The 114,329-nt window shown below is 64.1% G+C and carries 102 protein-coding genes (2 of these 102 cut by a window edge); 59 read left to right on the plus strand and 43 right to left on the minus strand.

Annotated features, from left to right (window positions below):
• A protein-coding gene (locus HZZ13_RS22260; protein ID WP_197961668.1) for a thiamine pyrophosphate-binding protein crosses the window boundary here: on the plus strand, window positions 1–573 show its end. 1,089 nt of this gene lie to the left of the window's left edge; the window shows 573 of its 1,662 coding nt (coding positions 1,090–1,662); its start codon lies off the left edge, out of view; its stop codon occupies window positions 571–573.
• A gap of 115 nt (window positions 574–688) precedes the next feature.
• Here the strand turns inward: HZZ13_RS22260 and HZZ13_RS22265 are convergent, their stop codons facing one another.
• A complete protein-coding gene (locus HZZ13_RS22265; protein WP_197961669.1) occupies window positions 689–2,068 on the minus strand; it encodes an LLM class flavin-dependent oxidoreductase in 1,380 nt (459 codons plus the stop codon).
• A 262-nt stretch (window positions 2,069–2,330) separates the two neighbouring features.
• Between HZZ13_RS22265 and HZZ13_RS22270 the strand changes: the two genes are divergently transcribed.
• The 6 genes from HZZ13_RS22270 (at window position 2,331) to HZZ13_RS22295 (ending at window position 8,065) form a co-directional block, all read left to right on the plus strand.
• Window positions 2,331–3,728, plus strand: coding sequence for a M20 family metallopeptidase (locus HZZ13_RS22270; RefSeq protein ID WP_197961670.1), 1,398 nt, complete (start codon window positions 2,331–2,333; stop codon window positions 3,726–3,728).
• 86 nt (window positions 3,729–3,814) lie between these two features.
• On the plus strand, window positions 3,815–4,726 hold the full coding sequence (locus HZZ13_RS22275) for an amino acid ABC transporter substrate-binding protein (RefSeq protein WP_197961671.1): 912 nt from the start codon (window positions 3,815–3,817) through the stop codon (window positions 4,724–4,726).
• A 117-nt stretch (window positions 4,727–4,843) separates the two neighbouring features.
• On the plus strand, window positions 4,844–5,575 hold the full coding sequence (locus HZZ13_RS22280) for an amino acid ABC transporter permease (RefSeq protein ID WP_035997279.1): 732 nt from the start codon (window positions 4,844–4,846) through the stop codon (window positions 5,573–5,575).
• Between the two features lie 3 nt (window positions 5,576–5,578).
• Window positions 5,579–6,271 (plus strand): amino acid ABC transporter permease, encoded by a 693-nt coding sequence (locus HZZ13_RS22285; protein WP_197961672.1) that lies wholly within the window; start codon window positions 5,579–5,581, stop codon window positions 6,269–6,271.
• Window positions 6,272–6,283: 12 nt separating this feature from the next.
• Window positions 6,284–7,015 (plus strand): amino acid ABC transporter ATP-binding protein, encoded by a 732-nt coding sequence (locus HZZ13_RS22290; RefSeq protein ID WP_197961673.1) that lies wholly within the window; start codon window positions 6,284–6,286, stop codon window positions 7,013–7,015.
• A 189-nt stretch (window positions 7,016–7,204) separates the two neighbouring features.
• Window positions 7,205–8,065 carry a D-amino-acid transaminase gene (locus HZZ13_RS22295; RefSeq protein ID WP_197961674.1) on the plus strand — a complete coding sequence of 287 codons (861 nt, stop codon included), beginning with the start codon at window positions 7,205–7,207 and terminating at the stop codon, window positions 8,063–8,065.
• Between the two features lie 246 nt (window positions 8,066–8,311).
• Here the strand turns inward: HZZ13_RS22295 and HZZ13_RS22300 are convergent, their stop codons facing one another.
• The 3 genes from HZZ13_RS22300 to HZZ13_RS22310 are packed head-to-tail and all read right to left on the minus strand — an operon-like array spanning window position 8,312 to window position 11,595.
• Window positions 8,312–8,773, minus strand: a complete 462-nt coding sequence (locus tag HZZ13_RS22300) for a carboxymuconolactone decarboxylase family protein (protein ID WP_197950523.1) — start codon at window positions 8,771–8,773, stop codon at window positions 8,312–8,314.
• 25 nt (window positions 8,774–8,798) lie between these two features.
• Complete coding sequence (locus HZZ13_RS22305) at window positions 8,799–10,409, minus strand: MDR family MFS transporter (RefSeq protein ID WP_197961675.1); 1,611 nt, start codon at window positions 10,407–10,409, stop codon at window positions 8,799–8,801.
• A gap of 4 nt (window positions 10,410–10,413) precedes the next feature.
• Window positions 10,414–11,595, minus strand: a complete 1,182-nt coding sequence (locus tag HZZ13_RS22310) for an HlyD family secretion protein (RefSeq protein ID WP_197961676.1) — start codon at window positions 11,593–11,595, stop codon at window positions 10,414–10,416.
• Window positions 11,596–11,809: 214 nt separating this feature from the next.
• Between HZZ13_RS22310 and HZZ13_RS22315 the strand changes: the two genes are divergently transcribed.
• Entirely contained in the window at window positions 11,810–12,721 is a 912-nt protein-coding gene (locus HZZ13_RS22315; protein ID WP_197961677.1) for a LysR family transcriptional regulator, read from the plus strand.
• A 12-nt stretch (window positions 12,722–12,733) separates the two neighbouring features.
• Here HZZ13_RS22315 and HZZ13_RS22320 read toward each other — a convergent pair whose 3' ends face one another.
• Window positions 12,734–16,165, minus strand: a complete 3,432-nt coding sequence (locus HZZ13_RS22320; RefSeq protein WP_197961678.1) for an indolepyruvate ferredoxin oxidoreductase family protein — start codon at window positions 16,163–16,165, stop codon at window positions 12,734–12,736.
• A 154-nt stretch (window positions 16,166–16,319) separates the two neighbouring features.
• Here HZZ13_RS22320 and HZZ13_RS22325 point away from each other — a divergent pair, with 154 nt between their 5' ends.
• Window positions 16,320–16,775, plus strand: a complete 456-nt coding sequence (locus HZZ13_RS22325; protein WP_197961679.1) for an Lrp/AsnC family transcriptional regulator — start codon at window positions 16,320–16,322, stop codon at window positions 16,773–16,775.
• A gap of 246 nt (window positions 16,776–17,021) precedes the next feature.
• Complete coding sequence (locus tag HZZ13_RS22330; protein WP_197961680.1) at window positions 17,022–21,128, plus strand: bifunctional diguanylate cyclase/phosphodiesterase; 4,107 nt, start codon at window positions 17,022–17,024, stop codon at window positions 21,126–21,128.
• Here HZZ13_RS22330 and HZZ13_RS22335 read toward each other — a convergent pair.
• Entirely contained in the window at window positions 21,102–21,443 is a 342-nt protein-coding gene (locus HZZ13_RS22335) for a hypothetical protein (RefSeq protein ID WP_197961681.1), read from the minus strand. The two genes, HZZ13_RS22330 and HZZ13_RS22335, sit on opposite strands and share 27 nt — an antisense overlap.
• Before the next feature lie 101 nt (window positions 21,444–21,544).
• On the opposite strand from HZZ13_RS22335, the gene HZZ13_RS37230 reads away from it, so the two are divergent.
• Window positions 21,545–21,673, plus strand: coding sequence for a hypothetical protein (locus HZZ13_RS37230; RefSeq protein WP_283817186.1), 129 nt, complete (start codon window positions 21,545–21,547; stop codon window positions 21,671–21,673).
• On the opposite strand, the gene galE is transcribed toward HZZ13_RS37230, so the two are convergent.
• The 4 genes from galE to HZZ13_RS22355 all read right to left on the minus strand — a co-directional run bounded on the left by galE (window position 21,670) and on the right by HZZ13_RS22355 (window position 26,945).
• The gene (gene galE / locus HZZ13_RS22340; protein WP_197961682.1) at window positions 21,670–22,662 is read right to left on the minus strand and encodes a UDP-glucose 4-epimerase GalE; all 993 of its coding nucleotides are present in this window, start codon (window positions 22,660–22,662) and stop codon (window positions 21,670–21,672) included. The genes HZZ13_RS37230 and galE overlap by 4 nt on opposite strands.
• 19 nt (window positions 22,663–22,681) lie before the next feature.
• On the minus strand, window positions 22,682–23,485 hold the full coding sequence (locus HZZ13_RS22345; protein WP_197961683.1) for a WecB/TagA/CpsF family glycosyltransferase: 804 nt from the start codon (window positions 23,483–23,485) through the stop codon (window positions 22,682–22,684).
• Entirely contained in the window at window positions 23,478–25,853 is a 2,376-nt protein-coding gene (locus tag HZZ13_RS22350) for an exopolysaccharide transport family protein (protein WP_197961684.1), read from the minus strand. Before HZZ13_RS22350 ends, HZZ13_RS22345 begins: the two co-directional genes overlap by 8 nt.
• A gap of 291 nt (window positions 25,854–26,144) precedes the next feature.
• The gene (locus tag HZZ13_RS22355; protein ID WP_197961685.1) at window positions 26,145–26,945 is read right to left on the minus strand and encodes a class I SAM-dependent methyltransferase; all 801 of its coding nucleotides are present in this window, start codon (window positions 26,943–26,945) and stop codon (window positions 26,145–26,147) included.
• Window positions 26,946–27,267: 322 nt separating this feature from the next.
• Between HZZ13_RS22355 and HZZ13_RS22360 the strand changes: the two genes are divergently transcribed.
• Window positions 27,268–28,296, plus strand: coding sequence for a glycosyltransferase family 2 protein (locus HZZ13_RS22360; RefSeq protein ID WP_197961686.1), 1,029 nt, complete (start codon window positions 27,268–27,270; stop codon window positions 28,294–28,296).
• 110 nt (window positions 28,297–28,406) lie between these two features.
• Here the strand turns inward: HZZ13_RS22360 and HZZ13_RS22365 are convergent, their stop codons facing one another.
• The gene (locus HZZ13_RS22365; protein WP_197961687.1) at window positions 28,407–29,393 is read right to left on the minus strand and encodes a glycosyltransferase; all 987 of its coding nucleotides are present in this window, start codon (window positions 29,391–29,393) and stop codon (window positions 28,407–28,409) included.
• A 229-nt stretch (window positions 29,394–29,622) separates the two neighbouring features.
• Here HZZ13_RS22365 and HZZ13_RS22370 point away from each other — a divergent pair, with 229 nt between their 5' ends.
• The 4 genes from HZZ13_RS22370 to HZZ13_RS22385 all read left to right on the plus strand — a co-directional run bounded on the left by HZZ13_RS22370 (window position 29,623) and on the right by HZZ13_RS22385 (window position 34,181).
• Complete coding sequence (locus tag HZZ13_RS22370; RefSeq protein ID WP_197961688.1) at window positions 29,623–30,726, plus strand: glycosyltransferase; 1,104 nt, start codon at window positions 29,623–29,625, stop codon at window positions 30,724–30,726.
• Window positions 30,727–30,729: 3 nt separating this feature from the next.
• A complete protein-coding gene (locus HZZ13_RS22375) occupies window positions 30,730–32,082 on the plus strand; it encodes an O-antigen ligase family protein (RefSeq protein ID WP_197961689.1) in 1,353 nt (450 codons plus the stop codon).
• Window positions 32,079–33,224 carry a GNAT family N-acetyltransferase gene (locus HZZ13_RS22380; protein WP_197961690.1) on the plus strand — a complete coding sequence of 382 codons (1,146 nt, stop codon included), beginning with the start codon at window positions 32,079–32,081 and terminating at the stop codon, window positions 33,222–33,224. The genes HZZ13_RS22375 and HZZ13_RS22380 overlap by 4 nt, the downstream gene beginning before the upstream one ends.
• A gap of 72 nt (window positions 33,225–33,296) precedes the next feature.
• Window positions 33,297–34,181 (plus strand): protein-L-isoaspartate O-methyltransferase family protein, encoded by an 885-nt coding sequence (locus tag HZZ13_RS22385; protein ID WP_197961691.1) that lies wholly within the window; start codon window positions 33,297–33,299, stop codon window positions 34,179–34,181.
• Window positions 34,182–34,247: 66 nt separating this feature from the next.
• Here HZZ13_RS22385 and wrbA read toward each other — a convergent pair whose 3' ends face one another.
• Together wrbA and HZZ13_RS22395 are read right to left on the minus strand one after the other, a co-directional pair.
• Window positions 34,248–34,847, minus strand: a complete 600-nt coding sequence (gene wrbA, locus HZZ13_RS22390) for an NAD(P)H:quinone oxidoreductase (RefSeq protein ID WP_197961692.1) — start codon at window positions 34,845–34,847, stop codon at window positions 34,248–34,250.
• Between the two features lie 149 nt (window positions 34,848–34,996).
• Entirely contained in the window at window positions 34,997–35,695 is a 699-nt protein-coding gene (locus HZZ13_RS22395; protein WP_197961693.1) for a pirin family protein, read from the minus strand.
• 115 nt (window positions 35,696–35,810) lie between these two features.
• Between HZZ13_RS22395 and HZZ13_RS22400 the strand changes: the two genes are divergently transcribed.
• Window positions 35,811–36,746 carry a LysR family transcriptional regulator gene (locus HZZ13_RS22400; RefSeq protein WP_197961694.1) on the plus strand — a complete coding sequence of 312 codons (936 nt, stop codon included), beginning with the start codon at window positions 35,811–35,813 and terminating at the stop codon, window positions 36,744–36,746.
• 29 nt (window positions 36,747–36,775) lie between these two features.
• Here HZZ13_RS22400 and HZZ13_RS22405 read toward each other — a convergent pair whose 3' ends face one another.
• Both HZZ13_RS22405 and HZZ13_RS22410 read right to left on the minus strand, forming a co-directional pair.
• Complete coding sequence (locus HZZ13_RS22405; protein WP_197961695.1) at window positions 36,776–37,033, minus strand: hypothetical protein; 258 nt, start codon at window positions 37,031–37,033, stop codon at window positions 36,776–36,778.
• A 249-nt stretch (window positions 37,034–37,282) separates the two neighbouring features.
• Window positions 37,283–39,889 (minus strand): autotransporter outer membrane beta-barrel domain-containing protein, encoded by a 2,607-nt coding sequence (locus HZZ13_RS22410; RefSeq protein ID WP_197961696.1) that lies wholly within the window; start codon window positions 39,887–39,889, stop codon window positions 37,283–37,285.
• A 288-nt stretch (window positions 39,890–40,177) separates the two neighbouring features.
• On the opposite strand from HZZ13_RS22410, the gene HZZ13_RS22415 reads away from it, so the two are divergent.
• Both HZZ13_RS22415 and HZZ13_RS22420 read left to right on the plus strand, forming a co-directional pair.
• Window positions 40,178–41,161 (plus strand): helix-turn-helix transcriptional regulator, encoded by a 984-nt coding sequence (locus tag HZZ13_RS22415; protein WP_197961697.1) that lies wholly within the window; start codon window positions 40,178–40,180, stop codon window positions 41,159–41,161.
• 143 nt (window positions 41,162–41,304) lie between these two features.
• Window positions 41,305–41,640: a hypothetical protein gene (locus HZZ13_RS22420; protein ID WP_197961841.1), complete on the plus strand. Its 336-nt coding sequence runs from the start codon at window positions 41,305–41,307 to the stop codon at window positions 41,638–41,640.
• On the opposite strand, the gene HZZ13_RS22425 is transcribed toward HZZ13_RS22420, so the two are convergent.
• Window positions 41,622–42,113, minus strand: coding sequence for a YbaK/EbsC family protein (locus tag HZZ13_RS22425; protein WP_197961698.1), 492 nt, complete (start codon window positions 42,111–42,113; stop codon window positions 41,622–41,624). The two genes, HZZ13_RS22420 and HZZ13_RS22425, sit on opposite strands and share 19 nt — an antisense overlap.
• Before the next feature lie 47 nt (window positions 42,114–42,160).
• The gene (locus HZZ13_RS22430; RefSeq protein ID WP_197961699.1) at window positions 42,161–42,892 is read right to left on the minus strand and encodes a haloacid dehalogenase type II; all 732 of its coding nucleotides are present in this window, start codon (window positions 42,890–42,892) and stop codon (window positions 42,161–42,163) included.
• Between the two features lie 243 nt (window positions 42,893–43,135).
• Between HZZ13_RS22430 and HZZ13_RS22435 the strand changes: the two genes are divergently transcribed.
• The 4 genes from HZZ13_RS22435 to HZZ13_RS22450 all read left to right on the plus strand — a co-directional run bounded on the left by HZZ13_RS22435 (window position 43,136) and on the right by HZZ13_RS22450 (window position 48,821).
• Complete coding sequence (locus HZZ13_RS22435) at window positions 43,136–43,591, plus strand: cupin domain-containing protein (RefSeq protein ID WP_197961700.1); 456 nt, start codon at window positions 43,136–43,138, stop codon at window positions 43,589–43,591.
• A gap of 290 nt (window positions 43,592–43,881) precedes the next feature.
• Entirely contained in the window at window positions 43,882–45,903 is a 2,022-nt protein-coding gene (locus tag HZZ13_RS22440) for a GAF domain-containing protein (protein ID WP_197961701.1), read from the plus strand.
• Window positions 45,904–46,195: 292 nt separating this feature from the next.
• The gene (locus tag HZZ13_RS22445) at window positions 46,196–47,179 is read left to right on the plus strand and encodes an ABC transporter substrate-binding protein (RefSeq protein ID WP_197961702.1); all 984 of its coding nucleotides are present in this window, start codon (window positions 46,196–46,198) and stop codon (window positions 47,177–47,179) included.
• Window positions 47,180–47,381: 202 nt separating this feature from the next.
• Window positions 47,382–48,821 carry an IS1182 family transposase gene (locus HZZ13_RS22450; protein WP_197961703.1) on the plus strand — a complete coding sequence of 480 codons (1,440 nt, stop codon included), beginning with the start codon at window positions 47,382–47,384 and terminating at the stop codon, window positions 48,819–48,821.
• 165 nt (window positions 48,822–48,986) lie between these two features.
• Here the strand turns inward: HZZ13_RS22450 and HZZ13_RS22455 are convergent, their stop codons facing one another.
• Window positions 48,987–49,961, minus strand: coding sequence for a hypothetical protein (locus HZZ13_RS22455; RefSeq protein WP_197961704.1), 975 nt, complete (start codon window positions 49,959–49,961; stop codon window positions 48,987–48,989).
• A 594-nt stretch (window positions 49,962–50,555) separates the two neighbouring features.
• Here HZZ13_RS22455 and HZZ13_RS37235 point away from each other — a divergent pair.
• Window positions 50,556–50,681, plus strand: a complete 126-nt coding sequence (locus HZZ13_RS37235; protein WP_283817187.1) for a hypothetical protein — start codon at window positions 50,556–50,558, stop codon at window positions 50,679–50,681.
• Between the two features lie 457 nt (window positions 50,682–51,138).
• Here the strand turns inward: HZZ13_RS37235 and HZZ13_RS22460 are convergent, their stop codons facing one another.
• Complete coding sequence (locus HZZ13_RS22460) at window positions 51,139–51,924, minus strand: Crp/Fnr family transcriptional regulator (protein WP_210349430.1); 786 nt, start codon at window positions 51,922–51,924, stop codon at window positions 51,139–51,141.
• 1,180 nt (window positions 51,925–53,104) lie between these two features.
• A complete protein-coding gene (locus HZZ13_RS22465) occupies window positions 53,105–53,476 on the minus strand; it encodes a winged helix-turn-helix transcriptional regulator (protein WP_197961843.1) in 372 nt (123 codons plus the stop codon).
• 161 nt (window positions 53,477–53,637) lie between these two features.
• Here HZZ13_RS22465 and HZZ13_RS22470 point away from each other — a divergent pair, with 161 nt between their 5' ends.
• Window positions 53,638–54,372 (plus strand): SDR family NAD(P)-dependent oxidoreductase, encoded by a 735-nt coding sequence (locus tag HZZ13_RS22470; RefSeq protein WP_197961705.1) that lies wholly within the window; start codon window positions 53,638–53,640, stop codon window positions 54,370–54,372.
• A gap of 208 nt (window positions 54,373–54,580) precedes the next feature.
• Here the strand turns inward: HZZ13_RS22470 and HZZ13_RS22475 are convergent, their stop codons facing one another.
• Complete coding sequence (locus HZZ13_RS22475; protein WP_197961706.1) at window positions 54,581–55,465, minus strand: amidohydrolase family protein; 885 nt, start codon at window positions 55,463–55,465, stop codon at window positions 54,581–54,583.
• Between the two features lie 342 nt (window positions 55,466–55,807).
• Here HZZ13_RS22475 and ykgO point away from each other — a divergent pair, with 342 nt between their 5' ends.
• The 3 genes from ykgO to HZZ13_RS22490 all read left to right on the plus strand — a co-directional run bounded on the left by ykgO (window position 55,808) and on the right by HZZ13_RS22490 (window position 57,071).
• Entirely contained in the window at window positions 55,808–55,933 is a 126-nt protein-coding gene (gene ykgO / locus HZZ13_RS22480) for a type B 50S ribosomal protein L36 (RefSeq protein WP_006611362.1), read from the plus strand.
• 117 nt (window positions 55,934–56,050) lie between these two features.
• Window positions 56,051–56,686: a tetratricopeptide repeat protein gene (locus HZZ13_RS22485; RefSeq protein ID WP_197961707.1), complete on the plus strand. Its 636-nt coding sequence runs from the start codon at window positions 56,051–56,053 to the stop codon at window positions 56,684–56,686.
• 124 nt (window positions 56,687–56,810) lie between these two features.
• Window positions 56,811–57,071: a hypothetical protein gene (locus HZZ13_RS22490; protein WP_197961708.1), complete on the plus strand. Its 261-nt coding sequence runs from the start codon at window positions 56,811–56,813 to the stop codon at window positions 57,069–57,071.
• A 7-nt stretch (window positions 57,072–57,078) separates the two neighbouring features.
• On the opposite strand, the gene HZZ13_RS22495 is transcribed toward HZZ13_RS22490, so the two are convergent.
• Window positions 57,079–57,261: a hypothetical protein gene (locus tag HZZ13_RS22495; RefSeq protein ID WP_028180446.1), complete on the minus strand. Its 183-nt coding sequence runs from the start codon at window positions 57,259–57,261 to the stop codon at window positions 57,079–57,081.
• Between the two features lie 328 nt (window positions 57,262–57,589).
• Here HZZ13_RS22495 and HZZ13_RS22500 point away from each other — a divergent pair, with 328 nt between their 5' ends.
• Entirely contained in the window at window positions 57,590–58,546 is a 957-nt protein-coding gene (locus tag HZZ13_RS22500; protein WP_197961709.1) for an alpha/beta fold hydrolase, read from the plus strand.
• A 118-nt stretch (window positions 58,547–58,664) separates the two neighbouring features.
• Here the strand turns inward: HZZ13_RS22500 and cycA are convergent, their stop codons facing one another.
• Window positions 58,665–59,060, minus strand: a complete 396-nt coding sequence (gene cycA, locus HZZ13_RS22505) for a cytochrome c-550 CycA (RefSeq protein ID WP_197961710.1) — start codon at window positions 59,058–59,060, stop codon at window positions 58,665–58,667.
• A 229-nt stretch (window positions 59,061–59,289) separates the two neighbouring features.
• Here cycA and HZZ13_RS22510 point away from each other — a divergent pair, with 229 nt between their 5' ends.
• Window positions 59,290–60,783 (plus strand): FAD-linked oxidase C-terminal domain-containing protein, encoded by a 1,494-nt coding sequence (locus HZZ13_RS22510; RefSeq protein ID WP_197961711.1) that lies wholly within the window; start codon window positions 59,290–59,292, stop codon window positions 60,781–60,783.
• A gap of 160 nt (window positions 60,784–60,943) precedes the next feature.
• Here the strand turns inward: HZZ13_RS22510 and HZZ13_RS22515 are convergent, their stop codons facing one another.
• Both HZZ13_RS22515 and HZZ13_RS22520 read right to left on the minus strand, forming a co-directional pair.
• Complete coding sequence (locus HZZ13_RS22515; RefSeq protein ID WP_197961712.1) at window positions 60,944–61,714, minus strand: hypothetical protein; 771 nt, start codon at window positions 61,712–61,714, stop codon at window positions 60,944–60,946.
• A gap of 65 nt (window positions 61,715–61,779) precedes the next feature.
• On the minus strand, window positions 61,780–63,357 hold the full coding sequence (locus HZZ13_RS22520; RefSeq protein ID WP_197961713.1) for a cation:proton antiporter: 1,578 nt from the start codon (window positions 63,355–63,357) through the stop codon (window positions 61,780–61,782).
• Window positions 63,358–63,445: 88 nt separating this feature from the next.
• On the opposite strand from HZZ13_RS22520, the gene HZZ13_RS22525 reads away from it, so the two are divergent.
• The 5 genes from HZZ13_RS22525 (at window position 63,446) to HZZ13_RS22545 (ending at window position 69,289) form a co-directional block, all read left to right on the plus strand.
• Entirely contained in the window at window positions 63,446–64,204 is a 759-nt protein-coding gene (locus HZZ13_RS22525; RefSeq protein ID WP_197961714.1) for a tetratricopeptide repeat protein, read from the plus strand.
• A 120-nt stretch (window positions 64,205–64,324) separates the two neighbouring features.
• Window positions 64,325–65,716 (plus strand): tetratricopeptide repeat protein, encoded by a 1,392-nt coding sequence (locus HZZ13_RS22530; RefSeq protein WP_197961715.1) that lies wholly within the window; start codon window positions 64,325–64,327, stop codon window positions 65,714–65,716.
• A gap of 336 nt (window positions 65,717–66,052) precedes the next feature.
• On the plus strand, window positions 66,053–67,963 hold the full coding sequence (locus HZZ13_RS22535; RefSeq protein ID WP_197961716.1) for a propionyl-CoA synthetase: 1,911 nt from the start codon (window positions 66,053–66,055) through the stop codon (window positions 67,961–67,963).
• Window positions 67,964–68,083: 120 nt separating this feature from the next.
• Window positions 68,084–68,350 carry a hypothetical protein gene (locus HZZ13_RS22540; protein WP_197961717.1) on the plus strand — a complete coding sequence of 89 codons (267 nt, stop codon included), beginning with the start codon at window positions 68,084–68,086 and terminating at the stop codon, window positions 68,348–68,350.
• 192 nt (window positions 68,351–68,542) lie between these two features.
• Window positions 68,543–69,289: an OmpW/AlkL family protein gene (locus HZZ13_RS22545; protein ID WP_197961718.1), complete on the plus strand. Its 747-nt coding sequence runs from the start codon at window positions 68,543–68,545 to the stop codon at window positions 69,287–69,289.
• Window positions 69,290–69,391: 102 nt separating this feature from the next.
• Here the strand turns inward: HZZ13_RS22545 and HZZ13_RS22550 are convergent, their stop codons facing one another.
• A complete protein-coding gene (locus HZZ13_RS22550) occupies window positions 69,392–70,087 on the minus strand; it encodes a DUF1013 domain-containing protein (RefSeq protein WP_197961719.1) in 696 nt (231 codons plus the stop codon).
• 265 nt (window positions 70,088–70,352) lie between these two features.
• Here HZZ13_RS22550 and ispH point away from each other — a divergent pair, with 265 nt between their 5' ends.
• The 3 genes from ispH to rnhA are packed head-to-tail and all read left to right on the plus strand — an operon-like array spanning window position 70,353 to window position 72,772.
• Window positions 70,353–71,321 carry a 4-hydroxy-3-methylbut-2-enyl diphosphate reductase gene (ispH, locus tag HZZ13_RS22555; RefSeq protein WP_197961720.1) on the plus strand — a complete coding sequence of 323 codons (969 nt, stop codon included), beginning with the start codon at window positions 70,353–70,355 and terminating at the stop codon, window positions 71,319–71,321.
• A 6-nt stretch (window positions 71,322–71,327) separates the two neighbouring features.
• A complete protein-coding gene (locus tag HZZ13_RS22560) occupies window positions 71,328–72,311 on the plus strand; it encodes a homoserine kinase (protein ID WP_197961721.1) in 984 nt (327 codons plus the stop codon).
• Window positions 72,308–72,772: a ribonuclease HI gene (gene rnhA / locus HZZ13_RS22565; RefSeq protein ID WP_197961722.1), complete on the plus strand. Its 465-nt coding sequence runs from the start codon at window positions 72,308–72,310 to the stop codon at window positions 72,770–72,772. Before HZZ13_RS22560 ends, rnhA begins: the two co-directional genes overlap by 4 nt.
• Before the next feature lie 159 nt (window positions 72,773–72,931).
• Here rnhA and HZZ13_RS22570 read toward each other — a convergent pair whose 3' ends face one another.
• The 6 genes from HZZ13_RS22570 to HZZ13_RS22595 all read right to left on the minus strand — a co-directional run bounded on the left by HZZ13_RS22570 (window position 72,932) and on the right by HZZ13_RS22595 (window position 80,579).
• On the minus strand, window positions 72,932–73,417 hold the full coding sequence (locus HZZ13_RS22570; protein ID WP_197961723.1) for a peroxiredoxin: 486 nt from the start codon (window positions 73,415–73,417) through the stop codon (window positions 72,932–72,934).
• A gap of 108 nt (window positions 73,418–73,525) precedes the next feature.
• Complete coding sequence (locus HZZ13_RS22575; RefSeq protein ID WP_197961724.1) at window positions 73,526–74,080, minus strand: DUF924 family protein; 555 nt, start codon at window positions 74,078–74,080, stop codon at window positions 73,526–73,528.
• Window positions 74,081–74,094: 14 nt separating this feature from the next.
• Window positions 74,095–75,780 (minus strand): long-chain fatty acid--CoA ligase, encoded by a 1,686-nt coding sequence (locus HZZ13_RS22580; protein WP_197961725.1) that lies wholly within the window; start codon window positions 75,778–75,780, stop codon window positions 74,095–74,097.
• 188 nt (window positions 75,781–75,968) lie between these two features.
• Window positions 75,969–77,462: a D-alanyl-D-alanine carboxypeptidase family protein gene (locus tag HZZ13_RS22585; RefSeq protein WP_197961726.1), complete on the minus strand. Its 1,494-nt coding sequence runs from the start codon at window positions 77,460–77,462 to the stop codon at window positions 75,969–75,971.
• Between the two features lie 188 nt (window positions 77,463–77,650).
• A complete protein-coding gene (locus tag HZZ13_RS22590) occupies window positions 77,651–79,447 on the minus strand; it encodes a glucan ABC transporter ATP-binding protein/ permease (protein WP_197961727.1) in 1,797 nt (598 codons plus the stop codon).
• A gap of 82 nt (window positions 79,448–79,529) precedes the next feature.
• Window positions 79,530–80,579 (minus strand): ABC transporter substrate-binding protein, encoded by a 1,050-nt coding sequence (locus HZZ13_RS22595; protein WP_197961728.1) that lies wholly within the window; start codon window positions 80,577–80,579, stop codon window positions 79,530–79,532.
• A 225-nt stretch (window positions 80,580–80,804) separates the two neighbouring features.
• On the opposite strand from HZZ13_RS22595, the gene HZZ13_RS22600 reads away from it, so the two are divergent.
• The 7 genes from HZZ13_RS22600 (at window position 80,805) to HZZ13_RS22630 (ending at window position 86,375) form a co-directional block, all read left to right on the plus strand.
• Window positions 80,805–81,164 carry a hypothetical protein gene (locus tag HZZ13_RS22600; protein ID WP_197961729.1) on the plus strand — a complete coding sequence of 120 codons (360 nt, stop codon included), beginning with the start codon at window positions 80,805–80,807 and terminating at the stop codon, window positions 81,162–81,164.
• Between the two features lie 117 nt (window positions 81,165–81,281).
• Window positions 81,282–81,686 (plus strand): phosphoribosyl-ATP diphosphatase, encoded by a 405-nt coding sequence (gene hisE / locus HZZ13_RS22605; RefSeq protein ID WP_197961730.1) that lies wholly within the window; start codon window positions 81,282–81,284, stop codon window positions 81,684–81,686.
• Window positions 81,687–81,732: 46 nt separating this feature from the next.
• A complete protein-coding gene (locus tag HZZ13_RS22610; RefSeq protein ID WP_197961731.1) occupies window positions 81,733–82,335 on the plus strand; it encodes a YqaA family protein in 603 nt (200 codons plus the stop codon).
• Between the two features lie 46 nt (window positions 82,336–82,381).
• A complete protein-coding gene (locus tag HZZ13_RS22615; protein WP_197961732.1) occupies window positions 82,382–82,921 on the plus strand; it encodes a hypothetical protein in 540 nt (179 codons plus the stop codon).
• 30 nt (window positions 82,922–82,951) lie between these two features.
• A complete protein-coding gene (locus HZZ13_RS22620; protein WP_197961733.1) occupies window positions 82,952–84,352 on the plus strand; it encodes an aspartate ammonia-lyase in 1,401 nt (466 codons plus the stop codon).
• 258 nt (window positions 84,353–84,610) lie between these two features.
• Window positions 84,611–85,579: an NAD(P)H-dependent flavin oxidoreductase gene (locus tag HZZ13_RS22625; RefSeq protein WP_197961734.1), complete on the plus strand. Its 969-nt coding sequence runs from the start codon at window positions 84,611–84,613 to the stop codon at window positions 85,577–85,579.
• A 22-nt stretch (window positions 85,580–85,601) separates the two neighbouring features.
• Window positions 85,602–86,375: a thioesterase family protein gene (locus HZZ13_RS22630; RefSeq protein ID WP_197961735.1), complete on the plus strand. Its 774-nt coding sequence runs from the start codon at window positions 85,602–85,604 to the stop codon at window positions 86,373–86,375.
• A gap of 362 nt (window positions 86,376–86,737) precedes the next feature.
• Here the strand turns inward: HZZ13_RS22630 and HZZ13_RS22635 are convergent, their stop codons facing one another.
• On the minus strand, window positions 86,738–88,297 hold the full coding sequence (locus HZZ13_RS22635; protein ID WP_197961736.1) for an AMP-binding protein: 1,560 nt from the start codon (window positions 88,295–88,297) through the stop codon (window positions 86,738–86,740).
• 106 nt (window positions 88,298–88,403) lie between these two features.
• On the opposite strand from HZZ13_RS22635, the gene HZZ13_RS22640 reads away from it, so the two are divergent.
• From HZZ13_RS22640 to HZZ13_RS22655, 4 genes are all read left to right on the plus strand, one after another.
• Window positions 88,404–89,369: an NAD(P)H-dependent flavin oxidoreductase gene (locus HZZ13_RS22640; protein WP_197961737.1), complete on the plus strand. Its 966-nt coding sequence runs from the start codon at window positions 88,404–88,406 to the stop codon at window positions 89,367–89,369.
• A 165-nt stretch (window positions 89,370–89,534) separates the two neighbouring features.
• A complete protein-coding gene (locus HZZ13_RS22645) occupies window positions 89,535–89,783 on the plus strand; it encodes a hypothetical protein (protein ID WP_197961738.1) in 249 nt (82 codons plus the stop codon).
• A 132-nt stretch (window positions 89,784–89,915) separates the two neighbouring features.
• Window positions 89,916–90,629, plus strand: a complete 714-nt coding sequence (locus HZZ13_RS22650) for a hypothetical protein (RefSeq protein WP_197961739.1) — start codon at window positions 89,916–89,918, stop codon at window positions 90,627–90,629.
• Window positions 90,630–90,719: 90 nt separating this feature from the next.
• Window positions 90,720–91,397: a hypothetical protein gene (locus HZZ13_RS22655; protein ID WP_197961740.1), complete on the plus strand. Its 678-nt coding sequence runs from the start codon at window positions 90,720–90,722 to the stop codon at window positions 91,395–91,397.
• Window positions 91,398–91,439: 42 nt separating this feature from the next.
• On the opposite strand, the gene HZZ13_RS22660 is transcribed toward HZZ13_RS22655, so the two are convergent.
• The gene (locus tag HZZ13_RS22660; RefSeq protein WP_197961741.1) at window positions 91,440–92,996 is read right to left on the minus strand and encodes a winged helix-turn-helix domain-containing tetratricopeptide repeat protein; all 1,557 of its coding nucleotides are present in this window, start codon (window positions 92,994–92,996) and stop codon (window positions 91,440–91,442) included.
• Window positions 92,997–93,274: 278 nt separating this feature from the next.
• On the opposite strand from HZZ13_RS22660, the gene pcaB reads away from it, so the two are divergent.
• Together pcaB and HZZ13_RS22670 are read left to right on the plus strand one after the other, a co-directional pair.
• Window positions 93,275–94,636 (plus strand): 3-carboxy-cis,cis-muconate cycloisomerase, encoded by a 1,362-nt coding sequence (gene pcaB, locus HZZ13_RS22665; RefSeq protein ID WP_197961742.1) that lies wholly within the window; start codon window positions 93,275–93,277, stop codon window positions 94,634–94,636.
• Window positions 94,637–94,748: 112 nt separating this feature from the next.
• Window positions 94,749–96,005, plus strand: a complete 1,257-nt coding sequence (locus HZZ13_RS22670) for an aminopeptidase (protein ID WP_197961743.1) — start codon at window positions 94,749–94,751, stop codon at window positions 96,003–96,005.
• Between the two features lie 91 nt (window positions 96,006–96,096).
• On the opposite strand, the gene HZZ13_RS22675 is transcribed toward HZZ13_RS22670, so the two are convergent.
• Window positions 96,097–96,651 carry a hypothetical protein gene (locus HZZ13_RS22675; protein ID WP_197961744.1) on the minus strand — a complete coding sequence of 185 codons (555 nt, stop codon included), beginning with the start codon at window positions 96,649–96,651 and terminating at the stop codon, window positions 96,097–96,099.
• Window positions 96,652–96,887: 236 nt separating this feature from the next.
• Between HZZ13_RS22675 and HZZ13_RS22680 the strand changes: the two genes are divergently transcribed.
• Window positions 96,888–97,343, plus strand: a complete 456-nt coding sequence (locus HZZ13_RS22680; protein WP_197961745.1) for a cupin domain-containing protein — start codon at window positions 96,888–96,890, stop codon at window positions 97,341–97,343.
• 95 nt (window positions 97,344–97,438) lie between these two features.
• Here the strand turns inward: HZZ13_RS22680 and HZZ13_RS22685 are convergent, their stop codons facing one another.
• The 6 genes from HZZ13_RS22685 to HZZ13_RS22710 all read right to left on the minus strand — a co-directional run bounded on the left by HZZ13_RS22685 (window position 97,439) and on the right by HZZ13_RS22710 (window position 101,908).
• On the minus strand, window positions 97,439–97,960 hold the full coding sequence (locus HZZ13_RS22685; RefSeq protein ID WP_197961746.1) for a hypothetical protein: 522 nt from the start codon (window positions 97,958–97,960) through the stop codon (window positions 97,439–97,441).
• Between the two features lie 65 nt (window positions 97,961–98,025).
• Entirely contained in the window at window positions 98,026–98,841 is an 816-nt protein-coding gene (locus HZZ13_RS22690; RefSeq protein WP_197961747.1) for an MBL fold metallo-hydrolase, read from the minus strand.
• Between the two features lie 58 nt (window positions 98,842–98,899).
• Window positions 98,900–99,304, minus strand: coding sequence for a type II toxin-antitoxin system VapC family toxin (locus HZZ13_RS22695; RefSeq protein WP_197961748.1), 405 nt, complete (start codon window positions 99,302–99,304; stop codon window positions 98,900–98,902).
• Entirely contained in the window at window positions 99,301–99,555 is a 255-nt protein-coding gene (locus HZZ13_RS22700) for an AbrB/MazE/SpoVT family DNA-binding domain-containing protein (protein ID WP_197961749.1), read from the minus strand. Before HZZ13_RS22700 ends, HZZ13_RS22695 begins: the two co-directional genes overlap by 4 nt.
• Window positions 99,556–99,635: 80 nt before the next feature.
• A complete protein-coding gene (locus HZZ13_RS22705) occupies window positions 99,636–101,162 on the minus strand; it encodes a permease (RefSeq protein ID WP_197961750.1) in 1,527 nt (508 codons plus the stop codon).
• The gene (locus HZZ13_RS22710; protein WP_197961751.1) at window positions 101,159–101,908 is read right to left on the minus strand and encodes an ABC transporter ATP-binding protein; all 750 of its coding nucleotides are present in this window, start codon (window positions 101,906–101,908) and stop codon (window positions 101,159–101,161) included. Before HZZ13_RS22710 ends, HZZ13_RS22705 begins: the two co-directional genes overlap by 4 nt.
• 273 nt (window positions 101,909–102,181) lie before the next feature.
• On the opposite strand from HZZ13_RS22710, the gene HZZ13_RS22715 reads away from it, so the two are divergent.
• The 6 genes from HZZ13_RS22715 (at window position 102,182) to HZZ13_RS22740 (ending at window position 108,976) form a co-directional block, all read left to right on the plus strand.
• On the plus strand, window positions 102,182–103,057 hold the full coding sequence (locus HZZ13_RS22715; RefSeq protein WP_197961752.1) for a branched-chain amino acid ABC transporter permease: 876 nt from the start codon (window positions 102,182–102,184) through the stop codon (window positions 103,055–103,057).
• Window positions 103,058–103,062: 5 nt separating this feature from the next.
• Window positions 103,063–104,214: a branched-chain amino acid ABC transporter permease gene (locus HZZ13_RS22720; protein ID WP_197961753.1), complete on the plus strand. Its 1,152-nt coding sequence runs from the start codon at window positions 103,063–103,065 to the stop codon at window positions 104,212–104,214.
• Window positions 104,211–104,969: an ABC transporter ATP-binding protein gene (locus HZZ13_RS22725; RefSeq protein ID WP_197961754.1), complete on the plus strand. Its 759-nt coding sequence runs from the start codon at window positions 104,211–104,213 to the stop codon at window positions 104,967–104,969. Before HZZ13_RS22720 ends, HZZ13_RS22725 begins: the two co-directional genes overlap by 4 nt.
• A 4-nt stretch (window positions 104,970–104,973) precedes the next feature.
• Window positions 104,974–105,762 carry an ABC transporter ATP-binding protein gene (locus tag HZZ13_RS22730; RefSeq protein WP_197961755.1) on the plus strand — a complete coding sequence of 263 codons (789 nt, stop codon included), beginning with the start codon at window positions 104,974–104,976 and terminating at the stop codon, window positions 105,760–105,762.
• Window positions 105,763–105,856: 94 nt separating this feature from the next.
• Window positions 105,857–107,695: an AMP-dependent synthetase/ligase gene (locus tag HZZ13_RS22735; protein WP_197961756.1), complete on the plus strand. Its 1,839-nt coding sequence runs from the start codon at window positions 105,857–105,859 to the stop codon at window positions 107,693–107,695.
• Between the two features lie 81 nt (window positions 107,696–107,776).
• Window positions 107,777–108,976 (plus strand): ABC transporter substrate-binding protein, encoded by a 1,200-nt coding sequence (locus tag HZZ13_RS22740; protein WP_197961757.1) that lies wholly within the window; start codon window positions 107,777–107,779, stop codon window positions 108,974–108,976.
• A 177-nt stretch (window positions 108,977–109,153) separates the two neighbouring features.
• Here HZZ13_RS22740 and HZZ13_RS22745 read toward each other — a convergent pair whose 3' ends face one another.
• Complete coding sequence (locus HZZ13_RS22745) at window positions 109,154–110,269, minus strand: lysozyme inhibitor LprI family protein (RefSeq protein ID WP_197961758.1); 1,116 nt, start codon at window positions 110,267–110,269, stop codon at window positions 109,154–109,156.
• A 100-nt stretch (window positions 110,270–110,369) separates the two neighbouring features.
• Window positions 110,370–111,056, minus strand: a complete 687-nt coding sequence (locus tag HZZ13_RS22750; protein WP_197961759.1) for a transglutaminase-like cysteine peptidase — start codon at window positions 111,054–111,056, stop codon at window positions 110,370–110,372.
• Window positions 111,057–111,519: 463 nt separating this feature from the next.
• Between HZZ13_RS22750 and HZZ13_RS22755 the strand changes: the two genes are divergently transcribed.
• Window positions 111,520–114,329, plus strand: the start of a protein-coding gene (locus HZZ13_RS22755; protein ID WP_197961760.1) for a VCBS domain-containing protein. The gene runs 7,357 nt beyond the window's last position; only the first 2,810 of its 10,167 coding nucleotides appear in the window; its start codon is at window positions 111,520–111,522; its stop codon lies off the right edge, out of view.

Raw genomic sequence — 114,329 nt, forward strand, 5'->3', positions numbered from 1 at the left:
GTCGAACAGATCGGCAAGAGCGCGGGCCGTAGCCCCATCGATCCCGACTATCTGGTGCTGCAAATGGTCGAGGCGATGCCTGATAATGCCATTCTCGTCGATGAAGGCCTCACCTCCAGCCGGCAGGTCACGGCGCTGTGGCCGCATCGCGATCGCTACGGCTATCACGGGCTCGCCTCCGGCGGCATCGGCTGGGGCCTGCCGGCCTCGGTCGGGGCGAGCATTGCCAATCCGGATCGCCCCGTGGTGTGCTTCTCCGGCGATGGCAGCGCGATGTATTCGATCCAGTCGCTGTGGACGGCGGCGCATCACAAGCTGCCGCTCAACGTCGTCATCGCCAACAATGGCGGCTATCGCATCATCAAGCAGCGGCTGCTCGCCTTCCACGGCGATGACAATTACGTCGGCATGGATTTCGCCGATCCGCCCGTGGATTTCGCCGGCCTCGCCAAGGCGCTCGGCTGTGAGGCGATCAAGGTCAGCGATCCCCGCGAACTGAAGGCGACGCTGGCGTCGGCGTTCAACCGGCCGGGGACGAAGTTGATCGAGGTGATGGTGGACGGGAAGGTTTGAGGCAGGACGCCTCAACCCTCATTGCGAGGAGCGCAGCGACGAAGCAATCCAGGCTGTGTCCGCGGAGGGATTCTGGATTGCTTCGCTTCGCTCGCAATGACGAGGAGGCGGCAACCTACCCCTTTCTTCCCACCCGATACCCCGCTGCCGGATGGGGCGCGTCGAGCCTCGCACGCCCGCCGCCGAACAGCTTCTCCCGCAGCGTCCCCTTCGCATACTCTTTCTTGTACCGTCCCCGTCGCGTCAGCTCCGGCACCAGCATGTCGGCGATGTCCTCGAAGTCGCCGGGCGAGATCGCGAACGCGACGTTGAGGCCGTCGACATCCGTCGTCTCGAACCATTGCTCGATCTTGTCAGCGACCATCTCGGGCGTGCCGACCACGACCGGGCCGGCGCCGCCGATGCCGACATGCTCGATGACGTCACGCACGGTCCAGACACGGTCAGGATCGGCGCGGGTGACGTTGTCCATCGCGCTGCGGCCGGCATCGTTCTGGACGTGGCGCACCTGCTGGTCGAGGTCGTAGCCGGAGAAGTCGACGCCGGTCCATCCCGACATCAGCGCCAGCGCGCCTTCGGGGCTGATGTGGCGGCGGTAGTCGGCATATTTGTCTTTCGCCTCGGATTCTGTCCGTCCGAGGATGATCGTCATCATCGAGAACATCAGGATCTCGGCCGGGTTGCGGCCCAGTGCAGCCGCCTGCTGCCGGATCGCGGAGACGCGCGGCGCGATCACCTTGGCCGACGGCCCCGACATGAACACGCACTCGGCATGCTTGGCCGCGAATTGCCGGCCCCTCGGCGAGGTGCCGGCCTGGTACAGCACCGGCGTGCGCTGAGGCGATGGCTCGCTGAGATGAATAGTGTTGTTGATGCGAAAATTTGCGCCCTCATGATTGACGCGATGAACTTTTGCCGGGTCGGTGAAGATGCCGCGCTTGCGGTCGCGCAGCACGGCATCGTCCTCCCAGCTGCCTTCCCAGAGCTTGTAGACGACCTCCATATATTCGTCGGCGATGTCGTAGCGGTCGTCATGCCCGGTCTGCTTGTCCTTGCCGGCACCGCGCGCGGCGCTGTCGAGATAGCCGGTGACGACATTCCAGCCGATCCGCCCTTCGGTGAGATGGTCCAGCGTCGACATTCGTCGTGCGAACGGGTAGGGCGGCTCGAACGACAGATTGCTGGTGACGCCGAAGCCGAGATTTTGCGTCACCGCCGCCATCGCCGATAGCAGCAGTAGCGGCTCGTTCGACGGCGTTTGCGCCGCATTGCGCAATGCTGCGTCAGGGCTGTTGCCATAGACGTCATACACGCCGAGCACGTCGGCCAGGAACAGCCCGTCGAAGCGGCCGCGCTCCAGCGTCTTGGCAAGATCGATCCAGTAGGGCAGGCGGTTATATTCGGCGGTGCGGTCGCGCGGATGAGTCCACAGGCCCGGTGACTGGTGTGCGACGCAATTCATCGCAAAGGCGTTGAGCCTGATCTCTTTGGCCATGCTGGTCCCTCGGCGCCCTGTACTGAGCGCTCTTCGAATGATAGATGTGCGCCCCAACTTGGCGAACTTCTTGCATATCGCTTGCGCTTGGCAAGGCCAAAGTCAGCGTCACAGCTGCGCTTGGCAGGCCGATCTCAACGAAGCAAGAGCGAAATCCAAGAGAACTACAAGAGAAGTACAAGAACTATCCAAGTCCCCGCCACTTTCGAAGGCCAACCCGCCTCGGGTAAGGTCCTTCGTCTCACAATCTCGAAAAGCAAGTATGACCAGAGCCGACGCCATCGCCCGCGCCCGTGAGGATTTCAACTCCGGCGCGTTCCTCGCTGAACTCGACCGCCGCGTCGCGTACAAGACCGAGAGCCAGAATCCGAAGCGCGGCCCCGAGTTGCGTGCCTATCTGGAACAGGAGATGCAGCCGGCTTTCGCCGCGCTCGATTTTTCCAGCCGCATCGTCGAATCCCCGAGCGGCAAGGCGCCGTTCCTGTTCGCCGAGCATTACGAGAGCGCGTCCGCGCCGACCGTGCTGGTCTACGGCCATGGTGACGTCGTCGACGGCATGGAAGGCGAGTGGCGGGACGGCCGCGATCCCTGGCGCACCACCGTAGCAGGGGCGCGCCTCTACGGCCGCGGCACCGCCGACAACAAGGGCCAGCACAGCATCAACATGGCGGCACTCCGCGCCGTGCGCGAGGCCCGCGGCGGCAAGCTCGGCTTCAATGCCAAGTTCATCATCGAGATGGGCGAGGAGATCGGCTCGCCCGATCTCGGCAAGGTCTGCGACCTCCATCGCGACGCGCTGAAGGCCGACCTGTTCATGGCTTCCGACGGGCCGCGCCTCTCGGCCGATCGGCCGACGCTCTTTCTCGGCTGCCGGGGTGGCATCCGCATCCATCTCGACGTGAACTTGCGCGACGGCGGTCACCATTCCGGCAATTGGGGCGGCGTGCTCGCCAACCCCGCGACCATCCTGGTCAACGCGATCTCCACCCTGGTTGACGCCCATGGGCGTCTGCAGCTGGAGGCCTTGAAGCCGCCGCGGCTGACCAACCAGATCCGCTCCTATCTCGCCGACGTCGAGGTGGTGCCGACCGCGGACGAGCCGGCGCTTGCCGAAAACTGGGGCGAGGAGGGCCTTTCGGCCGCTGAACGTCTCTACGCCTGGAACACACTGGAAGTGCTGGCGATGTCCTCGGGCAATATCGAGAAGCCGGCCAACGCGATTCCGGGCCACGCCAATGCGGTGCTGCAACTGCGTTTCGTGGTCGGGACGAAGGTTGAGGGGCTGATCGACGCTGTCCGCGCGCATCTGGTCGGACGCGGTTTTCCGATGGTCGAGGTGCGCGCCGCGCAGAGTTTTGCTGCATCGCGCACCGATTTCGACAGCCCCTGGATTAAATGGGCGGCGGATTCGGTGAAGGAGACCACCGGCAAGGCGCCGGCCGTGCTGCCGAATTTCGGCGGCTCGCTGCCCAATGACGTGTTCTCCGAGATCCTCGGTCTGCCGACGATCTGGGTGCCGCACTCCTATCCCGGCTGCTCCCAGCATGCGCCCAATGAGCACATCCTGCTGCCATTGACCGAAGAGGCCTTGACGGTGATGGCCGGGCTGTTCTGGGATCTCGGCGAGTTGCCAAAACCACTGACAGGCCCGTTAACCTGAGCCCTTGATCCAGCCGAAAGTTACATTCTAATCCGGCTCGATTTGTGCTTGCATCCGGGCCGCATCATCCGAAAGGGGAAGAAAAAGTGAAACATTTCCGTCACATCGGGCTCGCGCTCGCCGCGACCTTCGTCGTCAGCCAGGCCGGGGCCCAGGAGCTGACCGGCACGCTGAAGAACATCAAGGACACCGGCGCGATCACGCTCGGCTTCCGCGACTCCTCGATCCCGTTCTCCTACCTCGACGACAACCAGAAGCCCGTCGGGTTCGCGATGGACATCTGCTACAAGATCGTCGACGCCGTGAAGAAGGAGCTCAAGCTCGACAAGCTCGAGGTCAAGCTCAACCCGGTGACCTCGGCGACCCGTATCCCGCTGATGGCCAACGGCACCATCGACCTCGAATGCGGCTCGACCACCAACAATGCCGAGCGCCAGAAGCAGGTCGCCTTCACCAACACCCACTTCCTGACCGCGAGCCGCTACGTCTTCAAGAAATCGAGCGGCCTGAAGTCCATCGAGGACCTCAAGGGCAAGACCGTGGTCTCGACCGCCGGCACCACCAACATCAAGCAGCTCACCGAAGCCAACGTCGCCAAGGGCCTCGGCGCCAACATCATCCCGGCCAAGGATCACGCCGAAGCCTTCCTGATGGTCGAGACCGACCGCGCGGTCGCCTTCGTGATGGACGACATCCTGCTGGCGAGCCTCGTCGCCGGCTCGAAGAACCCGGACGACTACGCCATCTCCAAGGACGCGTTCTCCAAGCCCGAGCCCTACGGCATCATGCTGCGCAAGGATGACCCTGCCTTCAAGAAGGTGGTCGATGCTGCGACCGCCGCGCTCTATACTTCGGGCGAGGCCGAGAAGATCTACAACAAGTGGTTCACCCAGAAGATCCCGCCGAAGGGCCTGAACCTCAACACGCCGATCTCGGCCGAGCTGAAGAACGAGTTCGCCAAGCCGACGGACTCGCCGAACCCGGACGACTACAAGTAAGGTAAAACCCCGATCTTTCGATCGGGACCATGTCCGGCCACTCTTGACACAGGGGTGGCCGGACATTTGCATAGGCGCTCAGGACATCCATGACTGGCGCGTTCGCGCGGGGGACACGTGAACTACAACTGGAACTGGGGAATCTTCTTCCAGCCGAACCCGATGGGGACCGGCACCTATCTCGACATGCTGCTGTCGGGGCTGGCGCTGACCCTCAAGACCGCGGCGCTGGCCTGGGTGATCGCGCTGATCACAGGCTCGATCGTCGGGGTGATGCGCACGCTGCCGTCGAAGGGCGCCAATTGGTTCGGCTTCGCTTACGTCGAATTCTTCCGCAACATGCCGCTGCTGGTGCAGCTGTTCCTGTGGTTCTTCGTGCTACCGGAGATCCTGCCGAGAGCTGCGGGCCTGTGGCTGAAGCAATTGCCGAACGCGCCGTTCTGGACGGCTGCGATCGGCGTCGGCTTCTTCATGTCGGCGCGTGTGGCCGTGCAGCTGCAGGCCGGCATCTCCTCACTGCCGCGCGGGCAGAAGATGGCGGCGACGGCGCTCGGCCTGACCACCGTGCAGGGCTATCGCTACGTGCTGCTGCCGATGGCCTTCCGTATCATCCTGCCGCCGTTGACGTCTGAATTCCTCAACACCATCAAGAACACCGCGGTTGCCATCACCATCGGCCTGCTCGAGCTGACCGGACAGGCGCGCTCGATGCAGGAATTCTCATTCCAGGTGTTCGAGGCCTTCACCGCCGCGACCATCCTCTATCTCCTCGTCAACGCCGTCGTCGTGACCGCGATGCGCTTCCTCGAGCGCTGGGTCGCGATCCCCGGCTACATCACGGGGAAATAAGCGATGTTCGGCAATCTCGATTTCGACGTCATCCGCCGCGCACTGCCTTATCTGTTCTACGAGGGCATGACGTTCACCCTGACGCTGACGGGCCTTGCAGCCCTCGGCGGGCTCATCTTCGGCACGGCGCTCGCCCTGATGCGCCTCTCCGGCCTCAAGCTGCTCGGCCGGATCGCCGGGGTCTATGTCGACTTCATGCGCTCGCTGCCGCTGGTGCTGGTCATCTTCTGGTTCTACTTCCTGGTGCCTTATATCGGGCAGTGGGTGACCGGCGCCGCGCGCCCGATCAGCGTCGGCGCCTTCGCATCCTCGCTGATTACTTTCATCATGTTCGAGGCGGCGTATTTCTCCGAGATCATGCGCGCCGGCATCCAGTCGATCTCGCGCGGCCAGCCGGCCGCGGCCAGCGCGCTGGGGCTGACCTACGCGCAGACCATGCGCTACGTCGTGCTGCCGCAGGCCTTCCGCAACATGCTGCCGGTGCTGATCACGCAGACCATCGTGCTGTTCCAGGACACCTCGCTGGTCTACGTCCTCTCGATCACCGACTTCCTGGGCGCGGCGAGCAAGGTAGCGCAGCGCGACGGCCGCCTGGTCGAAATGTATCTGTTCGCTGCGATCGTCTACTTCACCATTTCCTGTATCGCGTCCTACGGCGTCCGCCGCCTGCAGGCGCGCATCGCCATCATTCGCTAGAGCGTGTCGATCATGATCGAAATCAGCCATGTCAACAAATGGTACAGCCCCACCTTCCAGGTGCTGACCGACTGCACCACCAACGTCACCAAGGGCGAGGTGGTCGTGGTCTGCGGCCCCTCGGGCTCGGGCAAGTCGACGCTGATCAAATGCGTCAATGCGCTGGAGCCGTTCCAGAGCGGCGACATCCTGGTCGACGGCACCAAGGTCAACGATCCCAAGACCGATCTGCCCAAGCTGCGCTCGCGCGTCGGCATGGTGTTCCAGCATTTCGAGCTGTTTCCGCACCTCAAGATCATCGACAATCTCTGCCTCGCGCAGGAGAAGGTGCTGGGCAGGGGGCATGACAAGGCGCAGACCAAGGGCATGCAGCTGCTCGAGCGCGTCGGCTTGAAGGAGCAGGCGCAGAAATTCCCGGCGCAGCTCTCCGGCGGCCAGCAGCAGCGCGTCGCCATTGCGCGCGCGCTCGCGATGGATCCGATCGTGATGCTGTTCGACGAGCCGACCTCCGCGCTCGATCCGGAAATGGTCAGCGAGGTGCTCGACGTCATGGTCGATCTCGCCCGCGAGGGGATGACCATGATGGTCGTGACCCACGAGATGGGTTTTGCCCGCAAGGTCGCCAACCGCGTGATCTTCATGGACCGCGGCGAGATCGTCGAGGACGCGGCGAAGGACGATTTCTTCGGCAAGCCCCGCAGCGACCGCGCGCAGAAGTTCTTGTCGAAGATTCTGTCGCACTAAACGGTCGTCATCCCGGGGCGCGCGCAGCGCGAACCCGGGATCCATCGGGCGACAGAACATGAGGCGTCATGGATTCCGGGCTCATTCGCTTCGCGAATGCCCCGGAATGACGGATCGAGGGTTTATCGCCCTCGCCAAATCTCCTATACCGGGAACCGAATTCACTTTCCGTCCCTCAGGAGACCTGCCTTGGACTCGATCGCCTACGTCAACGGCTCATTCGTCCCGCTCTCGGAAGCGAAGATCTCGGTGCTCGATCGCGGCTTCCTGTTCGCCGACGGCATCTACGAGGTCTCGGCCGTGCTCGACGGCAAGCTGGTCGACAATGCTTCGCATCTGGCGCGGCTGGAGCGGTCCGTCGGTGAGATCAGCTTGAGGCTGCCGGAGACCATCGAGCGTATCACCGAGCTGCAGAAGGAGCTGATCGCGCGCAACAAGCTCGTCAACGGCCTCGTCTATCTCCAGGTGACGCGCGGCGCCGACAAGGGGCGCGACTTCCCGTTCCCCAAGGCCGACGTCAAGTCGAGCCTGGTGATGTTCACGTCCGAGAAGGACATCATTAACGCCGCCGTGGCCAAGACCGGCATCAATGTCATCACGGTGCCCGACATCCGCTGGGAACGCCGCGACATCAAGAGCGTGGCGCTGCTGGCGCAGGTGCTGGCGAAGCAGGCCGCGGCTGAAGCCGGCGCGGGCGAAGCCTGGATGCTGCAGGATGGATACGTCACCGAGGGCGGCTCGTCCTCGGCGTTCATCCTGACCAAGGACGACGTCATCGTCACCCGCAAGAACTCCAACGCGATCCTGCCCGGCTGCACCCGCAAGGCCGTGATCGCGCTTGCCGAGGAGCGCCAGCTTCGCGTCGAGGAGCGTTCCTTCACCGTCGCCGAAGCGCTCGCTGCCAAGGAAGCCTTCATCACCAGCGCATCCTCCTTCGTGCAGCCGGTGGTCGCCATCGACGGCAAGACGATCGGCGACGGCAAGCCCGGCCCGATGGCGACGCGCCTTCGCGAGATCTATGTGGAGTTCGCCAAGGCGACGGCGGTCTGAGAAGCTTTGCGAGTCGGACGTACTTTTCGCTTCTCCACGTATTGCCCTGCCCCTCACCCGGATCGCTACGCGATCCGACCTCTCCCCGCAGAAGAGCGGGGAGAGGTAAAGTGCGTCCCGATGGACTCTTCGCTTGGATTATTGCGGTGAGGAACGCGTCGCTCTCTCACTCCCTCGCCCCGTTCTTACGGGGAGAGGGTGGGGTGAGGGGCTGACGCCGCGGGGAAGCTGGTCGTTTTGGTCAGCTCACGCCACCGACGCCTTCACCTTCACCGGATGCACGGCGCGGAACGCGATCGCGATCCTGTTCCAGGCATTGATCGCCCCGATCAGCATGGTCAGGTTCACCGTCTCCTCCTCGGAGAACTGCGCACGGACCTGCTCGTAAGTCTCGTCCGGCGCATGCGTCTCGGCGATCAGCGTCACCGCTTCGGTCCAGGCCAGCGCGGCGCGCTCGCGGTCGGAATAGAGCGGGGATTCGCGCCAGGCGTTGAGCAGGTAGATGCGCTGCTCGGTCTCGCCGCGCTTTCGCGCGTCCTCGGTGTGCATGTTGATGCAGAAGGCGCAGCCGTTGATCTGCGAGGCCCGGATCTTGACCAGCTCGATCAGCGATTTCTCCAGGCCCGTCGACTGGATCTGCTCCTCCAGCGCCAGCAGCGCTTTGATTGTATCGGGCGCGGCCTGGTAGTAGTTCATGCGGGGTTTCATGGGGCTCTCCTTTTCTTGGGTTAAATTAATGTGCTCCGCCGGCCGAAACGTGGCCGGGCTTCTTCAGAAAGAATACGGCCACGAGGGCAACGATCAGCGCCACGCCGAGCAGGTAGAACGTGTCGCTGAAGGCGAAGATATAGGCCTGCTTCTGCACGATATGGCCGATCGCCACATAAGCGCGATGCGCGGCGTCCGCACGGTCGAGAACGCCGTGATTGACGAAATATTGTGTGAGCTGCTCGAGCCGCGTGCGGGTGGCCTCCTCGAACACGGAGACCGACTGCATCAGCACGTTGGAATGATATTGCTCGCGTTTGGTCAGCACGGTTTGCAGCAGCGCGATGCCGACCGCGCCGCCGAGATTGCGCATCATGTTGAACAGGCCGGAAGCCGAGCCTGCATTCTCCGCTTCGATGCCAGCCGTCGCCACCGCCGACAGCGGCGCCATCACCAGCGCCTGGCCGATGGCGCGCACGACATTGGGCCACAGCAGCTGGTCGGCGGCATAGTCGTTGGTCATATAGATGTTCATGAAGTTTGATGCTGCGAACAGCACGAAGCCGATGCCGATGATGATCCGGGCATCGAACTTTTGCATCAGGCGCGGCACCAGTGGGATCAGCACGAGTTGCGGCAATCCGGTCCAGGCCAGCACCATGCCGATCTGCTCGGCATTGTAGCCCTGGATGCGCGACAGATATTGCGGCAGGATGAACACAGAGCCGTAGAGCGCGATGCCGAGCAGGAAGTTCGCGAGCATGCCGAAGCCGAAATTGCGGCGCACGAGCAGCCGCAGATTGAGCAGCGCCTTCTTCACCGTGAGCTCGATGATCAGGAAGGCGATCAGCGCAATAGCGGCGATGACCGAGAGCTTAACGATGAAGGGCGAACCGAACCAGTCGTCCTTGTTGCCTTCCTCCAGCACGGTCTGCAGCGCTGACAGCCCGATCGCCATGGTGATGATGCCGGCCCAGTCGCCCTCGCGAAGCAGCGACAGCTTCATGGGCTTCGCCTCGAGTGCATACCAGAGCATGCCGACCATGATCGCGCCGGGCACCAGGTTGACGTAGAAGATGTATTGCCAGCCGAAATTCTCGGTGAGATAGCCGCCGATAGTCGGGCCGATCGCCGGCGCAAACGTCGCCGACAGCGCGAACATCGCAAGGCCGACCGGCTGCTTGGCGCGCGGCAGCAGCATGATGATCAGCGTGAAGGCCATCGGGATCAGCACGCCGCCGGTGAAGCCCTGGATGGCGCGAAGCACGATCATCTGCGACAGATCCTGCGCCAATGCGCAGGCCGCGGACAGAACCAGGAACAGGATCGCGTTGGTGAGCAGGTAGATGCGGATCGAGAACACCTGCGCCAGCCAGCCGGACAGCGGAATCACGACGATCTCGGCGATCAGGTAAGAGGTCGAGATCCAGCCGCCGTCATCAATGCCGGCGCCGATCGCGCCCTGGATGTCGGCGAGCGAGGCGTTGACGATCTGGATGTTCAGCACCGCCATGAACGCGCCGAGCGTGGCGCCGATCACCGCGATCCAGGTCTTTGTGGACACCGCCGGAGCCGTGGGCGCAGCGGAAGCGGGGAGGCTGGCGGCAGCGTTGACCGTCGGTTGGAGCGTGCTCATGGCTTCAACCTCCATTCGCGCGGGAGGTATTGTGGGCGAGGCGCCTCGCCGTCTCGCGCTCGGCCAGCACCGTCTGTTTGGTGTCGATGGTCGGCACCGCCGACATGCCGGGGCGCAGCAGGCCGGTGAGGTTGTAATCGTCGAGCACGATCTTCACCGGAACGCGCTGCACGATCTTGGTGAAGTTGCCAGTGGCGTTGTCGGGTGGCAGCAGTGCGAATTCGAGCCCGCTCGCCGGCGACAGGCTGTCGACATGGCCGCGCAGGGTGGTGTTGCGGAAGCTGTCGACGTGCAGCTCGACCGGCTGGCCCGGCCGCACATGCGTGAGCTGGGTCTCCTTGAAATTGGCGATGACATAGACCGCGTCGAGCGGCACCACCGCCATCAATTGCGTGCCGGCTTGCACGTACTGGCCGACGCGCAAGCTGCGGGCGCCGACCGTGCCGTCCACGGGAGCTGTGATCTCCGTATAGGACAGGTTCAGCGCCGCCTGCTGCGCGACCGCGCGGGCGCGTTCGAGCTGGGCGGCGGCCTGGGCGCGCTGGGTGGTGAGCACGTCGACCTTGCGCTGCGCGGCGAGGAGGCCGGACTTGGCATGCTGCAATTGCGCGCTGCTGGCGCGCAGCGCCGCATCGGTCTGCTGCGCGCGCTGGATCGTGCCGGAGCCCGACTTCATGAGGTCGTCGTAGCGGGCGCGCTCCTCCTGCGCGAATTTCAGATTGGCCTCCGCAGCAGCGACATCGGCGGTGCTCTGCGCGATGATCGGCTGCTGCAGTTCGAGCTGGGCGTCGATGTTGCGGACCGAGGCTTCGCCGGCAGCGACGTCGGCTTTCGCCTGGTCGAGCGCCGCCTTGAAATCGCGGTCGTCGATCTCAGCCAGCAGCTGGCCCGCCCGAACCTTCTCATTGTCGCCGACCAGCACCTTGGCGATGTAGCCGGAGACCTTCGGCGCGACGATCGTGGAGTCCGCCTTCACATAGGCGTCGTCGGTGGATTCGAGGTAGCGGCCGTTGGTCCAGTAATCGTGTCCGTAGTAGGCCATGGTTGCCGTGCCTGCGAGGAGGGCGAGCACCAAGGCCGCGCGCCGGACCCTGTTCGGAGCCGGGACAGTGGGCGGCGCCTTGGCGTAATCGCGCGTGATTTCAGTTGCTTGCTGGAAGGTCTCGGTGCGGGGCATTTCGGACATTGCGGTCTCCTGTCGGCTCGCTGAGACAATCGGTCTTGCTGGCCCGGATGATAATCGGCTAAATCCTGGAAGGATTATCCATTGGGAATGGATAATCTGAGCGGTCACCCTGGTTCGTGATGTCTACCGGTCAGGGCGCGCGACTGCGCCAGCGCGATTGCCGTTTCTGTCGCGCGATTGCTGCCGAGGCGCACATCCCAGTGCAAGGAAAGCCATGGATCGATTGACCAGCCTCGAAGTGTTCAGCCGAGTGGTCGAGACCGGCGGCTTCTCCGCAGCAGCCCGCAAGCTCAACATGTCGACCACCATGGTGAGCAATCACGTGCAGGCGTTGGAAGACCGGCTCGGGGTGCGGCTGCTTCACCGCACCACGCGCAAGGTCAATCTGACCGAGATCGGCAAGGCCTACTACGACCGCTGCGTCCAGATTCTCGCCGACATCGAACAGGCCGACGACATCGCGAGCGAATTGCAGTCGGTGCCGCGCGGCACGCTGCGCATTCACGTCGCCACGCACATGGTGCCGTTCGTCGCGCCGATTGCGGCGAAACTGCTGTCGACCTATCCGGAGCTCAAGATCGATCTGCGCATGGGCGAGGCCGAGGTCGACCTCATCGAGGAAGGCTACGACGTGGCCCTGCGCATGACACAGCCGCGGGATTCCAGCCTGATCGTGCGCAGCCTTGCCACCTGGCGTCACGTGCTGTGCTGCTCCCACGGTTACATCGAGAAGCACGGCCGGGTGCAGAAGCTCGACGAGCTCACCGGGCACAATTGTGGTCGGCACTTGAACTATCCCTTTGGCGACGAATGGCAGTTCCTCGATCGCAAGGGCACGCCGGCCTCGGTGCGCGTCTCCGGCAGCTTCGTCACCAATAGCGGGGAAGCGCTGCGCAAGGTCGCGCTGGAGGGCGCCGCCATCTGCCTGATGGCGGGGTTCCTCATTCAGGATGATCTCGAAGCCGGCCGCCTCGTGCGCCTGTTGCCGGAATATCGGACCGTCGAGCTCTCCATGAACGCGGTCTATCCGCATCGGCATCATCTGTCGGCGAAGGTGAGGACCTTCATCGACCTGCTCGTGCACCACAGCGCCGAGCAGCAGAAGCTGATCAACCCGTATTCATGAATGGCACCGCACTCAGGCCGCTCGCGCCATTGCCGGCCGGCCGAGCCGCGATTCGACCTCGGCCTTGACCTGCGCGATCGCAGCCTCCTTCACCGGCCCATAGCCGCGGATGTTCATGGGGGCCTTGGCTACGGCAATGAGATCTGGAAGGCGCGCCGCGTCGAGCTCGCCCAGTATCCGCTCGATCAGGCCATCATACCAGGCGATCAGTTCACGCTCGGCGCGCCGTTCCGCGGTGTAGCCGAACGGATCAAACGGCGTTCCGCGCAACCCCTTCAGGCGCGCGAGCATGGCCAGAGGCACCTGGATCCACTGGCCGAGGGCCCGTTTGCGCGGACGCCCCCGTGCATCGCGCCGCGACTTCAGGAACGGCGGGGCGAGATGGTATCGGATGGTGAAGCCGTCCTCGAATTCGCGCTTCAACTCGTCGAGGAAGCCGCTTCGCATGTGCAGCCGCGCCACCTCGTACTCGTCCTTGTAGGCCATCAGCTTGAACAGCGCGCGCGCGACCGCCTCGGTCAGCGCCTCGCTGTTCAGGTTCGCTTCGGCATTGCGGACTCTTGTGATCATTGCGCGGTAGCGCGCCGCGTAGGCTTCGTTTTGATAGTCGGTGAGGAACTCGATGCGCCGGGCAATGATCTCATCGAGCGTCTCGACCTTTGGCGCATCGTTCGCCTTCGGCAGAAAATCCGGATCGGCCGCGGCGATCCGGCCCCAGGCAAAGGCCTGCTTGTTGCGCTCGACCGCGACGCCGTTGAGCTCGATCGCGCGCAGCAGCGCGGCAAGCGAAACCGGGACGAGACCGTGCTGCCAGGCAAAGCCCAGCATGATGATGTTGGCGTAGACGGCATCGCCGAGCAGGCGCTCGGCCAGCGCATTGGCGTTGAGCGTGCCGAGATTGCTCTCGCCGACCACGCGACCGATGGCGCGCAGGCGGGCTGGCGCAGCGAGATCGGCGTCGCGGAAGCGGACCACGTCGCCCGTCGGCATTTCCGCGGTGTTGACCGCGGCACGGGTGCTGCGGCGATAGGTGCCCGAGGCCTTTGGCGAGGAGCTGACGACGAGATCGCAGCCGATCAACGCATCGGCCGCGCCCTGGTCGATGCGGACCTGGTGCAGCGCCTCGGGGCTCGCGGCCAGGCGAATGTAGCTCAGCACAGGCCCGAATTTCTGCGCAAAGCCGGTGAAGTCGAGCACCGAAACGCCGCGGCGTTCCAGATGCGCGGCCATGCCGATCAGCGCGCCGACAGTGATTACGCCGGTGCCGCCGACGCCGGTGACAAGCAGGTCGTAGGGCCGGTCGAGCGTTGCGGCCTTGGGCAGGGGGAGCGTCGCGGCGTGGCCGGCCGCATCGATCCGGCTCGCGTTCTTCTTCCGCCGCGTTGCGCCTTCGACCGTGACAAAGCTCGGGCAAAAGCCGTTCAGACAGGAAAAATCCTTGTTGCAGGCCGACAGATTGATCTGCCGCTTGCGGCCGAACGGCGTCTCCTTCGGCTCGACGCTCAGGCAGTTGGATTCCACCGAGCAGTCGCCGCAGCCTTCGCAGACGAGATCGTTGATGTAGGCGAAGCGCTTGGGATCGGCCATCTGCCCGCGTTTGCGTCGGCGCCGCTTCTCGGTGGCGCAGGTCTGCTGATAGATCAGGACCGAGACGCCGGAAACCTCGCGCAGCTCGCGCTGCACGGCGTCCATCTCCTCACGGGGATGGATGGTGACGCCGGCTGGCAGGTCGGACGGCGAGAACTGCGCGGGATCGTCCGACACCAGCGCGATGCGCGTCACCCCTTCGGCGCGGACGCTGTGCGCGATCGCATGGACGCTGATGGGACCGTCGACCGGCTGGCCGCCGGTCATCGCCACGGCATCGTTGAACAGGATCTTGTAAGTGATGTTGGCCTTGGCTGCGATCGCCTGCCGGATCGCCATCGAGCCGGAATGGTAGTAGGTGCCTTCGCCGAGATTCTGGAACACGTGCTTGTGCCCGGTGAAGCGTGACGAGGCTGCCCAGTTCACGCCCTCGCCGCCCATCTGGATCAGCGAGGAGGTCTCGCGGTCCATCCAGCTCGCCATGAAGTGACAGCCGATGCCGGCGAGCGCCTTCGATCCCTCCGGCACTTTGGTCGAGGTGTTGTGCGGACATCCCGAGCAGAAATAGGGCGTGCGCGTCGCGCCGCTGACATTGATCGTGCGCGCGGCTTCCGGCATCAGGGCGGCCGCGCGCGCGGCGAGATCGAGACCCGGAAACATCGGATCGAGCCTGCGCGCGAGCACGCTCGCGAGCGCGCGGGGCGACAATTCGCCGATCCAGGAGATCAGCCGTGCACCGGTTTCGTCGTGCTTGCCGACCATGCGCTCGGGTTTGCTGCCGGGATAGTCGTAAAAGTATTCCTTGAACTGGCTCTCGATGATGCCGCGCTTCTCCTCGACCACCAGGATCTCGCGCTTGCCCTTCACGAACTCCATCGCATCATGCAGCGCCAGCGGCCAGACCATGCCGACCTTGTAGACGTCGATGCCGATGCGGCGGCAGGCCGATTCGTCGAGGCCCATCAGCCGCAGCGCTTCCATCAGGTCGAGATGCGCCTTGCCGGTCGTGACGATGCCGTAGGTGGCGCCAGGAATATCGTAGATGTGCCGATCGATCGGATTGGCCTTGGCGAAGGCGTAGACCGCGTGCTTCTTGGCTTCCAGCCGTTCCTCGATCTGCGGGCCCGGCAAATCGGGCCAGCGATAGTGCAGGCCGCCCGGCGGCGGCGTGAAGTCGGGCGTGCGGAAGAGGCGCGGCGGGCGCAGCGCGACGGAGGCGCCTGATTCCACGATCTCCGAGATCGCCTTGAAGCCGACCCACATGCCGGAGAAGCGGCTCAGCGCGTAGCCATATTCGCCGAACACCAGATATTCGCCGACGTCGGCCGGATGCAGCGTCGGCATGAACCAGCTCATGAAGGCGACGTCCGACTGGTGCGGCATCGAGGAGGAGACGCAGCCATGGTCGTCGCCGGCGACCACCAGCACGCCGCCGTGCGGCGAGGAACCATAGGCGTTGCCGTGCTTGAGCGCATCGCCGGAACGATCGACGCCTGGGCCCTTGCCGTACCAGAGCCCGAATACGCCATCGACTTCACGGTCAGCTTGTGTCTCGACCTGCTGCGAGCCGAGCACGGCTGTCGCCGCGAGGTCCTCGTTCACGGCGGGGAGGAATTCGATGCCGTGCTGCTTGAGCCGCTCCTGGATGCGCCAGAGCTCGAGGTCGATGCCGCCGAGCGGCGAGCCGCGATAGCCGGAGATGAAGCCGGCGGTGTTGAGCCCGGCCGCACGGTCGCGTCGCGCCTGGTCGAGCGCGATGCGGACGATGGCCTGCGTGCCAGTGAGGAAGACGCGGCCCTCCTCCCGCTCGTAGCGATCGGAGAGTTCGTATGTGTCGAGTGACGGAATGGCGTCCATGGCGGACCTCGCGCGGCATCCTGCCCAGTGATGGAAGGTTATGCCCGGCTCGCTGGTAGGTCTTACCTATTTATCCCTTCTGTGGCCAAGATCCGGTAGACTTTTGCATATCGACGCCAAAATTGGTAAATCTGCTCGAACCGGAGGGCTCGCCATGATCGAAGAGCAGGACACCCGCATTCTCGCCCATCTCCAGAAAGATGGCCGCGCCACCAACCAGCAACTCGCCGACGAGGTCGGCATGTCCACCTCGGCCTGCTGGCGGCGGGTGCGGGCGCTTGAGGAGAGCGGCGTCATCCAAGGCTATGCGGCGCTGGTCGCGCGCGAGCGGGCGGGCTTTGCGATGTCCGCCATCCTCCACGTCTCGCTGGAGCGGCACGATGCGAAGTTCGTCGACGAATTTGTGGCGAGGGTCACCAAGCGCCGTGAGGTGCTGGAGTGTTTTGCGACCACGGGCGACGCCGACTATCATTTGCGCGTCGTCGTCCAGGATATGGCAGCCTACAACCGCTTCCTCGACGAGTTCATGTTCCGCATCCCCGGCATCCGCTACGTCCGCAGCAACGTGGTGCTGAAGGAGATCAAGACCAGCGTGGCGCTGCCGTTCTGAAGGAGGTGCTGGGCACCGCGACATCAATCTCCCGTAAACCAACACGGGGCTGCAGATTGGTAAACGGAACATGCCTTGCGTCGACGGCTCGGCCTCGCAGCGGTATTCCCGTCAGTTTTGTCGCGCCCGTTCGCAGCTCGTTCACTTTGATCGACGGTTTGCGCCGCGTAATAACGACCACTTAGGCGATCGCCGCTCATAAAAGGCACCGGGATAAATAGGCAGAAATGCCTGGGAGCTGAGATCGTGCCGACGACACTCGCGCGCACCTTTGCGGCGCTGAGCGCCATCAATGAAGCGATTCTTTACGCGAGATCGCCGGAGGAGCTGTACCAGAAGGTCTGCGACGCCGGGTTTTCGAGCGGGGATTTTCTGGCCGTTGCCGTGTTCCTGGTCGAACCGGACGGCCGGCGTTTGCGCTTTGCGGCCGGCTGTGGCGACGACATTCCGCGGCTGCGTTCGATCGTGATCACGACGGAAGCCGGCACGCCGGAGGGGTCCGGCGTCGGCGGCGAAGCGTTTCGCGATCAGAAGCTGTGCGTCAGCAACGATTATCTGAACGATCCGCGCTCGCTGGCCTGGCGCGAGGGCGCCGCCAAGGCCCACATCGGTGCGGCCGCGGCGCTGCCGCTGCTCTGCAACGCCAAGAGCGTCGGCGTCCTGTTTGTGACGCGGAGCGAGGCCAACTCGCTGAACGAGCAGATGGTGTCGCTGTTCGAGCGCATGTCGGCGAACATTTCCTACGCGCTGGACAATTTCGCCCGCGAAACCGCGCGGCAGACCAGCGAGCGGGCGACCCGGCGGCTCAACCGCATGTTCGGCGCCATCAGCGCCACCAACGAGGCCATCCTGCGCGCCAAAACCGAGCAGGAGCTGTACCAATTGGTGTGCGACGCCTCGGTCCACGACGGCAAGTCGCTCGCGACCTTCGTCTTGCTGCGCGAGCCGAATTCGCACTGGCTGACGCCGGTCGCGGCGACCGGCCAAAATCTTCATCTGATTAGGCAGGCGCGCTACTCGATCGATTCCGACAATCCTCACGGACAGGGCATCTCTGGCCAGGTCTTCCGGACGCAGAAGGCGATGGTCGAAGACGACCTCGTCGGTCGTACCAAGGGAACGATCTGGGAGCAGGCCAACGTCAATGCCGGATCGGTCGCCTGTGTCGTGGCGCCGCTGATCAAGCGCGGAACCAGCGTCGGCGTGATGTTCTTCTTCGTCAGCAAGTCCTGGGCGAAGGACGAGGGCATCGTCGCGCTGCTGCTGCGCATCACCGAGAACGTGTGCTTTGCACTCGAGAATTTTGACCGCGACCAGGAGAAGGCGGAGATCGCGCGCGAGGAGGAGCGGCTCGCGCGCATGTACGCCGCGCTGAGCGCCACCAATGAGGCGATCATCCGGGCGACCTCGCGTGCCGAGCTGTTCGATCTCGTCTGCGAAGCGTCCGTGCAAGGCGGCAAGTTCGGATCGGCGACGATCGCACTCGCCGATCCTGCGTCCGAGCGGCTGCGGGTTGTCGCCTCCGCAGGGCCAAACTCGGACGAAGTGCGCAGGCTCAAATTCGCCACCACAGATAACGTACCCGAGGGACGCGGCCTGACCGGCACGTGCTACCGCACCGGGCGGCCCTGCCTCGCCAACGATCTGATGGCCGATGACCGCCTAAAGCCGTGGCACGAGAGTGCCCGACGCACCGGTGTGAAGTCCTCCGCTGCGTTGCCGTTGCTGAGCGGCGACCGGGTCGAGGGCGTGTTCCTGTTCAATTCCCTTGAGGTCGGCACGTTCACGCCGGAACTGATGGAACTGCTCGAGCGTCTCGCCCGCAATGTCTCGTTTGCGATCGCAAATCTCGATCGTGCCGAGGACAAGGCCAAAGCCGACAAGCAGCGCGAGCGCCTGAGCGGCATGTTCGCGGCCTTGAGCGCGACGAACGAAGCGATCATGCGCGCCGAGACCCGCGAGGAGCTGTTTGAAGTTGCCTGCCAGGCGGCCGTGCTCGGCGGCATGTTCGCATCGGCGACGATCGGCATCATCGACGAGACACGCGAGCTCGTTCGGGTCGTCGCCGTGAAGGGACGTCTCCAGGAGCGCATGATCGGGCGTACCTGCATCATTTCCGCAGACCACCCCGAGGGCCAGGGCATCATTGGCACCTCGCTGCGGACGCGCCGGCCCAATGTGATGAACGATTATCTCAACGAGCCGCGGTCCGCATACTGGCGCACCAAGGCCATCGAGGATGGAACGCGGGCTGCCGCGAGCTTCCCGCTCCTGAGAGCCGGCCAGGAATCGGTCGGCATCCTGCTCTTCCTCGCGCCGGAAGAGAATACGTTCACGCCCGATCTGGTCGAGCTGCTCGGGCGCCTCGCGGAGAACGTCTCCTTCGCACTCGACAATTTCGAGCGCGCCGAGGAGAAGGACCACACCGAAGCGCAGAAGGAGCGCCTGACGCGCATGTTCGCGGCCCTGAGCGCGACCAACGAGGCGATCATGCGCGCGAAGTCGCGTGCCGAGCTGTTCGACCTGGTCTGCCTTGCGGCATCGAACGGCGCCAAGTTCACCTCGACTACGATTGCCCTGGCCAGACCCGGCACGGACCAGCTCGAGATCGTCGCCGCCGCAGGTCCCTCCGCCGGCACCACGCGCAATGTGCGTCTCTCCATCGATCCCGAACGGCCCGAAGGGCGCGGCATGAGCGGCACGGCATTCCGCACGCGCCAGCCCTGCATCAGCAACGACTATCTCAACGACGACCGCGTCCGTGTCTTCCATCCCATCGTGCGCGGGGACGGCGCGCGGTCGGGCGCCGCGTTTCCGCTCATCGTGAACGACCAGGCGGTCGGCGTCATGATCTACATGTCGACCGAACCGGCGACCTTCACGCCCGAATTCGTCGCGCTGTTGCAGCGCCTCGCCGACAACGTTTCCTTTGCGATGGAGAATTTCGATCGCGCCGACGAGAAGAACAAGGCCGACGAGCGCATCGAATACCTCGCCTCGCACGACAGCCTGACCGACCTGCCGAATCGCGAGACCTTCAACGGGCTGCTGCGCCAGGCGATCGATGCGGCGCACCGCCACGATCACCGCTTTGCGGTACTGTTCATCGACCTCGACCGCTTCAAGGTCATCAACGATTCGCTGGGTCACGAGGCCGGCGACCTGCTCCTGCTCGAAGTGGCGAACCGCCTGCGCGGCGCCCTGCGCGCGAGCGACGTGGTCGCGCGCCTCGGCGGCGACGAGTTCGTGGTGATCCTCGACCAGTGCGGCGAGATCGAGGACGTCCAGCGCATCGCCACCGGGCTGCTCGCCGCGCTCGCCGAGCCCATGCAGCTGGCCGGCCACGAGTGCCATTCCACCGCCTCGATCGGTATTGCGATGTATCCGGCCAACGGCTCCGACGCGCAGACGCTGACCAAGAACGCCGACATGGCGATGTACCTCGCCAAGGAGGACGGCAAGAACGGCTATCGCTTCTTCTCCAACGAGGTGAAGACGCAGTCGATCGAGCGGCTGTCGCTGGAGAGCGCGCTGCGCCGTGCGCTGGAGCGCGAGCAGTTCTCGCTCAATTACCAGCCCAAGGTGGACATCGCGACCGGTCAGATCACGGGCGTCGAGGCGCTGCTGCGCTGGACGCATCCCGATCTCGGCAACGTCTCGCCGGCACAATTCATTCCGCTTGCGGAGGAAACCGGGCTGATCGTGCCGATCGGCCGCTGGGTGCTGAAAGAGGCCTGCGCGCAGGCCATGGCCTGGCAGCGCCGCGGCCTGCTGCCGGTGTCGATGGCGGTCAACCTGTCGCCGCGGCAATTCGCCGACGAGCATCTGTTGCAGGACGTCGACGAGGCGCTGGCGGCCTCCGGCATGTCGCCGGTGCTGCTCCAGCTCGAAGTCACCGAGAGCATGATGATGCGCAATGTCGGCCGCGCGCTGAAAGTGCTCGACTCCATCCAGAGCCGCGGCATCCGGCTCGCGATCGACGATTTCGGCACCGGCTATTCGTCGATGTCCCTGATGAAGCACTTCCCGATCGACACCATCAAGATCGATCGCTCCTTCGTGCGCGACCTGCCGCAGGATTCGGAGGATCAAGCGATAGCGCAGGCGATCATCAGCATGGGCAAGGCCCTCGGCATGACCGTCGTCGCCGAAGGTGTCGAGAATGCCGAGCAGGAGGCGTTCCTGCGGGCCCATGGCTGCGACGAGATGCAGGGCTTCCTCGTCTCCAAGCCGCTGCCGGCGCGGCAGATGAGCGAGCTGCTGCGGCCCATGTCGCTGCCCGTCGCGCCGCCGCTGCAGCCGGAAGCGGCCGGCGAAGATGCAGCCTCAGGGCTGAAACGCGCTGTCGTCTGACGGCTGCGGGTGCAGCTCGCGCACCTCGTGCTCTTCCCCCTCGGCCTTGCTCGGAAAGTCCTGGGGGCCCGTCAGTGACGTCTGCTCGGTGAACAGCGCGAGAATGGCGCGCGCGCCCGCGGCGAAGCTGGTCCCTTCGCTCACCTGCAACGCGCAGCAGCATGTTGCGCTCATCGGCTCCTGGTCGTCGACCACGGCCATCGCAGGCCCCCACCACCAGGCAGGCGCGGGCGAACGCTCGTCCTCTGGCACGACATGCCAGCGGACGAACTCCTCCATCACGCGCTCGAATTCCAGGCGGGCAGCCTGATGCATATGCTCGATGCTCCCAGAATCGCGTCCAACGACGGGTCGACACGCTGACTTGATCGTCACGTCGCTCGGAAAAAAATCGGCTCGCGCAACAGGGCCGAACCATGCCGGCCGACATCGTCGTCGGCGATGCGGAACGCGCGGCTGCCGGCGATGCGCCGGCGCAGCCGCGATTATTCATTCTAGCTGCTGGATGGCACGGCAAGCAAGCGATTGCAGCCGCAATTGCCTAACGCGGCATGAACGGATGCGCCTTCTGGTGCCAGGCCCAGGCGGTGCGGACGATCGTCGGCAGGTCGGAGTGCCGCGGCACGAAGTTCAGCACCTTTCTCGCAGCAGAGGGATCGGCGACCAGAAAGGTGGGATCGCCGGCGCGGCGCGGCTTGATCGTGTGCGGCACCTCGCGCCCGGTCTCCTGCCTGATAGCGTCGAGGATCTCGCGTACGGAAAAGCCGGAACCGGTGCCGAGGTTGAAGCTGCCGCCAGCATGGCCTTGTTCCAAGAGCCTCAGGGCCGCGACATGCGCCGCCGCAAGGTCCGTGACGTGGATGTAGTCGCGAATCGCGGTGCCGTCGGGCGTGTCGTAATCGTCGCCGAACACCGCGAAGTCGACATGGCCCTGAAGCGCCATCATCGCGCGGGGAATGAGGTGGGTTTCGTTGTCACGCAGCTCGCCGATGCCGCCGGCCGGATCGGCGCCGCTGGCGTTGAAATAGCGCAGGCAGAACGCGCCGAAACCATAGGCCGTGCGGTAATCGGCGAGCATGCGCTCGATCATCAATTTCGATGCGCCGTAAGGATTGATCGGCGCGCAAGGAAAGTCTTCCGGCAGCGCCTTGGAATCGGCGTTGCCGTAGACGGCGCCGGTCGAGGAGAACACGATGCGATGGCAGCCCGCGTTGCGCATCGCCTGCAGCAGCGACAGCGTGCCCTGGACGTTGTTGATGTAATATTTCTGCGGGTCGGTCATGGATTCCCCGACGAGGCTCGCCGCCGCGAAATGCATCACCGCCGTGATCTTGTGGTCGGCGAAGGCGCGCGCCAGCGCCGCGCCATCGAGCAGGTCGCCCGTCACCAGCGGGCCGGATACGAAGTTGCGATGACCTGTCGAGAGATTGTCATAAACGACGGGCTGATAGCCGGCAGCGGTCAATGCGCGGCAGGCATGCGAGCCAATATAGCCTGCGCCCCCGGTGACGAGGACGGTCGGTCGGTCGGTCATGTCGTGTTCTGCTCTTCTCTTAGCGGAGGGGAAGGTTGCGGCTGAAGAGAAGATAGAGCGCGCGGGGGTTGGTGGTCAAATAACGCCACAGCAGACGGCGTGGTTCGAGCAAGGTGCGCCAGGCCCATTCGAGCCCGATCTTCTGCATCCATTGCGGCGCGCGGGAACGGCTCCCTGACAAGAAGTTGAACAATCCGCCGGATGTCTTGATGACGCCAACATTGGTCAGGTGCGGCGTGAACTCCTCCACGAATGCCTGTTCGTTGGGCACACCGAGCGCGACCCACAGATAATCCGGGGCCAGGGCGTTGATCTCCTCGACCTTGGCCCGCAGCGCATCGCCGCGCAGATAGCCGTGGCTGCGCCCGACGATCTTGAGACGTGGATACATCTTCTGAACGTTTGCGACCGCAGCTGCGTTCTCGGGCTCGCTTGCGCCGAACATGTAGAAGGTGCGGCCGGCGGCTTCGGCCTTGCGCGCGACGACGTGGAACAGGTCCGTGGTCGCAACGCGCTCCGGCAGCGGGAACCAGGATTGCAGCTTCGAAGCCGCGACCAGGGGCTGACCGTCGGCGTTGATCAAGTCAGCGGCACGGAACAGGCGCTCGGTCTGCGGCTCGGTCGAGCAGCGCGCCAGCACCTCGCCATTGGCCGAGGTCAGGAACAGCGGACGGCCGATGCGATGCTCGGGATTCGTCGCCTCGATCATGAAATCGGCTGTCGCTTCCAGGTCGAGCGCGGCCATGCGAAGTCCGCCGACAGTGATTCTCGGCACCTCGGCAGTTGCTGCCCGTCCGTCGAGGTTGACGCGGCGTTCAAGCATATTGTCTGCCTCGTTGGCGCGCTTGCATTGCAGGGGTGAGCTCGTCGAGCACGACGCCGACGAGCTTGCGCTCGGCCTCGCCGAGCGCGGCCAAGATCTCTTCCAGGCTGTCGTTGACGTCGAGGCTGGTCGGCAGCACGGCCACCAGCGAGTCGATGTCGTCGAGCAGCCTGCGGCCGCCGGCCCCGAGCGGAATGGCCGGGCCGTCGAGGATCACGAGATCATAGCCGCCGGCGGAACGGGCCTGCGCAATCGCCTTGCGGATGGCGTCGGCGGCTTTGCCGGCGTCGCCTTCCGCGGCCGGCAGCACCGAGATGCCGTTGACCGTCTTGATCTCGCGTGCGTCCTTGCTGCCGATCGAGAGCCAGCCGAGCCTGCTCGGCTCGCTCTTGCCGGGACGGACGACCTTGTTCGAGAGCGAGCGCGCCTGATGGTCGGCATCGATCATCAGCACGCGGGCGCCGTCGCGTGCGGCCGCCAGCGCGAAGTTCAGCGCGGCCACGCTGCGGCCGCTGGTCTTGCCGGTGCCGGCGAGCGCGACGACCGGCATCGCCTTGCCGCCGGCGCGCCGCGCCACCGCGGCGCGCATGTCGCGCCAGGCGTTGAGCAGGCTCGTCAGGGGAAAGCCGGGGCGCAGCGTCGGCCAACCCAGCCGCGTGAGATCGACGCCGCCGCCAGTGGGGAGTATGGCGCCGAGCGTATGGATGACGTCGGCCTCCTGGAAGCGTGCGATCAGCGGCTTCTCGATCACCGGCTTCTCGACCATCGAAGGCTGCAGCGCCGGCGCGGCAAGTTCGGGCGTCGACGGCGCAGTTTCAGGCGCGCGCGGCGCCTGCCGCGGCTGGGCAGCCTCCGCAGCGCGCGGGAGCTCCGGTGCTCGGGACGCCCGTGGCGCCGGCGAGCGCTCACGTCGGGCGGGTGTCGGCGTCGCAGGCGCGGTTGCGCCGGCGAACAGCAGGTCTGTCACGACGAACCAGCTCGACGCCGCGATCGCCCCGAAGGCGAAGCCGATCATGGCGAACAGGCTCATGGCCGGCGGGAACGAGCGCCGCTGTGGCACCGTCGCCTCGCCGATGACGCGGGCGGCCGAGGTGTTCAGGCTCTCCTGCTCTTCGGTCTCGCGGGAGCGCTTGAGAAAGGACTGATAGACGTCGCGGCTGGCATCGGCTTCGCGTTCGAGTTCGCGCAGGCGCACGGCAGCCTGGCTGAGCTGGACGCTCTGCCGCTTCTGCGCTTCCAGCGCGCGGTTGAGCGAGGCCTCGAAGTCGCGGGCGCGCGTCAGATCGTTCTTGGCGGACTGGGCGAAGCGGTCGATCTCCTCGTTGATGGTGCGCTTGAGGTCCTCGACCTGCTTCTCGGTCTGGCGCAGCGCCGGATGGCGCGGGCCGAGCTCACCGGCCTGCTCCGCATATTTCTTCCGGGCATCGGCATATTGCGCGCGCAGGTTCGCAATCGTCGGCGATTGCAGCGCCTCCGGAATCGCGCCGGCATCGGCGGCGGTGCGGCGGCTCGCCTCGATCTGGTCGAGCCGCGCCTGCGCATCCATCGTCGCCGCGCGGGCCGCGGAAAGCCGCTGGTTGCTGGCGGAGAGCTGCTGGTCGCTGATCAGCGCATCCTGGGTGCCGACGAAATTGTTCTGGGCCTTGTAGGTCGCCAGCGCGGTCTCGGCGTTACGCAGCCGGTCGCGCAACTCCTTCAGGCGGCTGGAGAGATCGTTGGTGGCGCGCCGTGCCGCCGAAGCCTGCGACTTGCGGGATTCCGCGAGATAGGCATTGGTCAGCGTGTTGGCGAGCATCGCCGCCTTGGCGGGATCCGTCGACCAGACCTCGACGTCGACGATGAAGCTCTTCTCGGTCTTGCGGACGGCGATGTGCCTGTTCAGCGCCTCGAGCGCCGCAAGCTGCACCTCCTTCGTCTCCGCAGCGGAGGGCGCGCGGGGCTGCAGGCCGATCAGGCCGAGCAGCGAGGACATCAGGCTCCCAGCCTCGCCGCCTCCGAATTCCGGATCCTTGTCGAGACCGGCCTGCTGGATCACCTGGATCAGCACGCTGTTGGAAGTGATCAGGCGCGCCTGGCTCTCCACCACCATGGCCATGCCGGAGACGTCCTGGGCCCGGGGCGTGAGCTCGCGGTCGACGAGCTGAAGCTCGCGCGGGTCGACATAGAGCTGGGCGGTGGCGGTGTAGCGGGGCGTCACGCTCTTGCCGATGGTGACGGCAAGCGTCGCACCGAGCAGGGCGGCCGCGGCGATCGCTACCTTCCGCCGCCAGAGCAGATTGGCGAGCTCCAGCACGTTGAAGCCGGCCTGAGGCTTCCGCTCAGAGGCCTCCGGTCCGGCTCGATCGATCGGCTGGTTATAATCAAGCATGATCCCCAGCTTTCATTCCAACTGCCGCGGGCTGAGGGGTTACTCTTCGCTTTACGCCACGCACCCGGGATATGGGTGCCCAATCAACGCAACAGGGAAAATTAACCATACTCATTGAGGGACTATTCACCGAAATGGCAAACAAAGCGTTTAAGCGCATGCCGTCCCTCGGCGCGCCTCTGTGACGCTCGCGATACCCGCTCCTTCCAGGAATTAACGGTTCGTTACCGCGCGCAGCATGGCCGCGAGCCGCCGCTCGTCCGGTGATGGGCCGCCGACGCGCCATCGCCGTCAGATCCTCCGCAGGATGACGTGATAGTCGCCGCGGCGAACATCGGTCCCGCGCGGCAGCACGGCGTTGAGCACCGCGGCACCGGCGTCGACCAGGGCCGCAAACAGCGGCTTGCGCCGGCGCATCTCGGGATAACGCGGACTTTCGACTTCACGACGATAGATCATCTGAAGGCCGTTGGCGGCCGCGAATGCTTCGAGCCGGGGCAACGTCACCAGCGGATGGAAGAACGTCGGGAATGGCGGCTCGCCGGGCAGGCCGGCGTCCTTGATGCCGCGGATATGACGATAGAACCAGACGTGAAACCAGTGCGGCGAATATTTGGTGACGAACCCGGAGAGCGAGCGGGGATTCGGTGCGCCGATCAGGATCATCCCGCCGCGCTTGAGCGCATCGCGGAAGTTCAGCAGCGCGGCGTCGACATCAGGCAGATGCTCGATCACGTTGTAGCAGATCACGAGATCGAAGGTCTCGTGGTTGAAGCGATAGGTCTGGACGTCGCCGAGGATCGCCTCGTCGGCGTAGGTGTTGTTGCGGACCTGGTCCTCGTCGATGTCGACGACGGTGACCTTGCTGCGGCTCAGCAAGTCCGGCGGCAAAACGCTGCACGAGCCGCCGCCGGCTTCATAGATGGCGAGCCGTCCGCGCGGCAGCTCGCGGCACAGCACGTCATGGACGGCGAGCAGGCTGTCGCGGGCTTCGCCGGGGACGAGATCATGGAGCGCTTCGGCATATGGCGCGGCCGCGGGGATTTGGATCGCAGTGGCTGTCGCGAAATCGATCGTGGCTGGCTTGCTCATATTCTCTGACCGCGCTTGTTCTATTCAAATTTACAGGAAAAAATGCGCCTGCCCGAAGTGCAAATCCGATGCCGCAACGTCTCACCGGTCGCAGTGCTTACGACCCGGTTAATGCGCATGCGCGTTAACTACAGCATTGTTCATGTTGGAGCGTTGTCGGTGCATGGACCGCCACTTGCAGCATGACGCGCGGCGAGCTTGGTGGCCATGTGTCGCGCGGCAGTCGTCCATTTTGAGACGCATCTGTCCCGCGGCGATGTGCCGTCGTGGGACGCGCGATCGAAGCAGGGCTTTTTCAATACATCTCGGACATCTAGACCTCATGACATTGATCCCGACAGACCTGTCTGCAGTGCGCATATCGGAGGCCGTGCGCGATCCCAACCGGGAGATTGCGGCGAGCTCTCGGGTCATCGACCTGTCGGTCGGCATCGTCGTCTGCGTTCCCTGCTTTCGTCGCCCGCAACACCTGCGCCTGACGCTGGAATCGCTGACGAACCAGCGCACCCCGCGTTCCTTCGCCGTCGTCATGGTCGAGAACGATGCGGTCCGGCGCGAAAGCGCGCCGGTTGCCGCGGAGTTTCTGGCCGAGGGAAGGCTCCAGGGCGTCTGCCTCATCGAGAAGCGGCAGGGGAATTGCCAGGCGATCAATGCTGCCTTCGAGACGGCGCAGGAGCTGTTTCCCGCCGCGACCCGTTTCCTGATGATCGACGACGACGAGATCGCTTCGCCGGACTGGCTCGAGCTGATGGTCCGCACCGCGGAGGCGACCGGCGCCGACGTGGTCGGCGGACCGGTGCTGCCGGTCTTCGACGACGACAGCAAGCCCTGGCTTTCGCGTCACCCCGCCTTCTGTCCAGCTTACGATTACAGCGGTGCGGTGCCGCTGATCTACGGCTGCGGCAATTGTCTGATCACGCGCGCGGCGTTCGAGCGGTTCGACCGTCCCGCATTCGACCTGCGCTTCAACTTTCTCGGCGGCGGCGATTGTGATTTCTTCGTGCGGTGCCGTGACGCCGGCATGCTGTTCCACTGGACGGCGGAGGCTGTCATCACCGAGACTGTGCCGCGCAACCGCACCAGCCTCGGCTGGATCGCAAAGCGCGGCCTGCGCATCGGCGCGATCAATTATCGCGTGCAGTACAAGGCCGCGCGGAGCGCAGTGGCGCGGGTGCGGGTGTTCGCGCAGATGCTGGGGCGCTTGCCGCTGTCGCTGCTTCGCGCCGTCGCCCTGTTGCCGTCGTCGGAGACCGTCGTCGCGATGCATCCCGTGATGGTCGCGTTTGGCGCCGCCCTGGCGGCCCTCGGCCTCGAGCCGAAGCCTTACGAGGCCTCGAAGATCGCGTCCTGACGACGCGGCGAGAGCAGGATCCGGACAAGTGTGTCGCGGTTTTCCGAAAAGATCATGCTCAAACAATAAACCTAAAGCGCGATGACGATTCATCCCAATCGTATCGCGCTTTAGATGCCGAAGCGGGCGAGGGCGACCCGGATTGCCGAGCGTGGCAGCGATTTGAGCGAGCGCCGGCCGATCATCGCGAGATAGGCGAATGCCTGGCGATACCTGCCGAAGCGGACCGCCTGCATCGCCGAATAGGTGACGAGATGAACCTCGGCGGCGAGGCGCAGCCCGGCTGTCATGCGTTCGGGCAATCGCGCCAGGATCAATCCGTCATCGAATACCCGCGCGATGGCCGGGAAGAAGTCCTTTGGCGTCCGGACCGCAGCGTTCATGGTGTTGGCGGTGTGGAGACGATAATCGAGCAGCAGCTCCGGCGCGAACTCGAACTCGCCGATCGCAGCGAGGCGGCACCAGCAATGCCAGTCCTCGCAATATTTGAGGGACGTATCGAAGCCGCCGATGGCCCGGAAAGCTTCTGCGCGTGCGAGCGCGATGCCGCCATTGACGATGAAATTGCCGGCGGCGAGCCGCGTCAGCACGTCGCCGGACGGCTTCCGACGTCCCTTCAAGAGGTCGCGCCGGCCGATCCGGCGGCCTTCGCTGTCGATCGTGTTGTAATCGCCATAGACGAGAACGGCGCGCGGTGCGCCGCGCGCTGCAGCGAGCAGCGCCGCCACCGCGCCGGGGCGCAGGCGGTCGTCGGCATCGAGGAAGAGCAGCCACTCGCCGGTTGCCTGTCTTGCGCCCAGATTGCGTGCGGCCGATACGCCCGCGGAATCGTTGCGGATCAAGCGCAGCCGCGGGTCACGCACGCCGCGGACGATCGCAACGGTTTGGTCGGTCGAGCCGTCGTCCACGACGATCACCTCGGTCACTTCGCGTTGCGCAAGTGCGCTGGCGAGAGTTTCGCCGACATAGGCCGCAACGTTCTTGGCGGGAATGACGACCGATACCGATGTGCTCGAGCCGACTTGAAGCGGCAAGCGCGCGGGCACTGCCGCGCGGGAGGCGGCCGGCAGTTCGAGAACCTCTTCGGCGGTGATCAAGCTACGGCGCGCCTTTAATGATCTGTTAACCAGGACGCTGGCGATCGCCAAGTCCGGCGTCCGTGGATGATACTCGCATCGCGCGCGATACGTTGCTGAGAAGGCTCGCGTGCCGCCGGTTTCGTAGAATAACGTTAAGCCGCTGGCATTAAGCCTGTGGCAAATTTGGAAGAGTGCGGCGGCCGGCCCCGTGCGAGAATGCGCATCGGACTGCCGCGGATGGAATCCCGTGCCCGCAAACACGTTCGAACACGCCCCCGATACGATGATCCTGAACCTCTTTTATGAGGACAAGGATGACCGTTGGTTTCCGGGCGACCGGCATCTGCGGCGCATCGCCCGCCGGCTGCTGCTCGGCGAGCCGCGCATGAGCGGGCAGCTGCGCGTGTTCCTCAATCTCTGTGCGGGACTCGACCGGCTCGGCATCCGCTACCGCGTCAATGATTACGGTTACATCGCGCAACATCCCGACGAGCTCGCCTGCATCGTCGGCCGCACCTTCCTGCTCGACAAGTTCAAATGGAAGAACCCGATCCTGCTCGGCGTAGCCGCCCACAATCATCCGCTCGACGACCTTGACTTGTTCAAGCGTCTGCCGGTGAAGAGGGTCGTGGTGCCCGGTCCCTGGTACGTCGATATGTACCGGCCGTATTGGCCCGATACCGAGGCCTGGCCTGTCGGCATCGACACGGATCTCTGGGCGCCGTCGGCTCGAGCGCAAAAGAGCGTCGATGTCCTGATCTACGACAAGGTGCACTGGGACCGCGAGCGCTACGCGCCGGAGATGATCGAGCCCGTTCGCGCGCGGCTCGTCAAGAAAGGCCGCTCGTTCACGGAGCTGCGCTACGGCAGCTACAAGGAAGCGGATTATCAGGCTGCGCTCGCGCGCTCGCGCGCGATGATTTTTCTGTGCCAGAGCGAGAGCCAGGGCATCGCCTATCAACAGGCCTTGTCCTGCGGCGTGCCGGTATTTGCCTGGGATCCGGGCGGGCCATGGCGCGACCCCGATTATTATCCCCATCGTGTGCAGTTCGCGCCGGTATCGTCGGTGCCGTACTGGGACGAACGCTGCGGCGTCAAGTTCACCGACATCGCCGGTTTCGAGGCGGGCTGGGACAAGTTCTGGGCCGGGTGCACCGCGGGCGAGTTCGATCCACGCGGCTACATCCTGGATAATCTCACGCTGGAGCAGCGGGCGCTGCAATATTACGAGATCGCTCGGAGCATCATGCGGCCGCCCGCGATGTCGCAGACCTCCGGCAGGCCCGCTGACGAAGCCTCGGAAGGCGCGAGCCAGGACCGGAAGCTTCACCGGCGTCATCGAATGTGTTGAGCCATGAACCGCAGCGCCGCAGACATGACCGACGGCGAGGCCCGATCGTGGAGCCATCTCCTGCGCGATCGCCTTGCAGGGCTCGATGCCGTGCAGGTGGCACGCTGCCTCGTCGCGGTCGGGGCGCTGCTGCTGGTTATGGTGACGCTCGACCCGTTCCCGGACCTGCGCAATCCCGACGTCACCGTCATCGTCGGCGGACGAATGGCGCTGAGCTATATCGCCTGGGGCCTGCTGGCTGCGGTCGCCATGCTGTGTGTCGCTGTCACCGATGCGCCTGCGCTGAAGAGCCTGGTGACGCCGCTGCATCTCTGCCTCCTCGGCTGGCTGGCGATCAACATCGTCTTTTCCGAGAGCCGCGGCGTTTCGATGCAGCGATTCGTGCTCGCGGTCAGCGTGACGTCGCTCGCCATCGTGTTGCCGTTGCTGCCGCCAACGCAGCCCAGCTTCAATTCTTGCCTCGGTGCCGCCGCACTCGTGCTGCTCGCGCTCTGCTATCTCGGCGTCCTCCTCGCGCCGCAATATGCGATCCACACCGCGCTCGACGTCACCGAGCCGCAGCTCGCCGGCGACTGGCGCGGCAGCTTCGGCCACAAGAACATCGCCTCGGCCGTGATGACCATCCTGGTCTATGTCGGCATCTACCTGTCCGCCGTGGGCTCGTTCGTGATGGGGCCCGCGATCGCCGTGCTGGCCGGCACCTTTCTGATCTTCACCGGCGGCAAGACGTCGTCGGTGCTGTGCCTTGCGATCTACGCGCTCGCGTCACTGGTCTATGTCACTCCAGGCCTGTGGCTGAAGCGCATCATCTGCTTCGTGCCGCTGGTTGCGATGAACCTGTTGACCGTCGGCAGTGTCGTCAGCCCGGCGCTGGCGGCGATGACGCGGCTGCTTCCGCTCGATCCCACCTTCACCGGACGCTCCGCGATCTGGGACTTCGCGCTCGCGGCCGTCGCCGAGAAGCCGATCATCGGCCACGGCTATGCTGCGTTCTGGGACGACGTGAGTGCGCGGGCCACCGCCCAGGGCGCCGAATGGGCGACGTCGGCGGCGCACAGCCACAACAGCTACCTCGATCTCGCGGTCACGATCGGTCTGCCGGGGCTGCTGCTCGTGGTCCTCGTCTTCGTGCTCGCCCCGCTCGGCAATTTCCAGACGGCGCAGGCTCACAGCCGCAGTGGCGCACTGGCCAAGCTGTTCCTGACCGTGTGGCTGTTCGGCCTGTACTACGGGGCCACCGAGACCTTCCTGCTCGAACGACAGAATCCGATCTGGTTCATGTTCGCGCTGGCCGTCGCCGGCCTGCACTTCCTGGCGAGGTTCCAATGCGTCGAGCAGACCGAGCCCCGCGGATGACCCTCCTCAGCTTTGAGCAGCCCCATGATATCGCGTCCAGCGCGTCGACCATCGCGGTCGATGTCCTGCGTGACTGGCGGCACGCGGCCTTGCGCCTGAGCGCCGGGCGCCGCACCGCTTTCCAGCATGCTGACTGGCTCGGCGCCTGGTACGGCGCGTTTGTCGACGTCGCTCCGCTGATCGCCGTGATCTCCGATGCTGCCACCGGCAAGGACATCGCGGTCGTGCCGATGATCCACCATGTCAGGCGCGGCATCCGCATCGTCGAGTTCCCGGACCTCGGCGTCTCCGACAACAACGCACCGATCCTGGCGCGCGATGCCGCGTTGGATGCGGGGGCGACGGACGCGATCAACAAGGCGCTGATCGGCGCGTTGCGCGCGCTGCCCGATCGTCTCGATCTGCTCCGCCTGAAGAAGATGCCGGCCGAGGTCGGCGGCAAGCCGAACCCGCTGGTAGCGCTCGGCCGGATCGGATCCTCTTCGCTCAACGGCAATCTCGTGTTGATGGGCGATGACTATGACGACTATCAAGCCGCGATCAAGCGCCTGCAGATGCCGCGCGGCTGGCGGGTGTTCAGCCGTCATGCCGGTGCGCGGTTCGAGATCGCCGCCGATGTCGCGCGTGCGCACGAACTGCTCGACGTGATGGATCTCCAGCAGCAGGCACGCATGCAAAAGCTCGGCTCGCGGTTCGTTCTCAACGATGCGACCCATGCGCGATTCTATCGCGAGGTCGTCCGCCGGGGCCTCGCCGAAGGTCATGTCATGGTCTCGGCGCTGGTGTGCGACGAAGGCGTTGTCGCTACCGCGTTCGGCGTCAGGCATGGCGCGACCTATATCCTGCTGCGCATCAGCCATGCCGGCGATCAATGGTCGAGCTGCTCGCCGGGTCTGCTCATCATCGAGCGCACCATGGCCGCGCTACATGCACTCGGCGTGCGCCGTTTCGACCTCAGCATCGGCAATCAAGCCTACAAGCGCCGTTTCGGCGCCGCGAGGGCGACGCTGACCGACGTCAGCGTCGCGCTGTCCTGGCGCGGTCTGCCCTTCGCCTGGCGCGATCACGCAGCTCAGGGCCTGCGGCGCTGTCCAAAGCTCGCCGCCCTCGCGGCGCGGGCGATGGGCAAGGGCGCGCGCTAACGGGCGCCGGATTGCAAGGTCACTCGAACATCGCAATCGATGTGCTATCGTCGCCTCCATAGCGGAGGGGACATGGAAGACCGTTCGGCAAAATATCGTGCATTCTATGCGCAGTTGATTTGCGCGGCGGCGAAGGCTGCGGATCCTCGCCTCGAGCAGGCCTTTCGGACCGTCAGGCGCGAGCCTTTCGTCGGGCCCGGGCCATGGTCGATCTCCTTTGGCGGCCACCCCTATGTCGTGACGCCCGACGATGATCCTGCCTTCATCTACCAGAACATGCTGTTGGCGCTCGACAGCGCGCGCGGTCTCAACATCGGCATGCCCGGCGCGCACGCTTTTTGGCTCAGCGGCTGCGCCGTGAAGGAAGGCGAGACCGTGATCCAGATCGGCGCCGGCAGCGGCTATTACACTGCGATTCTCGCGCATCTCGTCGGTCCCGGCGGTCGCGTTCACGCCTATGAGATCGACGAGCGTCTGGCGGGACTTGCGCGCGACAATCTGAAGGACATCGCCCACGTGGACGTGCGCGGACGCTCGGGCATCGCGGCGGATTTGCCGGCGGCCGACGTGATCTATGTCTGTGCGGGCGCGGCGCAGCCGGCGGCGGCATGGCTCGATGCGCTGCGGCCGGGCGGGCGGCTGGTGTTTCCGCTCGCGCCCGAAGGCATGCTCGGCGGCATGTTGATGATCACCCGGCCGGATGAGGGTGCGATCTGGCCGGCGAAATTCCTCAGCCGCGCCCAATTCATCGGCTGCGCGGGATTGCAGGATGCCGAGGCCGGCCGGCGATTGGGCGAGGCGTTCGCGAAAGGTTGGGAAGGGGTGCAGTCGCTGCGGAGAGAGGGCGCCCCCGACGAGACATGCTGGTTTGCCGGTGAGGGCTGGTGGCTTTCGACGGCGCCCGCACCTGTGCCGACGGAGCCGGTTCGGCCTCACGCGGACGTCACGCTGACTTAACCGTGATCGTATCCCAATTCCGGATTGGGGACGGCATTCCCGACTGGGAATGCCGCCCGGGTCGCATCAGCCATGCAGCTTCTTGGCGGTCTCCGCGATCTGGCGGCCCTGATAGCGCGCGCCGGCGAGCTCGTTGGCGCTGGGCTGGCGGCTGCCGTCGCCGCCGGTGATCGTGGTGGCGCCATAGGGCGCACCGCCTGTGACCTCGTCGAGCTTCATCTGGCCGGCAAAGCCGTAGTTCATGCCGACCACGACCATGCCAAAATGCAGCAAGTTGGTGATGATCGAGAACAGTGTGGTCTCCTGGCCGCCGTGCTGGGTCGCGGTGGCAGTGAAGGCGCCGCCGACCTTGCCGTGCAGCGCGCCCTTGGCCCAGAGCCCGCCGGCCTGGTCAAGGAAGTTCGCCATCTGCGAGGCCATGCGGCCGAAGCGGGTGCCGGTGCCGACGATGATCGCATCGTAATTGGCGAGCTCCTCGACCTTGGCGACCGGCGCGGCCTGGTCGAGCTTGTAATGGGAGGCTTTCGCGATCTCGGCCGGCACCAGCTCGGGCACGCGCTTGATGTCGACGGTCGCGCCGGCCTCGCGCGCGCCTTCGGCGACGGCATTGGCCATCGCCTCGATGTGGCCATAGGCGGAATAATAGAGGACGAGAACTTTGGTCATGGTGGTCTCCGTGGGGTGATGAGGTGAGCCGTTCTGTTCGGTGTCGTTGCCGGGCTTGACCCGGCAACCCATCGCTCTTCGAAAAGCTCTTTGCTAAGGGGATGGATGCCCGGGTCAGCCCCGGGCATGACGAGCTTGTGGTTGGCGCGTCACGCCGCGTCGACGAGCACGAGCTCGGAATCTTCGATCGCCGTGATCTTCAGCCTGGCTTCGTCGTGGATTGCGGCGCCGTCGCGGGCATTGACGCGGACGCCGTTGATCTCGACGGCGCCTGCCGCCGGCACCAGGTAGAGATGCCGCGACGTCTGCGGCTCATACTCCGCGCTCTCGCCCGCCTTCAGCGTGGTGGCGAGCACCCGGGCATCGGCGCGGATCGGCAGTGCGTCCGCATCGCCCGCAAAGCCGCTGGCGATGGTGACGAGTCTGCCGGAGCGGTCCGCCTTCGGGAACGGCTTCGAGCCCCAGGTCGGCTGTCCGCCTCGCGCCGTCGGCTCGATCCAGATCTGGAAGATCCGCGTCCTGGTCGGCTCGAGATTGTACTCGGAATGGCGGATGCCGCTGCCGGCGCTCATCACCTGCACGTCGCCCGCTTCAGTGCGACCCTCGTTGCCGAGGCTATCTTGATGGGTGATCGCGCCCTCGCGCACATAGGTGATGATTTCCATGTTGGCGTGGGGATGGGCGGGAAAGCCGGTGTTCGGCGCGATCTCGTCGTCATTCCACACCCGCAAGGCGCCGTGGCCCATGTTGTTCGGGTCGTAATGGCCAGCGAAGGAGAAATGATGCTTGGCCTTGAGCCAGCCGTGATCGGCGCCGCCGAGCTTCGCGAAAGGTCTGAGTTCGATCATCTGTGCAATTCCTTGATGTCGGATTGACCTCTTGGATAAGCATTCGCCTGTGGTATAGAAATAGAAACTGTTGAAACGCATTGTTTCCCTAAATGCCCCGCAAGGACCGGCTGCCATGGCAAAACTCCCAGACTTCGAAGCGCTCGCGATCTTCGCCAAAGTCGTGGAGCTGCGATCATTTGCGGGCGCTGCGAGCGAGCTTGGGATGTCCAAGGCCACGGTGTCCAAGGCGGTCACGCGATTGGAGGAGCGGCTCGGCGCGCGGCTGTTCAACCGCACCTCGCGCCGGCTCGCGCTGACCGATGCAGGCCACAAGCTGGCCGAGCGCGCGACGCGCCTTTTGGCCGACGGCGAGGCCGCCGAGAACGAGGCGCTGGCGCAGTCGGTGGCGCCGCGCGGCCTGGTGCGGCTCGCCGTCCCCATGTCATTCGGCATCAAGGCGGTGGCACCGCTGCTGCCGGAATTTTTCGAGACCTATCCGGAGGTCTCCGTCGACCTGCACTTGAGCGATGCGACCGTGGATCTGATCGGCGAAGGTTTTGACATGGCGATACGGATCGCGCGGCTGCCGGACTCATCGCTGATCGCGCGGCGGCTCTTCACCATGCCGCGCTACACGGTCGCCGCGCCCTCCTATCTCAAGAAATACGGCCGGCCGACGCACCCGATGCATCTCGCCGCGCACAAATGCTTCAGCTACGCCTATCTCTCCACACACAATGCCTGGCACTACACCAATTCGGCCGGCGAGCAGGCCAGCGTGCGCCCGGGCGGCCAGCTTCGCGTCAACAACGGCGAAGCCGTGATGCCGGCGCTGATCGCGGGCCTCGGCATCGCCGAGCTGCCGGAATTCATCGTCGGTGAGGCGATCTCGTCGGGCGAGGTCGAAGTCATCCTGAAGGACTGGAAGCAGGCCGAAGGCGCCGTGCACCTCGTGACCCCACCCGGCGGCCCCCGCCCCGCGCGCGTCGAAGCGCTCGGCGATTTCCTGGCAGCGAAGCTGCCGGGCACGTGCAAGCGGCGGCCGCGTGGGAAAGTGAAGGGGGCGTAGATCAAGCAGTCCCGAAGTGACGTCCTCGGCTACGACACCTTCACGCCATGGACTGCGACGATGCGCAGGCTCGGCTTCAGCCTCCCGTCCAATTGCGCCTTCAATTCGTGAACGCGTGGGTCGCTCGACCGCGCCGCACACACCCCATATTGATGGACGGACCGCGCCAGCGCGCGCCGCGCTTCCGGCGTTCGCGTCAATTCAGGCGTCGAAAGCCGCAGCACGATCGCTGCGAGATTCACCAGCATCTCGTCCAAGGCGACGTCGATGGTTCCAAGATTGCGCATCGCTCACTCCCTGAAGGCCAACGGCGGCTGTAGGCCGGCGTTCCTGGCCATCCGAGACATGGCTAACGCCAGGTAAACGCCTTGTTCTTGGGCGTCGCCACGTTAGGTTGGCCGGCGAAACAAGAAAGTCGGGGGAGGGACCTCGTCGCCTATCAGGACGCGCCCGGCCTTCGCGCAGTTCATCGCCGCGGATAGCGCACGTCTGATCGCGGCGGTGAAGAAGATCGGCAAGGTGGACTAGGGCGAGGTTCAGAACTCGGTGCGGATCAGGCCGCGCAGCGTGTGCCGGTCATATCCCGGCGCGAACGCGCCCTCGTACGAGGCCTTGAACGATGTCGCGGCCGTCAGATCCCACCTCACCTCGGCGCCGGCGAGCGCGACCGTGCGTGCGCGTTCGACGCCGGTGATCGCGAACGGAATGCCGGGTGCGCCTTCCAGCGCCGCCGTCGTGGTCGCTGCGCTGCCGGTAAACTCATGACGCACGGCAATGGTCGCGCCGAATTGTGCCGAGTGGCCATTCGGCATCATGACGCGTTGGCTGCCACGCAGGCCAGCCGTGCCATAGCCGAGGTCGAAGCTGCCGCCGCGCACCAGCTGATTCACGCCCGGCGCACCGGCCTCTGAAAGACTTCCCTGCCGTGTCGCGTACCAGTCAGCCTTGGCAAAGGGCTCGGCGACAAGACCCCATCCAGTCTGGAACGGCCGCGCGATGCCCAGCGAAGCGGCAAAGGTGTTTGCGCGCGAGGAGGCAGTTGCCGTCTCGCCGACGAACGCGATCGTGCGCGAGGAATCGAGCGCCGCAAAGGAATAGCTGATGGCCGATGCGAGATTGAAGCCACCGGCTTCGCCGCGCGCGTAAAATCCGGCATGGCCCGTATTGGCCTCGATGCGGTCGGCGCGGGCGGCCATGCGCAGCTGGCCGGTCGAGGCGCCGACCGCAAGGCCTGCCGCAAAGCCCGGCAACTGCCACAGATCGACGCCGAGCGCGGCGCCGGCGACGGTCGTATTGGTTCCGAAGGCAATGTCGCTGGCCGCCACCTTGTCCCAATTGCCATAGCCGCCGAACCAGATGCTCTGCACCGGTGCGGTGCGGCGGCGGTTCAGCGCCTTGCCTATCGGATCCGTCGGTTCCGGCGCATAGGCAGACGCGGTCATCCGAACGATCTCGCCGCGCGACTGCGTCCCGGCGTTCCACATGAAGCTCTGGAACATGTCGGCCTGATCCGCGACGAAGCGGCGTCCATCGGCGTGGATTTGACCGGCCAGGTCGTCGAGGCCGGCCTTGATGCCTGGCGTATTGAGCGCGGCGAGCGTGTTGATCGCAGTGGCCAGCGGTCCCGATGCGCCGCCGAGCTGCGCCTGATCGAGTGCGCCGGCCACCGCGCCCTGGTTCGGCGTCAACCCCGACAGCGTCCCGAAGCCGCCGATCTGTTGCAGCAGGAAATAGACATTGTTGGCATCGTAGCTGAGCTGCCCCGTGACCAGCGGACTGCCTGAGGTCGTGAGCGCTGCGAACGTGCCGCTGACGCCGCCGGTCGCGGTGAGGATCGTATATTGGGTGTTGGCGAGGAAGCCGGCGCCGAGCGGCACGATCTGCACCGTGCCGCCATTGAGAGTGGCAGTCCCCGTTGCCGCGATCTTGTCCGACTGGCCCGAGGGGTTGATCTCGACCTGAAAGGTCGAGCCGGCATTGAAGACAACGCTTCCGCTGACGTTGAGCGTCCCGATCGAATTGCCGGGGGCGACCATGCCGCCATTGTTGACGACGATGCCCCCGACCGTGCCGGTGCCGCCGAGATAGCCGCCGTTGACGGTGACCACCGACGGCAAGGCGCCGTTCACGATCAGGCCGCCGGCGTCGACCGTGGTCGCGCCGTTGAAGGCCGTGGTGCCGGTCAGTGTCCAGACCGAGGAACCGGTCTTCGCGAGCTGTTCAAACTCCTGATATCGCTGAGCGGCGCCGAGAGTGCCGAGGTCGAACGTTGCGTTGGCGTTGCCGCCGAATCTTAGCGTGTCAGTACCGGTGCCTGCGAATACAAACCCGGTGATCGTCGAGCCCGCTTCGAGGGTGAGCACGTCATCGCCATCGAACAGGTTGATTCCGCCGGAGATGGTTCCGGAATTGACGACCGTGTCGATGCCGGAGGAGCCGGAAATGCCCAAATTGAAGCCGCCGAAGATCGTGCCTGCATTGATGAGCGTGTTGCCCCCGGCAATGAATTGCACTCCGGTATGGGCGGCGGTGATCGATCCGCCCTGATAGACGGTGACGACGTTCCCGGCTGACGTTCCACTTATTCGGAGACCTGTTGTGTTTGCTCCGATACCGGCTGCCGATCCCCGAACGTTGACGATATTGCCGTTCGAATTGTCGATGACGATCCCCGCTTCGGCGTTGCCCGTGCCCCCCGCCACCGCGCCCGCTGCGACCGTGACGCTGTTGTTGTTCGAGCCGTTGGATAGCAGCACTGCGCCGCTATAGGTAGAGGTCGCGGATTGATCATTGAAGGTTACAGTCGAATTGGACGTGCCGTCGTAGACGATCGCGGGAATTCCGGCGGCGGGCGTGAGCGACGTCGCCGTGCCGTCACCGATTTTGACCGTGACGTTGCTGCCGCCAGTGGCGTTGATGTGGTCGGTGTTGCCGAGGCCGGTGCAGGTCGCCACATCGCCCGAATTGAGGGCGCCGATCGTGCCGGTGCCGGCCACCGTGCAGGCGGCCAGCGAGGGCTCGGGCGCAAGCGAGAGCAGCCCTCCGAGCATGATCGGCGCCAGCGCCGTCGTGACGAGCAGCCTCTTGCGCAGGACGGTCGCCGTGACGGCATCATGCGCGCGGGTCTGTATTCCAATCGGCATCGACGATAATTCCCATGTGGCAGTCTCTGAACTGCTAGCGGGAACGTCGGGCCGCTTCTTGGACCGGTGCGAAGAGCATTATGGACGAAAGCGCAACGCGGCCGATTTGCGACGGCATGTTGCGGCGAGGCCACGCACCGCTGGGCCGACGGCGCCACGCATTGACGCCTCGATTGGACGAACGCGCAATCGGAGATGGTCTGAGGCGCAACACTGTCGGGAGGGCTTTGCGCGCATTCGCCGACGCGATATTGGTATTCCGCTGAACGAGACTGGAGGCGCGTGCCGATGCCGGCCGATGACCAATCGATCCAAGGCGCGCCGCGCCTCGGCTATACCGGCGACCCGCATGGGCCGGCCTACGAGATGTGGCGGGAGGAATTTTGCCGCCGCGTCATGGCGGCTGATCTTGCGCCCTTGTCCGACGGCTCTTTTCGCTGTGACGTCAAAGCATTGATGTTGCCACAGGCTACGATATCCTCCTGCCGCGGCACGCCGATCAGATTTAAGACGCTCAACGCCAGCGATAATCTTGCGTTGCTGATTGCGCCGGACTCGCCGTTGCATGCAGTGATGGGCCGTCGCGCACTCGAAGTTGCGCCACTGGGCATCAGTCTCATCGACGCGTCCATCAAAGGCGCTTTCGTCTCTCAACTCGAAGTGGGCGGCAACAAGGCGGCTCTGTTCGACCGCAAAACGCTGCTGTCTTATTGTCCCAATGCTGAAGACAGCGTTGCTCGGCCGCTCGATCATGACCCGGTGCTCACTGTCGTGCTGCGTCAATATTACGACTTCGCTGTCCAGCACGCCCCCGGACTCGATCCCCTGGCGCAGCACGCCATTTCGCAACATTTGTTGGATCTGATGGTCCTGGTGCTCGGCGGCCGGCGCGACGCCACCGAATTGGCGAAAGAGCGCGGGCTCGCCGCCGCCCGACTGGAAGCCATCAAGGCCGACGTTCTGGCGCGGCTCGGCGACGGCAGCCTCACCCTTGCCGGCGTCGCGCGACGCCATCGCGTCAGCCCTCGTACCGTTCAATTGCTGTTCGAGCGCAGCGGCGTCACATTCTCGGAGTTCTTGCTCGAACAGCGGCTGTTGCGGGCGGTACGGCTGCTGCGCGATCCGATGCACCGGGCGGCCAAGATCAGCGACCTTGCCCATCGCTCCGGCTTTAACGACGTATCGTATTTTCACCGGGTCTTTCGTCGGCGCTTCGGCATGACGCCTGCGGATGCGAAGGTATGGCAGACGGAAACGGACGACCGGAGTTAGCGGAAGGGACGTCGTCGTCGCCGCCGACGCAAGAATCACAAGAAAGAATGAAGGTTCCTGCTTTCACGTTTTGTTGTTGGTCCAGAACCCGCCCCCGCCTCATTGATTGATGAGAATTGGAGGGAATCGAGAAGGATCTGGACATGCGAGCAGAGCGGATCGCGCTGGGTGTGGCGCTTGCGGTCGGCGGCATCGTGGCGCAGAGCGCTGCATCCGCGCAGGAATACCGCGGCACGATGGAACAGCAGATGGCCTGCACACCGGATGTGTGGCGGCTGTGCAGCGATCAGATCCCGGATGTGAACCGCATCGTGGCCTGCTTGCAGCAGAACACGCCGCTGCTTTCGAGCGGCTGCCGTGCCGTGTTCCAATCCAGCAACCAGGTGCAGCCGCAACAGGTGCCGCGCAACCGCGCCGCCCCGCCACCGCGCTACAACGCTCCGCCGCCTCCACGCCGGCCTTACGATGAGGATGAATAGCGCCGCTCAGGCCTGTGCTCGCAGACGTCGACCCATTCGGCCGAGGTCAGCTCGGCCATCCGCTCCGGCGTGATGCGTACCGCGCTGTGGGTCGAGCCCGCGGCCGGTACCACCACGTCGAACGCCTTGAGCGAGACGTCGCAATAGACTGGCAGCGGCGATTTCAGACCGAACGGGCAGACGCCGCCGACCTCGTGCCCGGTGATATCGGCGACTTCCTCCAGTCCCAGCATCTTCGGCTTGCCGCCGAACTGCGCCTTGACCTTCTTGTTGTCCATGCGCGAGGTGCCGCTCGCGACGATCAGGATCACGCGCTCGCCGATCCGCAAGCTCAGCGTCTTGGCGATCATCCCCGGCTCGACGCCATAGGCTTCGGCCGCCAGCGCCACGGTCGCGGAGCTGATCGGGGATTCGATGACGGAGATGTCGGGGGCTTTCTCGGCGAAGTAGGCGCGAACGGATTCCAGGCTCATTCCGGGCAGCTCATTGCAATCTGACAGGCGGCGACCGCTGATTCCTCTTAAGCGATTCCCGGCAGCTCGGAGAGCGCACGGACACGATAATCCGGTGCGAAGCCGAGCTCATCCATCTGGGTGCGGATCGCCCTGAACATGGTGAGCGGTGCCACGAGTTCGTTCTCGACGCAAGCCAGCGCCATCGCTTCGGGCGTCACCCGCTCGATCCAGGCAACCTTCAATCCGAACGATTTCGCCCCTGCGGCGTCCCAGGGATTGGAGGAGACGAACAGAACCTCATCAGGCGCGGTGCCGAGCACCTCGCCGATCAGCTCATAGGCCTGTGGGCTCGGCTTGAAGACCTTCTTTGCATCGACACTGATGGTGGCATCGAGCAGGGCATCGAGTCCGGAATTGCGCACCAGCTTATTGAGCATGTCCGGGCTGCCGTTGGAGAGGATGGCGAGCTTGCGCGGTCTTAAGCCGGCGAGCGTTTCCGTCGCATCAGGATAGAGATCGAGATGCAGATACTTCTCGATCACGCGCTCGAACGTCTCGTTCTCGTAGTCTAGCCCCAGCACGCGCAGCGTATAGGCGAGGGAATCGCGGGTGACGACGGCAAAATCCCGGTAAGCTTGCATCAGAGAGCGCAGCCAGGTGTATTCGAGCTGCTTGATACGCCAGACCTGCGTGATGATCTCGCCATAGCCGGGAAACGCATCCTCGGTCACGTCAGCGACCGACTGGATGTCGTAGAGCGTTCCGTAGGCGTCGAAGACGACGGCTTTGATGCTCATCGGCTCTCCTTTCGGGGCGCTGTGGTCGCGAGCGCTCCGATTTGGAAGCGCACATCATCGTCAGCTTACCAAGCATAGCGGACGTCCGCCACTGCAAGCGTGATCGGCGGGTTGTGACCCAATTCGGACTTCGTTCACGATGGACCTCAAGCCGACCCGAAATCGAGTTTAGGTACCTCGGTTTGAGTTTTTGCTGTATCCTATTGGGCCTTCCAGCTTCACAACATTTGGGAGGAGGTTAGGATGACCAAGTCCTTTGTCGCCGCCGCCACTTTGATCGCGTTGGCAAGTTCTGCGCTGGCTCAAGATGCAATGAAGGTGGTCAAGCCCGATGGCCTGCCTTGGACAGAGCATCCGGTCTTCAAGGGCGTGCAAACCGCCATCTTGATCGGTGACCCAAGAAAGGCCGAGACCATCGTCCAGCGGGTGAAATTCCCGCCGAATTATAAAGTTCCGCCGCACACTCATCCCTATGCCGAGGTCGTCACCGTGATGAGTGGCAGCTTTGGGAACGCCATGGGCGAGAAGTTTGATCCCTCGAAAGGCGAGATATTGAAGCAGGGCTCCGTCTTCGCGTTGCCGGCGAAGCACCCGCATTACGTTTGGACGACAAACGAAGAAGCGATGGTCCAAATTGTATTCACCGGGCCAGGGGGCATCGAGTTCATCGATCCAGCTGACGATCCGCGCAAGAAGTAAAAAACGAAGCGCCGAACCACAACAAGAGGCCACTTCAATCGGCCGCGTCTTTCGCCATTCCGGCACAGGCGGGATGTCGGCCTGTGGCCCGATGGCGAAGTTCGGTTGGGCACAGATATCGTCTGCTGATGGGAGGAGACCGGAAGTGACACGTCACCAGTCAAACTGGCGCTGTTGACCCTTCTCGGACATCAGCCCGGCCCGGTGACATGCGATTCAGGCTATCCTGGCCCTTCCTGAATGATGGTTTGGACCGATAAGATAACCTTCTTGACCTTTTGGGGGCGGATATGGCGCGGCCATCAAGAACGGGCGGCAAGACGAGCCAGGCGAAGACCCGCAAGGGCCGCAAGACCAAGAGCAAGCGCCGCATTGCGCCAGCGGCCAGCCGAGCGAAGCGTCGTTCGGTCGCCGGTCCGAGCAAAGACCTGAAGGAGGCCCGCGAGCAGCAGGCGGCGACGGCCCAAATATTGAAGGTCATCGCAAGTTCGCCTGACGATGTGCAGCCGGTATTCGAGGCGATTGCGATCAGCGCCAACAGGCTGATCGGCGGTTTCTCTACGGCAGTGTTTCGCTATATCGACGGCATGCAACACCTGGAGGCATTCACGCCGACCAATCCGGTCGCTGACGAAGCATTGCGAGCTTCGTTCCCGCGGCATCTCACAACGTCTTCGGCCTCCTTCGAGTTGCTGCGTGATGGCAAACCAATGCAGATTGTCGATACCGAATCCTCGCCAAATATACTGGCCAGGGATTTGGCGCGATTGCGCGGCTTTCGCAGCATGTTGTTCACGCCGTTGATGAGCAATGGGGTGCCTATCGGCTTGATCACCGTGACGCGAGTCGAGACCGGTTCATTCGCCGACCATCACGTGCAATTGCTACAGACCTTCGCCGACCAGGCGGTGATTGCGATCGAGAACGCGCGATTGTTTAATGAAACGAGGGAAGCGCTGGAGCGGCAAACCGCGACGTCGGAAGTGCTACAAGTCATATCCAGGTCGTCTGGCGGACTTGGGCCGGTGTTCGAGGCCATGCTGGAAAATGCCGTGCGCATCTGCCGTGCCAGTTTTGGGACGCTCCTCCTATACGAAGGCAACAGGTTACGGCGGGTGGCGCGAATGGCCGCGCAAAACGTGCCGCAATTGTACGCGCCCGACCAGGAAACGCCGCCACACTTCATCGCGCCGTTTGACGGGGCGCCTTCGTTGGGGCGCCTCGTCGAGACCAAGGCGCTGGTTCACATTGCCGATATCGCCACAGAGCATCCCGACGATCTGATCTACAAGGTCGCCGCAGCCCGCACCGTTCTGATTGTGCCGATGCTCAAGGAGAGCGAGCTTGTCGGTGGCTTTGCTGTCTACCGCAAGGAAGTGCAAGAGTTCAGCGACAAGCAGGTCGAGTTGCTGGAAAATTTTGCGGCACAAGCGGTGATCGCCATCGAAAACACACGACTGCTCAAGGAGCTGCGGCAGCGAACCGACGATCTCTCGCAATCCCTCGACGACCTCCGCACCGCACAGGACCGCCTGGTGCAGACCGAAAAGCTTGCCTCGCTCGGCCAGCTCACCGCGGGCATTGCGCACGAGATCAAGAACCCGCTCAACTTCGTCAATAATTTCGCAGCGCTTTCAGCGGAGTTGACCGAGGAGTTGAACGAGGCCCTCAAGCCCGCCGAACTCGTCGACGAGATCCGCACCGAAGTCGATGAGCTGACGGCGCTTTTGAAGAGCAACCTCGAAAAGGTCATGCAGCACGGCAAGCGGGCCGATTCCATCGTCAAGAACATGCTGCTGCACTCACGCGAGGGACCGGGCGAGCGCCGCCTCGCCGACATCAATGCCCTGGTCCAGGAGAGTCTTAATCTAGCCTACCATGGCGCGCGCGCAGAGAAGTCCGACTTCAACATCACGCTCACGCAGGACCTCGACCCCGACGTGGGCGAAATCGAGGTATATCCGCAGGAGATCACGCGCGCGCTGCTCAACGTGATCTCCAACGGCTTCTATGCCGCGACCAGGCGCAAGTCCGAGGCGGGAGACGAGACCTTTGAGCCTGTGCTGAGTGCGACCACGAACAACCTTGACGACAAGGTCGAAATTCGCATCCGCGACAACGGCACCGGGATTCCGGTCGAGGTGAAGGAAAAAATGTTCAATCCCTTCTTTACTACCAAGCCAGCTGGCGAAGGCACGGGGCTCGGTCTGTCTATGACCCATGACATCATTGTCAAACAACACGGCGGAACCCTCGATGTCGAGAGCGAGCTGGGTGTGTTTACCGAGTTCATTATCACGCTGCCGCGATGACCTCTTTTGGCCCATCAGCGAAGTTGCGCCTCGTGTGGCGGAGGTCCGCTCATCGCGCCGCGGCGGACCAGATTTTGCTCAACCTGAGTTCTTCGCATTTTTGACCTGACGCGGGAATGGCTGCTCCAGACAATTTGGCTGCCACCCCCACACTTCCGAACTGGGCGCCGGCAGCGGGATTTCCTCCGCATCCAGCGGCTACGGCAATCAGGTTCGGGGCAGCCTTTTGTCATTCATGGACGGCAGCAAGGCTGGTATAATGTGGAGCATAGCTACTGACGTAGAGCTGCCAATGGAAAGGCGACGGTTTTTCAAAGCTATTGCGGCGCTAGCGGCTTGGCCGGCACTTGCACGTGCCCAGCAATCCAAAACGCGCCTCGCGCGGGTTGCCTATTTGAGTGCGCAGAGTGCCGAAAACATAGACCCGCATTCGATGACGGCGCTCAAGCAAGGTCTCATCGAAAACGATCTGATCGAAGGTATGAACATCGAGATTACGTACTTCTGGGGGAATGGCGATCCTGGCCGCGTGAAGGAACTGGCATCGGCCCTGGTGCAACGCGACTTTGATCTTATCATTACCGCCGGCTCTCAGCCATTACGTTCACTGATGGCGACGGGGACCAAGAAGCCTTTAGTATTTGCTATTGTCGCCGATCCCGTCGGCGATGGCATTGTTGCAAGTCTCGCCCGGCCGGGAGGCAACGCGACCGGCTTATCGATGTCGGGCACTGATCTGGAAAGCAAGCGCATTCAACTGTTGAAGGAGACCGTACCAACAATCCGCAAGCTCATGATCCTGCATCATTCAGCGGGAGAAGCGATAGGCGTGGTCAGCGCAATGAAACGGGCAGCTGATTCTCTGGCTCTCGATACCGTTTTCGTTGAGGCGGGCGCGGTTGATGAGTTCGAAAATGCGTTCGCGCGGGCGAAGGAACAAGGAGCCGAGGCTTTGGTGGCATCGGCATCGGCATATTTAAACTATAACCGTAAGCAACTAATTGCCCTAGCGGCCAAGCATCGATTACCGTCTGTCTGGGAAACAAATGTCTACGTGCGTGACGGAGGCTTGATGTCTTATGGCCCCAACTTCCCCGACATGTACCGACGGTCGGCAGGATACGTTGCCAAAATCCTCCGCGGAGCAAATCCGGGCGAAATGCCTGTAGAGCAGCCGATCAAGTTCGAGCTAGCCGTAAACGCAAGAACCGCCGCCTCGCTCGGCATCACCGTCCCACCGAGCATCGTCGCACGGGCGGATGAACTCATCGAGTGAGTGGAATTGAGTCGGATCGAGCAGGACGTGCAAATGTCTGCGTTGGCCCTCAGCTGCCTCTCTGCCTCTACGCCCTGCCGTCGGCTTGCGGGATGCGAACGGACCAATGAAAATATGGCCGCGACGCCCGCATGTGACCCTGGCTGTGTGAAAACGCGGTGCCGCTGTTATGATTCTCCGATGATTCTGTTTGGGGGAATCGATGAGGCGCTTCGTTGAAGAGGCGGATCGTGGGCAATGGACGCTATTGCCCGAATGCCTCGATGATTTCATTGACGAGAGCAACCCCGTTCGCGTGATCGACGCATTTGTCGATGCGCTCGATTTGTCTGAGATGGGTTTTGAGGGGGTGGAGCCGGCGGCCACCGGTCGGCCGTCGTACCACCCCTCTGTTCTTCTGAAGCTTTACATCTATGGCTATCTGAACCGGGTGCAGTCGAGCCGGCGGCTCGAACGAGAGGCGGGCCGCAATGTCGAGGTGATGTGGCTGCTGGGGCGGCTCGCGCCTGATCACAAGACCATCGCCGACTTCCGTAAAGACAACGGCCTGGCGCTTCGCAAAGTCTGTGCGCGCTTTGTCGAACTCTGTCGTGGGATGGGCCTTCTGGCGACGGCGAGCGTCGCCATCGATGGCAGCAAGTTCAAGGCCGTGAACAACCGGGACAAGAACTTCACACGGGCGAAGGTCCAACGGCGGCGTGCTCAGCTGGAGGAGAGCGTCGCGCGGTATCTGAGCCAACTTGACGCGGCCGACCGCCAGGAGCCGACGGAGGCGCTGGCGACGAAGGTAACGAGGCTTGCCGAGAAGCTCACGAAGCTGAAGGAGGAAATAGGCAAGCTTGCCGTCTACGAGAAGCAGATGCTTGCGTCGCCCGATCAGCAAATCTCCCTGACCGATCCCGACAGCCGCTCGATGGCAACGAGCGGCCGCGGCTCCGGCGTTGTCGGCTACAACGTGCAGGTCGCCGTGGACACCGAGCACCATCTGATTGTGACGCACGAGGTGACGAACAGTGGTTCAGATCGGGCCCAACTAGCTAACATGGCCAAACAGGCAAAGGCCGTTCTCAAGACCGAGACGCTCGACGCTGTAGCCGATCGCGGCTACTTCAACAGCCCAGAGATCCTCGCGTGCCACGAGGCCGGAATCAAGGTGACGCTGCCCAAGCCGCAGACGTCGAATGCCAAGTCGGAGGGGCGCTTCGGTAAGCAGGACTTTGCCTATTTGCCAGAAGAAGACGTCTATCGCTGCCCAGCTGGAGAGCGATTACCGTATCGCTATACAAACGAAGAAGACGGCAAGGTGTTGCGGCGATACTGGACCACAGCCTGTCAAACTTGTTCGCTGAAATCCCAATGCACGCCGGGGCCAGAGCGGCGGATTGCACGATGGGAGCACGAGCATCTGCTTGAGGCCGTGCAGCGGCGCCTTGACGCGAACCCGGAAGCGATGCGCCAGCGGCGCGAGACGGTCGAACATCCGTTCGGCACGATGAAGGCTCGCATGGGAGCGACGCACTTCCTCACTAAAACGCTTCCAAAAGTAGCCGCCGAGATGGCGCTATCGGTTCTGGCCTACAACCTGACACGGGTCATGAACATCGTCGGGGTCAAGCCATTGATCACTGCGATCGTGGCCTGAAATACACCAGCGTCCTGGTGCCAGGATTGATATCCAATACGGCCGTTTTTACACAGCCAAGACCCTTAGCCGACGTGATCAAGCGCGCCTCTTTTGCCCGCTTCCGATGGTAATACGGACGTCGTCCGGCGGGCGCATTTATGGCTACACGCAAGTCACACTAAGCTACGGAACGTAGCCAACTCGCAGGTTTTCCAGCTGGCCCCAGATGAGGAGCAAATCCGCCACTCCGATTTGCTGGCAGATAATGTCACGCCAATGCTGTCCGATCGATTTAATATTTTTTAACATCTTATCTGGATCTGGCGTAAGCAGCGGAGGGGCAATCCCCGGATAAGAAGGATACCCATCAAATTCATAAGGGTGAAACTGGTAAGAAAAAATGTTGTAAATAGAATAGCCGCCATATATGTCGGCCGCTGCCACGGGCGCGCGACCCTGTGGTATGACCAAGTAGTTTATCTCATAGTCGCTTAGATTTTGTTTGAAGCGCACTCCGGATTCCATTTTCCGGAAAACTGGTCCCAGGAAATCGAGATACCTCTCTAGTTCAGACTTCAAGATAGCATCCGCCGCAGAAAACGCCGTCAGCACCGCGACACGGGTCGTTATCGCATATATGGTGGCCGGAAGCGCCCATCGGTGATCCCAGACACGATTAAACGAATCTACTTCCGCCCTGTCCGGCATGCATTCCATCCAGCGGGACGGATCGCCCATCTGAGAGATCGCTCGGTTGCTTTGCGGTCTCAGCCAGTATCCGCCATTCATATCACCGATCAACGCCTGGACTGCGATAAGAGAGTCGCGGTCCGCAAGCGCTTTCTTTGCCTCCCATTCAACATCACCGTCCGGAGAGCCGCTCTGCAGATAATTGTTCGCGGTGATGAGGGAGGCGGACGAGTGCGCCGTAAGAAAGGCAAGGTTGTCTTCGCGGGCCGTGACCCAACTCGCCAACACCGCGTCGTTCAGGGCCGCCAGTTGGCCATGGACTTTCCCCAGCGCTCTCAGCATGGGGTCGCCACCTGGTCGATTCACAAATTCGTTCAATTTTACACCGAACCCGACGATGTCGCCCATAACTGGGATTATTTCGGCGGCGTCCTTAAATAGCTCAAGAGCTTCCTCTTCCGACGCCATGGTTTTCTCTTAGAGTTTCCTAAGGAAACAAGCCGTCGCACTGCTCCTATGAGCAGTGCCTAAAGGTGGGACGGCACCCACGTCGCCATGAATAGCGCCCCCAACAAGGGTTGCACTTGAATTCCAAGCCTGCATCACATTTAGTCCTAGTGACGCAGTAGTTCTTATATGCCTTGGGCACCGACGATTGCGCCGAGGCAGAGCCAATGCCGAGCGTAAGGGCTCCGGCACTCATGGTCGTCACCAGGGCGACGAGAGCAAATGATTTCGCCGTAGTAGGCATGGTCCGTGACTCCCCCGGCCCAAATGTCCGCGCCTAGCGAACAACCTAAGACTTATAGAGAATGGCAGATACAACTCCAGACGTCAAACCGCGACAGATGCGGTAAAGCGCCACAAACAGGGAGCGCGCGCGCCATAGCAGCCACCCCAGCCGCATCGACATCTCGCACTGGCAGGGCTTTCCGGATTTCGAGGAGGTCGCCGCCTAGGGCGTCGTGGCCTGCAAGTCAATGGCGATGAGATCGAGCAGCAGCATCCGCGCAGACGTCGGCACCGGCTCAAGATCCCGCGCGGCCCTGATGTCCTGCGCTGATGATCCTTCGCGGCATCGGCCTGTTGGTCATGCTGTCGGGATTCTGGATGATGACGCAGAACACCCGCACCAGATTCGGCCCGGCCCTGGTCGTCGGCGGTGTGATCTTGATGGTAGTGGACTAGGCTCTCGTTTTTAAGTTCCTATACGCGTGACGACCTTCTGACCCTGTAATTGTCTTCACGTCGCCACAGCCGCAGATGATAACGGCATCTTCAGCGTACATTCGCAAGATTGCGTCGACATCGCCGGCTCAAAGGACATAGCATCCTCACCTACCTTGCTGCTGGGCCTGGGATATAGCGCGTCCAATGAACCGCCCGTGAATGTCCGCGCCGCCCTTTGACCGTCTTGTTCGGACGCGGATTGATCGTAGCAGCGCGAAAGGCGAGCGATCGTCGCCTTGTGGCCCTCAGCCGAACCATGCTGATCCTGGTGTGATGTCGACTATCGGCGGTAGATCGGGCGCCCACCGACGCCCGCCTCAATAGCCGCTTTTGACCCGCAGCCGACATTGGCTGACCGCTAAACTCTCTCTTACCTCAGCAAGCGGGATAGTGACCGGGCGGGCCGAAACGCCCCTCATATAGCATCGCCCGATTCAACTGCTGAGACGCGCCACCGCGCGAGATCGGGCATATTGATCGAGAATATCTCCTCAACTTCGAGACGCATCGTGCCGTGGCATTCGCACGCTGCCGCGGTGAGCCGCGACCGGTCGATCTCGATCCTGCCTCGTTGCTCAGACCTGATCGCTCCGCGCGCTCGCAGGTTGCGCATCAGGAGCGTCACTGTCGTTCGTCGCACACCGAGTATTTGCGACAGCGCCTCTTGGGTCAGCGGGAGGACGTCGTCGTCAATGCGGTCATGAATGTGGAGCAGCCAGCGCGCCATCCGGGCTTGCACCTGATGCAGCGCATTGCAGGCTCCGCTGCGCTGAAGCTGTACCTGCATCGCCCTGACGTGACACTGGATCATGTACCGGATTGCGGGGCTCCGGTTGAATGCGGCGTGAAATCGCGGCGCCGGGATTCGCGAGGCCGTACCCGCCGCACGAACAATGGCGGTAAGGGCCGAAGCTGAGGGTCCAAACACGGAAAGAGTACCTAATGCTCCCTCGCGCCCGACGACTGCCGTAGCTACGGTGTGACCGTCTGCCATGCCGATCATCAGCGAGATGGCACCGCTATGAGGGAACAAGACACAGTCGACCTGGTCACCCTCTCGCGAAATCACCGCGTCCTGATGGAGCGCGACCGGCTCCAGTTCGGGCGCGAGCAGATCCAAATCAACTTGCGGTAGCGCTGCCAGAAGGCGGTTTCCAATTTCGCCGGGAGGCATCACTGCGACGAACCCGCAGTAAGGCATCCGCGGCTCTCTTCATCTGGAGCGCCGTGAAACGGCGCTCTCAACGTAGGTTTATCCCCTACAAGCAACGATATTGAACTCACTTACGCGACACCTTCACACGGAAAAACGAACTGCAACGGTTTGGCCGCGAGGCGGATTTTCTGCTCGAGCCTTAAAAGGGGCGTGTAATCAATGCCGCTACCCGCCTATGAAAGCTACCAATCTGTCTCAACGCATCCTGCCGCTCTGGCCCCTCAGGAAGCCGTTGCGCGGCTTCCCATAAGCTCCCTAACAACCTCGTCATGTCTTTCAATTCATCCGCCTCGGGCATTCCAGCTGTGCGTCGGCTCAACGTTAGGTCCTCGTACCAAGAGATAAATGTGCACGCGGGTGCCGCGCGGCGAGTAACGGAAGAGAGTAAGTGCAGATAGCAGTATCGATACTGTTGCCGCGCGGAAGTTGACGCAGCAAAAAGCGCTCTCTCAAACGTCGCGTAGCACTGATATCCGTCCCCTACCTATGTTTAATGTGAGGATCGGCCGGCGCTTGCAGCATACAATCCAAGGAGTTCCGCGCGTCATTGGGAATAGCTGCCTTTTCTAACGCGCTTAGCCGAAAATCCGGAAGGAAGCATGAAAGAATCGCAACTCAATCCGCAAGTCGCAGCTCTCACGCCTGCCGATCCAACGCTCGCCGCATACGACGAGGATCATGCCTTCACTTACGTTCGCCTGATTTGATGCTGATGCGGTAGGTAACGCTAGTGCGACAGCGCGCGCTCAAGATTTTCCGCTGCACCGTGCGTTCTCACTTGCCTGTAAGAACGCCATCAATCCGCGCGTTACGAATGGCGCAATAACCGTTTCGGCTGAAATGCGTTTCCCGCGCTGGCTCGTCTGGCTCTGGCCTTTTGCCTCATCTGGGATTTCGGCAGTATCACGATCGTGATGGTTGGCTACACTGATCGCCATCGTGGTCTTAAATGTCGAGGACTGAGCTGCAAGGCTACTGAACGCGAGGTCTCCTATTGGCCATCAGCGAAGTTGTGCCTCGTGTGGCGGAGGTCCGCTCATCGCGTCGCAGCGGGCCAGATTTGCTCGCCCGAGTTCTTCGCAGTTTGACGAATCAGGACTCCGGGCGAGTCTCGCCAATGCTGCAATCAGCGACGTTGCAGACCTTGCACGAGCTGCAGCGCGGGCTAGGCGGTCGGTTGACGTTCTCGTCGCGTCCAGGTGGCCCGCTCGGCGAACACCCGGCTGACCTCCGCCATGTTCTCCGTGCCCCACGCACAGAGCGGCACGAGAGCCTGGGCGAGGCTGTGACCCAACCGAGTCAGACTGTAATCCACCCGGGGCGGCACCTCCTTGTAGTCGGTCCGCTTCACAAGGCCATCGGCCTCCAATTCCTTCAGCTGCTGGATCAGCACCTTGTCGCTGACGTCGCGGATGGCGCGCCTGAGTTCGCCATAGCGGGTCGGGCCGTCCTGGGCGACGAAGTACAGGATCAGCGGCTTCCACTTGCCGGCGATGACCCGCAGGGTCGCGTCGAGCCCGCAGGTGAAGCCGGGCAAGGTCGGCGTGCAGGTTTGCGCCACTGGCGTCGTGAGCGTCGGCGAAGCGATCGGGTCTGAAAGATCTGAGGACATTTTTTTCGATACTTACCAAAAGGTGCATACTTGTCGTCAGGTAGGTAGGCCGCCAGCTCAGTGCAACCTCAATGAAGGAGCACATCATGAGCAGACTACAAGGCAAGACGGCAGTGGTGACCGGCGGCGGCACGGGCATCGGATTTGGCGCGGCGAAGCGGTTCGTCGACGAAGGCGCATTCGTCTATCTCTTCGGGCGACGGCAGGAGCCGCTCGATGCCGCGATCGCGCAACTCGGGTCCTCGGCCCGCGCCGTCAGGGGCTCGGTGACGGATCTGTCCGACCTCGACCGACTGTATGCGACGGTGAAAGCCGAACGCGGCAACGTCGACATCCTGTTCGCCAATGCCGGGACCGGCGCGTTTGCGCCGCTCGGCCAGATCACGCCCGAGCATTACGACCAGATCTTCGACGTCAATGTGAGGGGATTGGTGTTCACCGTGCAGAAAGCCCTGCCGCTGATGCGCCAAGGGTCGTCGATCATCCTGACCGGATCGAGCACGGGCGTGATGGGGACGCCGCAATTCAGCATCTACAGCGCGACCAAGGCGGCGATCCGCAATCTGGCGCGCAGCTGGGCGCTGGACCTGCGCGGCACGGGCATCCGCGTCAACGTGCTGTCGCCGGGGCCGACCAAGACCGAGCTGGCGCTGGAGGTCGTGGGCGAGGAAGCATTCGATGCACTCGGCAGCGCGACGCCCATCGGGCGTGTCGGTGACCCCAGCGAGACCGGGGCAGTGGCCGCGTTCCTGGCCTCCTCGGACAGCAGCTACATGACCGGCGGCGAGGTTTTCGTCGACGGCGGCTTGGCGCAGGTCTGAGGTTCTAGTTCACCTCTCCCGCTTTGCTTGCGGGAGAGGTCGGCGCGTCCGGGCGATGCGCAGCATCGTCCCGCGCGCCGGGTGAGGGCTTTCTCCTCTTGGAGACTGTCCCATTGCGGAAACACCCTCTCCCCGACCCCTCTCCCGCAAGCGGGAGAGGGACTGCGCCTCCCTTGTAGCAATCAACCTGGTCTCATCACGCCTTAGACTAGATCCCCAGCAGCTTGCGCGCGTTGGCCTTCAGCACCTTCGGCCGGATCTCGTCGCGGATCTCGATCTTTGAAAAATCCGACAGCCAGCGGTCCGGCGTGATCACCGGCCAGTCCGAGCCGAACAGCATCTTGTCCTGCAGAATCGAGTTGATGTAGCGCACCAGGATCGGCGGGAAATACTTTGGCGACCAGCCCGACAGGTCGATGTAGACGTTCGGCTTGTGGGTCGCGACCGACAGCGCCTCTTCCTGCCAGGGGAAGGAGGGGTGGGCGAGGATGATCTTGAGGTCGGGGAAATCGGCCGCGACGTCGTCCATGTACATCGGGTTGGAATATTTCAGCCGCATGCCCATGCCGCCGGGCATGCCGGAGCCGACGCCGGTCTGGCCGGTATGAAACAGCGCGATCGCGCCGCCATTGTTGATCTCTTCATAGAGCGGATAGGCCATGCGGTCGTTGGCGTAGAAGCCCTGCATGGTCGGATGGAATTTGAAGCCGCGCACGCCGTATTCCTCGATCAGCTTGCGCGCCTCGCGCGCGCCCAGCTTGCCCTTGTGCGGGTCGATCGAGACGAAGGGGATCAGCACGTCGAGATGCTCGGAGGCGATCTCCAGCATCTCCTCGTTCTTGTAGCGGCGAAAGCCGGTCTCGCGCTCGGCATCGACCGGGAAGATCACCGCGGCGATGTTCTTGGAGCGGTAATAGGCCGCGGTCTCCGGCACGGTCGGCGGATGCTTGTGCGGCGACTTGAAATATTCCGCCATCTGCGCCTGGAAGTCGTCATAGCCGTCGTCGGGATGGGTGCCGCAGGGCTCCTCGGCGTGGGTGTGGATGTCGATCGCGACGACTTTGTCGATATCAGGCAGCTTCAGCTTTGGCATTTGTGTCCTCCCGACGGGTTGCCGAATTGATTATAGGATATAACGAATTTGGCAAGGCGCAGATGGCGGCGAAAGTGCAGGCGGCGAAAGTCTTTGCCGGGCTTGACCCCCAATGTGCCGGATCGGGCCGATCCGGCCGCTTCTACTGTGCATGGGGTTGTTTTCACGATTTTGCTCGTTGGGAGCCGGGCCGTTAACATTGACATGACCTCCCGCCATGCCTTAAGAACCGCTCCGTCCCGGGCGGTCGGTCCGCCGGCGGGAAAGATCTTATTTTGCCACATTCGCGCGTGCCGAAACGGTAGTGCCGAACACGGCCTTTCGAACGTTCAGGATTCTGCCATGAAGGTCCGTAACTCGCTGAAATCGCTGCGCGGTCGCCATCGCGCCAACCGCCTGGTCCGCCGCAAGGGCCGGGTCTATGTGATCAACAAGGTGCAGCGCCGCTTCAAGGCGCGCCAGGGCTGATCTGAGCGGCTGTTGCCCGCCGGGCGGCTCTCGGCCGCCCCGCAAGACCACGGTCTCACACGAGTTTGACGCCGCCTTTGCTTTGCAAGGGCGGCTTTGCGCGTTTAGACTTTCACCATGGCAGTGAGATTCCGTTTCGCGCGCACCCTGTGTCTGGCCCTCGTGCTGGGAACCGCCGGCCTTGCGCCGGCTGCGCTGGCCCAGCAGGTCGAGCCACCCGACAAGCAGAAGAAACTCCCCGAGGCGCCGGCCAAGCTGCCGAAGGTCGACCGCAGCAAGAATCTGGATTTCCTGTTCGGCGCGCTGAAGGCGGCCCCCGACGAGGCCAGCGCCAAGCATGTCGAGGCGCGGATCTGGGCGATCTGGCTGCAGACCCCAAGCGACACCGCCGCGCTCCTGATGTCGCGCGCCAAGACCGCGGTCGATGCGAAGAAGATCGACGTCGCGATCAAGCTCTTGGATTCGGTCATCAAGCTCAGGCCCGATTACATCGAGGCCTGGAACCGGCGGGCGACGCTCTATTACATGCAGAACGATTATGGCCGCTCGCTTGCGGACATCCAGCAAGTGCTGATCCGGGAACCGCGCCATTTCGGCGCGCTCGCCGGCCTCGGCATGATCATGCAGGAGGTCGGGGACGAGAAGCGCGCGCTCGAGGCCTATCGCAAGGCGCTCGCCGTCAATCCGCACCTCGAAAAGATCCCCGATCAGGTCAAGGCGCTGACCGAGAAGGTCGAAGGCCGCGACATCTAGCTATAAGTCGATGATCTCTCGAGCGATCGCAGCCGGCGCCGATTAACCACGATCCGCGCCGGGGCGTCGCAAGGACTATTGTGGGGCCCGTTACAGGCCTACCTGCATGGCAGGAGCGAAAGCCATGAAGCGTTTGGTGGTCGCAGCGACATTGCTGCTCGGGTCGGGAACGGTGAGCTTCGCCGACGGACTGTTCTGGGTGGTCGGCAACCGCGCCACCGGCAAATGCACCATCGTGACCAGCAATCCGGTCATCATCGGCGACATCTGGTTCGGCGACGGTCCCTACAAGTCCCGGGCCGATGCCAAGCTTGCCCGCTCGACGATCCGTGTCTGCCCCCCGGTCACGCCCGAGGAAGAAAAGCAGGAGGACGGGACGAACTAGCCTCGGCTCAATGCAGGACGCTGCTGCCGCGCTCGACGAGGCCGCGGTCGGCGGCTGCGGCGTAGGCCTTTGCCAGCTCGGTCTCGAGATGCTCGTTGATCAGCAGCAGTGCCCGCACGGCACCGCGCAGGTCGCCGTTGCAGCTCGCGACGATTTCGTCGATTGCAGTATCGTTCGATCTGAAGCTCATCGACATTTCTCCGGTTCAAACCAGGACAAATCCTGCCGGTCTTTCCCGCATCCCCTGATGCTGCGAGGAGATCGGCGCCCACCCGCGCCTAGATGGCGGAACCGACCATGGCGATTATATGGAAGCCGCGATGACGCCCGCATGAAGCTGGTCGGAAGCTTGCGTGCCGCTTAGAATAGCCCTGATTTCATTGAATTTTCTCGATCCGCAATTATGCACATATCCACAGCCCCAGCATTTTCGGTGGAAGCGCGGACCGCCGGCGGCGAAACTGCCGGACGAGCAAGCCCGTAACTGCCCCGTGCCCAGGATCACCCGGATTCTCTCCATGATCGTGATGTCAGTCGTGACGGCGCTGGTCCTGCTGGCGCTGCTCACGCAGGCCGGGGTCGTCGCCGTGCAGCGGGCCTTTCCGCCGCAGGGGCGCATGATCGAGGTCGACGGCGCGACGCTTCACATCGTCGAGATCGGCCCGCGCGAGACCGGCCCGCCGGTCGTGATGCTGCACGGCGCGAGCTCCAACCTCGAAGCGATGCGGCGGCCGCTCGGCGATCTCCTCGCCCGGGATCATCGCGTGATTCTGATCGACCGCCCCGGCCATGGCTGGAGCACGCGCGCGAGCCGGCAGGATTCGACGCCGCAGATTCAGGCGCGCATGATCGACGAGGCGCTTGGCAAGCTCGGGATCGATCGTGCGGTGTTCGTGGTGCATTCCTGGAGCGGGGCGCTCGGCGCGCGGATCGCGCTCGATCACCCTCGCCGCGTTGCCGGTCTGGTGATGCTCGCGCCCGTCACGCATCCCTGGCGCGGCGGAGTCGGGCGCTACAACGAGATCATCGCAACGCCCGTGATCGGCCCGCTGCTCGCCTACACCATCACGCTGCCGCTCGGCTATTTCATCACCGAAACCGGGGCCCGCAACGTGTTCCTGCCGCAGACGATGCCGGATGGTTTCGTGCAGGACTCCGCGACGCCGCTCTTGCTGCGCCCGCGCGAGTTCATCGCCAATGCCTATGATCTCGTGACGCTGAAGGAGTCGGTCGCCGCGCAAGTCGCGCGCTATGGCGAGATCGAGGCGCCGGTCACGATCATCGCCGGCGAGCCCGACAAGACGGTGAGAACCAGCATCCACGCGCGCCCGTTCGCCGCGGCAGTGACGAATGCAAAGCTGATCGTGCTGCCCGATCTCGGCCACATGGTGCAGAACGCCGTGCCGGATCTCGTGAAGGCGGAGATCGAGACGATGATCGGACACATCGCCCCGGCGCAGGCGGCCGCCGACTGAAGCGCTTTCGAGCGAGGTGGAAACCGGCTCGCGTGAAGAAAACGCGTCAAACAAGAAAGCCAGACCTTGGATTCTGACCCAATCAGAACCGAAGCTCTAGCGGCCGCCTCTCGTGCGCTTACTGCTTGATCTTCCCGTCCTTGTCGTATTGGGCGATGAAGGCCCAGAGATTGTTGATCTCGGTCTCGTTCTTGATGCCGGCGAATGCCATCTTGGTTCCGGGGATCTTGGCCTTGGGGTCCTTGATGTATTCCTTGAACGTGGCCTCGTCCCAGGTGATGCCGGAGTTCTTGTTCGCGTCCGAGTAGCTATAGCCCTCAACCGTACCCGACTTGCGGCCATTGAGGCCGTTGAGCTCGGGGCCCACCTTGTTCTTGGCGCCTTCGCCGATCGCGTGGCAGGCCAGGCACTTGTTGAACGATGTCTTGCCGGCCGCGACATCCTGCGCCATCGCGGCGGGTGCGGTGGCAATGACGCTGAGGATCGTCAGCGCGCCGAAAGTCAGTTTTGTCATAAGTGTGCTCTTCGTCTCTTCCCGGGTCAGATGAAGGGTCGTGGTTTTGGCAGGTCCGGTGCAAGTGGACAAGCCGCGAAACTTTGACAGGTTTCCTGCTAGCAGACTTGCCCCAGAGAGAACTTGCGCTGCAACAAAGCAATGCGACCTTCGGAGGACCTACCCAAAGACGGCCAGATATGATTGATTTGCCAAGATAATTCCACCTGTCGGACGAAGGCTTCTCAAAATGGCCATCATGATGCCCGCAAGCGACCAGGCCGTGCTGGCGCGTCGCAGCGAAATCGTCGCGGCCTTGCGCGCAATCGTGCCGGGCGAGGGCGTGATCGACAGCCTCGCCGAGATGCGGGCCTATGAATCCGACGGGCTGACCGCCTATCGGCAGCCGCCGATGGTCGTGGTGCTGCCGGATACGACCGAGCAGGTCTCGCTCGTCCTGAAATATTGTGCCGCGCAGAACATCAAAGTGGTGCCGCGCGGCTCCGGCACCTCGCTGTCCGGCGGCGCGCTGCCGCTCGAGGACGGCGTGCTGCTCGGCCTCGGCAAGTTCAAGCGCATCCGCGAGATCGATTTCGACAACCGCGTCGTGGTCACCGAGCCTGGCGTCACCAACCTCGCAATCAGCCAGGCGGTCGCCCATGCCGGCTTCTATTACGCGCCCGATCCGTCCTCGCAGATCGCCTGCTCGATCGGCGGCAACGTGGCGGAAAATTCCGGCGGCGTGCACTGCCTGAAATACGGCATGACCACCAACAACGTGCTCGGCTGCGAGATCGTGCTGATGAGCGGCGAGATCCTGCGCATCGGCGGCAAGGGATGCGAAAATCCCGGCTATGACCTGATGGGCGTCATCACCGGTTCCGAGGGCCTGCTCGGCGTCATCACGGAGATCACGGTGCGCATCCTGCAGAAGCCTGAGACGGCGCGCGCGCTGATGGTCGGCTTTGCGCAAGTCGAGGCGGCCGGCGAATGCGTGGCCCGCATCATCGGCGCCGGCATCATCCCCGGCGGCATGGAGATGATGGACAAGCCGGCGATCCACGCCGCGGAGGCCTTCGTCCATGCCGGCTATCCGCTCGCTGTCGAGGCACTGCTCATCATCGAGCTCGACGGGCCCAAGATCGAGGTCGACGAGCTGATCACGCGGGTCGAGAGCATCGCGAGAGGCTGCGGCTCGGTGACGCTGCAGATCTCCAATTCCGAGGCCGAGCGCAACCTGTTCTGGGCCGGCCGCAAGGCCGCGTTCCCCGCCGTGGGCCGCATTTCACCCGATTATCTCTGCATGGACGGCACCATCCCGCGCGGCGCGCTGCCGAAGGCGCTGGCGCGCATTCGCGAGCTCTCGGAAAAGTACCAGCTCGGCTGCGCCAACGTGTTCCACGCCGGCGACGGCAATCTGCACCCCTTGATCCTCTACGATGCCAACAAGCCCGGCGAGATCGAGCGCGCCGAAGCCTTCGGCGCCGACATCCTGCGCGCCTGCGTCGAGTTCGGCGGCGCGCTCACCGGCGAGCACGGCGTCGGCATCGAGAAGCGCGACCTCATGCCCGACATGTTCAGCGAGATCGACCTCAACCAGCAGCAGCGCCTGAAATGCGCCTTCGACGCGAAGGGCCTGCTCAATCCCGGTAAAGTCTTTCCGACCCTGCACCGCTGCGCCGAGCTCGGCCGCATGCATGTGCACGCGGGCAAGCTGGCGTTCCCGGATTTGCCGCGGTTCTAGAGCATGATCCGGAAAAGTGCGTAGCGGTTTTCCGAAAAGATCATGCTCAAACAATAAGCTAAAGCGCGATGACGATTCATCCTAATCGCATCGCGCTTTAGAATCCGCCGTGATGGGTGCACCCTCACATGACTCGGGACGACAGCGGCGTGTTGGTCGCCTACTGCGCCAGCGCGAGGATGCCGCCGGCAAATGCGTGCCAGGCCGCCGTTTCGCTGACCGGCCAGTTCAGCACCTTCACCGCCAGAAGCGCGAGCGTGCCAATAATGTACACCGGATGCACGCGGCCCTCGGAGCGCCAGTCGCGCACCATGGCGACGACAAGCAGAAGGCAGGCGACCACAGCCGGCGCGATCGTGACCGGCACCGGCGGCGGGCCGGGAGGTCCAGGAGGTGCGAGGAAGGTCAGGAACCAGCGCGCGATCGCGGCGTCGAGGATCGAGACCGCCGCGAGCAGCATCAGGCGTTTGTGAACCTCGGGCCTGCGCGTGTTCATGATGGCGAGCACGAACACCACGGCAAAGAACGCGATGCCGCTAAGCGGCACGATGGAGAAGGCGATGCCTGCATCGGTCTGCCCAAGTGCCGCGGCGTTCTTCATCGAGGTCACGGACGCGAAGAAGCCAAAAATGACCATTGCGGTCGCAAGCGAGACGCCGACAATGCCGAACGAGCGGTGGTTGACCACACGGCCCGAGGCCGCGAGCCAGGTCTGGAGCACGAAATAGAGCGACCAAGTGAAGAACAAGAGTCCGTGAAAATGAATCACCGGGCTTGCGGACAATGTCCGGTGAGCGAGCGGCACCCAATAGGTCGGTGCGAAGCCGAGAAAGGCGGTGGCCGCGCAGGCGAGCGCCATGTGGAGATAAAAATATCGTGCAGGCGACGCATCACGCGCGCGTACACGACGGTCGTCGATCAGGGTCGTCATCAGGAGTGAGTCTGGGGAGGCGGAGTTTGGTTCAACGCCATTGTGTTTTGCAGCCGCCGCGAATCTCATCCCCCAGCGCTCAATTCTGCGCGATCGAGCTCCTCCTCGAGCCGATGAAACGCATCGTCGCCGATCACCTCGGTGGCGCGCAGATCGAAGATCGCCTTGCGCGCGGCTTCGATGGCCCGGCGGCGCAGGGGATCGGCTGGCAGTTCGCCGTTGCTGATGCCGCCGTTGGGATCGATCTCGGCCTGCGTCAGGATGGCGCGATATTCGAGCCGCAGGATTTCCGCCTCCTCCGACGGATCGCTCTCGATCGCATCGAGCGCGGCGCGATAGGCCACGGCGCGGCCGCGTGCGACCTCGATGCCGACGGGATCGTCGTCCTTGAGGTTGAAAGCAAGGATCAGCGGCCGCAACGTCAGGCCCTGGATCACCAGCGATCCCAGCACCACCGCAAAGGCGATGAAGACGATGAAGTCGCGATAGGGAAAGTTTTCCGGCAAGGCAAAGGCGGTGGCGAGCGTAACGAGGCCGCGCATGCCGCACCAGGAGATAATGAGCCCGCCCTTGGGCGAGGCCACCTGCTGCGGATCCTTGGGATGATAGAGTCCCTGCGCGATCAGCACCCGCAGACTCGTGCGATAGAACGTCACCCAGAACAGGCGCACCAGGATCACCGTGAGCAGGATCCAGGCGGCCGCCACGCAATATTCCCAGCGCACGTCCGCATCCAGCCGCGTCCAGATCGGCCGCATCTGCATGCCGATCAGCATGAAGGCGAGCACGTTGAGCACGAACACGGTCGTCTCCCACACCGCATAGGACGGCACCCGCAGCCGCGCCGGGATGCGCGCCGGTGCGGTGCGCGCGACTGTGATGGCGTAGACCACGATGGTGAGGATGCCGGAGAGGCCGAGATGCTCGGCGGCGATCCAGACCATGAAGGTGGTGGCGAACTGCACGATGATGGCGCTCGGCGCCTCCGTCACCCGCTCCATGAACAGCGGAATGATGCGGCCTGCGGCCAGACCCGCGATGACGCTGCCAACCAGCGCCAGCGCCATGGTTGGGGCGACCTGGCTCCAGGTCAGATGCTCGGTGGCGACGGCGCCGACTGCGATGCGATAGATCAGCAGCGCGCTGGCATCGTTGAGCAGGCTTTCGCCCTCCAGCACCTTGACCATGCGGTGGGGCAGCTTGACCTGGCTCAGGATCGCAACGGCAGCGGCCGCGTCCGGCGGCGCCACGATGGCGCCGAGCGCGACCGCGGCGGCCCAGGGCATGTCGGGCATCAGCCGGTGCGCGACATAGGCCACGCCGGCGGTGGTCAGGCCGACCGCCGCCACCACCAGGGTCGAAACCGGAACCCAGTTGTTGCGAAGGTCGCGCAGCGACGTGTCGAAGGCGGCATCGAGCAGGACCGGTGCGACAAAAAGGGCGAGGGCGAGGTCCGGCTCCAGCGCCCAGGACGGGCTCGACGGCACGAAAGCGATCAGCGCGCCGCCGATGGCGAGAAAGGTCGGGTAGGGGACCTTGATCCGCCGCGCCAGCGCCGATAAGCCAACGGCGCCGAGCAGCAGCGCAATGATCCATTCGAATGTCGACACGATGATCCCCGAAGCCGGTTTCAGCGGCGCCACAAGCTAGCACCAATCCGGCCGTATGAGGGATGGTGCGGCTTCAACGCAAGAGCTTAACATCGACGACAAGGCTTCGACTGCAACGAGCATGCGTTTTCTCATTCAGCTGATCGGCGCCGGACTGCTCTGCGCGTTCTCGTTCGCCCGGGCCGATGCCGCGACCGGCGGCGAGCCGGTGGCCGTGACGCAGGTCGATGTCGCGCCCTGCCTCGCTGCGGCCGCAGCCGATGACCTGGACAAGGCGGCCACTGCCTGCACTGAGGTGATCGAGAACGAGAAGACGGCGAAGGGTGACCTGATCAAGGCCCTGATCGCGCGCGGGGCGCTCTATGCGCGGCACGATCAGGTCGACCGCGCCATCGCCGACGACAGCCGTGCTCTTCTGCTCGATCCTGGCCTTGCGGACATCTTCAACGCGCGCGGCGAGCTCTGGCTGAAGAAGGGTGACAAGCCGAAGGCGGTGCAGGATTTCGGCACAGCGCTCAGGATCGATCCGAACCACGAGAGGGCCAAAGCCAATCACAAGGCGATGGCGCGCGAGATCGAGCGGATGGGCGCGCAGATGGCGCTCGCCGGCAAGCCCAGCTTCAGCTGCCTGCGAGCGCGTCGGGCGGTGGAAAGGGCGATCTGCGGCAATCGCGAGCTCGCCGATCTCGATCGCGAGGTCTTTGCCTCCAATGCCCGTGCGATCCGTGAAGCGCGCAACGCGGCCGAGGCCAAAGCGCTCCAGCGCGAGCAGGACGAGTTCATTGCGCGCCGCAATGCCGATTTCGGCCGGCCGGGATACGACCTGAAGAAGGCGATGCAGCAACGCTTGCAGCGGCTCAACGGGGTTGATGGATATTGAGTCCTTGCCTCTCCCGCAAGCGAGGCAGGCGCCACCCGCCCCGGACGACGAGCCCGGTTTGAACCCATTCCTTGCCAGCTGCGACAATTGTGAGAACCCGACGTCACGGAGCCCTATGTCATGTGCGGCACTCACGCCTCCGCGCAAGCGCTTTCGCCTGCCAAAATCTCGCTTCGCGCCCTCTTCCTTGGCGCGGCCATGAGTTTCGTTCTTGCGGCCCCCGCCGCGGCGAGCACCGAGTGCGTGCTGGGGAGCAAGGCCGCCCCGGCCGAGTTGATCTCCGCGTGCAGCGCCATCATCGACCAGACCGCCAATCCCGCCGCCGACCGCAGCGTGGCCCTCGTCGTCCGCGCGGAAGCCAATGCGCAGACCCTTGGAGGCCAGTCACAGGCGCTGCGGGATCTCGACCGCGCGATCGCGCTCGACGGCAAGAACGCGAAGGCCTGGCGGGTGCGCGGCGACCTCCTGCGCGAGGCCGGCGGCGACCTCAATCGAGCCGCGGCGGATCTGACCAAGGCGATCGAGCTCGACCCGCAGGATGCCGAAGCTTACGAGCTGCGCGGCATCGTCTACACCAGTCAGCGCCGGCTCGACCGCGCGCTCGCCGATTACGACCAGGCGCTCAAGCTGAAGCCGGACGATGCGCAAGCCTGGTCCGATCGCGGCGTCGCCTATTATCTCGGCGGCGACAACGAGAAGGCGATCAGGAATTTCGACGAGGCGCTGCGGCTGGATCCAAACCGCGCGCGCACCTACACCAATCGCGGTGCGGCCTACAAGAAGCTCGGCCAGCTCGACAAGGCGGTCGCCGACGACGGTGAGGCGATCAGGCTCGATCCGAAGGTGCCGGAATATTACGACAATCGCGGCCTGACCTATGCGGCGATGGGCGAGTACGACAAGGCGATTGCCGATTACGACCAGGCGATCCGGCGGGAGCAGCGCGCCAACTTCCTGACCAACCGCGGCGATTCCTACCAGTTCAAGGGCGAGCTCGGGGCGGCGCTGAGCGACTACGAGGCTGCGCTCAAGCTCGACCCGAATTTCGCGAAGGCCTACAACAATCGCGCGGTGCTCTACAAGAAGATGGGCGAGCGCAAGAAGGCGCTGGCCGATTATGAGACGGCGCTGAAGCTGGATCCTGGCAACGAGAATGCAGCAAACGGCCGCCGCAGCATGATCGCCGAGATCGCCAGGTTCGGCGCGGCGTCCCCGGGCCCGATGCATGCGCGCTCGGCCGACGACAGCGGGCCGTCCTTCGATTGTGCCACCGCAAAGCGCGAGGTCGAGAAAGCAATCTGCGCCGATCCTCAGCTCGGCGTGCTCGACCGCCAGATCGCCGAGGCTTACGGGCGGGTGCTGAAATCCGCGAGCAAGCGCGCCGCAGACAGCCTGCGCAAGTCGCAGCGCGATTTCCTCGCCACGCGCGATGCGAGTTTCCGTCGCCCCGGCTATGATCTGAAAAAGGTCATGCAGGATCGCTTGCAGCGCTTGAACGCGATGGAGAGCTAGGCGTTCTTAGCCTCTCCCCGCGTGCGGGGAGAGGCCGGAATTTGCGATTAGCAAATTCCGGGTGAGGGGGCTCTCCGCGAACTCATCTCTCACCGTATTCGCCGATGCGGCCCCTCACCCCGGCCCTCTCCCCGTAAGAACGGGGCGAGGGAGCGCACCGCCAATGCGGCCAGCCCTGTGACTCCTTCAAGGGCCCATCCTTTTCAGCTTGAACGGCGGCCCATTCCCGCGAAAATAAGCCCACAACAAGGCCGGCAATTGATCCTGGTCATGGCGGGGAAGCTGTCCTGCCACAAGGGTCGCAGCCTGGCGAATAAAGGGAACGGGAGCGCGGGAATGAATGTTCAGGGCAAAAGCCGTTATCACGAGGTTCATGCGCGCTCGCTGGCCGATCCGGAGGGCTTCTGGGCCGAGGCGGCGAAAGAGATCGACTGGATCGAGCCTGCGACGAAGATCTTCGATCCCTCGCAAGGAACCTACGGTCGCTGGTTTGCCGGTGGCGTCGTCAACACCTGCTACAACGCCCTCGACCGCCACGTCGAACGCGGCCGCGCCGACCAGGTCGCGCTGATCCATGATTCGCCGCTGACGGGCTCGGTCACCAAGTTCACCTATGCCGACCTGCTGAACGAGGTCCAGGCACTCGCCGCAATCATGCAGGATTTCGGCGTCGCCAAGGGCGACCGTGTCATCCTCTATATGCCGATGGTGCCCGAGGCGGTGGTCGCGATGCTCGCCTGCGCGCGGCTCGGGGCGGTGCACTCCGTGGTATTCGGCGGCTTTGCCGCGAAGGAGCTTGCCACCCGCATCGACGATGCGCAGCCCAAGCTGATCCTGTCCGCCAGCTGCGGCATCGAGCCCGGCCGCATCGTGCAGTACAAGCCGCTGCTCGACGAGGCGATCAGGCTTGCCAGCAGCAAGCCGAAGGCCTGCATCGTGTTGCAGCGTCCGCAGCTCACCTGCGAGATGACGCCGAGCCGCGACTACGACTGGGCCAGCCTGCGCCGCAAGGCGCTGAACGATGGCAAGCGCGCGGCTTGCGTGCCTGTCGCCGCGACAGATCCGCTTTACATCCTCTACACATCGGGCACGACCGGCGTGCCGAAGGGCGTCGTGCGCGACAATGGCGGGCATCTCGTCGCGGTGAAATGGTCGATGTTCAACCTCTATGGCGTCAAGCCGGGCGAGGTCTGGTGGTGCGGCTCCGACATCGGCTGGGTGGTCGGCCACAGCTACATCGTCTACGGCCCGCTGCTGCACGGCGCGACCACGATCATGTACGAGGGCAAGCCGGTCGGCACGCCCGACGCCGGCGCGTTCTGGCGCGTGATCTCCGAGCACAAGGCAGTCGCCTTCTTCACTGCGCCGACAGCCTTTCGCGCCATCCGCAAGGAAGACCCGGATGGGAAATTCATCCGGCAGTACGACCTGTCCAAATTCCGTACCCTGTTCCTCGCGGGCGAGCGTGCCGATCCGCCGACCGTCGAATGGGCGGAGCAGCAGCTGAAGGTGCCGGTGATCGACCATTGGTGGCAGACCGAGACCGGCTGGTGCATCGCCGGCAATCCGGTCGGCCTCGGCATGCTGCCGGTGAAGCACGGCTCGCCGACGGTGCCGATGCCGGGCTATCAGGTCGATGTCGTCGACGAAGCGGCAAAGCCGGTCGGCCCCAACACCATGGGCTCGATCGTCATCAAGCTGCCGATGCCGCCGGGCTGCCTGCCGACGCTGTGGAACCAGGACGAGCGCTTCAAGGAGGCATACCTGAGCGAATTCCCCGGCTATTACAAAACCTCCGACGCCGGCTACAAGGACGAGGACGGCTATGTCTTCGTGATGGGCCGCACCGACGACATCATCAACGTCGCCGGCCATCGCCTCTCCACCGGCGGCATGGAGGAGATCCTGGCCTCGCATCCCGATGTCGCCGAATGCGCCGTGCTCGGCGTCAAGGACGCCATCAAGGGCGAGGTGCCGTGCGGCTTCCTGGTGCTGAAGGCGGGCGTGAAGCGCCCGCCCGCCGAGATCGAGAAGGAGATCATCGCGCTGGTGCGCGACAAGCTCGGCCCCGTCGCCGCGTTCAAGCTCGCCATCACCGTCGGCCGCCTGCCCAAGACGCGCTCCGGCAAGATCCTTCGCGGCACCATCAAGAAGATCGCCGACGGCGAATCCTGGACCATGCCGGCGACGATTGAGGATCCCAAGGCACTCGACGAAATCGGCGAGGCGCTGAAGGGACGGGTGTGAGTTTGCCCTTCTGTCATGCCCGGGCTTGACCCGGGCATCCATCAATGAGCAAGCACTTGCCTTGATTTCGATGGACTGCCGGGTCAAGCCCGGCAATGACGAATGAGACAGGACGACCAAATGTCAGCCAAACTCGCGCAGTATGGGGCAATCTCTCTGCTCGCCGTCGCTCTCTCCGCCTGCTCGGCGCGCTATCAGACGCCAGTGGCGATGGGCGGCGACGACGACGATGCGGTCTGCCAGAGCCGGGGCTATGCGCAGGGCTCGCCGGAATACGTGGCCTGCCGCAAGGACCGCGACGTCCAGCGCAATGCCGCCACCGCGCGCGCCGACCGCCGCCAGCGCGATCTCGGCGAATACATGCTGAACAATCCTGTGCGGCCGTGATGTGAGCGGCGGCACTATGTTGCCACGCCATCCGCTTCGCATTCGCGCTTTCCGTGACACATCTGCAACGCCCGGGCCAAATCGCGTCGCGATAGTCCCGGTTTGATCGGCATCAAATCCCGCACCACCCTCTTTCTGCTCTGACGCTGATGTCGCGCAACGACGCGTGGACATGGTTGAAGGGGATTGAAAATGGATGGAACGATAAGAAACCTGGCGCAGGTCGCGACGCTCGGCGCGATGCTCGCGGGCACCTTTGCATCAGTGCAGGCGGCAGATCTGCCGGTCTACAAGAAGGCGCCGCCGCCGGTGGAGGCGTTCAATCCGTGGATGGTGCGCCTGCGGGTGCTCGGCGTATTGCCGGATGCGGGCGGGAGCACCGTCAATGTCGCCGGCGTGCCTTCGCTGTCGTCGCCGAATTCGGGCCTGTCGATCAGCGATCAGGTCGTGCCCGAGCTCGACATCAGCTATTTCTTCACCAAGAACATCGCGGCCGAATTGATCCTGGGCGTGACCAGGCATTCGATCAGCGGCACCGGCTCGCTCGCGAACCTGCCGATCGGCAAGACCACGCTGCTGCCCCCGACGCTGACGCTGCAATATCACTTCGACCAGTTCGGCGCGTTCAAGCCGTATGTCGGCGCGGGCGTGAACTACACCGTGTTCTTCAACAATTCCGCCGCCAACGCGCTGGCGGCAATCGCCGGGCCGCCCGCCATCGTCGCCACCACCACCAATCTGCATGTCAGCAATGCCTGGGGCGGCGCCGTCCAGTTCGGCTTCGACTACATGATCGATCGGCATTGGGGTCTCAACGTCGACGTCAAGAAGCTCTGGCTGCGCCCGGACTATAGCGCGACCGTTTCCGGCCTGCCGGTCACCGGCACCGCGCATATCGATCCCTGGCTGGTCGGCGCGGGCGTGACGTACAAGTTCTGAGGCGTTCGCGACGTCTGTCTCGACGCCCGCGATCTCACACGCAAAAAACGCGGCAGGTTCCCCTGCCGCGTTTTTTCGTTCGGTCGATCGTCGAAGGGGGAACTACTCCTCCTCGTTTTCGTGCTTCTTGCCGCCGAGCGTCTTCAGCTTGGCGAACACGGCGTCGACGTTGAGGTCGTCGCTGGATTTCTCCGCGGGCTCGTACTCGTCCTTGCGGGTGGTCTCGGAGGCCGGCAGCAGGGTGGCGCCGCCATAGGCTGCGTCGATCGGCTTTTCCTTTGCCGCGCGCGCCACTTCGAAATCGAGCTCGATCTGCGAGCAGAGGCCGAGCGTGACCGGATCGATCGGGGTCAGCTGGGACGTGTTCCAGTGGGTGCGGTCGCGCACGCTGGCGATGGTGCTCTTGGTGGTGCCGACCAGACGCATGATCTGCGCGTCCTTGAGTTCCGGATGGCTGCGGAGCAGCCAGAGGATGGCGCTCGGGCGCTCATGGCGGCGCGAGACCGGGGTATAACGCGGGCCCTTGCGCTTGGGCTGGGGCGGCAGCACCACCTTGCTCTCCTGGAGGCGGAGCCGGTAGTCCGGGTTCTTCTCGCCCTTCTCGATCTCCTCGCGGGTCAGCTGGCCGTTGGAGAGGGGATCCATGCCCTTGATGCCCTGGGCGGCGTCGCCGTCGGCGATGGCGCGCACCTCAAGGGGATGCATCTTGGTGAAATCGGCGACCTGGTCGAAGGTCAGCGCGGTGTTGTCGAGCAGCCAAACGGCGGTCGCCTTGGGCATCAGAGGTGCGTTGCTCATGGCAAATCTCCTTTGTGCTTCGCCCACCCCTCTGGAGGCGAAACCGGTGGTCATCAGCGATGACAGGGAATTCGCGCTATATAAGCCCGGAGGGGGTAGCCATGCAATGGTTCTGCTATAGATAGTGCCTTGACACCGCCCGAAAGGGGGCCCAATTCCCTTTGAACCGGCGTAGGGTTCACGCCGACAGTTTTAAGCCCAATTCCCATCCATCGACCGCCCCCGCCAGAAGGCGAAACGGGTGATTCGGTCCCGAGATCGCTCAATGTCAGCCAAACCAGACCTCAAGATCGTGCTTTGTTCTCCTCGCGGCTTCTGTGCCGGGGTGGTCCGGGCGATCGACACCGTGGAACGGGCGCTCGATAAATACGGCGCGCCCGTCTATGTTCGCCATGAAATTGTGCACAACAAGTACGTCGTCGATGGGTTGAAGAAGAAGGGCGCCATCTTCGTCGAGGAGCTCGCCGAAATCCCGGAGAATACCACCGCCCCCGTGGTGTTCTCGGCCCACGGCGTGCCGAAGTCGGTTCCGGCCGACGCCCAGTCCCGCAACCTGTTCTCGCTGGATGCGACCTGCCCGCTGGTGACCAAGGTGCATCGCGAGGCCGCGATCCACTTCAAGCGCGGGCGCGAGATTTTCCTGATCGGCCATTCCCACCATCCCGAGGTGGTCGGCACGCTCGGCCAGCTGCCGCCCGGCGCCGTGACCCTGATCGAGACCGCCGAGGACGCCAAGACCATCACGCCGAAGGACCCCAACAACCTCGCCTTCGTGACCCAGACCACGCTGTCGATCGACGACACCGCGGAGATCGTGGCGCTGCTCAAGGAGCGCTTCCCGAACATCAACGGGCCGCACAAGGAAGACATCTGCTACGCCACCACCAACCGCCAGCTGGCGGTGAAGAAGGTGGCGCCGGTGGTGGACGCGCTCATCGTCGTCGGTGCCCCCAATTCGTCGAACTCGCAGCGCCTGCGCGAGGTTGCCGAGCGCGAGGGCTGCAAGATCGCGGTGCTGGCGCAGCGCGCCGCCGACATCGACTGGGGCAGGTTCGGCAACATCAAGAGCCTCGGCATCACCGCGGGCGCGTCCGCGCCAGAGGTGATCGTCGAGGAGATCATGGATGCGTTCGCCGAGCGCTACACGCTGCACGTGGAGACGGTCTCGGCCGCGGAAGAGAACGAGTTCTTCCCGTTGCCGCGTCAGGTGCGCCCCGAAGCCGCTGCAGAGTAAATCTGCATGGCGGTCTACACCGACGTTGCTGCCGACGAGCTTGCGGACTTTCTGAAGCAATACGATCTCGGCGAGCTGCTCTCCTACAAGGGCATCGCCGAGGGCGTCGAGAACTCCAACTTCCTGCTGCACACCAGCAAAGGCTCGTTCATCCTCACGCTCTATGAGAAGCGCGTGGCGAAGAACGACCTGCCGTTCTTCCTCGCGCTGATGACGCATCTCGCCGAGCACGGCATCAACTGCCCGTTGCCGGTAAAGGCGAGGGACGGCAAGGCGCTGCGCGAGCTGTCGGGCCGTCCGGCCGCGATCATCACCTTTCTCGAAGGGGTCTGGCCGCGCAAGCCGAATGCGACCCATTGCGCCGGCGTCGGCGAAGCGCTGGCGAAGATGCACCTGGCTGGCGCCGATTTCGCGGTCCGGCGCGCCAATGCGCTGTCGGTTTCGGGCTGGCGGCCGCTGTTCGATGCGGCTTCGGATCGTGCAGACGAGGTGCAGCCGGGGCTGCGCGCCTTCCTCGCCGCCGAGCTCGATTATCTCTCCAGCGGGGTCTGGCCGAGCGACCTGCCCGAAGGCGTGATCCACGCCGACCTTTTCAACGACAACGCCTTTTTCCTCGGCGACCAGCTCTCGGGGATCATCGACTTCACCTTCGCCTGCAACGACATGCTGGCCTATGACGTCGCGATCTGCCTCAACGCCTGGTGCTTCGAGCCGGATCATTCTTTCAACGTCACCAAGGCGCGTGCCTTCCTCAACGCCTATGGCCGCGTGCGCAAGCTCTCCCAAGCCGAAGAGGCCGCGCTGCCGCTGCTGGCGCGGGGCGCTGCAATCCGCTTCCTGCTGACGCGGCTGGTCGACTGGCTCAACGTGCCGCCGGGCGCGCTGGTCAAGCCGAAGGATCCGCTCGAATATGTCCGCAAGCTGCGCTTCCATCAGAGCGTGACGAGCGTGCGCGATTATGGGCTGATCCCATCGGGGCTGGTGGCGTGAGCGCACTTCCCAATGTCACGATCTATACCGACGGCGCCTGCTCCGGAAATCCCGGGCCGGGCGGCTGGGGCGCGATCCTGAAGTTCGGCGACAAGGAGAAAGAGCTGAACGGCGGCCAGCCGCACACCACCAACAACCAGATGGAATTGATGGCGGCGATCTCGGCGCTCGAAGCGCTGAAGAGGCCGTGCACGGTCGATCTCTACACCGACAGCCAATATGTCCGGCAGGGCATCACCGGCTGGATCTTCGGCTGGAAGCGCAACGGCTGGCGCACCGCCGACAAGAAGCCGGTGAAGAACGTGGAGCTATGGCAGCGCCTCGACGCCGCGCTGAAGCAGCACGAGGTCCGCTGGCATTGGGTCAGGGGCCACGCCGGGCACTCGGAGAACGAGCGCGCCGATCAGCTGGCGCGCGACGGCATCGCGATGGCAAGATTGCAGCAGAGGGTGAGGGAATAGGCGGGGCAAAAGCGCCACGCTTTCCGCTGTCATCGCCCGCGAAGGCGGGCGATCCAGTACGCCGCGGCCCCTCGATTCAATAATTGCTGTCTCTGGAATACTGGATGCCCCGCCTTCGCGGGGCATGACAGCGTCATGTGGCTGAAAGCGGCGGTCGCCTTACAGCTGCCCGAGCAGCGTATCTCCGCCCGACACCTCGACCTTGCCGGGCATCGCCTCGAGGTTCAGCTTCTTCACCACGCCGTCCTCGACCAGCATCGAATAGCGCTTGGAGCGGATGCCGAGGCCGTTGGCGGAGGCGTCCAGCTCCATGCCGATTGCCTTGGTGAAGTCGGCATTGCCGTCGGCGAGGAAGACGGCCTCGTCGCGCTGGTCGGTGTCGCGCTTCCAGGCGTTCATGACGAAGGCGTCGTTGACGGAGACGATGGCGATGGTGTCGACGCCCTTGTCCTTCATGGCATAGGCGTTGAGGAAGATGCTCGGCAGATGCATCTTGTGGCAGGTGCCGGTATAGGCGCCGGGCACCGCGAACAGCGCCACCTTCTTGCCCTTGAAGATGTCGTCGGTGGTCTTCACCTGCGGGCCTTCCGCCGTCATCACGCGGAATTTCGCCTCGGGCAGCTTGTCGCCAATCTGGATCGCCATCGTCAGTCTCCCTGGAAATCGGTCCTGCTTTTTAGACCGTGCGGCAGGCCTGCACAATATTGCCGGCCCCGGAAGCCGAGCGGCCGGCGGCGTTTCACCGTTATGTCATCAGCCGGCGAAGCCGCCATTGTCGAGGAAGGCCTGCTCTTCCTCGGTGGTGTCGCGGCCGAGCACGCGGTTGCGGTGGGGAAACCGGCCGAACCGCTGAATGATCTCGGCATGCTCCCTCGCGTATTTCAGGCTTTCGGCATTGTCGGTGTTCTGAAACAGCGCGACGCATCGCAGCTGATCCGTCAGGTGCTCCGAATGCATGAAGGGCAAATAAAGGAATTCGAGCAGGGCCGGATCGACCCTGCCATCGACGCCTCGGTCGATGGCGCGGCGGGCAACGTCACGCGCCAGGCCGTCGCTGGCAAAGGCCTGGGGTGTGCCGCGGAACATGTTGCGGGGAAACTGGTCAAGCACGATGACGAGCGCGAGCGTGCCCGTGTCGCTGTCTTCCCATGACGCCAGCTCGCCGGCGGCCGCCTTCTGCCAGAGGGGGAGAAAGCGGCGCCTGATCTCCGCATCGAATGCGTCGTCGGGCTCGTACCAGCGCTCGCGGCCGGCCTCGCGCCAGAAGTTGAGAATGCCGGCCGGACAGGTATCGCCGATATCGGTCATGAAACCGAGATGGCCTACGCCGCCTCCGCCTTCTTCTCGTCGCGGAGCTGCCGGCGCAGGATCTTGCCGACATTGGTCTTCGGCAGATCGTTGCGGAATTCGACGTGCTTGGGCACCTTGTAGCCGGTGAGCTGCTCGTGACAGAACTTGATCACGGCGTCCGCAGTGAGGTTCGGGTCCTTCTTGACCACGAAGGCCTTCACCGCTTCGCCCGACTTGGAATCGGGGATGCCGATCACCGCGCATTCGAGCACGCCCGGATGGCTCGCGATGACTTCCTCGACTTCGTTCGGATAGACGTTGAAGCCGGAGACCAGGATCATGTCCTTCTTGCGATCGACGATCTTGGTGTAGCCCTTCTCGTCCATGATGCCGATGTCGCCGGTGCGGAAGAAACCGTCCGCGGTCATCACCTTGGCGGTCTCCTCCGGCCTGTTCCAGTAGCCGGACATCACCTGCGGGCCCTTGGCGCAGATCTCGCCCGCCTGGCCGAGCGGGACCTCGTTGCCGTCGTCGTCCCGGATCGAGATGTAGGTCGACGGCACGGGGATGCCGATCGTTCCCGTGAACTCGGTTGCCGTCGCCGGATTGCAGGTCAGCGTCGGCGAGGTCTCCGACAGGCCGTAGCCCTCGGCGATGAAGCAGCCGGTGATCGCCTTCCATTGATCGGCCACGGGGCGCTGCACCGCCATGCCGCCGCCGTTGGAGATCTTCAGCTTGGAGAAGTCGAGCTTCTTGAAGTCGGGATGGTGCATCAAGCCGTTGTAGAGCGTGTTCACGGCCGGGAAGCTGTTGACCTGATACTTCGCCAGCTCCTTGACGAAACCTGCGATATCGCGCGGGTTCGGGATCAGCAGGTTGCAGCCGCCGGCGCGCACCGCCAGCAGATAACAGGCCGTCAGCGCGAAGATGTGATAGAGCGGCAGCGCGCAGACGATCATGAGCTGCTCGACATGCGGCGGCGCATTGAGCGCCGGCTGCAGCCAGGCATCGTTCTGCAGGACGTTCGCGACGATGTTGCGATGAAGCAGCGTGGCGCCCTTGGAGACGCCGGTGGTGCCGCCGGTATATTGCAGGAAAGCGACGTCACCCGGCGACAGTTTTGGCTTGTTGAAGGTCATGCCGCGGCCGGCGGATAGCGCGTCGTTGAAGGAGACCGAGCCCGGCAGCGACCAGGCCGGTACCATCTTCTTGACCCGGCGGACGACAAGGTTGACGATTACGCCCTTGAAGCCGAGCAGGTCGCCCATGCTGGCGACGATGACGTGCTTCACCTGCGTTCTCGCGATCACCTGCTCGACGGTGTGGGCGAAGTTCTCCAGCACGATGATGGCTTCGGCGCCGGAATCCTTGAGCTGGTGCTCAAGCTCGCGCGGGGTATAGAGGGGGTTAACGTTGACCACCGCGAAACCGGCGCGCAGCACGGCGGCGGTTGCGACCGGATATTGCAGCACGTTCGGCATCATGATGGCCACACGGGCGCCGCGCTGCAGCCCGCGGCCCTGCAAGTAAGCGGCGAGCGCAACCGACATCTGGTCGAGGTCGCGATAGCTGATCGACTTGTCCATGCAGATGAACGCCTTGCGGTCGGCGAACTTGGTAAAGCTCTCTTCCAGCAGGTCGACCAGCGATGCGTATTGCGTCGGCTCGATATCGGCGGGCACGCCGGGCGGATATTGCTTGAGCCAGATGCGCTCCATGGAAGACTCCCCTCATTGACCAGGGCCCGTTGTTCTCGGGCTTGCCTCGTTGCCGCCAGTATCCAGCTTGCCGGAACGGGTGGCAAGCCATGGTGGCTTAGGGCAAAGGTCGGGGCGTCGCTACTGGAATCGTCGCAAAACGCGCTGCTGCAGGCGCGAAGCGCCGCCTGGCTCAATTCCGGGAGGCGTTAACTGTTGTTCGCCGGCTTGGTGGCCGCTGCCGGTTTGGTCGCAGCCTTGGGCTTGACGGGCTTCGCCGCCTGATCGCCGCTTGCAGGCTTCTCGGCAGGTTTGGCCGCATCCGGCTTGGCCGCAGCATGCTTGGCGCCGGCCGGCTTGGCAGCGGCCGGTTTGGCGGCGGTCTTGCCGTCGCCCTTGCTGTCAGCCTGCTTGGCATCGGGCTTCGCCGCCGCGGTCTTCGTACCGGTGCCCTCCTTGTTTCCATCCTTAGGCTTGTCGGCGGCATCCGGCTTCTTGGCGACGCGCGACTTCTTGCCACGCGGCTTGGACGCGGCCTGCTGGTCGGCATCGGCCGCGACCGCGGCGATCAGAGCCGTGCCGGTGCGGGTCGGGCCGGTGTAGACCAGCACGGGTTCGGTCGGGGCCGGGGCCGAGGCCATCAGCTCCGAAGCCTTCATCAGCGGCGGCTGCAGGCCAGCCGTGAAGAAGGTGACCTGGGCCGCGCCGCCGGTGGCGGAGGCCGATCCGGTCGCGCCGCCATTGGCCGCAACGAGCGCATCGTCGTCGTCGCTGGCCGGCCGCTTGCGGTTGGGTCCGCACATCTCGTCGCGCAGGTTCGGCGGCGTGGCGTCGACCGGCACGAGATTGTCGACGGTGCCGAGCGAGGGGCGCAGCCAGGTGAGATTGTCCTGGGCGAAGCCGCGCTCCAGCAGCTGCGCCGCCTTCACCGCGCGCGCGGTGCCGGAATTGGCACCGAGCACCACCGCGATCAGCCGGCGGCCGTTGCGCGTGGCCGAGGCAACGAGATTGTAGCCGGAGGCGCAGATGAAGCCGGTCTTGAACCCGTCGGCGCCGGGATAGCGGCCGATCAGCTTGTTGAAATTACCGGTGATGCGCTTGCCGAAGCGGATTGCCGGGATGTGCACGAAGTACTCGTATTCTGGCAGGTCGCGCAGGAACGAGCGCGCCAAGATGCCGAGGTCGCGTGCCGAGGTGATCTGGCCTTCGGCGGGCAGGCCGTTCGGATTGACGTAGCTCGTCTGCGTCATGCCGAGCTTCCTCGCGGTGTCGTTCATCACCGCGGAGAAGCCGTCGACCGAGCCGCCCACGCCCTCGGCGAGCACCACGGCCATGTCGTTCGCCGACTTGACCATCATCATCTTCAGCGCGTTGTCGACAGTGACCTGCGTTCCCGGGCGGAACCCCATCTTCGAGGGCGATTGCGAGGCCGCGGTCGGCGACACGGTGAGCAGCGTGTCGAGCGTCAGCCTGCCGTCCTTGACCGCCTTCAGCGTCACATAGGCGGTCATGATCTTGGTGACGGAGGCCGGGTACCAGGGAATGGTCGCGTTTTCGGCCTGCAACACCTTGCCGCTGTCGGCCTCGATCAGCAGGAGCGCTTCGGCACTCGCCGCGCGCGGCGCGAGCAACGCGGCACAGGCGAGCATCGCAGCGAACAGGTTGAACAGGCATTTGCGAAGCAGCGGGCGAAGGGCGTGCACTATCCGATTCCGGTCCTTGGAGATCCGCCTGATAGGGTCGGGTCTCGTGATCTGATGTCGGTTCTGAAATCCAGCGCCGCCGCTTGCGGCGTCGCAAACCTATACCGGCTGGTGCGTCGAGAATAGGGGGCTGGCCGCGGTATTCCGCAACGAAGTAGGCCGAATTTCGACGATCCTCTCGGGACTTGTTAGGGGGATTTGGCAGCTGTCGCTGCAGCCTCGGCGGCCGTCACGCTGGCCCGTGCGTTCTCCTGCACCATGAACTGGGCCTTGGCCATCCCGGCAAAATGGCCGCCTTTGGCCACGAGTTCATCGAAAGTTCCGGTTTCGATCACCCGTCCATTCTCGAACACCAGGATCCGCGTCGCGTTGCGGATGGTGGAGAGGCGATGGGCGATCACGAAGGTGGTGCGGCCCCTCATCACTTCGTCGAGAGCAGCATTCAGCTTGACCTCGGTGACGGCGTCCAGCGCAGAGGTCGCCTCGTCCAGGATCAGGATCGGCGGGTCCTTCAGCAGGGCGCGGGCGATCGACAGCCGCTGCCGCTCGCCGCCGGAGAGCATGCGGCCGCGCTCGCCGGCATTGGTCGCGAAGCCGCCGCTGCGTTCGATGAAGTCGAGCGCCTGGGCGCGCTCGGCAGCCTTGCGCATCTCGGCTTCGGTCGCATCCGGCTTGCCGACGCGTAAGTTCTCCTCGATCGAGCGGTTGAACAGCAGCGCTTCCTGGAACACCACGCCGATGTTGCGACGGAGCGAGGTCAGCGTGACGCCGCGCACGTCCATGCCGTCGATCTTGATGACGCCGGATTGTGGATCGAAGGCGCGATGCAAGAGCGCGATCGCGGTCGACTTGCCGGCCCCGGTCGGGCCGACCAGCGCAATGGTCTGGCCGGGCAGCGCGGTGAAGGTGAGGTCCTCGATCGCCGGTCGCTTGCCGTCATAAGAGAACGTGACGTCGTTGAACTCGACGAGGCCCGACAGCCTGCCGGCATCGATTGCGTCGGGCCGGTCGTGCACCGCGGGCACGGCGTCGAGCACATTGAAGAACTCGCGCAGACGCGGCGCCTCCATGAACACGTCGTTGATGAAGCTCACGACTTGTTCGAGCCTCTGGATCAGCATCGTCGCGAAGCTCACGAACATCACGATTTCGCCGACCGATGTCAGCCCCTTGTCGTGCAGCGCGATACCTACGGTGAAGATCGTGAGCACCGTGATGGTGGTGGAGGCGCGCGTGATCACCGTGACCAGCGCCCACCACGATAACACCGGCATCTGCGCTGCCAGCAGCTCGTCGGCGACGGAGCGCAGTCCCTTCACCTCGGATTCGACGCGGACGAAGCTCTGCACCAGCGCGACATTGCCGAGCGCATCGGAGGCGCGGGCGGAAAGCTCGCTGTAGTGCTCCTCGACTTCCATCTGCATGCCGAAGGTCCTGCGCACCACGAAGGTGGTCAGGCCAGTGAAGACGATGCAGAGCACGAACAAGAGGATCGCCAGCCGCCAGTTCAGGTAGAGCGACAGCGGCAGCAGCACCAGGACCGAAAGGATCGCGGCAAAATGCTCGCGGAAGAAACCGAGCCACAGCCGCCACAGCGCGTCCGTGCCGTTGAGCATGACCTTCATCAGCCGCCCAGAATGGGTGCCGGAGTGGAAGGTCAACGGCAGTTGCAGGATGTGCTCGAAATAGTCCGTCAGCACCGCCTGGCGCTGGCGATGCGAGAGCCGGTCGGCCTGCAAGGCCACCAGCGCGCTGCAGAGGATGGTGAACAGTCCGAATGCAACCCAGGCGGCGAGGAAAGGCCAGGCCGAGCTCGAGCCGGCCACGGTCTTGCCCGAGAGCACGTCGACGATCCGGCCGAACAGCACGGGCTCGGCGAACTGCGATCCCGCCAGCAGGAGGTTGGCGACCGCGAGCAGCCAGCCCAGCCGCGCCTCCTTGCCGAGCAGCTCGAGAACGCGGGTGTAGAGACGGAGGATGGACATGCGGGCGGTGGACTCGGTAACGACGGAGCCCACATTCTAAGCAGGGACCGCCGCGAGATACAGCGCAAGCTTTCAGTTTTGCTCAATTGATCAGCCGCTCTGCCAGCGGCGGCAGGAACTGGTCGTCGAAAACCTCGCGAGCCGTCGGCCGTCTGCGGAATTTGAAGTCCCGCGCGATCTGATCGATCGAACGTTCCAGGCGCGCCGGCTCGACGCCGCCGAGGCCGTTGCGCTTGACCTCGGCGGTCAGGATGTTGTCGGTAAGGACGGTGTGCAGGCGCTCCAGCTCCAGGTTGCGGTCGCCGTCGTCGATGCGGCTCGCGGCCTCCTCCGCCGCACGCGCCGGCTCCCTGATCGTCGCGGTGATGCCTGCGATCAAGGCGCGGACGAAGCCCTTCACGGCATCCGGCTTCAACGCGGCGAAGGCGGTGTTGGCCACCACGGCAAAGCCATAGGCTTCGCAGCCGTAGTCCGCATAGCGCAGCACGACGAGATCGGCTTCGGGCACGCCGCGGTCGCGCAGGTTCACCGCCGAGAGATAACTGAAGCCGGCGACCGCATCGACCTGTCCCGCGGACAGGATCGGCTCGCGCACCGCGGCACTGATCTTGTGGAATTTGACCTGCGATGCCTTGATGCCGTTCTGCTGCGCCAGCGCCGGCCACAGCCGCATCGACAGATCGCCGTCGGCAACGCCGACGGTCTTGCCGTCGAGGTCGGGCAGGAGACGGATACCGCGGCTCCTGCGCGCGACGATCGCGTAAGGCGCGCGGTCGAACAGCACGAACACGGCCTTGACCGGCGCCGCCTCGTCCTTGTCGCGAAAACGCATCAGCTCGTTGATGTCGACCAGCGCAAGCTCGCTGTCGCCTTTGGCGACGCGCGCGAGCGCCTCCGGCGATCCGCTCGCGCTGTTGAAGGACACATTGAGATGCTCGGCGCCGAACCTGCCGTCCTTTGCCGCAAGGAAGAACGGCGCCATGCTCGCATCGATGGGACGGTCGAAGGTGAAGTGGATGGCAGTCGAGGGAGTGCCGCTCTCGGCCGCAATGGCCTCGCGCGCGGTCAATGCGACGAACGCGATAGCAAGGGCCAGCAGGCCGTGAAGAGCGATCGTCTTGAGTCCGGACATCGGTTGTGCCGGTCCCGCATTGTTATGGTTTCGTGACGCTTGCAGCGCCGGCCCGCGATGAGCGTGCACGCGCCAACATGAACGGCGGATGAGCGGGCTTGCGGCATCGTTACGCAACCCCGTTCAGCTTGTGTTGGGGTTGGGGAACCTACTTTGGTGGCGAGTGTTTGACAGACATCAGCCTGTCGTCAGGCACAATCCGAGGTCCCAAGGAGGGTCCAGATCATGTTTGACAGCTTTTCGAAGTTCGTCGGCCGCAAGGCCGTTCTTGCCACCGCCGCCGTGGTGGCCCTGACTGCCGCTGCACCCAGCGCCTCCTACGCGGGCGGTCGCCATTGGCATGGCGGTGGCGGCGCCGCCGCTGCTGCCGCGATATTCGGCCTGGCCGCGACCGGCCTCGCGATCGCAGCCAGCCGCGATGCCTACGCCTATGATCCGGGTCCGGTTTACTATTACGAGGGCGGCCCGGCCTATTACAGCGGCCCCGGCTATGGCCCCTATTATTACGACTCGGGCCGCCGCTACACCTATGGCGGCTACAAAAACCCCTGCGCCCACGGCTATTCCGGCTACAGCTGCTATTGACCGATCGGCGATACTCATCGGCGAACAGGCCGCCGCGCTTGCCGCGGCGGCTTGTTTTTTGCTTATCTTGTCGCGTGTTAACACGCCGGCCATTTGTTTAGAGTAGTTTCGCGTATCATGAGTGATTCGCTAGAGCGGCTATATCTGGCTGTGCTCGCGGCCAGGGACCTCGATCCGGCAACATCGCGCACGGCCCGGCTGTTTCAGCGTGGGCCCTCAAAAATGGCAAAGAAGCTGGCCGAGGAGGCCATCGAAGTCGTCATCGATGCGGTCAATGGCGATAGCGAGGCCGTGATCCGGGAAAGCGCCGACCTGCTCTACAATCTCACCGTGCTGTGGGCTTCGGCCGGAGTACGCCCCGAGGACGTCTGGCGGGAAATGACGCGGCGGGAGGACATGCTCGGAATTGCCGAGAAACTGCCGAAGTCGCCGGCGAAATTGCCCAAAGTCGCGTCACCGCGTATCGCCTCGCGGCGGCCTATTGTCGCGCTTGACGGCCGCGGCGCGCGCAAGCGCCACTAGAAACGTCACAAATCGCTCAAAAACTGGCGATGGACAAATCCGTCCCATGGTGCTTCATCGCGGCGCCATGCTGAAACGTATCTACGACTGGTGCATCGACGCCGCCCACAAGCCCTACGCGCTCTGGATCATGGGCATCGTGTCTTTCGCCGAAAGCTCCTTCTTTCCGGTCCCGCCGGATGTGATGCTGATCCCGATGTCCCTGGCACGCCCGCAGCGCGCCTGGGTCTATGCAACGATCTGTACCATCACCTCGGTGATCGGCGGCATCGTCGGCTATGCCATCGGCGCGCTGCTGTTCGACTCGGTCGGCCAATGGCTGATCCAGGTCTACGGCCTCGGCGACAAGGTCGAGGCCTTCCGCGCCTCCTATGCGGAATGGGGTGCCGTCATCATCCTGCTCAAGGGACTGACGCCGATCCCCTACAAGCTCGTCACCATCACCTCGGGCTTCGCCGGCTACAACATCATCCTGTTCATCCTGTGCTCGATCGTCGCGCGCGGCGGGCGCTTCTTCGTCGTCGCGATCCTGCTCAACCGCTATGGCGATTGGATCCGGGTCCGGATCGAGAAGCATCTCGGCCTCTGGGTCGCGATCGGGGCCGCGGTGCTGGTGCTCGGCTTCATCATCGCGGTCAAGCTGATCTAGGGCCGGCGGCTTTGCCGCCGCGCCGGCTTCGGCTACGGTTGCGGTCATGATGGTTCGATCCGGCAATCCGGCCGCACGGCTTGGCACGCTGATGTCGGCAGCGCTGTTGCTCCTGCTCGCGGCCGGCGGGACGGCCTGGCCGCAATCCGCCCCGCCGGCGCTCGGGCTTCAGCAGCAGGGGGCGCAAGCCACCCCGCCGCCATCGACGCCCGCCCCATCGGCGCCGCCGGCGCGCGAGGAGAATTCCGGGCTGATCAACGAGATGGGCAAGCTATTCGACAAGCTGCCTTCGATCCTGCCGCCGATCAAAAGCCCCAGTGAAACCATGGACGAGCTGTCGCGGCTGGCCAAGCCTTCGACCATGGTGTCGGGGCGCGTGATCTGCCCGGTCTCTGCGAACGGCGCACCCGACTGCAAGCAGGCGGCCGACCAGCTCTGCCAGGGCAGGGGCTACAAGGAAGGCAAGAGCCTGAACGCCGACTCCGCGGAAAAATGCTCGGCCAAGGTCCTGATCCCGGGCCGGCAAAGGAAACCGGACGACTGCCGCACCGACACTTTCGTGACCAGCGCGCTGTGCCAGAACTGAAGGCCGGCGCGCGAGCAACAAGGAGTGCCCATGAGCCGTACGGAGCAGGACTTCCTCGGACAGCGTGAGATTGCCGACGACATCTATTACGGCGTCCAGACCATCCGGGGTAAGGAGAACTTCCACATCACCGGCATTCCGATGAACCAGGAGCCTTACTTCGTGAAGGCGCTCGGTTACGTCAAGAAGGCCGCCGCGATGGCCAATCGCGACCTCGGCGCGATCGACGCCAAGGTCGCGGACGCCATCATCCTCGGCTGCGACCGCGTCATCGCCGGCGACATGATGGATCAGTTCGTCACCGACTTCATCCAGGGCGGCGCCGGCACGTCGACCAACATGAACGCCAACGAGGTGATCGCGAACCTCGCGCTGGAATCGCTCGGCTTAGCCAAGGGCGAGTACCAGCACGTCAGTCCGAACGATCACGTCAATTACGGCCAGTCCACCAACGACACCTACCCGACTGCCTTTCGGCTGGCCCTGATCCTGCGGCTCGAGAGCTACATGACCGCGTTGCGCCAGCTCCAGGAAGCCTTCTTCGCCAAGGGTCGCGAGTTCGACCGGGTGCTGAAGATGGGCCGCACGCATCTTCAGGACGCGGTGCCGATGTCGCTCGGCGCGGAATTCCGGGGCTGGGGCACCACGATCGGCGAGGAAGTCGATCGCATCTCGGAAGCGCGCGCGCTGCTGCGCGAGATCAATCTCGGCGCCACCGCGATCGGCACCTCCGTCACGGCGGCGGTCGGTTATCCCAAGCTCGCCGTCCGGCACCTCAGCGCGCTCACCGGCGTTGATTTCATCCTCGCCGGCGATCTCGTCGAGGCGACCTCCGACACCGGCGCCTATGTGCAGCTCTCCGGCGTTCTCAAGCGCACGGCCAGCAAGCTGACGAAAATCTGCAACGACATCCGCCTGCTCGCCTCCGGTCCGCGCGCGGGCTTGAACGAGATCAACCTGCCGCAGCTTCAGCCGGGCTCCTCGATCATGCCCGGCAAGGTCAATCCGGTCATTCCCGAAGTCGTCAACCAGACCAGCTTCCTCGTCATCGGCCTCGATACCACGGTGACGCTGGCGGCTAGCGCCGGCCAGCTCCAGCTCAACGTGATGGAGCCGGTGATCTCGTTCGCGTTGTTCTTCTCGATCCGCACCATGGAGCGCGCGGTCAACAGCCTGCGCGAGAACTGCGTCGTCGGCATCACCGCCAACGAGGAGCACACCCGCAACATGGTGCTGAACTCGCTCGGCATCGTCACGGTGCTGAAGCCGCTGCTCGGCTACAAGCAATGCGCCGAGATCGCGCGCGAAGGCTACAAGAGCGGCAAGTCGCTGCACCAGATCGTCGTGGTCGAACGCAAGCTGCTGACGCAGGAGAAGTGGGACGAGATGTTCTCGTTCGAGCGGCTGATCAATCCGGATTTGATCGGGTAGGCGCCGGTCTCTCTCGTCATTCCGGGGCGACGCGCAGCGTCGAACCCGGAATCCATCGGGCCTCAGCGCAAATAGTGAAATGGATTCCGGGCTCGCGCTTCGCGCGCCCCGGAATGACGGCAGAAGGAATTCCGCTGCTTGGAATTGCGGTGGCGACCTTCGCTGCGGCGCCCAAACGCAATACTTGACAGTGGAAAGATTGCCTTGTTGGTATGGCTCCCAGCTTCAATTTGACCGCCAGAAGAGGATCGTTCCGCAATGTCCATGCCTGACTTGTTCAAGGGACGCCTGTCGATCCCCGTGATCGGCTCGCCGCTCTTCATCATCTCGGTGCCCGATCTGGTGATCGCGCAGTGCAAGGCGGGTGTGGTCGGCTCGTTTCCGGCGCTGAATGCGCGGCCGCCGGAGCTGCTCGAAGAATGGCTGGCGCGGATCACCGAAGAGCTCGCGGCCTATGACCGCGCCAATCCCGACCGGCCCTCGGCGCCGTTCGCGGTGAACCAGATCGTGCACAAGTCGAACAACCGGCTCGATCACGACATGCAGCTCTGCGCCAAGTACAAGGTGCCGATGATCATTTCCTCGCTCGGCGCTCGCGAGGAGCTGAACCAGGCCGTCCACGGCTGGGGCGGCATCGTCTTCCACGACGTGATCAACCAGAAATTCGCGCACAAGGCGATCGAGAAGGGCGCCGACGGCCTGATCCTGGTCGCGGCCGGCGCCGGCGGGCATGCCGGCACCATCTCGCCGCTGGCCTTCGTGGCCGAGACACGAAAATGGTTCGACGGTCCGATCGCGCTGTCGGGTGCGATCGGCAACGGCAAGGCGATCCGCGCCGCGCGCATCTTGGGGGCCGACTTCGCCTATATCGGCTCGGCCTTCATCGCGACCAAGGAGGCCAACGCGGTCGAGAAGTACAAGGAGATGATCGCGGGCTCGAGCGCCGACGACGTCGTCTATTCCAATCTCTTCACCGGCGTGCACGGCAATTATCTGAAGCCCTCGATCCTGGCCGCAGGCATGGACCCCGATAATCTGCCGACGTCCGATCCCTCCAAGATGAATTTCGGCACCGACGCCTCCGGCGAGCGCGCCAAGCCGAAGGCCTGGAAGGAGATCTGGGGAAGCGGCCAGGGCATCGGCAGCATCGACAAGATCGTGCCGGCGGCCGAGCTGATCGCGCGCTTCAAGAAGGAATACGACGAAGCGATCGATCCGCCTTTGTGATCGCACTTGAATCGAGTGCAGCATGACCGCCATCTACCGCGTCGACGGCAACAACGTCGTCACCAGCCCCGATGCAGCCGGCCCCTGGGATCGGCGCATGCAGCATGGCTCGGCACCGGCGTCGCTGGTGACGTGGGCGGCTGAGCGCATCGCGACGCCGGTGCCGATGGACGTCGCGCGCGTGACCATCGATCTGATGCGCCCGGTGCCGGTGGCGCCGCTCACGATCACGACCGAAATTTTGCGCGAGGGCCGCAAGATCCAGCTCTGCGGGATCAAGCTGCTCGCCGACGGTGTGCAGGTGGTCGGCGCCACTGTGCTCAAGATCAGGCGCCAGGCGCTGACGCTGCCGGACGAGGTCGAGGAGTTGCCGGTCACGTTGCCTTTGCCGGAGGATTCATTGTTCGAGGACGGTCACGCAGCCACCAGCCCGTTCGTGCGATCGGTCTCGATGCGCGCCGCGCGCGGCCGTTTCGGCCGGGCCGGCGCCGGCGCGATCTGGTTTCGCGTCGACCATCCGCTGATCGAAGGCGAGGCCGTCTCGCAGGCGATGCGCGCCGTGGTCGCCGCCGACTTCTCCAACGGCACCGCCTCCACGCTCGACTTTCGCGCCTGGACCTATATCAACGCCGACCTCACCGTGAGCTTTGCGCGCCAGCCGGTGGGCGAGTGGATCCTGCTCGACGGCGATTCCTGGATCGGCCCCGACGGCGCGGGCCTTGCAATGTCGCGCCTTGCCGACCGCCAGGGCTATTTCGGCCGCGCGGTGCAGAGCCTCGTGATCGAAAAGCGGTGAGAGGCGCGAAGTCCGTGACACCGATCGTGCGAGAGCCACCTCGCGCATCGCGGGATTGAACGGCAGGCTTCCGCCGCCGCGGAAGGGATGCAAGGTCGTGTTCGACCAGGGCATCCTGCCAGTTCACACACCGTAGAAGATCTTGATCCCCCACAGCACCACGATGATGGCCGTGATCAACGTGATCGCGGCGACCGCACTTTCCAGGGAAGCGACTCTCATTTCACTCTCCGCTTCCCCAGCCCCGTCAGCGGTCTAGTTGATTCCCCGATTCGCCGGCAATTGCGCGAGCATCGCCGCCGTCGACTCCGTTGCGGGCTGTGGTGCCGAAGCAACAACGACACCGTAGAATTCCGGAGTATTTACCCCACCATCCGGTCCCGCCCGCTCCAGAAGCCCGCGCGCAGCACCTTGTCGACCTTGCCGACGCCGGTCATCGGCAATTGCTTGACGAACTGGATCTGCTTGGGCGCATGCGCCGAGCCCTTTCGCACCTTCACCAGGTTGATCAGCTCGTCCGGATCGGGCTTCGCCCCTTCGCGCGGGACGACGATGGCGGTGACGGCCTCGCCCCATTTCTCGTCGGGAATGCCGACGACCGCGACCATCGCCACGTCCGCGTGCTGCGACAGCACGTCCTCGACCTCGCGCGGGAAGATGTTGAAGCCGCCGGTGACGATCATGTCCTTCTTGCGGTCGAGGATGAACATGTAGCCGCGCTCGTCCTGGCGCGCGATGTCGCCGGTGTGGACCCAGCCGTTCTTCAGCGTCTCGGCGGTGATGTCGGGCCGCTTCCAGTACTCCGCCATCACATGCGGCGCGCGCACGCAGATCTCGCCGGCCTCGCCCGTCTTCACCTCCTGGTCGTTGTCGTCGAGGATCTTGACCTCGCAGGCCGCGATCGGGAAGCCGCAGGACAGGAACAGTTCTGGCCGCTTGGGATCGTGATCGGCCTTGCGCAGCACCGAGACGGGATAGCATTCGGTCTGTCCGTAGAGCTGCGAGAACACAGGGCCGATGCGTTCGATGCCCTCCAGCAGCCGGCTCGGCGACATCGCGGAGGCGCCATAGAGCACGAGCTCGAGCGAGGAAAGGTCGGTCTTGCCGAGCGCGGGCTGATCGAGCAGCACATAGATCATGGTCGGAACGAACAGCGTGAAATTGATGCGCTCGCGTTCGATCGTGGCAAGCACGGCTTCGGGATCGAAGCCTTTCAGCATGTGCACGGTGCCGCCGCGCATCAGGGTCGGCAGCACCTTCGTGCCCGCGACATGGCTGATCGGCGCGACCGTGAGGTAGCGCGCAGCCTCGGGGATCTCGAAATCGGCGAGGATCGCGCCGGCGGCTCCGCTGTTCTCGCGATGGTAGCGCAGCGCGCCCTTGGATTTTCCGGTGGTGCCGCCGGTGTAGTTCAGCGTCGAGAGATCGTCGAGGCTGGCGAGGTTTCGCGCGCTGGCATGTCCCGCGCTCTCGATCCCCGCCAGCAGATCGACACCGTAGTCGGCCGATCCCATGGTGAAGACCGCCTTTAGTCGGGGCGCTCGCGCGGCGAGCTCGCCGCCGCGGTCGCGGAAGGCGGCCGCATCCACCACCAGCAACTCGGCTTCGGAATCCTCGAGCTGAAACAGCTGGTCCTCCAGCGATCCCAGAGGATGCAGCCAGGTGATGCAGAGGCGGGCCAATTGGGCGGCAACGCCCGCGCACCAGCTGTCCGCGCGGTTCGCGGTGAGGAAGCCGACGCGGGCGCCGGGCTGCAAGCCGAGCCGCATGAACGCGCCTTGGATGCGGCCGATCAGGTCGATGGCGCCGCGATAGCTCAGCGATCCCCCGGGCCAGGCGAAAGCAATGCGGTCGGGATAGCGCGACAGCGCCCGTAGCGTCTGCGCACAAGCCAGGGATGATGCGTGGAGCGGATCAGACATATGTTTCCTCGTCTTTGTCACCGGCTTGTGGCGTGCCAATGTTGCTGACGACGCTAGCACAGAGACTGCGGGAGGAAACCACAAAGCCCCCGCGAGGGAGGCATGCATGCCATCGGATCGACTGCAACGCTTCCGCGATCGACTCGCTCTGCCGCTGATCGCGGCGCCGATGTTTCTGGTATCGGGCGTCGAGCTCATGGTCGCAGCCTGCCGCAACGGGGTGATCGGCAGCTTCCCCACCGCGAATTGCCGTGGCGCGGAACAGCTCGAAGCGTGGCTCACCGAAATCAAGCTGCGGCTGCGGCAGCATGAAGATCAAACCGGGCGAAAGGCAGCGCCACTTTGCCCGAACCTGATCGTCCACCGCTCCAATGCGCGGCTGGAGCAGGATCTGGCCGTGCTGCTGCGGCACGAGCCGGAGATCGTCATCACGTCGGTCGGCTCGCCGGCGCCAGTTTTGAAGCCGCTGCACGATGCCGGCGTGCTGGTGCTGGCGGACGTGGCCTCGATCCGCCATGCCGAACGCGCCGCGGAAGCGGGGGCGGACGGGCTGGTGCTGCTCACCGCCGGTGCCGGCGGCCAGACCGGCTGGCTCAACCCGTTCGCCTTCGTCCGCGCGGTGCGCGCGTTCTACGACGGCATCATCGTGCTCGCAGGCGGTATCAGCGACGGTCGCGCACTGCGTGCCGCCGACGTGCTCGGCTGCGATCTCGCCTATATGGGCACGAAGTTCATCGCGACGCGCGAGAGTATGGCGGACGAGCGTCACAAGCAGATGCTGGTCGAGAGCAGCGCCGACGATATTTTGCTCACGACCGCGTTCACGGGCTTGCAGACCAGCATGCTGAGGCCATCGATCGTGGCCGCCGGGCTCGATCCCGACGATCTGCCGGCGCGCGGCGCAATCGATATCACCGAGGATATCGACGTCGCCGCGCGCGAAAGCCGTCCCAAACGCTGGCGCGACATCTGGAGCGGCGGACATTCGACCTCGGGTGTCACCGGTGTGCTCGCGGTCGAGGATCTCGTTGCGCAGACCATCGCGGAATATCGCGAGGCGGGTGGGCGGTAGGCTGCTTTGCCTCTCCCCGTAAGAACGGGGCGAGGGAGAGGAGGCGCCGGTGCATCAGGCACGGTTGATCCCGCATGCCTCCGGCCCACCCATTTAACCGCGGATTAACCATCGCCAGCCAAGAATCCCCTTCACGGCCGCCAATCAGGACGAGAGGGACAGGCGATGGACTTCAATTTTCTCAACGGCAAAACGGCTGCGACCATGGACGAGATCCGCGTCCGCGTCGCCCATGCGCTGGCCCGCCACCCATTGTGCCGCAACGTCCGTTTCGACATCGTCGGCGTCCCCCGGACCCGCCGCGGCGGCAATTGGACAGTGACGCTGCAATCGGTCGAGCCGCGTGCGGTCTGGGAAGCCTCGGAGATCGTCGCCGACATCCAGGACGCCTATGACCTCGCGGCAGCGGCCTGATTTCGTTGGGGTTTCCGGGCGATGTCGCCGTAGTCCGCGCGATTGCCGCCGCAACGGCACGGTTCAGCCTTAATTATCGCCCAGTTTCCGGGCAGTGATCACGTGGACTTGAAGTCGGACGCGGAGAGACGTTTGTCCAAAGCCATCACCATCGTCGCGCTGACCTGTTTCCTCGTCCTCGGCGCCGCCACCACCGCCATCCTCGGCCGCGACAGCGTTCCCAGTGTCAGCGCCGAGATGATCACCGAGACGCCCCCGCCTAAGCCGCTTGCAACCAACCGCGCCGCCAAGGCCGACCGTCTGGTTCCGACGCTCGCGCTCGCCTCGGCCGCGATCGAGCCGGTCCAGGTGGCCCCGGAAAAGCTGGCGCAGGCGCCGGTCCTGACCGAGCCGCTGCGTCAGGCCTTCGCCGCCGCCACGCCGTCCGATTTCCCGATGCCGAAGCCGAGCGCGCACGAGGCGCCCGCCGCAACCGAGATTCCGGCCGTCGAGGTTCCGGCCAAGCCGAAAGTCGTCGCCAAGCCGCAGCCGCAAAAATCCTATTCGCTGCTGTCCGACGTGCAGATCGCGGGCATCAGGGATCGCCTGAAACTCTCCTCGTCTCAGGAATATTACTGGCCCTCGGTCGAGACCGCGCTGCGCAACGTCGCCCGCAGGATCCAGGCGAACAGGCTGTCGAATCCGAATGCGCCGCCCAGCGCGCAGATCGATCCGAATTGCGACGAGGTGCAGCAGTTGAAGTCGGCCGCGATGCCGCTGTTGTTCCAGCTTCGCGACGACCAGAAGGAAGAAGTGCGCAAGCTCGCCCGCCTCATCGGGCTCGAGAAAGTCGCGCAGCAGATCTGACGCACGCGGTTCCTCGTTGAGGAGCCGCGGCTTATCAGGAACATCCGGCAATCCCCAGGCGTTGCCCGCTCCGAAAGAGGGAGTGGATGAATGCGTGCCTCGACAGCCTATTTTGTCGGTGCCGGAACCATCATCGCGGCCATCGCCATTGGTCTCGGTGGCGGCATCGTTGCCGGCAACATCATGAATCCGGTTGCGTCCAAGCAGGGGCCGGACACCAGCAAGATGGCGCAGCGCACGGTAATTCCCACGCCGGCGAGCACCAACGCTCCCTCCGAGCGCGTGAACTATCTAACCGGCTCGCAAGCCTTTGGCGCGATGATGGCCGCGCCTGCGCAGGCCGAAGCAAAGCCTGAAGCCGCAAAACCCGACACGCAAACCACGCCGGCGAATGCCGCACCGGCGCCGCAGCCCTCGCAAGCCGCCGCAGTCGAGCCGCCCAAGCCCGCCGCTGCGCCACAGGCCGCAAAGCCTGCCGAGCAGCAGGCCTCGACCGAGCCGTCGTCCTCACCGAACAACGCCTATGCCAAGGCGAGGGATTCCGATGTGAAGCGCGCTGCGTCCGAACGACGCCGAGCCGAGCGCCGCGAACGCTGGGCCGAGCGCCGCCATTATTACGAGTCCCGCGAGCCGCGCGGCATGCGCGACCGCACCGATTGGGATGACGTCGCGCGCAACATCCGCGAGGATTCCGATGCGCGCGATTATGCGGGCCGGCCGCGCGGCGGCTTCCCGCAGATCAAGCTGTTCGGGCCGGACGACGATTAGCACCTGACGCGGGATCAAGCGGAGCAGTCGCTCCAGCGACCGTCACGTCATTCCGGCGCGCCGCAGCCCCTCGAGATAATGCGCACGATCTTCTTCCCGCAGCATCGGCAATTCGCGCGTGATCCAGGCAAGCGAGACCTCGGGCTGGGCGCGGCGCAGGCGTTCCAGGGCGGATGCCGCGAGGGCGCGATCGCCGAGCATGCCGGCGGCGGCCGTCAACACGCGGTGGGCGCCGACGAAATCTCCACGCTGGCGCATCGATTCCCGAGCCATCTGCACGGCACCCGCGTAGTCGCGGCCGACGAACCGGGCATAGGCGGCAACGCCGCAATAGATCGCCGCGAGCGGGTCGCGCGGGCTCAGCCGCAGCGCGCGGCGGGCGGCGGCATCGCCGTCCTGCCAACGTCCGGCATAGCACAGCGTCACGCCGTGAAAGGCATGCGCCATCGCGAAGTTCGGATTGAGCCTCAAAGCCAGCTCGAATTCGGCCAGCGCATCGTCGAAGCGGCGACGGAACAGATAGGTGTAAGCAAGGCCGTGATGGGCCCAGGCATCCTCGCGATCGGCCTCCACCGCCGCGAGCGCCGCACGTTCGGCGACCGGCACCGTGGCTGCCATGTCGGACCAGCCCATATGCGCGCCGAAGATATGGCTGGTGGCGAGCAGGCCGAGCGCCTTGCCATAGGCGGGATCGATCGCGACGGCTTCTTCCAGCAGCTTTTGCGCGGCGGCATTGTCCTCGCGAGTGATGCGCCAATATTGCGACAGCGCGCGCATCACGAGGTCCCATGCATCCAGGCTGCCCGGTGGCTTCTGCTGGGCCCGGAAGCTCTCGGCGGCATAGAGCTGCGGCTCGATGGCGGCGACGATCGCTTCCGTGATCTCGTCCTGCACGGCGAAGATGTCGGCGAGCTCGCGGTCGTAGCGTTCGGCCCAGAGATGGCTGCCGGTCGAGACGTCGTTGAGCTGGGCCGAGATGCGCACCCGCTCGCCGCTCCGCCGCACGCTGCCTTCGACCACGTAGCGCACCCCGAGCTCCCGCGCGACCTCGTGGATGTGCACGGCGCGGCCCTTGTAGACGAAGGAGGAGTTGCGCGCGATGACGAAGAACCAGCGCAGCTTCGACAGCGCCGTGATGATGTCCTCGCTGATACCGTCGGAGAAATAATCCTGCTGGACCTCGCCGCTCATATTGGTGAAGGGCAGCACGGCGATCGCGGGCCGCTCCGGCAGCGCGAAGGTCGCCTGGGACGGGGCGATCCGGACCGGCTCCGGCGCGACCGCGCCGATTTGTGTCCGGACGTCGCCGACGAAGCGAAAACCCTTGCGGGTGATGGTGCGGATCAGCGACTGGCTCGCCCCATCGTCGCCGATCGCCTTGCGCGCCGCGTTGATCCGGCTGGTCAGGGTGGATTCGGAGACGCTGCGCCCGTGCCAGATTTTGTCGATCAGCTCGTCCTTGCTAACGACCCGGTCGCGGTTCTGCATGAGGTGGACGACGAGGTCGAAAACCTGCGGTTCCACGGCAATAGGAACCTGCTCGCGGCTCAGCTCGCGCCGGTCAGTGTCGAGAAAGTGGTCCCGGAACAGAAACTGCACGTCGAAAACTCAGGGCTCATTCGAAATCGGGCAAACAGACAAATGAAATTTCGGTCGAAAGACCGTGTGTCTGCCGAGCGGGGTGTTTGGTTCATCGCAATCGCGTGATGGCAGCCATGTGGTTTTCCGAGGGGAATACATCCGCAGCTGGAATGTTGCGGTCGGGGCACGCTTGCCGGGCAGGCCGAATGTGTGGCGAAGCTGCGAATGTCCATTGCCGAGCTGCGCGGCCTGCGTAAGCTGTCGCCCAGACAAAACACCAATCATAAAGAAGCGCCATGCCTGCTTTCCCCGCCGCCACCACTGTGCTCGATTCCCTGCTGTTTCGCGACGCCTTCGGCACGCCTGAGATGCGCGAGGTGTTCTCAGACGTCGCGACGGTGGCACGCTATGCCGAGGTCGAGGTGGCGCTGGCGAAGGCGGAGGCGAAGTGCGGTGTGATCCCACAGGAGGCGGCCGCGGCGATCGCGGCGCGGACCGACATCGGCGCGCTCGATTTCGATCTGCTCAGGAAGGAGACCGATGTCGTCGGCTACCCGATCCTGCCTTTGGTGCATCAGATGGTGAAGCAATGCGGCGAAGCGGGCCGCTACGTGCATTGGGGCGCGACCACGCAGGACATCATGGACACCGCCGTGGTGCTGCAGCTGCGCGCCGCGCTCGAGATCGTCGAACGCGACATCGCCGAGCTGCGCAAGATCCTTGCCGATCTGACGAAGCGCCATCGCGACACGGCGATGGCCGGCCGCACCCATCTGCAACAGGCGCTGCCGGTGACCTTCGGCTACAAGACCGCGATCTGGCTCGCGATGTTCGATCGCCACGCCGAGCGGCTGGCGCAGCTGAAGCCACGCGTGCTGGTCGGCCAGTTCGCAGGTGCCGCCGGCACGCTGGCTTCGCTCGGCGATAACGGGTTCGAGGTGCAGGAAGCGCTCTGCACCGAGCTGAAGCTCGGCATTCCCGCCTCGACCTGGCACGTCGCGCGCGACGGCTTCGCCGAAGCCGTGAACTTCCTTGCTCTCGTCACCGGCTCTCTCGGCAAGATCGCGCTCGACATCATGGTCATGGCCTCGACCGAGTTCGCCGAGGTCTATGAGCCTTTCGTCAAGGGGCGCGGCGCCTCCTCGACCATGCCGCAGAAGCGCAACCCGATCTCCTCGGAGCTGATGCTTGCAGCGTCCAAGGCCGTGCGACAGCACGCCGGCCTCATGCTCGACGCCATGGTGCAGGATTTCGAGCGTGCCACCGGCCCCTGGCACGCGGAATGGATGGCAATCCCCGAAAGCTTCGTGCTGACCGCCGGCGCGCTGCACCAGGCGAAGTTCGCGCTCGCAGGCCTCATCGTGGACGTGGCGAAGATGAACGACAATCTCGCCATCAGCCGTGGCCTGATTGTGGCCGAAGCGGTCATGATGGGCCTCGCCCCGCAGATCGGCCGGCAGGAGGCGCACGACGTCGTCTACGACGCCTGCCGTCAGGCCAACGAGAAGGGAATGAGCCTTGCTGATGCGCTATCCGCAGATTCACGGATATCGAGCCGCATCGATCGCGCCACAATCGAGGCGCTCACCTCACCGAAAAATTACCTCGGGCTCGCGCCTGCCATGGTCGACCGGGTGCTGGCATCGGCGACGCGTTGAAAACCAAAATGCGCAAAACTGCGTATCTTCTCGGTGTCGCAAGGTGCTCGCGCACTTGCACCTAGCGATGCTAGACTTAGATTGAACGAGAGACTTCGGCAGAGGGACCCGCATGACTGATCACCGCAATTCCGCCGCTCCCATCGATCCCGCAAAACTCGACCGGCTGGCCGAGGTGGCGGTGAAGGTGGGCCTGGGCTTGCGGCCGGGACAGGATCTGCTTCTGACGGCGCCCGCGATCGCGCTGCCGCTGGTGCGACGGATCGCCGTGCACGCCTACAAGGCCGGCGCCGGCCTCGTGACGCCGATCCTTTCGGACGAGGAGATGACGCTGGCGCGCTACCGCCACGGCCACGACAACAGCTTCGATTGTGCCGCCGGCTGGCTCTACGAGGGCATGGCGAAGGCGTTCTCGGACAACACTGCACGGCTCGCCATCGTCGGCGACAATCCGATGCTGCTGTCGGGTGAGGATCCTTCCAAGGTGGCGCGCGCCAGCAAGGCCAATTCGATGGCTTATCAGCCCGCGCTGGAGAAGATCGTCAATTTCGACACCAACTGGAATATCATCGCCTATCCGAGCCCGTCCTGGGCAAAGCTGGTGTTTCCTGGCGATCCCGAGGATGTCGCGGTCGGCAAGCTCGCAGACGCGATTTTCGCGGCCTCCCGGGTCGATCGCGAGGACGCAATCAGCAATTGGGCGAGCCACAATGCAGTGCTGCGTGAGCGCACCAACTGGCTCAACGGCCAGCGTTTCCGCGCGCTGCAATACTCGGGTCCCGGCACCGATCTCACTATCGGACTTGCCGACGGCCACGAATGGGAAGGCGGCGCCTCGCTCTCCAAGAACGGCATCAGCTGCAACGCCAATATCCCGACCGAAGAGGTCTTCACCACGCCGCATTGCCGCCGCGTCTACGGCCATGTCGTGAGCTCCAAGCCGCTGTCCTATCAGGGCACGCTGATCGACAACATCGTGGTGCGCTTCGAGGACGGCAAGATCGTCGACGCCAAGGCCTCGCGCGGCGCTGAGGTGCTGAACAAGGTGCTCGACACTGACGAGGGCGCGCGGCGCCTCGGCGAGGTGGCTTTGGTGCCGCATTCCTCGCCGATCTCGCAGAGCGGCCTGTTGTTCTACAACACGCTGTTCGACGAGAACGCCGCGTCTCACATCGCGCTCGGCCAGTGCTATTCGAAATGCTTCGTCAACGGCGCCCAGCTCACGCCGCAGCAGATCGCGGCCCAAGGCGGCAACCAGAGCCTGATCCATATCGACTGGATGATCGGCTCGGCCGAGACCGACATCGACGGCATCTTGGCTGACGGCAGCAAGGTGCCCGTTTTCCGCAAGGGTGAATGGGCAAAGTAGCAGCCGAGGGGTGCGCTTCACCTCTCCCCGCTGGGGAGAGGTGGACGTTCTGCCGACAGTCTTTCCTAACCTCACACTATGGCAGTCCCCATCACGCGGCCGCGTTGCGCAGGGTCGGGCTATTGTCGATGCTGAAGCGGTTGAATAGTGTCGTGAACGGGCTGCCGTCGGTCGCCCGCACGATGGCGTCGGACGCCGCCACCGCATCGTAGAGCGCGCCGACCGGATCGTCCGTCTCCGTGAGCGCGAGCGCGCCGCGGATCTCCTCGCGGGCCTCGTTGACCTCGTCGTCATCATCGAGCGTCGCCTCCAGCGCATCCGCCGCGCGCCGCATCTCTGCAAGGTCGCCGCCCCCGGAGAATTTGAGGATGTCGCGCCAGTAGGGACGGGCGACGACGAGCTGGATGAATGCTTCGAAGCTCTCCGCTATGATGCCCGCGCGGCCCTCCGATGAGACATAGAGTACATTCTGCGACGGCAGCAGCACGAACGCGCTGCCGGAGCCGTCACTGCCGACGTGTCGCGGGCTGTCGACGCCGTCGACGGTGAACCAGGGCTCCTCGTCCGGCGCGAAGGAGACGTCGAGACTGCGGAGCCTGGCGATGGCCTCGCTGTTGGCTGTCAGAATTTCGGGCGTGAGGGGCATCGGTGCGGCTCCTTCCCAATACTGCGCACTTTGTCGCACCCCGGACAGGATCGGTTCATGTGTGCGAATTCGCAGAGGAAATCGTGACGTTAACCGTTTCGCAGCTGCAACTCAGGGCTGATTGTCCGGCCCCGCGTAAGAAAGAATTAAAAACCGGCAACTAGCGTCCCAGCTTCTTTCGAAACAATCCGGGCCGAGACCCGGCCATTCATATTATATATCTCCTGGGGAAGCAGATGTCGCGCGCATTGATTGAAATTGGTAGTTGCAATGTGGAGCTCGAGCTGCGGCCGATCGAGCCGTCCTGGATCATCGAGGGCAATCCGGTATCCCGCTCCCGCGTCCTGTCGACCAGCGCCGACGGCACTGCGCAGACGATCATCTGGCACTGCACCGAAGGCCGCTTCAACTGGTACTACGACATCGACGAGACGATCATGATCATGGAAGGATCGATCGTGCTCGAGAGCGACGGCATGCCGCCCAAGCGCTACGGCCCCGGCGACGTCATCTTCTTCCGCGACGGCGCGCATGCCAAATGGCACGTCGAAGGCCACGTCAAGAAGATCGCCTTCTGCCGCAAGACCAATCCCGTGATGATCGGTTTCCTGATCCGCGTCGTCAACAAGCTGAAGAAAATGTTCGCCTCCACCGGCGAGCGCCGTCCGGCCTCGTTGATGGGCGCCGGCTAAGCCGACACCAAGGTTTCAAGGAGCTTCCCAGCGGCCACGACGAAGAGGGATCGGGATCAAGGTCCCGGCCCCTCTTTTCGTTTCCATGACGACCTTCATGGCCTGCGCCGTCGCGCTCTGACCTCCACCATCAGCCGCCAATCCTGCGCTGCTGCCGACTTTGCTTCGCCGAGCCAATGGAAGGAGTCGTTCGTGATCTCGATAAAGCTCCAACGCGTCAGCTCGCCGGATTCGGTCGTGCCTTCCTGCACGATATCCTCGCCACGGGGACGGCCGATCTGCTGCCGGAACACGCGGCGGCCCGGATCGAACCAGGAAATCCGCCACGCATCCATGGCCGGATCGTAGACGCGCAGCGTCGTGCCGTACCAATTGCCGGCGATCGGAAAGGCCGCGCTGCCCGCCGGCCGGGGAATGATCCAGACGTCCTGCACCGCACGGCCTTCCAGCACCCAGCCGAAATGGATTTCGCCCGGCGCGGTGTGGCTCCTACCGTCCGGTCCATGGGCGGTGATCTCGGCGTCCCAGTCGCCGACGAAGCGGCCGTAAAGCTGGAGCGCTACGGCGTGCTCGGGATTGGGTCCGTCCGCGTGCAATAGTCGCGCAAAGTCGTTCATGTCGCTCTCCTGTTGCAGGGAGATCAGCATGACCCGCCAATGGCCGGCTTGGAGAAAATTGCGCTTCAGACCCCGTCGAGGATGATCACCGTCGGTTTCGTCGGCAGCGTATCCCGCGACATCCGGAACGAGCGCTCGATGCGCCGGTCGATCTCGAACTGCTGTCCGATCCGGCGCATGAAGTCGTCGAGCGGGGTGGCGAAGCGGTGCATCGGCAGCACCACCGAGGCGCGCAGCCGCTTGGTGATCTCGGAGATGCCGTCGAGCGACATGGTATAGGTGCCGTCGATCGGCACCATCACGATGTCGAGACGTCCGATCTGGGCGAAATGGCTGTCGTCGAGCTTGTGGTGCAGGTGACCGAGATGGCCGATGCAGAGGCCGGCCGCCTCGAAGATGAAAATGGAATTGCCGTCGCGGATCATGTCGCTGCCGGCATCGTCGCCGTAATAACGGCGAATGTCGGTGGTGACGTTGCGGATGAAGGTGTCGCTGATGCGCTGCGACACGATCGCCGGCTTGCCGTCTTCGCCCCAGCCATGCAGCACATGGGGAATTCGTTTGTCCGGATATAGCGAATAGTGCGTGCTGTGCGCCCGATTCATGGTGACGACATCGGGCAGTCGCCCAACCTGGTAAGCGCCGCTATAATCGGTCGCGATGCGCAAGCCGCCGGGCGTGTCGATGAAGTAGGTGGAATGGCCGGCATAGGTGATCTCGACCTCGGCCGCAGCTGCCGCCTGCCTGAACACCACCGGCATGACCCGCGGCTCCGCATTGGCCATCGCCAGGCATTCGCTGCGTTGAAGCGGCTGCTGGGCCAGCGCAGGAGCCATCAACCATCCGAGGAACGCAATAGCCGTCAGCACCAATCGAGACATGAAGCACCGTCCGCCGCTCATCACCGACATTCGAATGTATCGGCGAATTGTCCTGGCGTCATGTGCCTCCGGCCAAGCGCGCCAATCCGCCGCTTGCCTCGATCAGTTTCACGGCCCTCCTGTCGAAAGAGACGAAGGTATCGGCTCCAAGCCAGCTTCCCTCGTGGGCGATGACGCCATCGGCAAAGTCACCCCCGGCCTCGAGAAACGCCAATCCGGCTTCGGCCGCAGGCCGGTCGACGACCGTATTGGAGGCATCGATCAAGTGCCGGATCGAAGCCGCGATATCGGCGGCCGACGTTTTGTAGCCGCGAGAGAGAACCCAGGTCAGCTCACATAATGCCGGGATCGAAATGGCTATGAGCTCTGCCCTCTTGAGAAGGGCTTCGGCCACCTTGCTCTGTTCAGCATGATCCCCAACCAGAACCCGCACCAGAACATTGGTATCGGGTGTTATCTTCATCGCTTGCCGGCCCAGCCGTCGGCGATGACCTCGTTCATTTCCTCGATCGACAGCGATTGATTGTTGGTCTTTCCTTTCAGGAAGCCGAAGGCATCCGAGATCTTCCCGTCGGGTCGTGCGGCTTTCACTTCGACCCGTCCCCCCGGGAGTTTCTGTATTGAGATCTTGTCACCCGGATTCACGCCAAGGTGTTCCAGCAGATCCTTCCGGAGCGTAACCTGCCCCTTTGCGGTGACAGTCAGCGTGCTCATAAGCGTCTCCTTGTCACTGGCCGATAAGTAAGGCAATTTAGCCTTACTTTCAAGGGCAGACGAGGAAGCCCATTTCTGCCTCACGCGCGTCTTGGGCTGAACTTCCAGGTGAGCGCGACCAGGCCTGCGGTGATCAGGCCGCTGATGAGGCCGGGCAGGGGTAGGGCGAGCAGCAGTGCGGCGGTGGCGGCCCAGCCGATCGAGGAGAAGGCCTCGGCGAAGGTCGCGAGCCGCGAGGAGGTTTGGCGGCGGCGGAATTGGCTGCGCCTGGCCTGTACCCGGAACCAAAGCTGGATCGCGGTCGCCGAGGCCGCGCTGATGATGATCGCGGCGGCGCTGATTGCAGCCTGGAAGGGCGAGGCAAAGGCCAAAGCCGCCAGCAGCGGACTGAAGATCACGGCGATCGCGATCAGCACCACCTCGATCTTGGCACGGATGATGCCGGACGGCATCAAGGGCGCGGTCGCGACCAGGTCGGGGGCATCCTCGCCCGAGATCGTCAGCCAGGCGAGCCCGCCGGCGAGCTGTCCGGCCGCCATCACGATGACGGGTGTGATCAGCGTCAGCGCCGCGGAGCTGTCGGCAAAATTGCGCCAGAGCAGCAGCGCCGGCGGCACCAGATAGAGCAGCTGCATCAAGGTCTGCGAGATCAGCCATGGATCGCGCCACAACAGCATGAATTCCTTGCAACGCAGCGCCTGCTGGCGCGATCCACCACGGAACGGGCGCTCCTTGGCACGGGCGCGGCCCGACGTGGCGTAGGCCGCCGCATCGATCGCGGTGTCGGCAAGGCGGTGCGAGAAGATCGCCATCACGCCGCCGAGCATCACGAGCGCGAGCGCGAGAAGCAGCGCCAGCGCCTCGGTGTCGGCCATCGCTGCCCGCGCCGGCCACCACCAGAAGCTGTCGACGTCGGGCGCGTAGGCGGCAAGGCTCCCCGAGGTCAGGATGGTGAAGCGCGACAGCGTGCCGTAGGACATGATCGCGGCGACCTGGAGCGCGATCACGAAGCCGGCGCCGATGATCGCGGCGAGGATCTGGGCGATCAGGCGCGTTCGCGCGGGGCCGATCAGGCGAAACAACAGGATGGTGGCGGAGATCGCGATCGCCGCAGCCGACAGGCCCATCGCGATGACCATCCCGAATGCCGCGAGCCAGCGCGCGCCGCCGCCGATCACGAGCACGTCGATGAAGGGCGTCGAGAACAGCAGTGCCATCGCCGTGACGGTCAGCGCGATCGCGGCGATGCGGACCGAGAACAGATTGGCGAGCCGCGCCGGCGAGGACATGATCAGGTCGAGGTCGGCGCGGGCGTAGAATACCCGTGTCACGGATTCGATCGCCTGCGACAGCATCAAGGTCCAGGCGAGAAAGATCGTCGCCGAAATGACGATCAGCGAGGATTTGTCGAGCGGCAGCTGCAGGTCGGCGAAACGCCCGATCACCGCCCAGGCCGGCAGGTGGAGCAGCGCGGCGAAGCACAACAGGCCGATCATTGCCGCGCGCGCCCGTTTGCGCCGCCCGCCCGTCATCATGGCGAGCCATTCGCGCCAGGCGAGCCGCAGCTCGTGGCGGGCGAACCAGGACAGCGCGGTGGCCGAGCTCATGCGGCTTCCGGAAGCGTTACCAGCGCGATGAAGAGATCCTCCAGGCTGGTGTCGGCATGGCCGTTCTGCTGGCGCAGCTCGGTGAGCGTGCCTTCAGCGACCAGGCGGCCGGAGGCGATCACGCCGATGCGGTCGGCCATGCGCTCGGCGACCTCGAGGATATGCGTGGTCATGATGACGGTGCAGCCGGCGCGGACACGCGCGCTGAGCAGACCCTTCACATGGCGGGCGGAGACGGCATCGAGCCCCGTTAACGGTTCATCGAGGATGATGAGGCGGGGGTCGTGCACTAGCGCCCCTGCGAGAGCGACCTTCTGGCGCATGCCCTTGGAAAAGCCCTCGCAGCGCTCGTGCCGGTGCGGCTCGAGGCCGAGCGAATCGAGCAGTTCCTCGGAGACCGGTTGCGAGATCGACGGCGCGATGCCCCAGAGGCCGGCCACGAATTCGAGATATTCGAGCGGGGTGAGCTTGTCGTAGATCATGGGCTCGTCGGAGACCCAGGCCATCACCTGCTTGGCGGCGACCGGGTCTTGCAGCGCATCGGTGCCGAAGATCGAGACGGCGCCGGCATCGGGCCTGAGCAGGCCCGCAACCATGCGTAAAGTGGTGGTCTTGCCGGCGCCGTTGGGGCCGACCAGCGCGTAGAATTCGCCGGCATGGATGGTGAGATCGAGGTTGTCAACCGCCAGACGGTCAAAACGCTTCGTTAACCCTCGGACTTCCAGGGCCGACTTATCCGGCTTCATGACGGCCACACCATCCGGTTTGCATCGCCAGCGACCATGAGCCGAAGATGTTTCGGCACCGTGAATCGCACTGCTGCAAATTCCGCCAACCCGATTGGACTAAAGCCAAGGCATCCCGACAAGTCACCGTTTGTTGACAGCGAGCGGGCGTTCAGGCTGAATTGATTCCGGACAAGTGGCGCTAACGCGGCGAAACGACCGCGTAGCGACTGGACACAAGATGCGGCAAGGTGGCCTCGAAGAGCGCCGGTTGCATCGGGAGGACGCGCGTCAATGCTGGATTTCGTTCAGCAGCTGGTCAGCGGTGTTGCGCTCGGCTGCGTCTACGGCCTGATCGCGCTCGGCTTCGTGCTCGTCTACAAGGCCACCGAGGTCGTCAATTTCGCCCAGGGCGACCTGATGATGCTGGGCGGCTTCTTCGCCTTCACCTTCATCGGCATGCTGGGCCTGAACTACTGGATTGGCTTTGCCGGTGCGGTCGCCGCCATGGCGCTGTTCGGCATGCTGGCCGAGCGCGTGGTGGTGCGGCCGATCCTCGGCTATCCCCAGTTCTCGATCATCATGGCCACGATCGGTCTCGGCTATTTCCTGCGTTCCGTCGCCGGCATGATCTGGGGCACCGACGACCTCAAGATCGAGACGCCGTTCAGCCAGGGCGTGCTGCGCATGGGCTCGCTGGTGCTCGCCTACGACAAGCTCTCGGTGATCGCGGCGACGATGATCCTGTGCGCGCTGCTCTGGCTGTTCTTCAACAAGACCACGCTCGGCACCGCGATGCGCGCCAGCTCGGAGAACATGCTGGCGGCCTATTACATGGGCATCCCGGTCAAGCGCGTGGTGTCGGTCGTCTGGGCGATCAGCGCGGCGGTTGCGACCTGCGCCGGCGTGCTGCTGGCGCCGATCACCTTCATCCATTCCAATGTCGGCCTCGTGCTCGGCCTGAAGGCGTTTCCCGCCGCCGTGCTCGGCGGCTTCGGCTCGATCCCGGGCGCCGTGGTCGGCGGCGTCCTGATCGGCGTGATCGAGAGCATGGCCGGCTTTTACCTGGCCGAGGGCTGGAAGGACGTCGCGCCCTACATCGTGCTGCTCACCGTGCTGCTGCTGAAGCCCGAGGGCCTGTTCGGCCTCCACGTCCGCAAGAAGGTCTGAACGTCATGCGCTTCCTGTTCAAGACCGACTACGAGGACGACATCAAGCTGTTTCCGCATTCGGGCTACGTCGTCACCTACGGCGTCCTGCTCGGGCTGCTGCTGATCGCGCCTTACGTGCTCTCCAGCTATCTGATGAGTCAGCTGGTCTTCGTCTGCATCTATGCGACTGTCGGCGTGGCGCTCTTGATCCTGACCGGCTTCACCGGCCAGGCCTCGCTCGGCCACGCGGCGTTTCTCGCCATCGGCGCCTACACCGCGGCCTATTTGCAGAAGTACAACGTGCCGTTCCCGGTCTACTTCCTCGCCGCCGGCGTCTTGACCGGCATCATCGGCGCGATGGTCGGCTTCCCGGCGTTGCGCCTCACCGGCATCTATCTCGTCATCGCCACCATCTCGTTTGCGTTGATCGTGGAGGAGATCCTGGCGCGGTGGGAGAGCGTCACCCACGGCAACGAGGGCATGCGGGTCAAGACGCTGTCGCTGCTCGGCGTCGCCGTGCCGCGCGACAGCCCGACCTTTTACTATCTCTGCCTTGCCGTGCTGGTGCTGACCATCGTCGGCACGCTCAATCTGCTGCGTTCGCCGACGGGCCGCGCCTTTGTCGCGATCCGCGACTCCGAGACGGCGGCGCGCAGCATGGGCGTCAATGTCGCGCTCTACAAGGTCAAGTCGTTCGCGATCTCGGCCGCGATCACCGGCTTTGCCGGGGTATTGTTCGCGCACAAGCTCTCGTTCATCTCGCCGGAGATGTTTACGCTTCAGCTCTCGATCGAGTTCATCATCGTGATCCTGATCGGAGGCACCTTCAGCCTGCACGGCGCCGTGCTCGGCGCGATCTTCATCGTGATGATCGATCCGTTCCTCACCTATCTGAAGGACGACATGCCCGGCATCATCGCCGGCGTTGCCGCGGCGTTCGGCGCCGGCACGGCGACTGCGGGCGACATCGAGGCGAAAGTCGCGGCCTTCGCCTCGCTCAACGGGCTGAAGGGCGCGATCTACGGCATCATCATCGTGCTGTTCGTGCTGTTCGAACCGCTTGGGCTCTACGGCCGCTGGCTCAAGATCAAGCTCTTCTTCCAGCTGTTCCCGCTCTACAAGCGCGCCACCTTCAAGCGGCAGAAGATCTACGTGAAATCGGAGCGCAATCGATGAGCTATTTCCGCGCCGAGAACCTGTCGCTGCACTTCGGCGGCCTCAAGGCGGTCGATGCGGTCTCGTTCGCGGTGGAGAAGGGCGAGATCCTGTCGATCATCGGGCCGAACGGCGCCGGCAAGAGCTCGATCTTCAACCTGATCTCGCGGATCTACCGGCCGACCTCGGGCCGCATCTTCTTCGAGGACCAGGACATCACGGAGCAGCCGCCCTACGACATCGCCAAGCTCGGCATCGCCCGCACTTTCCAGAACATCGAGCTGTTCGAGAACGCGACCGTTCTGTCTAACCTTCTGGTCGGCCGCCACCGCCATTCGACCACGCAGCTCTGGCAGGAGATCTTGTTCCTGCCGAGCGTGCGGGCCAACGAGAAGGTGCACCGCCGCCGGGTCGAGCAGGTCATCGAATTCCTCGACCTCGAACCCTACCGCGACAAGCTGATCTCGGGCCTGCCTTACGGCGTGCGCAAAGTGATCGAGCTTGCGCGTGCGCTGTGCTCGGAGCCGAAATTGATCCTGCTCGACGAGCCGTCCTCCGGCCTCAACGTCGAGGAGACCGACGATATGTCGTTCTGGATCCGCGACATGAAGAGCGAGCTTGGCGTCACCGTGCTGATGGTCGAGCACGACATGTCGCTGGTCAACCGCGTCTCCGATCGCGTCATCGCGCTGAACTATGGCCGCGTGCTGGCGATGGGCTCGCCCGCCGAAGTGCAGCAGCACCCCGACGTCGTCGCAGCATATCTCGGAGCTTGAAGCGATGGATGCCGCAGTGAGCCCGGATATCATCTTAAAACTCTCCAACATCGAGAGCTATTATGGGCCGATCATGGCGATCCGCGGCATCTCGCTGGAGGTGCCGCGCGGGCGCATCGTCACGCTGCTCGGGGCCAACGGGGCCGGCAAGACCACCGTGCTGAAGACCATCTCCGGCATCCTCGATCCGCAGAAGGGCGCGATCGAGTTCATGGGCAAGCCAATCCAGCGCATGGAGGCCGACCGGATCGTGCGGCTCGGCCTCAGCCACGTGCCGGAGGGGCGGGAGGTGTTCCCCTTCCTCTCGGTGCGCGAGAACCTGATGATGGGTGCCTATCCGCGCAAGGATCGGCACGCCGTCGCGGAGGATATGGAGCGCGTCTACGGCTACTTCCCGCGCCTGAAGGAGCGGATCGACCAGCCGGCGGGCCAGCTCTCGGGCGGCGAACAGCAGATGCTCGCGATCGGGCGCGCGCTGATGAACCGGCCGACGCTGCTCTTGCTCGACGAGCCGTCGCTCGGCCTGTCGCCGCTGCTGGTCAAGGAGATCTTCACCATCATCCGCCGGGTCAACGAGGAGCAGGGCATGTCGATCCTGCTGGTCGAGCAGAACGCCAAGGTGGCGCTGGAAACCGCCCATTACGGCTATGTGCTGGAGATCGGCCGTATCGTCATGAACGATACCTGCGACCGCTTGATGCATTCCCAGGACATCCAGGAATTCTACCTTGGTGCCAAGGAAGCGGGCGCGCGCGGCGAGCGGCGCTGGAAAAAGAAGAAGACGTGGCGGTGAGGACGAGCTGGCAGTAAGATGAGCTTGCCCAACCTTAAGCAAAGACCGCCGACAAGGCAGGCAGCGGAGGGCAGGCGACAAGGAGGAGAGGCGCATGGCCCGACCGGCGGTGCTGACGGTCGATGATACGATCGCGAAGAGCTTCTTGCGTGCCGCCGAGACGCGGGGCGACAGGGCGGCGATCCGCGAGAAGAAGTTCGGCATCTGGCAGCCGACGAGCTGGCGAGAGTGGCTCGAGATCTCGAAGGAGATCGCCTACGCGCTTCGCGCCGTCGGCTTCATGCCCGGCGACGTCGCCTCCATCATCGCCAATGCCGTGCCCGAATGGGTCTACGCCGATATGGGCATATTGTGCGCCGGCGGCGTCTCTAGCGGAATCTATCCGACCGATTCTGCGTCCCAGGTCGAGTATCTCGTCAATGACTCCGCCACCCGGGTGATCTTCGCCGAGGACGAGGAGCAGCTCGACAAGATTCTCACCTGCCGCGCGCGTTGCCCGAGCTTGCAGAAGATCATCGTGTTCGACATGGAGGGCCTCAGCGGCTTCTCCGATGACATGGTGATGTCGCTCGACGAGTTTCGCGCGCTCGGCCGGAACCACATGGTCGGCCGCGACGCGCTGTGGCGGGAGATGATCGACAGCCGCAGCGCCGGCGATCTCGCGATCCTCGTCTATACGTCCGGCACCACCGGCCCGCCCAAGGGCGCGATGCACGCCAATCGCAGCGTCACCCACCAGATGCGGCACGCCAACGACTTCATTCCGGCGCGGGAAGATGAGGAACGCCTGGTTTTCCTGCCGCTCTGCCACGTCGCAGAGCGTGTCGGCGGCTATTACATCTCGGTCGCGCTCGGCTCGGTGATGAATTTTGCCGAAAGCCCGGAAACCGTGCCGGACAACTTACGCGAGGTGCAGCCCACCGCCTTTCTGGCGGTGCCGCGCATCTGGGAGAAGTTCTATTCCGCCATCACCATCGCGCTGAAGGATGCGACGCCGCTGCAGCAATGGGTCTATCGCCGCGCCATCAGCATCGGCTACCGCATGGTCGATTGCCGGCTCGAGGGCAGGGCGCCGCCGCTGTCGCTGCGTATCGCCAACCGCATCGCCTACCTGGTCGCGTTTCGCAACATCCGCCGCATGATCGGGCTCGACCGCTGCCGCATCGCATTCACCGGCGCAGCGCCGATCGCACCGGAGCTGATCCGCTGGTATCTGGCGCTCGGCATCGACATGCACGAGGTCTACGGTCAGACCGAGAATTGCGGGGTCGCAACCATGATGCCCGCGGACAAGATCAAGCTCGGCTCGGTCGGCACCGCGGTGCCCTGGGGCGAGGTCGCGCTGTCGCCCGACGGCGAGATCCTGATCAAGGGCGACTTCCTCTTCATGGGCTATCTGAACCAGCCGGAGAAGACCGCAGAGACGATCGATTCCCGCGGCTGGCTGCACACAGGCGACGTCGGCACCATCGACAATGAGGGCTTCGTCCGCATCACCGACCGGATGAAGGACATCATCATCACCTCCGGCGGCAAGAACATCACGCCGTCCGAGATCGAGAACCAGCTCAAGTTTTCGCCCTACATCTCGGACGCGGTCGTGATCGGCGACAAGCGGCCCTATCTCACCTGCCTCGTGATGATCGACCAGGAGAATGTGGAGAAGTTCGCCCAGGATCACGACATCCCCTTCACCAATTATGCCAGCCTGTGTCGGGCGAGGGAGATCCAGGACCTGATCGGGCGCGAGATCGAGCAGGTCAACGGCAATTTTGCCCGCGTCGAGACCATCAAGAGGTTCTACCTGATCGAGCGCCAGCTCACCCCTGAGGACGAGGAGCTGACGCCGACCATGAAGCTGAAGCGCGGCTTCGTGAACAAGCGCTACGCCGCCGAGATCGAAGCGATGTATCGCGAGCGCGCGGTGGCGTGACGGTTCGGTCCATTTTGAGAAAGCGAAGGAGCTGTGGCCCCGCCCTTCGTGCAATACGGGCCTTTAGGAGAGGAGACGTCAATGTCGAAATCGTTCAGCGCATTCGGCCTTGCTGTGGGTGCCGTGGTGCTCACCTGTCTGCCAGCCGCTGCGCAAACCAAGGTCACCAACGAGGGCATCTCGGCAACTGAGATCGTCATCGGCACCCATCAGGACCTGTCGGGTCCGATCAAGGGCTGGGGCGTGCCGGTCTCCAACGGCATGAAGATGGCCGTTGAGGAAGTCAATGCCGCTGGCGGCATCCACGGCCGCAAGATCCGCCTGGTGATCGAGGACAGCGGCTACGATCCGAAGAAGGCTGTCCTCGCCTCGCAGAAGCTGATCGAGCGCGACAAGATCTTCGCGATGGTGGGGCCGATGGGATCGCCCACCGTGCTCGCCGCGCAGGATATCCTGCTCGACGCCGGCGTCATGCAGCTATTCCCGCTGACGGCGGCCGAGTTCACCTTCAAGTTCGATCCGGCCAAGCCGCAGGAGCGGCTGAAGTTCAACAACCTGCTGCCCTACGTCGAGAGCACGCGGGCCGCGCTGAAATACATGATGGAGTGGAAGGGTTTCAAGAAGCCCTGCATCATGCATCAGGACGACGAGTACGGAAAGAACGTGCTCGACGGCTTCAACCAGCAGCTCGCCGTCATGAAGGTGCAGCCGGCCTCGATCACGACCTACAAGCGCGGCGCCTCCGATTTCAGCGCGCAGGTCGCCAAGATGAAATCCGACGGCTGCGACCTCGTCGTGCTCGGTGCGGTCCTGCGTGAGCCGATCGGCACGATGAGTGAAGCGAAGAAGCTCGGCTGGGACGTCACCTTCCTCGGTGCGACCCCCGTCAACGTGATGGAGGTGCCGATGCTCGGCAAGGAGGTGGTCGAAGGCCTCTATGCCGCGAGCGGCTTCGAGATCCCGTACGAGGACACCGCCAAGGGCAAGGTCAAGGACTGGCTCGTCAACTACAAGAAGATGTTCGGCACCGACGCCAACACGCAGGCGATCATCGGCTACAACGCGGTGATGACGTTTGCGTTCTACGCCAACAAGGCGGGCAAGGATCTCACCGGGCAGAAGATGCTCGATGCGCTTGAGTCGGGCGAGAAATTCTTCGACATCTTCAACTCGCCGCCCACCAAGTTCTCCAAGACCGACCACCTCGCCAACACCATCACCCAGGTGCAGCAGGTCAAGGGCGGCCGCTGGGTGCTGGTGAAGGACAATCTGATGTTCTGATTTCTCGCGGCGCGAACGGTGCACCCTCTCCCCTTGCGAGAGAGGGTGGCTTCGCGTGAGCGAAGCCGGGTGAGCCTCACGAACAGACTTGTGCGCGGTGAGAACCCCTCATGCGGCGCTTCGCGCCACCTTCTCCCACAAGGGGAGAAGGAAGAAAGCGCGCGGCGGAGAGAAACCCTACGATCCACCGCCTGCGGTGCCCGAGCTCACCGGAGCGAGTTCGTCTTCGCGGCAGCGCCAGCCGTCGGCGGCTTTGACGAAGGCGAAGGTTCGCTGGATCCTCAGCCGGCGCGTGACGTTGAAGGCATCTGGGGAACGCACCTTGTTGCCGGCTCCCTGCTGCGGACGGCCCGTCGTGGCGTCCCAGCAGGTCCCGGTGCAGGTCAAGGCGACCTTGCTGCACACGGTGAAGGGGGCGAGCACGGCCATCTCGATTTCGCCGGTGACCTGTGCCTCCTGCTCGGTCACCTGGCTGTCGAGCGCATAGACGCGATTGATGCGCAGGAAATTGCCGCAGGAATTGGCCGCATGAATCCGCGCGGCGCAGAAATCGACGGCGTCGGTGTCGGGGATGCGGGCCGCGACCTGCTGGCCGAACACCTTCTTGGGATCACCTCTTGCGGCGCGGATTTCGTCGGTCTTGCGCTTTAAATGCTCGGCGAGACAGTCCTCGGCGGATTCCAGCTCCTGCAGCGGCACGTTCTCCTTGCCGACCAGGTTGCATTTGCGGTCGCGCTCGCGTGTCCACCGTCCATATTCGGCGAAGGCAAAACGTGCCGCAGTGGGGTCCAATTTGCCGATCAGGCCGAGCACCTGGCCATTGAGCTCGGTTTCGGCAAGCGCCAGCGAGGGGTCCGCGCAGATCACCGCGCCCGCAGCGGTGTTGGCCGCAAGGCAGTCGAAATCCGGATCGCGAACGATCGCGGCGCGCTCCTCGGTGACCTTGAGCAGGCACGCCTTGACCTCGTCGAATTCGTCGGATCGGATCGCGGTCTGGCCGACGATGCCGCAGCTGAGGTTGCGATGACGGACCCAGATCGCATTCTCCTCGATCGCCGGCAGGCGATCCGGCAGGCGTGCGAGCCGCGCCTCGATCGCGGTGTTCAGCTTCTCGGCGGCGGCGGCCAGCGTCGGATCACCGCAGAACAATTGATTGCCGGGGTCGCGAATCTGCTGGCAGTTGTTCTTGGCAAATAGCGGCAGCCTGTCGGTGAGCGCGCGTTCGGATTGCGCGAACGCGGACCCCGCCGGCAATGCCAGCAGCGCAAGCACAGATAGCACGATGAATCGCATTCCAGTCGCCCCCGCACGGAAGGCGCCATGCTAGCCTCTGGTCATGCGCGGTGAAATGGGTTTGTGGACGAGCGCCGTGCGAGAAGCCCGCTACGAGCGATCAACGCGCCTCGGCGGCCGCCATCGAGACCTGCACCGGCTCGTCGACATATTTCAGCACGGCCGACTGGTTGAGCACGAACAGTGGCTGATAGCTCCGCGTCGCGTCGTCCCCGACCATCGCCATGCGGCGATTGTCCAGCATCAGCCATTGGCCGTCGAGCTTTGCTGCGGCAATTGCGTGCGCCTCGCCGGCCCTGACGTCGCGCACCACGACGATGCGGAGGTCTTCAGAGGCAATTCCCGCCAGCCGCAGCGCGGCCAGCTTGGCGATGGCATAGTCCTCGCAATCGCCGGCCCCGCGCGCGAAGGTCGACAGCGGCGAGCTCCAGACGTCGTCGGTGCCATCATTGGCGGCATGAATGGCGAGATTGATGGCGCGGTTGACCTCGCCGAGCCGCGCGCGGCCGTCGCGGGCGCGGGCCTGGTCGACGATGGCGAGCAGCTCGAGCGCGGCCGGTGAAGCGCAATGGTCCCGGTCGCCGTCGCACAGCGCGAGCTGCACCATGTCGTCGTCGAGCTTGTCCTTCAGCGCAGACCATCTCTGCTGCAGGCTACCGGACGAGATGGCGAAGGCGAACACGCCGAACGGTTCGGCGGATTTACGCACGAGGACGCCGGCGCCCGGCGACAGCAGCGTGCCGGCGCGAAGCTCGGCGGCCGATCCGAGCAGGATCACGCCGCACATGACAAGGATTTGACGAATCGGGGGAGCGGGGGGAAAAGCCGCTCGGCGCGAGATGGGGCCAATTGCAGGTGCTGGTTGTGCGCTCGCCGGGTTCCGTATCCTATGGCTAACGACCCCGTTATTTCACGGGTTCTGTTAGTTGGGTCACAGATTTGGTTCCGTATTTGCCCCAAGATGTTGCGGGGCACAACGGAGAAAAGATGACACAAGTATTCGGCGCCTGATCTATACGATGTAATACGTGGGGGATCGAAAAATGGGATCAAATAAGCAAAATTATACTAGCAGGCATTTTTCGAATTGCTCCGCTTCCCCCATGAGGACTTGGTCCCACCGCGCCGCCTGGGGCTCGGTGACGCGAAATCACACAAGCAATAGATGGTTTCGCTAAGGACTTGGTAATGCTATGCAAGCTTAGGCGGTGGATACTTACTTAGATTTTAACCCTTTTTACGGTGCCCGATTGAATTACGCTGGCAAATTTGACGCCGCGAAGTCCTTGGACGGCCAGGATTCCCGTTCGCCCGCCGACGGCCATGTCGATTTCTCTGCTGCCAAGCCCTTCGTCGCAAAGGCGCATGGTCACCTGCCCGCTGGCGCGTTCGTTGTTCCCGATCCCAACCTGATCTTCAACGGCGAGTTCAAGCGCGCAGGTCTCGACCTCGTGCTGTCCCACGACGGTCATGAGTTCGTCGTTCACGATTATTTTAGGGGCGACAAGCGCGCGGCGATCGCCTCGCCCGATGGCGCTCACCTCACCGGAGACCTCGTCAGCGCGCTCACGGGCCATGTGCAATATGCGCAGGCTGCGCCCGGCACCGCAGCGGCTCAGGTCATCGGTCACGTCACAAAACTCTCCGGCAGCGCGACCGCGATCCGCAACGGCGTCTCGGTGATCCTGAACAACGGCGACAACGTCGAGAAGGGCGACGTCGTCTCGACCGGCTCCGATTCGACGCTCGGCATCACCTTCATCGACGGCACCGTGTTCGGCCTGTCCTCCAACGCGCGGATGGTGCTGAACGAGATGGTCTACGACCCCAACGGGTCGAACAATTCCTCCCTGCTCAGCCTGGTCGCGGGTACCATCACCTTCGTCGCCGGCGAAACCGCCAAGCACGGCGACATGAAGGTCGACACGCCGGTCGCCACCATGGGCATCCGCGGCACGGCGGTGCTGACCCAGATCAACTTCGTCGTTCCCGCCGGCGGCGGCGATCCGCAGCCGCAGGCGAGCTTCCAGGTGCTGGTCGAACCGAACGGCACGACCGGCTCCTACATCCTGTTCGACAAGGTCACGCTGCTGCCGATCGCGACGGTCAACCAGGCCGGCCAGATGATCCAGATCAGCGGCGGCAACGTCTCGGTCACCAATGCACTGATGTCGCCGGAGGTGCAGAAGCTGATCACGGACGTGTTCACGCTGAAGTTCACCGACAACAGCACCAACACCAAGCTGACCACGAACTACACCGACACGATCACGCCGTTCGGCCTTGAGGTGCTGCTCAAATCTGCGTCCGGCACCGCCGTCACTGCGACATTCGTCAATCTCAATCCGCAGACGCAGGAAAAACCCACCACATCAACGCCAACGGTCGGCCGCATTCCCGGTCAGCCGATCGCGCAGAGCTTAGACCTTGGCGGCAACGTGAAGACCGCGTTCGCTCTGACCGAACGGGCGGACACGACAGGCGATACGCACGCCGACACGATTTCCGGATTGATCAGATTCCTCGATCAAAACCTCGGCGACCTGCCGACGGTGAGCGTGAGCCTCGCCGAGGCGCCGAACTACGTCTACAAGAACGCCGGCCAGCAGGACGTCACCGGCTCGCTCACTGCGCTGCAGAAGCAAGACATCGCGGCGACGCAGATCCAGATCAGTGTCGTCGCCGACCCTGACAATAACAATAACGGCTCGGCGGTCTGGACCTACACGATCCCCGACCACGTCTTCGATTTCCTCGCGGCCGGCGAAACCCTGACGCTGACCTATATGGTCCGCGTCGACACCAATTTCTCGGTGAACCCCGAGTCCAAGTTCATCCCGATCACCATCACGATCACGGGAACGAACGACAAGCCGGTGATCACCACCGACGTTCCCGTCATCACTTTCGAAGGCGGCACCAGCGTGCCGGGTGGCCCGCTCACCAGCGACGTTCCGACCTCGGGCACGCTGAGCTTCGATGACGTCGATCTTACCGACGAGCATACGGTGTCGGTGGCGCTGACCAGCGCGACCCTGCCCGGCGGCACCGTTCCGCCCGGTCCGCTCGCGGCATTCCAGAGCGCGATGTCGGTCGCGATCGCTGCCGGCGCCGACAGCACCGGAGACGGCACCGGCACCATCAACTGGTCACTGGCCGATCTTCCGGTCTATCTCGCCGATTTCATCCCCAAGGGCGCGGTGCTGACGCTGGTCTACACCGTCACGGTCACGGACTCGCAAGGCGCGACCGCCCAGCAGACGATCACCGTCACGATCACCGGCACCGACGCGCCCGCCGTGGTCTGGATCGCGACCGACAAGGCCGGCGCGCCCTCCGGCGGGTTCTGGAAGGACGCGGCCAATTGGGAAACCGGGACCGTCCCGACCATCGATGACGACGTCATCGTCATCACCGATCAGCTGCACGGTCTGACGCCGTCCTATCCGGTGACGATTGACGCGGCTGCCTATGCGAAATCGCTGACGATGAACGATTTCGGTGGCCCGCCGCCGAAGCTCATCAACCAGAGCTCGCTGACCATCGCCGGTGCGCTCAACATGAGCGCGGATTCGATCCTCACCAACGCCGCGGCCGGCACGATGTCGGTCGGCGGCAAGGCCGAGATATCGGGCACGAGCGTATTGACCAATGCCGGACACCTGACGCTCGAGGGCGGCGGCGATTTCGCTGCCGGCACCACGATCACCAATTCGGGCACCATCAATCTTTCTGGCGGCACGCTGACGCTGGATACCGGCATCGCCAATGCCGCCGGTACCGTGCAGGTCGGCTCCTTCGCGTCGCTGGTCGCCAACGCCGCGACGATCGACGGCGGCACGGTCAATGTTTCCGGCAGGCTAGAGCTCGACGGCATCACCGTGATCGAGAACGGCACGCTGATCAATTCCGGCTTGGTCAACGTCAAGGGTGCGGTGGAGTTCGCCAGCGAAACCGGCTTCAACAAGGCCGGCAGTCTCGTCGAAGTATTTGCAAATGGCGCGCTGACGATCGACCACGGCTCTCACATCAACAATGGCGGCGACGTCAAGATCGACGC

The sequence above is a fragment of the Bradyrhizobium agreste genome (genome assembly GCF_016031625.1).
GTDB lineage: Bacteria > Pseudomonadota > Alphaproteobacteria > Rhizobiales > Xanthobacteraceae > Bradyrhizobium > Bradyrhizobium agreste.

Coding starts and splice junctions, on each gene's coding strand:
- HZZ13_RS22265 (WP_197961669.1), bottom strand. CDS start 2,068: ATGGCCAAAGAGATCAGGCTCAACGCCTTTGCGATGAATTGCGTCGCA.
- HZZ13_RS22270 (WP_197961670.1), top strand. CDS start 2,331: ATGACCAGAGCCGACGCCATCGCCCGCGCCCGTGAGGATTTCAACTCC.
- HZZ13_RS22285 (WP_197961672.1), top strand. CDS start 5,579: ATGTTCGGCAATCTCGATTTCGACGTCATCCGCCGCGCACTGCCTTAT.
- HZZ13_RS22290 (WP_197961673.1), top strand. CDS start 6,284: ATGATCGAAATCAGCCATGTCAACAAATGGTACAGCCCCACCTTCCAG.
- HZZ13_RS22300 (WP_197950523.1), bottom strand. CDS start 8,773: ATGAAACCCCGCATGAACTACTACCAGGCCGCGCCCGATACAATCAAA.
- HZZ13_RS22305 (WP_197961675.1), bottom strand. CDS start 10,409: ATGAGCACGCTCCAACCGACGGTCAACGCTGCCGCCAGCCTCCCCGCT.
- HZZ13_RS22310 (WP_197961676.1), bottom strand. CDS start 11,595: ATGTCCGAAATGCCCCGCACCGAGACCTTCCAGCAAGCAACTGAAATC.
- HZZ13_RS22315 (WP_197961677.1), top strand. CDS start 11,810: ATGGATCGATTGACCAGCCTCGAAGTGTTCAGCCGAGTGGTCGAGACC.
- HZZ13_RS22320 (WP_197961678.1), bottom strand. CDS start 16,165: ATGGACGCCATTCCGTCACTCGACACATACGAACTCTCCGATCGCTAC.
- HZZ13_RS22325 (WP_197961679.1), top strand. CDS start 16,320: ATGATCGAAGAGCAGGACACCCGCATTCTCGCCCATCTCCAGAAAGAT.
- HZZ13_RS22335 (WP_197961681.1), bottom strand. CDS start 21,443: ATGCATCAGGCTGCCCGCCTGGAATTCGAGCGCGTGATGGAGGAGTTC.
- HZZ13_RS37230 (WP_283817186.1), top strand. CDS start 21,545: ATGCCGGCCGACATCGTCGTCGGCGATGCGGAACGCGCGGCTGCCGGC.
- galE (WP_197961682.1), bottom strand. CDS start 22,662: ATGACCGACCGACCGACCGTCCTCGTCACCGGGGGCGCAGGCTATATT.
- HZZ13_RS22345 (WP_197961683.1), bottom strand. CDS start 23,485: ATGCTTGAACGCCGCGTCAACCTCGACGGACGGGCAGCAACTGCCGAG.
- HZZ13_RS22350 (WP_197961684.1), bottom strand. CDS start 25,853: ATGCTTGATTATAACCAGCCGATCGATCGAGCCGGACCGGAGGCCTCT.
- HZZ13_RS22355 (WP_197961685.1), bottom strand. CDS start 26,945: ATGAGCAAGCCAGCCACGATCGATTTCGCGACAGCCACTGCGATCCAA.
- HZZ13_RS22360 (WP_197961686.1), top strand. CDS start 27,268: ATGACATTGATCCCGACAGACCTGTCTGCAGTGCGCATATCGGAGGCC.
- HZZ13_RS22375 (WP_197961689.1), top strand. CDS start 30,730: ATGAACCGCAGCGCCGCAGACATGACCGACGGCGAGGCCCGATCGTGG.
- HZZ13_RS22380 (WP_197961690.1), top strand. CDS start 32,079: ATGACCCTCCTCAGCTTTGAGCAGCCCCATGATATCGCGTCCAGCGCG.
- HZZ13_RS22385 (WP_197961691.1), top strand. CDS start 33,297: ATGGAAGACCGTTCGGCAAAATATCGTGCATTCTATGCGCAGTTGATT.
- wrbA (WP_197961692.1), bottom strand. CDS start 34,847: ATGACCAAAGTTCTCGTCCTCTATTATTCCGCCTATGGCCACATCGAG.
- HZZ13_RS22395 (WP_197961693.1), bottom strand. CDS start 35,695: ATGATCGAACTCAGACCTTTCGCGAAGCTCGGCGGCGCCGATCACGGC.
- HZZ13_RS22400 (WP_197961694.1), top strand. CDS start 35,811: ATGGCAAAACTCCCAGACTTCGAAGCGCTCGCGATCTTCGCCAAAGTC.
- HZZ13_RS22405 (WP_197961695.1), bottom strand. CDS start 37,033: ATGCGCAATCTTGGAACCATCGACGTCGCCTTGGACGAGATGCTGGTG.
- HZZ13_RS22410 (WP_197961696.1), bottom strand. CDS start 39,889: ATGCCGATTGGAATACAGACCCGCGCGCATGATGCCGTCACGGCGACC.
- HZZ13_RS22415 (WP_197961697.1), top strand. CDS start 40,178: ATGCCGGCCGATGACCAATCGATCCAAGGCGCGCCGCGCCTCGGCTAT.
- HZZ13_RS22420 (WP_197961841.1), top strand. CDS start 41,305: ATGCGAGCAGAGCGGATCGCGCTGGGTGTGGCGCTTGCGGTCGGCGGC.
- HZZ13_RS22425 (WP_197961698.1), bottom strand. CDS start 42,113: ATGAGCCTGGAATCCGTTCGCGCCTACTTCGCCGAGAAAGCCCCCGAC.
- HZZ13_RS22430 (WP_197961699.1), bottom strand. CDS start 42,892: ATGAGCATCAAAGCCGTCGTCTTCGACGCCTACGGAACGCTCTACGAC.
- HZZ13_RS22435 (WP_197961700.1), top strand. CDS start 43,136: ATGACCAAGTCCTTTGTCGCCGCCGCCACTTTGATCGCGTTGGCAAGT.
- HZZ13_RS22440 (WP_197961701.1), top strand. CDS start 43,882: ATGGCGCGGCCATCAAGAACGGGCGGCAAGACGAGCCAGGCGAAGACC.
- HZZ13_RS22445 (WP_197961702.1), top strand. CDS start 46,196: ATGGAAAGGCGACGGTTTTTCAAAGCTATTGCGGCGCTAGCGGCTTGG.
- HZZ13_RS22450 (WP_197961703.1), top strand. CDS start 47,382: ATGAGGCGCTTCGTTGAAGAGGCGGATCGTGGGCAATGGACGCTATTG.
- HZZ13_RS22455 (WP_197961704.1), bottom strand. CDS start 49,961: ATGGCGTCGGAAGAGGAAGCTCTTGAGCTATTTAAGGACGCCGCCGAA.
- HZZ13_RS37235 (WP_283817187.1), top strand. CDS start 50,556: ATGATCCTTCGCGGCATCGGCCTGTTGGTCATGCTGTCGGGATTCTGG.
- HZZ13_RS22460 (WP_210349430.1), bottom strand. CDS start 51,924: ATGCCTTACTGCGGGTTCGTCGCAGTGATGCCTCCCGGCGAAATTGGA.
- HZZ13_RS22470 (WP_197961705.1), top strand. CDS start 53,638: ATGAGCAGACTACAAGGCAAGACGGCAGTGGTGACCGGCGGCGGCACG.
- HZZ13_RS22475 (WP_197961706.1), bottom strand. CDS start 55,465: ATGCCAAAGCTGAAGCTGCCTGATATCGACAAAGTCGTCGCGATCGAC.
- ykgO (WP_006611362.1), top strand. CDS start 55,808: ATGAAGGTCCGTAACTCGCTGAAATCGCTGCGCGGTCGCCATCGCGCC.
- HZZ13_RS22485 (WP_197961707.1), top strand. CDS start 56,051: ATGGCAGTGAGATTCCGTTTCGCGCGCACCCTGTGTCTGGCCCTCGTG.
- HZZ13_RS22490 (WP_197961708.1), top strand. CDS start 56,811: ATGAAGCGTTTGGTGGTCGCAGCGACATTGCTGCTCGGGTCGGGAACG.
- HZZ13_RS22495 (WP_028180446.1), bottom strand. CDS start 57,261: ATGAGCTTCAGATCGAACGATACTGCAATCGACGAAATCGTCGCGAGC.
- HZZ13_RS22500 (WP_197961709.1), top strand. CDS start 57,590: ATGATCGTGATGTCAGTCGTGACGGCGCTGGTCCTGCTGGCGCTGCTC.
- cycA (WP_197961710.1), bottom strand. CDS start 59,060: ATGACAAAACTGACTTTCGGCGCGCTGACGATCCTCAGCGTCATTGCC.
- HZZ13_RS22510 (WP_197961711.1), top strand. CDS start 59,290: ATGGCCATCATGATGCCCGCAAGCGACCAGGCCGTGCTGGCGCGTCGC.
- HZZ13_RS22515 (WP_197961712.1), bottom strand. CDS start 61,714: ATGACGACCCTGATCGACGACCGTCGTGTACGCGCGCGTGATGCGTCG.
- HZZ13_RS22525 (WP_197961714.1), top strand. CDS start 63,446: ATGCGTTTTCTCATTCAGCTGATCGGCGCCGGACTGCTCTGCGCGTTC.
- HZZ13_RS22530 (WP_197961715.1), top strand. CDS start 64,325: ATGTGCGGCACTCACGCCTCCGCGCAAGCGCTTTCGCCTGCCAAAATC.
- HZZ13_RS22535 (WP_197961716.1), top strand. CDS start 66,053: ATGAATGTTCAGGGCAAAAGCCGTTATCACGAGGTTCATGCGCGCTCG.
- HZZ13_RS22540 (WP_197961717.1), top strand. CDS start 68,084: ATGTCAGCCAAACTCGCGCAGTATGGGGCAATCTCTCTGCTCGCCGTC.
- HZZ13_RS22545 (WP_197961718.1), top strand. CDS start 68,543: ATGGATGGAACGATAAGAAACCTGGCGCAGGTCGCGACGCTCGGCGCG.
- HZZ13_RS22550 (WP_197961719.1), bottom strand. CDS start 70,087: ATGAGCAACGCACCTCTGATGCCCAAGGCGACCGCCGTTTGGCTGCTC.
- ispH (WP_197961720.1), top strand. CDS start 70,353: ATGTCAGCCAAACCAGACCTCAAGATCGTGCTTTGTTCTCCTCGCGGC.
- HZZ13_RS22560 (WP_197961721.1), top strand. CDS start 71,328: ATGGCGGTCTACACCGACGTTGCTGCCGACGAGCTTGCGGACTTTCTG.
- HZZ13_RS22570 (WP_197961723.1), bottom strand. CDS start 73,417: ATGGCGATCCAGATTGGCGACAAGCTGCCCGAGGCGAAATTCCGCGTG.
- HZZ13_RS22575 (WP_197961724.1), bottom strand. CDS start 74,080: ATGACCGATATCGGCGATACCTGTCCGGCCGGCATTCTCAACTTCTGG.
- HZZ13_RS22580 (WP_197961725.1), bottom strand. CDS start 75,780: ATGGAGCGCATCTGGCTCAAGCAATATCCGCCCGGCGTGCCCGCCGAT.
- HZZ13_RS22590 (WP_197961727.1), bottom strand. CDS start 79,447: ATGTCCATCCTCCGTCTCTACACCCGCGTTCTCGAGCTGCTCGGCAAG.
- HZZ13_RS22595 (WP_197961728.1), bottom strand. CDS start 80,579: ATGTCCGGACTCAAGACGATCGCTCTTCACGGCCTGCTGGCCCTTGCT.
- HZZ13_RS22600 (WP_197961729.1), top strand. CDS start 80,805: ATGTTTGACAGCTTTTCGAAGTTCGTCGGCCGCAAGGCCGTTCTTGCC.
- hisE (WP_197961730.1), top strand. CDS start 81,282: ATGAGTGATTCGCTAGAGCGGCTATATCTGGCTGTGCTCGCGGCCAGG.
- HZZ13_RS22610 (WP_197961731.1), top strand. CDS start 81,733: ATGGTGCTTCATCGCGGCGCCATGCTGAAACGTATCTACGACTGGTGC.
- HZZ13_RS22615 (WP_197961732.1), top strand. CDS start 82,382: ATGATGGTTCGATCCGGCAATCCGGCCGCACGGCTTGGCACGCTGATG.
- HZZ13_RS22620 (WP_197961733.1), top strand. CDS start 82,952: ATGAGCCGTACGGAGCAGGACTTCCTCGGACAGCGTGAGATTGCCGAC.
- HZZ13_RS22625 (WP_197961734.1), top strand. CDS start 84,611: ATGTCCATGCCTGACTTGTTCAAGGGACGCCTGTCGATCCCCGTGATC.
- HZZ13_RS22630 (WP_197961735.1), top strand. CDS start 85,602: ATGACCGCCATCTACCGCGTCGACGGCAACAACGTCGTCACCAGCCCC.
- HZZ13_RS22635 (WP_197961736.1), bottom strand. CDS start 88,297: ATGTCTGATCCGCTCCACGCATCATCCCTGGCTTGTGCGCAGACGCTA.
- HZZ13_RS22640 (WP_197961737.1), top strand. CDS start 88,404: ATGCCATCGGATCGACTGCAACGCTTCCGCGATCGACTCGCTCTGCCG.
- HZZ13_RS22645 (WP_197961738.1), top strand. CDS start 89,535: ATGGACTTCAATTTTCTCAACGGCAAAACGGCTGCGACCATGGACGAG.
- HZZ13_RS22655 (WP_197961740.1), top strand. CDS start 90,720: ATGCGTGCCTCGACAGCCTATTTTGTCGGTGCCGGAACCATCATCGCG.
- pcaB (WP_197961742.1), top strand. CDS start 93,275: ATGCCTGCTTTCCCCGCCGCCACCACTGTGCTCGATTCCCTGCTGTTT.
- HZZ13_RS22670 (WP_197961743.1), top strand. CDS start 94,749: ATGACTGATCACCGCAATTCCGCCGCTCCCATCGATCCCGCAAAACTC.
- HZZ13_RS22675 (WP_197961744.1), bottom strand. CDS start 96,651: ATGCCCCTCACGCCCGAAATTCTGACAGCCAACAGCGAGGCCATCGCC.
- HZZ13_RS22680 (WP_197961745.1), top strand. CDS start 96,888: ATGTCGCGCGCATTGATTGAAATTGGTAGTTGCAATGTGGAGCTCGAG.
- HZZ13_RS22685 (WP_197961746.1), bottom strand. CDS start 97,960: ATGAACGACTTTGCGCGACTATTGCACGCGGACGGACCCAATCCCGAG.
- HZZ13_RS22690 (WP_197961747.1), bottom strand. CDS start 98,841: ATGTCTCGATTGGTGCTGACGGCTATTGCGTTCCTCGGATGGTTGATG.
- HZZ13_RS22695 (WP_197961748.1), bottom strand. CDS start 99,304: ATGAAGATAACACCCGATACCAATGTTCTGGTGCGGGTTCTGGTTGGG.
- HZZ13_RS22700 (WP_197961749.1), bottom strand. CDS start 99,555: ATGAGCACGCTGACTGTCACCGCAAAGGGGCAGGTTACGCTCCGGAAG.
- HZZ13_RS22705 (WP_197961750.1), bottom strand. CDS start 101,162: ATGAGCTCGGCCACCGCGCTGTCCTGGTTCGCCCGCCACGAGCTGCGG.
- HZZ13_RS22710 (WP_197961751.1), bottom strand. CDS start 101,908: ATGAAGCCGGATAAGTCGGCCCTGGAAGTCCGAGGGTTAACGAAGCGT.
- HZZ13_RS22715 (WP_197961752.1), top strand. CDS start 102,182: ATGCTGGATTTCGTTCAGCAGCTGGTCAGCGGTGTTGCGCTCGGCTGC.
- HZZ13_RS22720 (WP_197961753.1), top strand. CDS start 103,063: ATGCGCTTCCTGTTCAAGACCGACTACGAGGACGACATCAAGCTGTTT.
- HZZ13_RS22725 (WP_197961754.1), top strand. CDS start 104,211: ATGAGCTATTTCCGCGCCGAGAACCTGTCGCTGCACTTCGGCGGCCTC.
- HZZ13_RS22730 (WP_197961755.1), top strand. CDS start 104,974: ATGGATGCCGCAGTGAGCCCGGATATCATCTTAAAACTCTCCAACATC.
- HZZ13_RS22735 (WP_197961756.1), top strand. CDS start 105,857: ATGGCCCGACCGGCGGTGCTGACGGTCGATGATACGATCGCGAAGAGC.
- HZZ13_RS22740 (WP_197961757.1), top strand. CDS start 107,777: ATGTCGAAATCGTTCAGCGCATTCGGCCTTGCTGTGGGTGCCGTGGTG.
- HZZ13_RS22745 (WP_197961758.1), bottom strand. CDS start 110,269: ATGCGATTCATCGTGCTATCTGTGCTTGCGCTGCTGGCATTGCCGGCG.
- HZZ13_RS22750 (WP_197961759.1), bottom strand. CDS start 111,056: ATGTGCGGCGTGATCCTGCTCGGATCGGCCGCCGAGCTTCGCGCCGGC.